The 110072-nt window shown below is 71.3% G+C and carries 117 protein-coding genes and 1 pseudogene (1 of these 118 running past the window's edge); 62 read left to right on the plus strand and 56 right to left on the minus strand.

Features of this window, described 5'->3' with window-relative positions:
- Both KF737_RS08680 and KF737_RS08685 read right to left on the minus strand, forming a co-directional pair.
- Positions 1 to 269, minus strand: a 269-nt coding sequence (locus KF737_RS08680; RefSeq protein WP_296453115.1) for a M56 family metallopeptidase, incomplete at its 3' end; no start/stop codon positions are given.
- On the minus strand, positions 262 to 633 hold the full coding sequence (locus KF737_RS08685) for a BlaI/MecI/CopY family transcriptional regulator (RefSeq protein ID WP_296453118.1): 372 nt from the start codon (positions 631 to 633) through the stop codon (positions 262 to 264). The genes KF737_RS08685 and KF737_RS08680, both read right to left, overlap by 8 nt.
- A gap of 125 nt (positions 634 to 758) precedes the next feature.
- On the opposite strand from KF737_RS08685, the gene KF737_RS08690 reads away from it, so the two are divergent.
- Entirely contained in the window at positions 759 to 2930 is a 2172-nt protein-coding gene (locus KF737_RS08690) for an outer membrane beta-barrel family protein (RefSeq protein WP_296453544.1), read from the plus strand.
- 150 nt (positions 2931 to 3080) lie between these two features.
- Here the strand turns inward: KF737_RS08690 and KF737_RS08695 are convergent, their stop codons facing one another.
- Positions 3081 to 4082, minus strand: coding sequence for an NADPH:quinone oxidoreductase family protein (locus KF737_RS08695; RefSeq protein WP_296453121.1), 1002 nt, complete (start codon positions 4080 to 4082; stop codon positions 3081 to 3083).
- A 284-nt stretch (positions 4083 to 4366) separates the two neighbouring features.
- Between KF737_RS08695 and rlmN the strand changes: the two genes are divergently transcribed.
- The 3 genes from rlmN to KF737_RS08710 are packed head-to-tail and all read left to right on the plus strand — an operon-like array spanning position 4367 to position 6872.
- Positions 4367 to 5536 (plus strand): 23S rRNA (adenine(2503)-C(2))-methyltransferase RlmN, encoded by a 1170-nt coding sequence (rlmN, locus tag KF737_RS08700; RefSeq protein WP_296453126.1) that lies wholly within the window; start codon positions 4367 to 4369, stop codon positions 5534 to 5536.
- A gap of 56 nt (positions 5537 to 5592) precedes the next feature.
- On the plus strand, positions 5593 to 6012 hold the full coding sequence (locus tag KF737_RS08705; RefSeq protein ID WP_296453129.1) for a DUF350 domain-containing protein: 420 nt from the start codon (positions 5593 to 5595) through the stop codon (positions 6010 to 6012).
- Positions 6013 to 6014: 2 nt separating this feature from the next.
- Entirely contained in the window at positions 6015 to 6872 is an 858-nt protein-coding gene (locus KF737_RS08710) for a serine protease (RefSeq protein WP_296453132.1), read from the plus strand.
- Here the strand turns inward: KF737_RS08710 and KF737_RS08715 are convergent.
- Complete coding sequence (locus KF737_RS08715; RefSeq protein ID WP_296453135.1) at positions 6843 to 8195, minus strand: MFS transporter; 1353 nt, start codon at positions 8193 to 8195, stop codon at positions 6843 to 6845. The two genes, KF737_RS08710 and KF737_RS08715, sit on opposite strands and share 30 nt — an antisense overlap.
- Before the next feature lie 38 nt (positions 8196 to 8233).
- The gene (locus KF737_RS08720) at positions 8234 to 9787 is read right to left on the minus strand and encodes a response regulator (RefSeq protein WP_296453137.1); all 1554 of its coding nucleotides are present in this window, start codon (positions 9785 to 9787) and stop codon (positions 8234 to 8236) included.
- Between the two features lie 208 nt (positions 9788 to 9995).
- Here KF737_RS08720 and KF737_RS22450 point away from each other — a divergent pair.
- From KF737_RS22450 to KF737_RS08735, 4 genes and pseudogenes are all read left to right on the plus strand, one after another.
- Positions 9996 to 10067 (plus strand): annotated as a pseudogene (locus KF737_RS22450) (hypothetical protein); the annotation flags it as partial.
- Positions 10068 to 10239: 172 nt separating this feature from the next.
- Entirely contained in the window at positions 10240 to 10578 is a 339-nt protein-coding gene (locus tag KF737_RS08725) for a hypothetical protein (RefSeq protein WP_296453140.1), read from the plus strand.
- Positions 10579 to 10789: 211 nt separating this feature from the next.
- Positions 10790 to 11134, plus strand: a complete 345-nt coding sequence (locus KF737_RS08730; protein ID WP_296453143.1) for a hypothetical protein — start codon at positions 10790 to 10792, stop codon at positions 11132 to 11134.
- Between the two features lie 105 nt (positions 11135 to 11239).
- The gene (locus KF737_RS08735) at positions 11240 to 11617 is read left to right on the plus strand and encodes a hypothetical protein (RefSeq protein WP_296453145.1); all 378 of its coding nucleotides are present in this window, start codon (positions 11240 to 11242) and stop codon (positions 11615 to 11617) included.
- 495 nt (positions 11618 to 12112) lie between these two features.
- Here the strand turns inward: KF737_RS08735 and KF737_RS08740 are convergent, their stop codons facing one another.
- From KF737_RS08740 to KF737_RS08795, 12 genes are all read right to left on the minus strand, one after another.
- The gene (locus KF737_RS08740; RefSeq protein WP_296453148.1) at positions 12113 to 13732 is read right to left on the minus strand and encodes a YifB family Mg chelatase-like AAA ATPase; all 1620 of its coding nucleotides are present in this window, start codon (positions 13730 to 13732) and stop codon (positions 12113 to 12115) included.
- A 135-nt stretch (positions 13733 to 13867) separates the two neighbouring features.
- On the minus strand, positions 13868 to 14815 hold the full coding sequence (gene gshB / locus KF737_RS08745) for a glutathione synthase (RefSeq protein ID WP_296453151.1): 948 nt from the start codon (positions 14813 to 14815) through the stop codon (positions 13868 to 13870).
- A 61-nt stretch (positions 14816 to 14876) separates the two neighbouring features.
- Entirely contained in the window at positions 14877 to 15350 is a 474-nt protein-coding gene (locus tag KF737_RS08750) for a hypothetical protein (RefSeq protein WP_296453154.1), read from the minus strand.
- A complete protein-coding gene (locus KF737_RS08755) occupies positions 15347 to 16162 on the minus strand; it encodes a transglutaminase family protein (RefSeq protein WP_296453157.1) in 816 nt (271 codons plus the stop codon). Before KF737_RS08755 ends, KF737_RS08750 begins: the two co-directional genes overlap by 4 nt.
- 19 nt (positions 16163 to 16181) lie before the next feature.
- On the minus strand, positions 16182 to 16553 hold the full coding sequence (locus tag KF737_RS08760; RefSeq protein WP_296453160.1) for a YraN family protein: 372 nt from the start codon (positions 16551 to 16553) through the stop codon (positions 16182 to 16184).
- Positions 16550 to 17413 carry a 16S rRNA (cytidine(1402)-2'-O)-methyltransferase gene (gene rsmI, locus KF737_RS08765; protein ID WP_296453163.1) on the minus strand — a complete coding sequence of 288 codons (864 nt, stop codon included), beginning with the start codon at positions 17411 to 17413 and terminating at the stop codon, positions 16550 to 16552. The genes KF737_RS08760 and rsmI overlap by 4 nt, the downstream gene beginning before the upstream one ends.
- A gap of 230 nt (positions 17414 to 17643) precedes the next feature.
- Positions 17644 to 18864 carry a radical SAM family heme chaperone HemW gene (gene hemW, locus KF737_RS08770; protein ID WP_296453167.1) on the minus strand — a complete coding sequence of 407 codons (1221 nt, stop codon included), beginning with the start codon at positions 18862 to 18864 and terminating at the stop codon, positions 17644 to 17646.
- Positions 18865 to 18910: 46 nt separating this feature from the next.
- The gene (gene rdgB / locus KF737_RS08775) at positions 18911 to 19510 is read right to left on the minus strand and encodes an RdgB/HAM1 family non-canonical purine NTP pyrophosphatase (RefSeq protein WP_296453170.1); all 600 of its coding nucleotides are present in this window, start codon (positions 19508 to 19510) and stop codon (positions 18911 to 18913) included.
- 25 nt (positions 19511 to 19535) lie between these two features.
- The gene (gene rimM / locus KF737_RS08780; protein WP_296453173.1) at positions 19536 to 20042 is read right to left on the minus strand and encodes a ribosome maturation factor RimM; all 507 of its coding nucleotides are present in this window, start codon (positions 20040 to 20042) and stop codon (positions 19536 to 19538) included.
- A gap of 9 nt (positions 20043 to 20051) precedes the next feature.
- A complete protein-coding gene (gene rpsP, locus KF737_RS08785) occupies positions 20052 to 20591 on the minus strand; it encodes a 30S ribosomal protein S16 (protein ID WP_296453176.1) in 540 nt (179 codons plus the stop codon).
- 19 nt (positions 20592 to 20610) lie between these two features.
- Positions 20611 to 22122: a signal recognition particle protein gene (gene ffh / locus KF737_RS08790; RefSeq protein ID WP_296453179.1), complete on the minus strand. Its 1512-nt coding sequence runs from the start codon at positions 22120 to 22122 to the stop codon at positions 20611 to 20613.
- Positions 22123 to 22303: 181 nt separating this feature from the next.
- Positions 22304 to 24712: a tetratricopeptide repeat protein gene (locus tag KF737_RS08795; RefSeq protein ID WP_296453182.1), complete on the minus strand. Its 2409-nt coding sequence runs from the start codon at positions 24710 to 24712 to the stop codon at positions 22304 to 22306.
- A 96-nt stretch (positions 24713 to 24808) separates the two neighbouring features.
- On the opposite strand from KF737_RS08795, the gene KF737_RS08800 reads away from it, so the two are divergent.
- The 4 genes from KF737_RS08800 to KF737_RS08815 all read left to right on the plus strand — a co-directional run bounded on the left by KF737_RS08800 (position 24809) and on the right by KF737_RS08815 (position 27319).
- Positions 24809 to 25363, plus strand: a complete 555-nt coding sequence (locus tag KF737_RS08800) for a methylated-DNA--[protein]-cysteine S-methyltransferase (RefSeq protein WP_296453186.1) — start codon at positions 24809 to 24811, stop codon at positions 25361 to 25363.
- Between the two features lie 103 nt (positions 25364 to 25466).
- Positions 25467 to 25859 (plus strand): nuclease, encoded by a 393-nt coding sequence (locus tag KF737_RS08805; RefSeq protein WP_296453189.1) that lies wholly within the window; start codon positions 25467 to 25469, stop codon positions 25857 to 25859.
- 68 nt (positions 25860 to 25927) lie between these two features.
- A complete protein-coding gene (locus tag KF737_RS08810; RefSeq protein ID WP_296453192.1) occupies positions 25928 to 26779 on the plus strand; it encodes a glutamate racemase in 852 nt (283 codons plus the stop codon).
- A gap of 12 nt (positions 26780 to 26791) precedes the next feature.
- The gene (locus KF737_RS08815; protein WP_296453194.1) at positions 26792 to 27319 is read left to right on the plus strand and encodes an SRPBCC domain-containing protein; all 528 of its coding nucleotides are present in this window, start codon (positions 26792 to 26794) and stop codon (positions 27317 to 27319) included.
- Positions 27320 to 27356: 37 nt separating this feature from the next.
- Here the strand turns inward: KF737_RS08815 and KF737_RS08820 are convergent, their stop codons facing one another.
- Positions 27357 to 28064, minus strand: a complete 708-nt coding sequence (locus tag KF737_RS08820; RefSeq protein ID WP_296453197.1) for a pyridoxamine 5'-phosphate oxidase family protein — start codon at positions 28062 to 28064, stop codon at positions 27357 to 27359.
- 96 nt (positions 28065 to 28160) lie between these two features.
- Between KF737_RS08820 and KF737_RS08825 the strand changes: the two genes are divergently transcribed.
- Positions 28161 to 29603 carry a PLP-dependent aminotransferase family protein gene (locus KF737_RS08825; RefSeq protein ID WP_296453200.1) on the plus strand — a complete coding sequence of 481 codons (1443 nt, stop codon included), beginning with the start codon at positions 28161 to 28163 and terminating at the stop codon, positions 29601 to 29603.
- 12 nt (positions 29604 to 29615) lie between these two features.
- Here the strand turns inward: KF737_RS08825 and KF737_RS08830 are convergent, their stop codons facing one another.
- Together KF737_RS08830 and KF737_RS08835 are read right to left on the minus strand one after the other, a co-directional pair.
- Positions 29616 to 30152 carry a carboxymuconolactone decarboxylase family protein gene (locus tag KF737_RS08830; protein ID WP_296453203.1) on the minus strand — a complete coding sequence of 179 codons (537 nt, stop codon included), beginning with the start codon at positions 30150 to 30152 and terminating at the stop codon, positions 29616 to 29618.
- Positions 30153 to 30246: 94 nt separating this feature from the next.
- The gene (locus tag KF737_RS08835) at positions 30247 to 30804 is read right to left on the minus strand and encodes a peroxiredoxin (RefSeq protein WP_296453206.1); all 558 of its coding nucleotides are present in this window, start codon (positions 30802 to 30804) and stop codon (positions 30247 to 30249) included.
- Between the two features lie 193 nt (positions 30805 to 30997).
- Between KF737_RS08835 and KF737_RS08840 the strand changes: the two genes are divergently transcribed.
- From KF737_RS08840 to KF737_RS08865, 6 genes are all read left to right on the plus strand, one after another.
- On the plus strand, positions 30998 to 31894 hold the full coding sequence (locus KF737_RS08840) for a hydrogen peroxide-inducible genes activator (RefSeq protein WP_296453208.1): 897 nt from the start codon (positions 30998 to 31000) through the stop codon (positions 31892 to 31894).
- 308 nt (positions 31895 to 32202) lie between these two features.
- Positions 32203 to 32757, plus strand: coding sequence for a PadR family transcriptional regulator (locus KF737_RS08845; RefSeq protein WP_296453212.1), 555 nt, complete (start codon positions 32203 to 32205; stop codon positions 32755 to 32757).
- Between the two features lie 96 nt (positions 32758 to 32853).
- The gene (gene dapF / locus KF737_RS08850) at positions 32854 to 33675 is read left to right on the plus strand and encodes a diaminopimelate epimerase (protein WP_296453215.1); all 822 of its coding nucleotides are present in this window, start codon (positions 32854 to 32856) and stop codon (positions 33673 to 33675) included.
- Positions 33672 to 34568 carry a signal peptidase I gene (lepB, locus tag KF737_RS08855; protein WP_296453218.1) on the plus strand — a complete coding sequence of 299 codons (897 nt, stop codon included), beginning with the start codon at positions 33672 to 33674 and terminating at the stop codon, positions 34566 to 34568. The genes dapF and lepB overlap by 4 nt, the downstream gene beginning before the upstream one ends.
- Before the next feature lie 16 nt (positions 34569 to 34584).
- Entirely contained in the window at positions 34585 to 35886 is a 1302-nt protein-coding gene (gene mtaB / locus KF737_RS08860) for a tRNA (N(6)-L-threonylcarbamoyladenosine(37)-C(2))-methylthiotransferase MtaB (RefSeq protein ID WP_367273222.1), read from the plus strand.
- Complete coding sequence (locus tag KF737_RS08865) at positions 35883 to 36317, plus strand: GFA family protein (RefSeq protein WP_296453220.1); 435 nt, start codon at positions 35883 to 35885, stop codon at positions 36315 to 36317. The genes mtaB and KF737_RS08865 overlap by 4 nt, the downstream gene beginning before the upstream one ends.
- 139 nt (positions 36318 to 36456) lie before the next feature.
- Here KF737_RS08865 and KF737_RS08870 read toward each other — a convergent pair whose 3' ends face one another.
- Positions 36457 to 37104 (minus strand): trimeric intracellular cation channel family protein, encoded by a 648-nt coding sequence (locus KF737_RS08870; RefSeq protein WP_296453223.1) that lies wholly within the window; start codon positions 37102 to 37104, stop codon positions 36457 to 36459.
- A 59-nt stretch (positions 37105 to 37163) separates the two neighbouring features.
- Here KF737_RS08870 and ftsY point away from each other — a divergent pair, with 59 nt between their 5' ends.
- Positions 37164 to 38108 carry a signal recognition particle-docking protein FtsY gene (ftsY, locus tag KF737_RS08875; RefSeq protein ID WP_296453226.1) on the plus strand — a complete coding sequence of 315 codons (945 nt, stop codon included), beginning with the start codon at positions 37164 to 37166 and terminating at the stop codon, positions 38106 to 38108.
- Positions 38105 to 38689 carry a septation protein IspZ gene (locus KF737_RS08880; RefSeq protein ID WP_296453229.1) on the plus strand — a complete coding sequence of 195 codons (585 nt, stop codon included), beginning with the start codon at positions 38105 to 38107 and terminating at the stop codon, positions 38687 to 38689. Before ftsY ends, KF737_RS08880 begins: the two co-directional genes overlap by 4 nt.
- Before the next feature lie 2 nt (positions 38690 to 38691).
- Here KF737_RS08880 and KF737_RS08885 read toward each other — a convergent pair whose 3' ends face one another.
- From KF737_RS08885 to KF737_RS08925, 9 genes are all read right to left on the minus strand, one after another.
- Complete coding sequence (locus KF737_RS08885) at positions 38692 to 38880, minus strand: hypothetical protein (protein WP_296453232.1); 189 nt, start codon at positions 38878 to 38880, stop codon at positions 38692 to 38694.
- Between the two features lie 109 nt (positions 38881 to 38989).
- The gene (locus KF737_RS08890; protein ID WP_296453235.1) at positions 38990 to 39247 is read right to left on the minus strand and encodes a hypothetical protein; all 258 of its coding nucleotides are present in this window, start codon (positions 39245 to 39247) and stop codon (positions 38990 to 38992) included.
- Positions 39248 to 39308: 61 nt separating this feature from the next.
- On the minus strand, positions 39309 to 39827 hold the full coding sequence (locus tag KF737_RS08895) for a DsbE family thiol:disulfide interchange protein (protein ID WP_296453242.1): 519 nt from the start codon (positions 39825 to 39827) through the stop codon (positions 39309 to 39311).
- A gap of 78 nt (positions 39828 to 39905) precedes the next feature.
- Entirely contained in the window at positions 39906 to 40043 is a 138-nt protein-coding gene (locus tag KF737_RS08900) for a heme exporter protein CcmD (RefSeq protein ID WP_296453245.1), read from the minus strand.
- A 13-nt stretch (positions 40044 to 40056) separates the two neighbouring features.
- Entirely contained in the window at positions 40057 to 40785 is a 729-nt protein-coding gene (ccmC, locus tag KF737_RS08905) for a heme ABC transporter permease CcmC (protein ID WP_296453248.1), read from the minus strand.
- A 46-nt stretch (positions 40786 to 40831) separates the two neighbouring features.
- Positions 40832 to 41584: a Spy/CpxP family protein refolding chaperone gene (locus tag KF737_RS08910; protein ID WP_296453252.1), complete on the minus strand. Its 753-nt coding sequence runs from the start codon at positions 41582 to 41584 to the stop codon at positions 40832 to 40834.
- Between the two features lie 86 nt (positions 41585 to 41670).
- On the minus strand, positions 41671 to 42336 hold the full coding sequence (gene ccmB / locus KF737_RS08915) for a heme exporter protein CcmB (protein ID WP_296453254.1): 666 nt from the start codon (positions 42334 to 42336) through the stop codon (positions 41671 to 41673).
- On the minus strand, positions 42333 to 42935 hold the full coding sequence (gene ccmA / locus KF737_RS08920; RefSeq protein ID WP_296453257.1) for a heme ABC exporter ATP-binding protein CcmA: 603 nt from the start codon (positions 42933 to 42935) through the stop codon (positions 42333 to 42335). The genes ccmB and ccmA overlap by 4 nt, the downstream gene beginning before the upstream one ends.
- A 60-nt stretch (positions 42936 to 42995) precedes the next feature.
- A complete protein-coding gene (locus KF737_RS08925) occupies positions 42996 to 43373 on the minus strand; it encodes a GxxExxY protein (protein WP_296453258.1) in 378 nt (125 codons plus the stop codon).
- Between the two features lie 252 nt (positions 43374 to 43625).
- Here KF737_RS08925 and acnA point away from each other — a divergent pair, with 252 nt between their 5' ends.
- Positions 43626 to 46325, plus strand: a complete 2700-nt coding sequence (gene acnA, locus KF737_RS08930; protein ID WP_296453261.1) for an aconitate hydratase AcnA — start codon at positions 43626 to 43628, stop codon at positions 46323 to 46325.
- A 344-nt stretch (positions 46326 to 46669) separates the two neighbouring features.
- Here the strand turns inward: acnA and KF737_RS08935 are convergent, their stop codons facing one another.
- On the minus strand, positions 46670 to 48079 hold the full coding sequence (locus KF737_RS08935) for an HWE histidine kinase domain-containing protein (protein WP_296453264.1): 1410 nt from the start codon (positions 48077 to 48079) through the stop codon (positions 46670 to 46672).
- Between the two features lie 162 nt (positions 48080 to 48241).
- Here KF737_RS08935 and KF737_RS08940 point away from each other — a divergent pair, with 162 nt between their 5' ends.
- The 3 genes from KF737_RS08940 (at position 48242) to KF737_RS08950 (ending at position 49436) form a co-directional block, all read left to right on the plus strand.
- On the plus strand, positions 48242 to 48556 hold the full coding sequence (locus KF737_RS08940) for a hypothetical protein (RefSeq protein WP_296453267.1): 315 nt from the start codon (positions 48242 to 48244) through the stop codon (positions 48554 to 48556).
- Complete coding sequence (locus tag KF737_RS08945) at positions 48553 to 48969, plus strand: hypothetical protein (protein ID WP_296453270.1); 417 nt, start codon at positions 48553 to 48555, stop codon at positions 48967 to 48969. Before KF737_RS08940 ends, KF737_RS08945 begins: the two co-directional genes overlap by 4 nt.
- Before the next feature lie 290 nt (positions 48970 to 49259).
- On the plus strand, positions 49260 to 49436 hold the full coding sequence (locus tag KF737_RS08950) for a DUF1328 domain-containing protein (RefSeq protein WP_296453273.1): 177 nt from the start codon (positions 49260 to 49262) through the stop codon (positions 49434 to 49436).
- 11 nt (positions 49437 to 49447) lie between these two features.
- Here the strand turns inward: KF737_RS08950 and KF737_RS08955 are convergent, their stop codons facing one another.
- From KF737_RS08955 to KF737_RS08965, 3 genes are read right to left on the minus strand one after another with little or no spacing between them, the layout of a single operon-like run.
- Positions 49448 to 50233, minus strand: coding sequence for a metallophosphoesterase (locus KF737_RS08955; protein ID WP_367273221.1), 786 nt, complete (start codon positions 50231 to 50233; stop codon positions 49448 to 49450).
- Entirely contained in the window at positions 50230 to 51117 is an 888-nt protein-coding gene (locus tag KF737_RS08960) for a diacylglycerol kinase family protein (RefSeq protein WP_296453276.1), read from the minus strand. The genes KF737_RS08955 and KF737_RS08960 overlap by 4 nt, the downstream gene beginning before the upstream one ends.
- Positions 51118 to 51133: 16 nt before the next feature.
- The gene (locus KF737_RS08965; RefSeq protein ID WP_296453279.1) at positions 51134 to 51454 is read right to left on the minus strand and encodes a hypothetical protein; all 321 of its coding nucleotides are present in this window, start codon (positions 51452 to 51454) and stop codon (positions 51134 to 51136) included.
- A 127-nt stretch (positions 51455 to 51581) separates the two neighbouring features.
- Here KF737_RS08965 and KF737_RS08970 point away from each other — a divergent pair, with 127 nt between their 5' ends.
- The 4 genes from KF737_RS08970 to KF737_RS08985 all read left to right on the plus strand — a co-directional run bounded on the left by KF737_RS08970 (position 51582) and on the right by KF737_RS08985 (position 53439).
- Positions 51582 to 51923, plus strand: a complete 342-nt coding sequence (locus tag KF737_RS08970) for a YMGG-like glycine zipper-containing protein (RefSeq protein WP_296453284.1) — start codon at positions 51582 to 51584, stop codon at positions 51921 to 51923.
- A gap of 84 nt (positions 51924 to 52007) precedes the next feature.
- Positions 52008 to 52463, plus strand: coding sequence for an OmpA family protein (locus KF737_RS08975; protein WP_296453287.1), 456 nt, complete (start codon positions 52008 to 52010; stop codon positions 52461 to 52463).
- A gap of 480 nt (positions 52464 to 52943) precedes the next feature.
- Positions 52944 to 53153 (plus strand): hypothetical protein, encoded by a 210-nt coding sequence (locus KF737_RS08980; protein ID WP_296453289.1) that lies wholly within the window; start codon positions 52944 to 52946, stop codon positions 53151 to 53153.
- 16 nt (positions 53154 to 53169) lie between these two features.
- Positions 53170 to 53439 carry a hypothetical protein gene (locus KF737_RS08985; protein ID WP_296453292.1) on the plus strand — a complete coding sequence of 90 codons (270 nt, stop codon included), beginning with the start codon at positions 53170 to 53172 and terminating at the stop codon, positions 53437 to 53439.
- 77 nt (positions 53440 to 53516) lie between these two features.
- Here the strand turns inward: KF737_RS08985 and KF737_RS08990 are convergent, their stop codons facing one another.
- Complete coding sequence (locus KF737_RS08990; RefSeq protein WP_296453295.1) at positions 53517 to 54317, minus strand: response regulator; 801 nt, start codon at positions 54315 to 54317, stop codon at positions 53517 to 53519.
- Positions 54318 to 54551: 234 nt separating this feature from the next.
- Between KF737_RS08990 and KF737_RS08995 the strand changes: the two genes are divergently transcribed.
- Genes KF737_RS08995 through KF737_RS09010 form a run of 4 tightly spaced genes read left to right on the plus strand, consistent with a single transcriptional unit; the run spans position 54552 to position 57266 of the window.
- Positions 54552 to 54740 carry a NepR family anti-sigma factor gene (locus tag KF737_RS08995; protein ID WP_296453550.1) on the plus strand — a complete coding sequence of 63 codons (189 nt, stop codon included), beginning with the start codon at positions 54552 to 54554 and terminating at the stop codon, positions 54738 to 54740.
- Positions 54740 to 55351: a sigma-70 family RNA polymerase sigma factor gene (locus KF737_RS09000; RefSeq protein WP_296453300.1), complete on the plus strand. Its 612-nt coding sequence runs from the start codon at positions 54740 to 54742 to the stop codon at positions 55349 to 55351. The genes KF737_RS08995 and KF737_RS09000 overlap by 1 nt, the downstream gene beginning before the upstream one ends.
- Before the next feature lie 9 nt (positions 55352 to 55360).
- Complete coding sequence (locus tag KF737_RS09005; protein ID WP_296453303.1) at positions 55361 to 57082, plus strand: sensor histidine kinase; 1722 nt, start codon at positions 55361 to 55363, stop codon at positions 57080 to 57082.
- A gap of 46 nt (positions 57083 to 57128) precedes the next feature.
- Positions 57129 to 57266, plus strand: a complete 138-nt coding sequence (locus tag KF737_RS09010; protein ID WP_296453305.1) for an entericidin A/B family lipoprotein — start codon at positions 57129 to 57131, stop codon at positions 57264 to 57266.
- Positions 57267 to 57326: 60 nt separating this feature from the next.
- Here KF737_RS09010 and KF737_RS09015 read toward each other — a convergent pair whose 3' ends face one another.
- Entirely contained in the window at positions 57327 to 58148 is an 822-nt protein-coding gene (locus KF737_RS09015) for a protein-glutamate O-methyltransferase CheR (RefSeq protein WP_296453323.1), read from the minus strand.
- Positions 58145 to 58513, minus strand: a complete 369-nt coding sequence (locus KF737_RS09020) for a PleD family two-component system response regulator (RefSeq protein WP_296453552.1) — start codon at positions 58511 to 58513, stop codon at positions 58145 to 58147. Before KF737_RS09020 ends, KF737_RS09015 begins: the two co-directional genes overlap by 4 nt.
- Before the next feature lie 262 nt (positions 58514 to 58775).
- Here KF737_RS09020 and KF737_RS09025 point away from each other — a divergent pair, with 262 nt between their 5' ends.
- Complete coding sequence (locus KF737_RS09025) at positions 58776 to 59147, plus strand: MmcQ/YjbR family DNA-binding protein (protein WP_296453325.1); 372 nt, start codon at positions 58776 to 58778, stop codon at positions 59145 to 59147.
- Here the strand turns inward: KF737_RS09025 and chpT are convergent.
- Complete coding sequence (chpT, locus tag KF737_RS09030) at positions 59144 to 59791, minus strand: histidine phosphotransferase ChpT (protein WP_296453327.1); 648 nt, start codon at positions 59789 to 59791, stop codon at positions 59144 to 59146. The two genes, KF737_RS09025 and chpT, sit on opposite strands and share 4 nt — an antisense overlap.
- A gap of 64 nt (positions 59792 to 59855) precedes the next feature.
- Here chpT and KF737_RS09035 point away from each other — a divergent pair, with 64 nt between their 5' ends.
- Positions 59856 to 60068 carry a DUF3553 domain-containing protein gene (locus KF737_RS09035; protein WP_296453329.1) on the plus strand — a complete coding sequence of 71 codons (213 nt, stop codon included), beginning with the start codon at positions 59856 to 59858 and terminating at the stop codon, positions 60066 to 60068.
- Positions 60065 to 60832, plus strand: a complete 768-nt coding sequence (gene cysQ, locus KF737_RS09040) for a 3'(2'),5'-bisphosphate nucleotidase CysQ (protein WP_296453331.1) — start codon at positions 60065 to 60067, stop codon at positions 60830 to 60832. The genes KF737_RS09035 and cysQ overlap by 4 nt, the downstream gene beginning before the upstream one ends.
- On the opposite strand, the gene KF737_RS09045 is transcribed toward cysQ, so the two are convergent.
- The gene (locus KF737_RS09045; RefSeq protein ID WP_296453332.1) at positions 60833 to 61012 is read right to left on the minus strand and encodes a hypothetical protein; all 180 of its coding nucleotides are present in this window, start codon (positions 61010 to 61012) and stop codon (positions 60833 to 60835) included.
- Between the two features lie 166 nt (positions 61013 to 61178).
- On the opposite strand from KF737_RS09045, the gene KF737_RS09050 reads away from it, so the two are divergent.
- Positions 61179 to 62351 carry a PepSY domain-containing protein gene (locus KF737_RS09050; RefSeq protein ID WP_296453335.1) on the plus strand — a complete coding sequence of 391 codons (1173 nt, stop codon included), beginning with the start codon at positions 61179 to 61181 and terminating at the stop codon, positions 62349 to 62351.
- Here KF737_RS09050 and KF737_RS09055 read toward each other — a convergent pair.
- Positions 62348 to 63271 (minus strand): DUF4198 domain-containing protein, encoded by a 924-nt coding sequence (locus tag KF737_RS09055; protein WP_296453337.1) that lies wholly within the window; start codon positions 63269 to 63271, stop codon positions 62348 to 62350. The genes KF737_RS09050 and KF737_RS09055 overlap by 4 nt on opposite strands.
- A 90-nt stretch (positions 63272 to 63361) precedes the next feature.
- Here KF737_RS09055 and KF737_RS09060 point away from each other — a divergent pair, with 90 nt between their 5' ends.
- From KF737_RS09060 to KF737_RS09085, 6 genes are all read left to right on the plus strand, one after another.
- Positions 63362 to 64774, plus strand: coding sequence for a DUF2271 domain-containing protein (locus KF737_RS09060; protein ID WP_296453341.1), 1413 nt, complete (start codon positions 63362 to 63364; stop codon positions 64772 to 64774).
- The gene (locus KF737_RS09065) at positions 64771 to 65418 is read left to right on the plus strand and encodes a PepSY-associated TM helix domain-containing protein (protein ID WP_296453344.1); all 648 of its coding nucleotides are present in this window, start codon (positions 64771 to 64773) and stop codon (positions 65416 to 65418) included. The genes KF737_RS09060 and KF737_RS09065 overlap by 4 nt, the downstream gene beginning before the upstream one ends.
- A gap of 141 nt (positions 65419 to 65559) precedes the next feature.
- Positions 65560 to 67947: a TonB-dependent siderophore receptor gene (locus tag KF737_RS09070; RefSeq protein ID WP_296453347.1), complete on the plus strand. Its 2388-nt coding sequence runs from the start codon at positions 65560 to 65562 to the stop codon at positions 67945 to 67947.
- A gap of 79 nt (positions 67948 to 68026) precedes the next feature.
- Positions 68027 to 68710, plus strand: a complete 684-nt coding sequence (locus tag KF737_RS09075) for a Fe2+-dependent dioxygenase (protein ID WP_296453350.1) — start codon at positions 68027 to 68029, stop codon at positions 68708 to 68710.
- Positions 68711 to 68800: 90 nt separating this feature from the next.
- Positions 68801 to 69631 (plus strand): enoyl-CoA hydratase-related protein, encoded by an 831-nt coding sequence (locus KF737_RS09080; protein WP_296453352.1) that lies wholly within the window; start codon positions 68801 to 68803, stop codon positions 69629 to 69631.
- Positions 69632 to 69667: 36 nt separating this feature from the next.
- Positions 69668 to 70858 (plus strand): acyl-CoA dehydrogenase, encoded by a 1191-nt coding sequence (locus KF737_RS09085; RefSeq protein ID WP_296453355.1) that lies wholly within the window; start codon positions 69668 to 69670, stop codon positions 70856 to 70858.
- A 6-nt stretch (positions 70859 to 70864) separates the two neighbouring features.
- Here the strand turns inward: KF737_RS09085 and KF737_RS09090 are convergent, their stop codons facing one another.
- The 5 genes from KF737_RS09090 to KF737_RS09110 all read right to left on the minus strand — a co-directional run bounded on the left by KF737_RS09090 (position 70865) and on the right by KF737_RS09110 (position 78129).
- Positions 70865 to 72271: an FAD-binding oxidoreductase gene (locus KF737_RS09090; RefSeq protein WP_296453357.1), complete on the minus strand. Its 1407-nt coding sequence runs from the start codon at positions 72269 to 72271 to the stop codon at positions 70865 to 70867.
- Between the two features lie 20 nt (positions 72272 to 72291).
- Positions 72292 to 74169, minus strand: coding sequence for an acetyl/propionyl/methylcrotonyl-CoA carboxylase subunit alpha (locus KF737_RS09095; RefSeq protein WP_296453360.1), 1878 nt, complete (start codon positions 74167 to 74169; stop codon positions 72292 to 72294).
- Positions 74170 to 74347: 178 nt separating this feature from the next.
- Positions 74348 to 75940, minus strand: a complete 1593-nt coding sequence (locus KF737_RS09100; protein ID WP_296453363.1) for a carboxyl transferase domain-containing protein — start codon at positions 75938 to 75940, stop codon at positions 74348 to 74350.
- A gap of 9 nt (positions 75941 to 75949) precedes the next feature.
- Positions 75950 to 77605 (minus strand): AMP-binding protein, encoded by a 1656-nt coding sequence (locus KF737_RS09105; RefSeq protein ID WP_296453366.1) that lies wholly within the window; start codon positions 77603 to 77605, stop codon positions 75950 to 75952.
- A gap of 122 nt (positions 77606 to 77727) precedes the next feature.
- Entirely contained in the window at positions 77728 to 78129 is a 402-nt protein-coding gene (locus KF737_RS09110) for a GxxExxY protein (RefSeq protein ID WP_296453370.1), read from the minus strand.
- Positions 78130 to 78226: 97 nt separating this feature from the next.
- Here KF737_RS09110 and KF737_RS09115 point away from each other — a divergent pair, with 97 nt between their 5' ends.
- Together KF737_RS09115 and KF737_RS09120 are read left to right on the plus strand one after the other, a co-directional pair.
- A complete protein-coding gene (locus KF737_RS09115; protein ID WP_296453373.1) occupies positions 78227 to 79375 on the plus strand; it encodes an acyl-CoA dehydrogenase family protein in 1149 nt (382 codons plus the stop codon).
- A gap of 138 nt (positions 79376 to 79513) precedes the next feature.
- The gene (locus tag KF737_RS09120; protein ID WP_296453377.1) at positions 79514 to 80296 is read left to right on the plus strand and encodes an enoyl-CoA hydratase-related protein; all 783 of its coding nucleotides are present in this window, start codon (positions 79514 to 79516) and stop codon (positions 80294 to 80296) included.
- A gap of 3 nt (positions 80297 to 80299) precedes the next feature.
- Here the strand turns inward: KF737_RS09120 and KF737_RS09125 are convergent, their stop codons facing one another.
- A complete protein-coding gene (locus KF737_RS09125; protein ID WP_296453380.1) occupies positions 80300 to 81115 on the minus strand; it encodes a PEPxxWA-CTERM sorting domain-containing protein in 816 nt (271 codons plus the stop codon).
- A 189-nt stretch (positions 81116 to 81304) separates the two neighbouring features.
- Between KF737_RS09125 and KF737_RS09130 the strand changes: the two genes are divergently transcribed.
- The 8 genes from KF737_RS09130 to KF737_RS09165 all read left to right on the plus strand — a co-directional run bounded on the left by KF737_RS09130 (position 81305) and on the right by KF737_RS09165 (position 90423).
- Positions 81305 to 82792, plus strand: a complete 1488-nt coding sequence (locus KF737_RS09130) for an FAD-linked oxidase C-terminal domain-containing protein (protein ID WP_296453384.1) — start codon at positions 81305 to 81307, stop codon at positions 82790 to 82792.
- Positions 82792 to 83964: an FAD-binding protein gene (locus tag KF737_RS09135; protein WP_296453387.1), complete on the plus strand. Its 1173-nt coding sequence runs from the start codon at positions 82792 to 82794 to the stop codon at positions 83962 to 83964. Before KF737_RS09130 ends, KF737_RS09135 begins: the two co-directional genes overlap by 1 nt.
- The gene (glcF, locus tag KF737_RS09140; RefSeq protein WP_296453390.1) at positions 83961 to 85241 is read left to right on the plus strand and encodes a glycolate oxidase subunit GlcF; all 1281 of its coding nucleotides are present in this window, start codon (positions 83961 to 83963) and stop codon (positions 85239 to 85241) included. Before KF737_RS09135 ends, glcF begins: the two co-directional genes overlap by 4 nt.
- Positions 85242 to 85401: 160 nt before the next feature.
- Positions 85402 to 85851, plus strand: a complete 450-nt coding sequence (gene rbfA, locus KF737_RS09145; protein ID WP_296453393.1) for a 30S ribosome-binding factor RbfA — start codon at positions 85402 to 85404, stop codon at positions 85849 to 85851.
- 2 nt (positions 85852 to 85853) lie between these two features.
- Positions 85854 to 86783, plus strand: coding sequence for a tRNA pseudouridine(55) synthase TruB (gene truB / locus KF737_RS09150; protein WP_296453396.1), 930 nt, complete (start codon positions 85854 to 85856; stop codon positions 86781 to 86783).
- A 17-nt stretch (positions 86784 to 86800) separates the two neighbouring features.
- Complete coding sequence (gene rpsO / locus KF737_RS09155; protein WP_296453399.1) at positions 86801 to 87070, plus strand: 30S ribosomal protein S15; 270 nt, start codon at positions 86801 to 86803, stop codon at positions 87068 to 87070.
- Between the two features lie 227 nt (positions 87071 to 87297).
- The gene (pnp, locus tag KF737_RS09160) at positions 87298 to 89436 is read left to right on the plus strand and encodes a polyribonucleotide nucleotidyltransferase (RefSeq protein ID WP_296453402.1); all 2139 of its coding nucleotides are present in this window, start codon (positions 87298 to 87300) and stop codon (positions 89434 to 89436) included.
- Positions 89437 to 89751: 315 nt separating this feature from the next.
- The gene (locus KF737_RS09165; protein WP_296453405.1) at positions 89752 to 90423 is read left to right on the plus strand and encodes a PEPxxWA-CTERM sorting domain-containing protein; all 672 of its coding nucleotides are present in this window, start codon (positions 89752 to 89754) and stop codon (positions 90421 to 90423) included.
- A gap of 90 nt (positions 90424 to 90513) precedes the next feature.
- Here the strand turns inward: KF737_RS09165 and dnaA are convergent, their stop codons facing one another.
- The 5 genes from dnaA to mutM form a co-directional block, all read right to left on the minus strand.
- Positions 90514 to 91989, minus strand: a complete 1476-nt coding sequence (gene dnaA, locus KF737_RS09170; protein ID WP_296453408.1) for a chromosomal replication initiator protein DnaA — start codon at positions 91987 to 91989, stop codon at positions 90514 to 90516.
- A 399-nt stretch (positions 91990 to 92388) separates the two neighbouring features.
- Positions 92389 to 92658, minus strand: coding sequence for a 30S ribosomal protein S20 (gene rpsT / locus KF737_RS09175; RefSeq protein ID WP_296453412.1), 270 nt, complete (start codon positions 92656 to 92658; stop codon positions 92389 to 92391).
- A gap of 133 nt (positions 92659 to 92791) precedes the next feature.
- Positions 92792 to 93571 (minus strand): enoyl-CoA hydratase, encoded by a 780-nt coding sequence (locus tag KF737_RS09180; protein WP_296453414.1) that lies wholly within the window; start codon positions 93569 to 93571, stop codon positions 92792 to 92794.
- 29 nt (positions 93572 to 93600) lie between these two features.
- Positions 93601 to 94461: a TraB/GumN family protein gene (locus KF737_RS09185; protein WP_296453418.1), complete on the minus strand. Its 861-nt coding sequence runs from the start codon at positions 94459 to 94461 to the stop codon at positions 93601 to 93603.
- Positions 94458 to 95321, minus strand: coding sequence for a bifunctional DNA-formamidopyrimidine glycosylase/DNA-(apurinic or apyrimidinic site) lyase (gene mutM / locus KF737_RS09190; RefSeq protein WP_296453420.1), 864 nt, complete (start codon positions 95319 to 95321; stop codon positions 94458 to 94460). The genes KF737_RS09185 and mutM overlap by 4 nt, the downstream gene beginning before the upstream one ends.
- 62 nt (positions 95322 to 95383) lie before the next feature.
- Here mutM and KF737_RS09195 point away from each other — a divergent pair, with 62 nt between their 5' ends.
- Together KF737_RS09195 and ubiB are read left to right on the plus strand one after the other, a co-directional pair.
- Positions 95384 to 96142, plus strand: a complete 759-nt coding sequence (locus KF737_RS09195; RefSeq protein WP_296453424.1) for a class I SAM-dependent methyltransferase — start codon at positions 95384 to 95386, stop codon at positions 96140 to 96142.
- Between the two features lie 7 nt (positions 96143 to 96149).
- The gene (gene ubiB / locus KF737_RS09200) at positions 96150 to 97640 is read left to right on the plus strand and encodes a 2-polyprenylphenol 6-hydroxylase (protein ID WP_296453426.1); all 1491 of its coding nucleotides are present in this window, start codon (positions 96150 to 96152) and stop codon (positions 97638 to 97640) included.
- 70 nt (positions 97641 to 97710) lie between these two features.
- On the opposite strand, the gene KF737_RS09205 is transcribed toward ubiB, so the two are convergent.
- Positions 97711 to 98094: an endonuclease domain-containing protein gene (locus KF737_RS09205; RefSeq protein ID WP_296453429.1), complete on the minus strand. Its 384-nt coding sequence runs from the start codon at positions 98092 to 98094 to the stop codon at positions 97711 to 97713.
- A 95-nt stretch (positions 98095 to 98189) separates the two neighbouring features.
- Positions 98190 to 98765, minus strand: coding sequence for a hypothetical protein (locus tag KF737_RS09210; protein WP_296453432.1), 576 nt, complete (start codon positions 98763 to 98765; stop codon positions 98190 to 98192).
- Between the two features lie 113 nt (positions 98766 to 98878).
- Between KF737_RS09210 and coaBC the strand changes: the two genes are divergently transcribed.
- From coaBC to KF737_RS09230, 4 genes are all read left to right on the plus strand, one after another.
- On the plus strand, positions 98879 to 100069 hold the full coding sequence (gene coaBC, locus KF737_RS09215) for a bifunctional phosphopantothenoylcysteine decarboxylase/phosphopantothenate--cysteine ligase CoaBC (protein ID WP_296453435.1): 1191 nt from the start codon (positions 98879 to 98881) through the stop codon (positions 100067 to 100069).
- Complete coding sequence (gene dut / locus KF737_RS09220) at positions 100066 to 100524, plus strand: dUTP diphosphatase (RefSeq protein ID WP_296453439.1); 459 nt, start codon at positions 100066 to 100068, stop codon at positions 100522 to 100524. The genes coaBC and dut overlap by 4 nt, the downstream gene beginning before the upstream one ends.
- A 13-nt stretch (positions 100525 to 100537) precedes the next feature.
- Positions 100538 to 101308: an exodeoxyribonuclease III gene (locus KF737_RS09225; RefSeq protein WP_296453442.1), complete on the plus strand. Its 771-nt coding sequence runs from the start codon at positions 100538 to 100540 to the stop codon at positions 101306 to 101308.
- Between the two features lie 75 nt (positions 101309 to 101383).
- On the plus strand, positions 101384 to 102400 hold the full coding sequence (locus KF737_RS09230) for an NAD(P)-dependent alcohol dehydrogenase (protein ID WP_296453446.1): 1017 nt from the start codon (positions 101384 to 101386) through the stop codon (positions 102398 to 102400).
- Positions 102401 to 102433: 33 nt separating this feature from the next.
- Here the strand turns inward: KF737_RS09230 and KF737_RS09235 are convergent, their stop codons facing one another.
- Positions 102434 to 103876 carry an amidase family protein gene (locus tag KF737_RS09235; RefSeq protein ID WP_296453451.1) on the minus strand — a complete coding sequence of 481 codons (1443 nt, stop codon included), beginning with the start codon at positions 103874 to 103876 and terminating at the stop codon, positions 102434 to 102436.
- A 4-nt stretch (positions 103877 to 103880) separates the two neighbouring features.
- On the minus strand, positions 103881 to 104657 hold the full coding sequence (dapB, locus tag KF737_RS09240) for a 4-hydroxy-tetrahydrodipicolinate reductase (RefSeq protein WP_296453454.1): 777 nt from the start codon (positions 104655 to 104657) through the stop codon (positions 103881 to 103883).
- Between the two features lie 236 nt (positions 104658 to 104893).
- On the opposite strand from dapB, the gene KF737_RS09245 reads away from it, so the two are divergent.
- A complete protein-coding gene (locus KF737_RS09245) occupies positions 104894 to 105649 on the plus strand; it encodes a PEPxxWA-CTERM sorting domain-containing protein (protein ID WP_296453457.1) in 756 nt (251 codons plus the stop codon).
- 75 nt (positions 105650 to 105724) lie between these two features.
- On the opposite strand, the gene KF737_RS09250 is transcribed toward KF737_RS09245, so the two are convergent.
- Positions 105725 to 106255 (minus strand): hypothetical protein, encoded by a 531-nt coding sequence (locus KF737_RS09250; protein WP_296453459.1) that lies wholly within the window; start codon positions 106253 to 106255, stop codon positions 105725 to 105727.
- A gap of 130 nt (positions 106256 to 106385) precedes the next feature.
- On the opposite strand from KF737_RS09250, the gene KF737_RS09255 reads away from it, so the two are divergent.
- Both KF737_RS09255 and KF737_RS09260 read left to right on the plus strand, forming a co-directional pair.
- Positions 106386 to 108692: an NADP-dependent malic enzyme gene (locus KF737_RS09255; protein WP_296453462.1), complete on the plus strand. Its 2307-nt coding sequence runs from the start codon at positions 106386 to 106388 to the stop codon at positions 108690 to 108692.
- A gap of 86 nt (positions 108693 to 108778) precedes the next feature.
- On the plus strand, positions 108779 to 110072 hold the 5' portion of the coding sequence (locus KF737_RS09260) for an Hsp70 family protein (protein WP_296453466.1). The gene runs 29 nt beyond the window's last position; the window shows 1294 of its 1323 coding nt (coding positions 1–1294); its start codon is at positions 108779 to 108781; its stop codon lies beyond the right edge, outside the window.

Genomic DNA, 110072 nt, shown 5'->3' on the forward strand with positions numbered 1-110072 from the left:
GCGAGGTCGGGGCCGGCGGCGGCGGCGGCCGTCGCGGGCGCCGTGGCGTCAAAAATGCCGACCAGCGGCAGGCCCGCCGGCGCGGCGACGCGCATCGTCCGCGCCGGGACCAGCAAGCCGAGCGGGGCCAGCGGGACCAGCGCCCAGAGGCCGTAGGCGACCTGCGGGCCGAACAGCCGGCGCGACGGCGCGCGCAGCGCCAGCACGACCGCCGCCGCCACGGCCGCGGCGAGGTTCATCGTGAGCGCGAGCAGCAGCAGGTCACTCATCGTCCAGGTCCGCGATGAGCTGCTTCAGGAGCTTCACGTCCTTCGGGGTCAGCGCGCGGTGCTCGGCGAAGGCGGCCACCATCGGGGCCACTTCGCCCCCGAACAGCCGGTCGACCAGCCCCTGGCTCTCCGACAGCACATAGTCGGCCCGCGCCAGCAGCGGCCGGTAGAAGTAGCCGCCGGCCTCCTTGCGGCCCTCGATGGCCTTCTTGCGCAGGAGGCGGGTGATCAGGGTCTTCACCGTTCCGGCGGTCCAGCCGTTGGCGGGGCCGACCGCGTCGACGATGCCGTCGGGCGTCAGCGGCGCGTCGCGCCACAGCGCCTCCATCACCTGGCTCTCGGCGCCGGAGATCCTGACCGCCATGGGGCGTTCCTCATTACCGAAAATACACGTGTATTTTCGATCAAAATACAACTGTATCCTACCTCAGGCGGCGGCGATGGCCAGTGACATCGCGTTCATGCCGGGGAGAGACGTCGTTGCGTTCCGTGTGCCTGGGCCTGGCCGCCATGGCCGCCGCCGCGCCCGCCTTCGCGCAGCCCGCGGCGCCGACGCCGCCGGCGCCGAAATCCCAGCCCAACACCGTGGGCGAGGTGCGCGTCGAGGGGACCGCGCCGCCGGTCCGCACCTCGATCGACCGCAAGAGCTACAGCGTCACCGACGACCTGCACGCCACCACGGGCTCGATCAGCGACGCCTTGCGCAACGTGCCATCGGTGGAGGTGGACGTGCAGGGCGCCGTCAGCCTGCGCGGCGACCCGAACGTGACGATCCTGGTCGACGGCAAGCCCTCGTCGCAGTTCGCGGGCGAATCCAGGAGTCAGGCGCTACAGTCGCTGCCGGCCGAGCGGATCGAGCGGGTGGAGGTGATCGCCAACCCCTCCGCCGAGTTCCGCGCCGACGGCGCGGCGGGGGTCATCAACCTCGTCACCAAGCGGGCGCGCGGGGCGGGCAGGACGGGCGGCGCGCGGGTGACGGTGGGCGGCCAGGGCCAGGTCTTCGGCGGCGCGAACGCCGGCTACAATTCCAAGGACCTGACGGTCACCGCGGACGGCTTCTTCCGCCACGACCTGCAGAAGCAGGCGTTCTCCGAGGACCGCGGCCGGCTCGACCCCGCGACGGGCGCCTTCGCCGGCAGCACGACGCGTTCGATCCAGCCGCTGGAGTTCAACATCGTGGGCGGCCGGGTCGCGGCGGACTACGATATCGGCCCGAAGACGCGGCTCTCGGGCGAGTTGCGCGGGCAGTTCATCGACTTCCGGCTGGACGGCTTCGGCCCGACCCTGCGCGAGGACGGCGCCGGCGCGCTGGCGCAGGCCTACGATCGCGCGATCCGCGTCGATCAGCAGCGCGGCGGCGGCGAGATCACCGCGGGCCTGCTGCGCAGGTTCGACGGCGAGGGCCACGACTTCAAGCTGACCGCCAGCTTCGAGGCCGTGGAGGAAGACCGCACGCGCTCGGGCAGCGTGCTGAGCCGCGTGCCGCCCGCGCCGATCGCCTTCGACCGCCAGCACGTGCTGACCAGCCTGCGCCAGGTCCAGGTGAAGGGCGACTACCAGCGGCCGATGGACGGCGGCGGCAGGCTGAAGGCCGGCTTCGACCTGCAGTGGGACGACAACGAATACGACAACCGCGGCTTCACCGGCCCGACGCAGCCGGCGAGCACGCCGAACGCGGCGCTCAGCAACCTCTTCCGGTTCGACCGGCGGCTGCTGCAGGGCTACGTCACCTACGAGCGGCCGATCGGCGACCTGACGGTGCTGGCGGGACTGCGGCTGGAGGACGTGAGCCTCGACCTCGACCAGGTCACGCAGGGGCGGCGCGACGACCAGGACGGCCTGAAGGCCTATCCCAGCCTGCACCTGGCCTGGAAGCTGGACGACAGCCGGCGCCTCACGGCCAGCTACAGCCACCGCATCCAGCGCCCGCAACCCGAGCAGTACAATTCGTTCCGCTTCCTGATCGATCCGATCACCTTCCGGTCGGGCAGCGCCGACCTGAAGCCGCAGGAGACGCATTCGCTGGAGGCCGGCTTCGAATACCGCAGGAGCCCGGCGATCTACCTGGCGACGCTCTACTACCGCGAGACCTTCGACAGCTTCACCGACGTGACCCGAGACCTGGGCGGCGGCGTGTTCCTGATCCGCCAGGAGAACCTGGGGAAGATGCGCAACGCGGGGCTGGAGCTGACGGCGAACGGGCGGCTGGCGAAGGACCTGACCTACAACGTGAGCGGCAACGCCGCCTGGACCGAGATCGACGCCTCGGCGTCGCAGGGCATCGCGGGGACGCGCTCGACCGCGTCGCTCTCGGGCCGCGCCAGCGTGAACTGGCAGGTGACGCCCAACGACCTGATCCAGGTGTCGGGCTTCCTGAACGGGCGGCGGCTGACGCCGCAGGGCTCGCTCGGCGCGACCGGGATGCTCAACCTCGGCTATCGCCACAAGTTCGACGACCGCTTCACCCTCGTGGTGTCGGCGCAGGACGTCCTGAACACCTTCCGCAACACCATCGTCGTGAACGATCCGACGCTGCGCAGCCGCATCCGCTACGAGACCGACACCACCCAGGTGTTCGTGGGCGTCGTGTGGACGTTCGGCGGCGGGCGGCCGCGCGACCAGGGCTTCGACTTCCAGCAGGGGGGCGCGCCCCCGGGCTGATCCCGAACGTCATGGCCCGGCTTGTCCGGGCCGCCCGTGAACGCCAGGCCGCTGTCACTCGCAGCGGCGCCGACCCTTCCCTTCCGGCGAGGCCGGCGTTCACGGGTCCCCGGGACGGAGCCCGGGGATGGCGTTCCGGAGGGGCGAGCCTCAGTCGACGGTGACGACGACCTTGCCGAGCGCCTTGCGGCTGGCGAGGTGGGTGATGGCCTCGGCCGCGCGCTCCAGCGGGAAGCGCTCGGAGACGAACGGCTTGATCTTGCCCTTGGCGTACATCTCCAGGAGGTCGGCCACGTTCTTCTGGTGCTTCTGCGGGTTCTTGGCCACCCAGCCGCCCCAGAAGACGCCCACGATCTGGCAACCCTTCAGCAGGGCGAGGTTCAGCGGGACCTTCGGGATCTCGCCGGCGGCGAAGCCCACCACGAGGTAGGTCCCTTCCCAGGCGATCGAGCGCAGCGCCGGCTCGGCGTAGGCGTCGCCGATCGGGTCGTAGATGACGTCGGCGCCGTTGGGGCCGCAGGCGTCCTTGAAGAGGGCGGCCATCGCCTTCTGGCTGTCGCGGTCGAACGGGCCCCTGGGATAGACGACGCCCGCGGCGGCGCCGTGCTTCAGGCAGAGGTCGACCTTCTCCTGCGACGAGCAGGCGGCGATCACGCGCGCGCCCATGGCCGCGCCCAGCTCGACGGCGGCCAGGCCCACGCCGCCCGCCGCGCCCAGCACCAGCAGGGTCTGGCCCGGCTGCAGCTTCGCGCGGTCCTCCAGCGCGTGCCAGCTCGTGCCGTAGGTCATGATGAAGGCGGCCGCCTCGTCGAAGGGCATGGCGTCGGGGATCTTCACCAGCCGGTGCGCCTCCAGCGCCAGCTCCTCGGCCATGCCGCCCCAGCCGGTGTTGCCCAGCACCCGGTCGCCCGGCTTGATGTGGGTGACGCCCTCGCCCACCGACTTCACGATGCCGCTGACCTCGCCGCCCGGCGCGAACGGGCGCGCCGGCTTGAACTGGTACTTGTCCTCGATGATCAGCACGTCGGGGAAGTTGACGCCCACGGCCTTGACGCTGACCACGGCCTGGCCGGGCTTGGCCTCGGGCGACGGCATCTCGTCGAGCACCAGGGTCTCCGGCCCGCCGACGGCCTTGCTGAGCAGCGCTTTCATGGACGTTCTCCCATTTGTCGGCGCGACCCTAGCCAAGTCGAACGAATGTTTGAAGTGGCGCTCCCTCCCTTAATGGGGAGGGACACCGCGCGAGCGGCCAGGGTGGGGAAGTCCAGGTCGGAACGCCGAGTGTGGTGGTTAGCCAATCCCTGTGCGCAGGCGCTTCGGGCCACGCTTCCCCACCCTGCTCGCCTGCGGCGAGCTGTCCCTCCCCATTAAGGGAGGGAGATTTTGAAGTCGAAGCGCGCTCCCCTATATTCGCCGCTCTCCGGAAGGACCGAACCTTGGGCGTGACCCTCGATCTCAGCCGCGCGCCGGCGACCGCACTTGCGCCGAAGGCGCCGAACCTGACGGGCCTCTCCCGCCAGGAGCTGGCGGCTGCGCTGGTCGAGGCCGGGGCCGTGCCGCCCGAGAAGGCGAAGATGCGCGCCTCGCAGGTCTGGCGCTGGCTGCACCACTACGGCGTCACCGACTTCGACCGGATGACCGACATCGCCAAGGAACAGCGCGCCAAGCTGGTCGAGGCCTTCAGCCTGGAACGCCCCGAGGTGGTCGAGCGCCAGGTCTCCAGGGACGGCACGCGCAAGTGGCTGATCCGCATGGGCCCCGGCATCGAGGTCGAGACCGTCTACATCCCCGACGTCGGCCGGGCCGGCGCGCTGTGCGTCAGCTCGCAGGTGGGTTGCACCCTGAACTGCACCTTTTGCCATACAGGCACACAGGCGCTGGTCCGCAACCTGACCGCCGCCGAGATCGTGGCCCAGGTGCAGGTGGCGCGCGACGACCTCGGCGAATGGCCCTCGCCGAAGGAGGACCGCCGGCTCTCGAACATCGTGTTCATGGGCATGGGCGAGCCGCTCTACAACCTCGACAACGTGGCCCAGGCGATCGACATCATCGCCGACCACGAGGGCATCGCCATCTCGCGCCGCCGGATCACCGTCTCGACCTCGGGCGTGGTCCCCCAGCTCCAGGCGCTGGGCGAGAAGACCCAGGCGATGCTGGCGATCTCGCTGCACGCCACCAACGACGCGCTGCGCGAGAAGCTGGTGCCGCTCAACAGGAAGTACCCGCTGGCCGAGCTGATGGCCGCCATCCGCGCCTATCCGGGCCTGGGCAACGCCCGGCGCGCAACCTTCGAGTACGTGATGCTGAAGGGCGTCAACGACAGCCCGGCCGAGGCCAAGGCGCTGGTCCAGCTCCTCAAGGGCATTCCGGCGAAGATCAACCTGATCCCGTTCAACCCCTGGCCCGGCACGGACTACGAGTGCTCGTCCTGGTCCACCATCGAGCGGTTCGCGGCCATTCTGAACCGCGGCGGCTACGCCTCGCCGATCCGCACGCCCCGCGGCCGCGACATCCTCGCCGCCTGCGGCCAGCTCAAGAGCGAGAGCGAGAAGCTGCGGGCGAGCGCCCGGCGGAAGGCCGCCGTCTCCCTGCCTCCCCCATCGTGATGGGGGAGGGGGCGCGTCCGTGCTAACGAGTCGGCCGCAAGTTCGGGGACGACCGCATGCCGACACCTTCGCCTGAGATCCAGGCCTTCGCCGCCGGGTTCCCGGTCTTCCTGCTGCACGTCTCGGTGACGGTGACGATCCTGATCGCGGCGGCGGCGGCCTACATCCTGCTGACGCCGCACAAGGAGATCACCCTCATCCGCGAGGGCAACACGGCCGCGGCGCTGTCGCTGGGCGGCGTGCTCGTCGGGCTCGCGATCCCGCTCTCGGCGTCGCTGAAGGCGTCGACCAACGTCATCGAGATCGGCCTCTGGGGCGCGGTCACGGTGGTGGTGCAACTGCTGATCTTCCGGCTGGTCGACATGATCCTGCGCGGCCTGCCCCGGCGCATCCAGGAGGGCGAGGTCTCGGCCGCGGCGCTGCTGGTCGGCGCCAAGCTCGCCACCGCCGTCATCCTCGCGGCGGCGCGCTCCTGACGATGAAGTTCCCGCGGCTGCCGGACTGGGTGGTCTACGCCGCGATCCTCGTGGTGCTGCTGTTCGCGGCGCTGGGACGGGACGAGCGCACCGACGCGCCGCCGCCGCCGCCGAAGAGCGCCGACCCGCTGGGCGAGGCGCTGGGGCCGGCCTCGCCGTTCGACCCGTCGGTGGTGGTGGACGTGCCCGACAAGCCGGGGCCGGCGGCCGGCACCGCCTTCTCCATCGCCCGCTCCGGCGTGTGGCTGACCGCGCGCCACGTGGTCGACGGCTGCGCGCGCGTGGCCATCGTGGTGGGGCCGGGCACGGGCGTGGCGGTGAACGTCAGGATCGACCCGAAGGGCGAGGCGGCGCTGCTCTACACCGAAGGCGGCGCCGCGCCCCTGCCGCTGGCGCTGGCCGAGCCGCTGCGCCGCGGCCAGCGGGCCTTCCACCCGGGATTCCCGCAGGGCGAGCCGGGCGAGGCGTCGTCGCGCCTGCTGGGCCGCGAGAACCTGGTGGTGCGCGGCCACGGCGCGCGGACCGAACCGGTGCTGGTCTGGGCCGAGACCGGCCGCACCGAGGGGCTGAACGGCACGCTGGGCGGCCTCTCCGGCGCGCCGGCGCTGGACGCCCAGGGCCGCGTGCTGGGCGTCACCATCGCCGAGAGCCCGCGCCGCGGCCGCATCTACACCACGGCGCCGGAGGTCGTGCGCGCGACCCTGACCAACAGCGGCCGCCGCGCCGACGCCACGGCCACCGGCGAGCAGATCACGCCGCAGAACTACTTCTACGTCGCCGACGACCTGCGCCGCGAGCTGCAGGTGGCGCAGGTGGTCTGCCTGGGGGACCTAGGTCCTTCCAGCGGCGTCTCGCCGTGACTGGATCCGCCACAGCCACGTCACCAGCAGGATCGGCGGGACGGCCGTGAGGCCCGTGCCGATCCAGGCCGTGGCGTAGGCGCCCATCAGCCCCTGCGCCGGCGTCATGCCGTCGACGACCGCGCCGGAGAAGCCCTTCAGGAACTTGCCCAGCATCGCGTAGGTCGACGACAGCAGGGCGTACTGCGTGGCCGTGTAGCCGAGGCCGGTGAGGCTCGACATGTAGGCGACCAGCGCCACGCCGGCGAACGCCTGGGCGAAGTTGTCGAGCGCCATGACGGCGGTGAACATGGCGACGTCGTGGTTCAGCGTCAGCAGCGCGAAGGCCGCGGTGCCCACGCCCTGTAGGACCGAGCCGACGATCAGCGTCGGGAAGAGGCCGAACCGCGCCGCGCAGAGGCCCGACACCGCGATGCCGATGAACGCGCCCGGCAGGCCCGTCGCCGCCCGCACGGCCGCCACCACGTCCTTCGCGATGCCGAGGTCGTGGTAGTACGGATTGTACATCGGCCCCATCAGGAAGTCGGGAAGCCGGTAGGCCGCGATGGCCGCGAGCATCAGGACGCCCAGCGCCCTGTGGGTCCGGAAGAAGTCCACGAACGGGCCGACCACGGCGTCGAAGAAGCCGCGCGGCGTCCAGAGCGGAGCCTGCGCCTGCATCACCTCGTCGGCGCGCGCGGGCTCGAAGGCGAACAGGCTGCCGGCCACGCCGATGCCCATCAGGACGGCCATGGCCACGTACGAGAGCGGCCAGCCGAAGTGGGCCGCGCCGGCGATGATCGCGGCGTCGGCGACGAGGATCGCGATCCGGTAGCCGAGCTGGAAGCCCGATGCGAGGAGGCCCATCTCCTCGGTGTCGCTGGACGCCTCGATGCGCCAGGCGTCGACGACGATGTCCTGCGTGGCGGACGCAAAGGCCACCACCACGGCGAAGGCGGCGATCGCCGTCAGGCCGGGGGTCGGCCCCACCGACGCCATGCCGATCAGGCCCAGCGCGATCACGATCTGCGCCAGCAGCATCCAGCCGCGGCGGCGGCCGAGCCGGCCCAGCAGCGGCACGTCCACGCGATCGACGATGGGCGCCCACAGCGGCTTCAGCACATAGGCGAGGCCGATCCACGACGCGAAGCCGATGACCTTGAGGCTCGTGCCTTCGTCGCGGAGCCAGTAGCCCAGGGTGTTCTGGGTGAGCAGGAACGGCAGGCCGGACGAGAAGCCCAGCGCGAGCGTCATGGCGACCTTCGGCTGGCGCAGCGACCGGACCACCTCCATGGCGGTGCGCTTGCGCCGCGGGGCCCCGGCCCCCTCAGCCTTGTCGGTCATGCCGGCCTCTCAGGAAGCGCCCCCCGGGACGCCCGATCTCAGCCGACCTTGAAGCGCTTGGCGGGCTTCGTCCAGTTGGCCCGGCTGGTGGGCGCGGCCCAGCGCGTGAGCGCGCTGCGGAGCGCGTCGGGCGACAGCGGCTTCACCAGGAAATCGTCCATCCCGGCGGCGAGGCAGGCCCGGCGATCGTCCTCGAAGGCGTTGGCGGTGAGGGCCACGATCGGGGTCGCGATGCCGGCTTCGCGCAGGCGGCCGGCGGTCTCCTCGCCCGACAGGCCGGGCATGCGCATGTCCATCAGGATCACGTCGAAGGCGCCCATGTCGGCGGCCTTCAGCGCCTCGGCGCCGCTGGTCACGTGCTCCACCTCGCAGCCTTCGCGGGTGAGCAGGGTGCGGGCCAGCAGCGCGTTGATCGGGTTGTCCTCGACCAGCAGGATGCGCGCGCCGGGGGCGGCGGCGGTGACGATCCGGTCGTCCTCCCGCGGCGGCGCGGCGCTGGGCGCCTGGCCCGCGGCGATCAGCACCCGCTCGGCCAGCGAGGCGCGGCGCAGCGGCTTGATCAGGTAGCCGGTGAAGCCCGCGCGGCGATAGCGGGCGATGCGGTCGCGTTCGTCCGGCGCCAGCAGCACGATGCCCTTGCGCTGCGGCGGCGGGCGCAGGGCCCCCGTGGGGCCGGCGAGGCCGGCGTCCACCAGGACGACGTCGCCGGCGCGGGTGGCGGCCGCGACGTCGCCCACGGTCTCGCCGCAGACGGCGGTCCCGCCGCAGGCCTCGATCTGCGCCGCGGCGGCCGCGCGCACGATGGTGCTGGGGGAGGCCACGCCCACGCGGCGGCCCTCCAGGGGCCGTCCGCGGACCGCAGCCGGAACGACCGGCAGCCCGGCCTCGAACCAGAACGCCGCGCCGCCTTCGCCGGCCGGGTCGACGCCCACGTCGCCGTCCATGGCGCGCGCGATGCGCCGCGCGATGGCGAGGCCGAGGCCCGAGCCGCCGAGATCGGCGTGCGCCGTCTCGGCCTGGGCGAAGGCCTCGAAGATGCGGTCGCGGTCGGACTCGGAGACGCCGGGCCCGGTGTCCTCGACCGTGAAGCGCAGGCGACCCGGCCCAGGCGCCGCCACGGTGATCAGCACTCCGCCGGTCTCCGTGAACTTCACGGCGTTGCCCGCGAAGTTGAGCAGGATCTGGCGCAGGCGGTTCTCGTCGGCGTGGATGGTGACCGGCGACGCCGGCGCGACCGCCCAGGCGATCTCGAGGTCCTTCTCGCGCGCCCGGGGCGAGAGCAGCTCGGCCACGCTCTGCAGCAGCGACTCCAGGTCGGTGCGCGCGGGATGCAGCTCCAGCCGCCCGGCGCCGAGCTTGGCGAAGTCGAGCACGTCGTTGACCAGGGCGAGCAGGTGCTGGCCCGAGTCGCGGAGCGCCGCGACATAGGTCTTCTGCTCCTCCGTGAGCTTCGTGCCTTCGAGGAGGCGGGCCATGCCCAGCACGCCGTTGAGCGGGGTGCGGAACTCGTGGCTGAGCGACGCGAGCTGTTCGGCGCTGATCTGCGCGCGCGTCGGGCGCCGTTCGGAAAGGGACCGGGTCGGTTTACGCATGCGGCGGCGAACCTAGCCGCGGAGGGCTTAACGGACCCTCAAGCGCGACCAATCGACCGGCGCCAAGACAACGCGAGCCGATGTAAACCACGCGGCAAAGTAGACGCCGGGCGAAAGCCGTCGTTTACTGCGCGAGAAGGAGTGCGCTTTGGGGGGCGTCATGAACCCTGTCGAGATGCTGACCCAGCGCGAGCGGGATTGCCTGCGGCTGGTCGATCAGCATCTCAGCTCCAAGCAGATCGCCCGCGAGCTGGGCATGTCCAAGACCTCCGTCGACACCTACTGCGACCGCGCCCGCAGGAAGCTGGGCGTGGACGACCGCTTCCAGGCGGCCAGGCTCCTGCGCGAACTGGACCGCGGCGCTGTCCTGATCGCGTCAGGACACGACGCGATCAGGACAGACAGGGTTAACCGAAACTGGCCGGATGACCTCGCAACCGAGGAGACATCCGATGGGCGACTGGCCGAGCTTCGAGAACAGGGCGGTGATTGGCAGGGCGCTTCGCCTTCGCCGGGAGATCGACGACTTCGAGGCGCGCTGGCCAGCCTTGGCGAAACGGGAGGAACTTCTTCCCGGCTTCTCATGGACGCAGCTCGAGCGGCAGCTCGTCGATCTCTCGGCGACGCCGGCGCAGGCGGACATGGCGCGGCACCTGGTTTCCGCTACGCGGAAGCTGGCGCCGTTCAAGCCGCCGGAAATGGTGCTGCGGGAAATCCTCTGCCTGACCTGGGTTCTCCTGGACGAGAACTTCAAGGGCGAAGCGGAGGCTGGACCCGCCGAAATGAACTGAGCCCGGCCGTCCGGATCGTGGCGATCGTCGGGATCGCCATCGTCACCGTCCTCGCCTTCGGCGGGATGCTGGCGGGGCTCCACGCCCTCAACGATCTGGCGGCGAATTTACTAAAAGCCTGAACGGCCGAGAAACCCTGATCGCTGACAATCAAAGCGCGTGCGTTCCGCACGAACGCGCATGGAGAGAACTCATGCTCAAAGAACGCCGTATGGCCGCCCAAGAGGTCGCCACCGCCCTGTTCGACGCCGAAGCCGCCATCGACGCGGCGCTCAGCAAGACCGCCGCCCTGACGGGCGTGATGCCGTCGCTGCGCAAGGCCGCCGGCGCCTCGGCGCTCATCGGCCAGGACGCGGTCGAGCGCGCCAGCCAGGCCATCATGGCCCTGGCCGAAGCCCGCCGCGCCATCGTCGAGACCCACAAGGAACTCAGCGTCGTCCAGGGCCAGATCGGGCTCGGGGCGGTGCGTATGACGGGCGACGATGGCGACAAGCCGCCGCCGCAGGGCCTCGAAGTCGAGCGCGTCCGCATGCGCAACCTGCGGATCGCCTCCTAGTCGTTCCCCTTCGGCAGCGCATCTGCCAGATTGCGGCCCTCGGTCATGCCGGGGGCCGTAAGCTTGTCTGCGTACCAACTTCCGCTTTGGGTCTGGCCAACCGGGATGGCTGCTGTCGGCGCTGTCACGCTTTGGCGTGGGCGCGACGACGAACGGTTGGCCTACGTCGGGCTCCTGGGTGCGTGGGCTGTGTCGATGATGGTGTTTCGCCGCGACAGCGAGCAGACCCAGACGGAAATCCTGTTTGTCGACCTGACGCTTTTCGCCATCTACGTCTGGATCGCGTTGCGAAGTCACGGCTTCTGGCCGCTTTTCGTCGCCGCGTTCCAACTTCTGGCCTTCGTGACCCACATCGCACGCGTGCTTGACCCGTCGATTACCGGCTGGGCGTACCTGACGGCGGAACGGGTCTGGAGTTACCTCGTACTACTCACCATCGGATACGCATCCTGGACCGCGCCCTACCGGCACAGTGAGATCTAAGGCGGAGCGTGCCAGAAAGTAGCCGGACTAAGGTCTCCCAGGCCTGCAGGGAGCCTCCGCTGTCGCCTCCGGCCACCTCCTCCCTGCCATTGTTCGGCGGGCGCGAGGCGGAGCGACGAGGATGTCGTGCTTTATCTCATGGCCTCGAGGCAGGCGCTCATCTCCCATGAGACCGAAGCTTTCCTCTCTCTGTGAGGAAGAGCAGGTCTCACTTCCCCCACCCTCGTCATCCCGCGGCTTGTCCGCGGGACCCATGAACACGTGAGAGCGTGGTGACCCGCAGCGTCGCTGCCCGCGTCCTGTCCGGCGCCACGGAGTCCATGGGTCCCGCGGACAAGCCGCGGGATGACGAGAGGTAAGGCTGTGTGGGAAAGGGTGTGTGTCCCTACTTTTCTCATGAACGCGTGAGAGCGTGGTGATCCGCAGCGTCGCCGCCTGCGACCCATCCTGATCCGCGGAGTTCATGGGTGGCCGGGACAAGCCCGGCCATGACGTTCAGAGGTTCCGGGGTGCGTGCGAAACACCACTGAATGCGGATTCGTCCTCGCCGGCCATCCTGACCGCCATCACGCCCCTGCCCCACCGGGCCGAGCCGGAGGGAGTCGAGACGCGCCGGTAGATCAGCGCTTCGGCGACGTGGACGCGGCGCACCGGGCCCGAGCCTTCGAGGTCGGCGATGGTGCGGGCGAGGCGGAGCGTGCGGGTCCAGCCGCGGGCGGAGAGGCCGCCGGCTTCCGCGGCGCGGGCCAGCAGGGCGCGGGCCGGCGGGTCGAGGTCGCAGATCGTTTCCAGGAAGTCGCCCTCGGCCTGCGCATTGAGGATGGGGGCGTTCGGCGGCGCGCCGTCGCCTCCGGCCCGGTCCGCCATCTGCGCTCGCGCGGCGAGGACGCGGGCCGCGGCCTCGGCCGTGCCCTCCGCGGGCGCGGGCAGGGCCAGGTCGGCGGCGGTGACGGGCGGGACCTCCACCTGCAGGTCGATGCGGTCCATCAGCGGCCCGGAGATGCGGCCCTGGTAGTCGCTCTGGCAGCGCGGCGCGCGTCCGCAGGCGCCGCGGCCCGCGCCGCCCAGGCCGCAGCGGCAGGGGTTCATGGCCGCCACGAGCTGGAAGCGGGCCGGATAGCGGACGTGGGCGTTGGCGCGGGCGACCACGACCTCGCCGGTCTCCAGCGGCTGGCGCAGGCTGTCGAGCGCCTGGGCGCCGAACTCGGGCAGCTCGTCCAGGAACAGCACGCCGTTGTGCGCCAGGCTCACCTCGCCCGGCTTGGCCTTCAGCCCGCCGCCGGTCAGCGCCGCCATGCTGGCCGAGTGGTGCGGGCTGCGGAACGGGCGGTTGCGCGAGAGCCGGCCCCTGGCGATCAGCCCGGCGATCGAATGGATCATCGAGGTCTCGAGCAGCTCGCCCGGCGTCAGCGGCGGCAGCAGGCCCGGCAGCCGCGCCGCCATCATCGACTTCCCCGACCCCGGCGGGCCGATGAAGCTGAGGTTGTGGCCGCCGGCGGCGGCGATCTCCAGCGCCCGCTTGGCGTTCTCCTGGCCCTTCACGTCGCGCAGGTCGGGGACGCGGTCGCCCTCCAGCATGTCGCCGGCCCTGGGCGGCGCGAGCACCTGGGTCCCGCGGAAGTGGTTCACGAGCGCGATCAGCGACGGCGCCGCCACGATCCGCGTGTCGCCCGCCCAGGCCGCCTCGGGCCCGCAGGCGTCGGGGCAGATCAGGCCCAGGCCCATGCCGCCCGCCGCCACCGCCGCGGGCAGGGCGCCGGCCACCGGCAGGATCCGCCCGTCCAGCGCCAGCTCGCCGATGGCGGCCCAGCCCTCCAGCACGTCGGGCGGGACGATGCCCATGCCGGCCATGATCGCCAGCGCGATGGGCAGGTCGTAGTGGCTGCCCACCTTCGGCAGGTCGGCGGGCGCGAGGTTGGCGATGATGCGCCGCGACGGCAGCGCCAGCCCCATGCCGATGAAGGCCCCGCGGACCCGTTCGCGGCTCTCCTGCACGGCCTTGTCGCCCATGCCGACGATGAAGAACTTCGCCTCGCCGCCGGTGAACTGGACCTGCACGTCCACCCGCACCGCATCCACGCCGTTGAACGCCAACGTCACGACGCGCGCGGCCATGCCTCAACCTCTTGTGGTCGGTCCAAAGTTATCCACAACCGAGCATACTGCTCAGCTCAGATCAAGAACAAATTGGGAACCTAGAGGGAAAGTCAGACGATTCCGTAACTTCCGGACGTCTTCTGTGAGACGGTCCTAAGACATCGCCCGTATCGCCTCGACACGCTCCCACATCGCCTCGGTCGCGTCGATTCCGCTGAAGCGCTTCAGCGCCACGGCCCCGGTGGGCGAGGTCACGTTGATCTCGGTCAGGTGGTCGCCGATCACGTCGATGCCGACGAAGATCAGGCCGCGCGCCTTCAGCTCCGGGCCGATCGTGGCGCAGATTTCGCGGTCGCGGGCGGAGAGCTCGACCGGCTCGGGCGTCCCGCCCACGGCCATGTTCGAGCGGATCTGGCCCTTGGCCGGCACGCGGTTGATCGCGCCCACCGGCTCGCCGTCGACCAGCAGGATGCGCTTGTCGCCCCGGGTCACCGAGGGCAGGAACTTCTGCACGATCACCGGCTCGCGGCCGAGCTCGGCGTGGATCTCGAGCAGCGCCGAGAGGTTGGGGTCGTCCTTCAGGTGCCGTGTCACGCCCGAGCCGCCCTTGCCGTTCAGCGGCTTCAGGACGATGTCGCCATGCCGCTCGCGGAACTCGCGGATCGCCTCGCGGTCGTTGGTGATCAGCGTCGGCGGCTGCAGTTGCGGGAACTGGGTGACGAACAGCTTCTCGGGCGCGCTGCGCACCTCGCGCGGATTGTTGACCACCAGCACCTTCGGGTGGACCGCCTCCAGGAAGAAGGTGGCGTCGATGTAGTGCATGTCGAACGGCGGGTCCTGGCGCATCAGGGCGACGTCGAACTCGGTCAGCTCCACGCGCCGCACCGGCCCGGCCTTGAAGTGGTCGCCCTTCACGCGGTTGACGCTGACGTCGCGCCCGCGGGCGAAGACCCGGCCGTCCTCCAGCGCCAGGGAATCGGTCAGGTAGACGAACAGCGAATGCCCGCGCGCCTGCGCCGTCTCCATCATCAGGAAGGTCGTATCGCCCTCGATGTTGATCCCCTCGATGGGGTCCATCTGCACGGCGACCTTGAGCGGCATGCGGCGTCCTTCCGACCTGAAGCTCAGCCGATGTAGGCGGTCGGAGCAGGAAGCGCCAGCGTCAGCCCCAGCGCTCGCGAGCCGCGTTGAGCATGTCGCGCACCTGCACGATGTTCAGCCGCCAGAGGCCTGGGAGCGTCTCGCGGCCGCCGCCTGTCAGGAAGGGGGCGCTTCGGCGCGCCGGAGCGGGGAAGCGGATGACACGTTGCCGCTCGCTGCGCTCGATCACGAACTCCCCCACGTCGGACCATGACCAAGCGCGGCGCCAATACGGACCCGTGTAGGTGAGCCCCTTCGAGGTCAACGTTAGCCGTGGTGGATGCGCAAGCTGCATCGCCGCTGCGACCATTCCGCAGGCGCCCATGGCCGCCGTCAGAGCTCCCATGACGATGATGAACTCGCGGCTGTACCGCGGGCTCTCCGGATGGAAGACCATCCATTCGCCCAAGGCGAGAAACACGAAGGCCGCCACGAGCACCCACGCCATCTTCTCGCGCGACTGAACGATGACCTGATCCGGCGCTGCGTCGGTCAATTGAGCCGCAGCCTCACCCGCTCGCGCGCGGCGCGGGCGGCCAGCGCGGCGCCGCCGTCGAGGGCGGTGGCGCGTTGCAGGGCCTCCAGGGCGCCGGCCAGGGCGCCCTGACCTTCGCGGGCGGCGGCGACGTCGAGCCAGGGGCGGTGGTCGAGCGGGTCGAGGAGGGCGCGGCGCAGGGCGGCGCGTTCGGCGCGGGCGAAGTCGCCGGCGTTGGTCGCGGTGGCGAAGCAGATGTTCTGGAGCCGCAGCAGGACGGCGCGGTCGCTCACCGGCGCCATCAGCCGGTCCAGGCGGTCGGCGACGTTGGGGGTCAGGCCCGCGTGGAGCGCGCGGCGCGTCAGCTCGGACGGCAGCACGACGCGGCCCTCGGAGAACGGGTCGAGCGCCAGCGGCCCCTCCTCGGTCTCGATGCGCAGCAGGAAGTGGCCGGGGAAGTCGACGCCCTGCAAGGTCAGGCCGCACTTCCTCGCCGCATGCAGGTAGAAGAGGCCGACGGTCACGGCCAGGCCGCGCCGCTTGGCCGCCACCGACAGGATGTCGGCGTTGTCGGGGTCTTCCAGGGTGAAGAGGTCGCCGCCCAGGCCCAGGTCGCCGGCCATGGTCTCGGCGATGGCCTCCTCGGGGCTCTCGCGCTTCAGCCGTTCGCTCAGGCGCTCGACGCCGCGGCTGGCCAGCTCGCGCGCAGTCGCGGGATCGCGCACGGGGTCCTCGTGGACCGCGCACGCGATCGCTGCTTCCAGCAGCGGAAACTCCGCGTCCGCGGCTCCCCCAGCCTCGGACAGGATCGTCTCGGCCTCCTCGCGGTCCATCTCCCGTAGCGGCTCCGTGTCAGCCGCCCTTCCAAGCGTCGGGAATATGCCTAGGAAGTCGTCCGGGCGCCAAGGCCACCAGATCGAGGCGCACGCCGCATCCCTTCAGGCCGGGCCGATTGGCCGCGAGCTGGGCGCCGGCGCGGCGCAGCCGGTCGCGCTGGTCGAAGGTGACGGTCTCCATCGCGGTCTCCAGGCTGGTGCGGCTCTTCACCTCGACGACGGCCAGGGTGGCGCCGCGGTGCGCGAGGAGGTCGATCTCCGCGATCGGCGTCTTCAGCCGGAATCCCAGGATGCGGTACCCCTTCGCCATCAGCCAGACCGCCGCCCAGACCTCGGCGCGCCGGCCCGAGAGCCGGGCCGCGGCGCCGCGCCGGGCGCGGCCGTTCACCGCTTCAACTCCATGGCCCGCCTGTAGAGTTCCCGGCGGGGCAGCCCGAGCGCCTTGGCGACTTCGGCGGCGGCGTCGGCGGGCTTGAGGCGCGTGAGCGCGTCCGCCAGGGCCGCATCGGCGTCGGCGGCGGTGGCTTCCACCTCGCGGCCCGGCGCCACCATGATCACGATCTCGCCCTTCGGCGCGTCGAGCTTCGGGTCGGCCGCGAGCTCGGCCAGCGGGCCGCGGTAGAAGGTCTCGTAGAGCTTGGTGATCTCGCGCGCGACGACGGCCTCGCGGTCGCCCAGCACCTCGGCCATGTCGGACAGGCACTCCGCCAGGCGAGAGCCGCCCTCGAAGAAGACCAGCGTGGCGCGCACGCCGGCGAACTCCGCCAGGAACGCCCGCCGCGCCGCCGACCTGGGCGGCGGGAAGCCCACGAACAGGAAGCGGTCGGTGGGCAGCCCCGCCGCCGAGAGGCCCGCCAGCAGGGCCGAGGCGCCCGGGATCGGATGCACCGCGTGGCCGGCCGCGGCGGCCTCGCGCACCAGCCGGTAGCCGGGGTCGGAGATCAGCGGCGTGCCGGCGTCGCTCACCAGCGCCACGCGGCCGCCGTCGGCCAGCCGCGCCATGGCCTTGGGCCGCGCCCGCCCGGCCGCGTGCTCGTCGTGCCGCTCCAGCTTCGCCGAGAGGCCGAACGCCTGCAGCAGCTTCGCCGTCACCCGCGTGTCCTCGGCCAGCACCAGGTCGGCCTGCTTCAGCACGTCCAGCGCGCGCAGCGTGATGTCGCGCAGGTTCCCGATCGGCGTCGCCACGACGTAGAGCCCCGGCGCCAGCGGCGCGTCGTCGAGCTGCGGGGGCGGAAGGGCGCGGGCCATGGCGGAGGGTTCGCCGCTCCGGCCGCGAAAGGCAAGCGAACCCCGAGGGGCACGAGGAGCGCCGCGCTCACCCTTCGAGCCTTCGCGCCAGCGGAGGCTCCGTCGTCTGGAACCGCGGAATGTGCGGAATGACGCGGAAAGCTGGCCCGGATTCCTTCCGCGCAATTCCGCGTGTTCCGCGGTTCCCTGAATCGGAAGGCGCCGCTTCGCGGCCTCTCCCGTGCTTTCCGTCAGGCGCCGGAAAGGATCAGTTCCGCCGTCACGCGGTCGAGGACGCGCCTCCCGGCCGGCGTCGCCTTCAGGCGCCCGGCGTCCACGGCCACGAGGCCGAGCCCGGCCAGGCCCTGCACGGCGGGATGGCCGGGCTCCAGGCGGAGCGCGGCGAGGTCGGCGAACGGCACGCCGTCGGCGATGCGCAGGCCGCTCAGCAGGCGCTCTTCGGCGGCTTCGACGGGCGTCAGCGTCTCGCGGCTCGCAAAGCCCACGCCGGTCTCGCCGACGCGGCGGATGTAGTCGGCGGGGCGGTCGGCGGCCTCGGTCGCGTCGCGGGCGCCGGCGAGGGTGATCCGGCCGTGAGCGCCGGGGCCGGCGCCGACGTAGTCCCAGCCCTTCCAGTAGACGAGGTTGTGCCGCGAGCGCGCCGCCTCGCCCTTCGCGTGGTTGGAGACCTCGTAGGCGTGGAAGCCCGCGGCCTCCAGCACGGCCTGGGTGGTGTCGTAGAGGTCGGCGCCCGCCTCGTCGCCCGGCGGGGCGAACAGGCCGCGGCGGACCGCGCGGTCGAAGGCGGTGCCCGCCTCGATGGTGAGCTGGTAGGGCGAGACGTGCTCGGCGCCGAGGGCGGCGGCGGCCTTCAACTCGGCGGCCCAGGCGTCCGGCGCCTGGTCGGGCAGGGCGTAGATCAGGTCGACCGAGAGCCGCGGGAAGGCCCTCGCCGCCGCCTCCGCCGCGCGCCGGCCCTCCGCGGCGTCGTGATTGCGGCCCAGGAACTTCAGCGCGGCATCGTCCAGGGACTGGAGGCCCAGCGACAGGCGGTTCACGCCGGCGTCCGCCAGCGCGGCGAAGCGGTCGGCCTCGGCGTCGGTCGGGTTGGCTTCCAGGCTGACTTCGAGGTTGTCGCGGGGCGTCCACAGCCGCCGCGCCGTGGCGACGATGTCCGCGACGGCGGCGGGGTCCATCAGCGACGGCGTCCCGCCGCCGAAGAAGATCGAGACCAGGTCGCGGGGCCCGGTCAGCTCACGCTGCGCTGCGAGGTCGGCGACGATGGCGCGGGCGAGATCGTCCGCCTCGGCCTCGCGGCCCCTGGCCCTGAAGACGTTGAAGTCGCAGTAGGGGCAGATGCGCGCGCAGTAGGGCCAGTGGACGTAGACGCCGAGAGGGCTCGCCCCTTCCCCTTGCCGGGAGGAGTCGGGGGTGGGGGTGCGAACCGGCAGGCTCAGAGCCGACGCCCCCATCCCCGGCCCTTCCCCGCAAGGGGGAAGGGAGCTGGATGCGGCTCCTTCACAGCAATGCGGCCTTCAGCTTCTCGAAGGCGCGGGCGCGGTGGCTGATGCCGTCCTTGGCAGCCGGCTCCATCTCGCCGAACGTCTGGTCGAAACCCTCCGGCACAAAGATCGGATCGTAGCCGAAGCCCCTGTCGCCGCGGGGCGGGAAGGCGAGCGTGCCGTCCACGCGGCCCTCCACCACCACGGCCGGGCCGTTCGGCCACGCCACCGCCAGGGCCGAGGTGAACCAGGCCGAAAAATCGTCGGCGTTGACCTCCTCCAGCCGTTCCTCGACCTTCCGCATCGCCAGGCCGAAGTCCTTCGAGGGGCCGGCCCAGCGCGCCGAGTAGATGCCCGGCGAGCCGTCCAGCGCCGTCACCGAGAGCCCGGAGTCGTCGGCGAGCGCGACGAGGCCCGAGGCGTCGGCCGCGGCGCGCGCCTTCAGGAGCGCGTTGCCGACGAAGGTCTGCTCGGTCTCTTCGGGCTCGGGCAGGCCCAGTTCGCCCGCGGCCACCAGCTCGAAGCGGCCCTCCAGGATCTCGGCCAGCTCGCGCGCCTTGCCGGGGTTGTGCGTGGCGACGACCAGGCGGGCGCCGGGCTCCAGCTTCAGCGGCATGGCGAACTCCCTGTTCGATCTCGTCTTACTCGATCTCGGGCGGCCGCACGCCCACGACCTTGCCTTCGGCCAGCCGCACGTCGGGCACGGCCTCGCGCGTGAAGGGGAGATACCACGTGGCGCCGCCCTCGGGCGGGACGATCTCCAGCAGGTCGCCGGCGCCGAAGTCCTGCACGGACTTGATGGTCCCGAGCGGCGCGCCGTCGGTCGCCTCGACCGGAAGGCCGATCAGGTCGGTGACGTAGAACTCATTCTCGTCGGGCTCGGGGAGCGCGGTGCGGGGGATGAAGAGCTTGAGGCCGCGCATCGCCTCGGCCTGCTCGCGCGTCTCGATCTCGCGGGCGCGCGCGACGACGCCGCCCTTGGCGGGGCGGCCGGACAGGAGCGTGAGGCCGGCCGAGCCGTCCTCACGCTTCAGATCCCTGTAGTCCAGCAGGGCCGCAGGCTCGGCCGTGAAGCTGGTAATGCGGACCTCGCCGCGGACCCCGAAGGCGCCCGCGATGCGGCCCACCTGGATGAGATCGGATCCCATCCGTCAGGCTTAGGCCTGCTCTTCGCCTTCGGCAGCGGCTTCGGCGGCCGGGGCCTCCTCGGCGGCGGCTTCAGCGGCCGGAGCTTCTTCGGCAGCGGCCTCGACCGGAGCGGCTTCTTCCACGGCGGCTTCCACCGGAGCGGCTTCCTCGGCGGCGGGCTCTTCGACCACCGGCGGCGGGTTGTTCCTGGCTTCCTCGGCGGCCGCGGCGCGGTCGGCTTCGCGCTGGGCGCGCTCTTCCGCACGTTCCTTGGCCTTCTGGCCCGGCTGGCCCTTGTTCGGGTTGTTGCCGGCTTCCCACTTCACGACGCCGAGCTTGCCCAGTTCGCGGGCCACGCGGTCGGTCGGCTGGGCGCCCTTCGCGAGCCATTCGCCGATGCGCTCCTGGTTCAGGACGACGCGGTTCGGGTCGTCCTTCTTCAGCAGCGGGTTGTAGCTGCCCACCTTCTCGATGAAGCGGCCGTCGCGGGGCGAGTGGCTGTCGGCGACGACGATCGAGTAGTAGGGGCGCTTCTTGGCGCCGCCACGGGCGAGACGGATCTTCAGCATTTCAGTCGGTTCCTGGTCGTTATTTCTTGAACGGGTTGAAGCCCGGCGGCAGGCCGCCGCCGAGGCCGGGGAGTTTCGGGAGACCGCCGGGCATCTGCTTCAGCTTGGCCTGGATCTCTTCAAGCTGTTCGGGGGTCGGCGGCGCCTGGCCCGTCATCTGGGCGATCTTGCCCATGTCGAGGTTGCCGCCGCCCAGCATCCTGGCCATCTGGCCGAAGCCCTTGCCGCCGTTCTTGCTCAGCGCCTTGAAGGCGTCGGCCATCTGGCGGTGCTGCTTCAGGAGCCGGTTCACCTCGGCCACGTCGACGCCCGAGCCGGCGGCGATGCGGCGCTTGCGCGAGGCGGCCAGGATGTCGGGCTTCTTCCGCTCCTGCTTGGTCATCGACGAGATGATCGCCATCTGGCGGTCGAAGCTCTTGTCGTTCAGGCCGCTCTCGGCGATCTGCTTCTTCATCTTCGCCACGCCGGGCAGCAGGCCCATCATGCCTTCCATGCCGCCCATGCGCTTCATCTGGGCGAGCTGGTCGGCCATCATGTCGAGGTCGAACTGGCCCTTGGCGAGCTTCCGGGCCGTGGCTTCCGCCTTGGCGACGTCGAGTTCCTGCGCCGCCTTCTCGACGAGGGCGACGACGTCGCCGCGGCCCAGGATGCGGCCGGCCACGCGGTCGGCGTCGAAGGCGTCGAGGCCGTCGATCTTCTCCGAGACGCCGAGGAACTTGATCGGCAGGCCGGTGACGGCGCGCATGGAGAGCGCGGCGCCGCCGCGGCCGTCGCCGTCGGCGCGGGTCAGCACCAGGCCGGTCAGCGGCAGGCGCTCGTGGAAGGCCTTGGCGGTGCGCACCGCGTCCTGGCCGGTCAGCGCGTCGGCGACCAGCAGGGTCTCGGACGGCGTCGAGATCTTCGCGATCTCGGCCGCCTCGGCCATCATCGCCTCGTCGATCGTGGTCCGGCCGGCGGTGTCGAGGATCAGGATGTCGAAGCCCTGGAGCTTCGCGGCCTGCATGGCGCGGCGCGCGATGTCGGCGGCGGCCTGGCCCTGGACGATCGGCAGGAAGTTCGCGCCCGCCTGCTCGGCCAGCATGCCGAGCTGCTCCATGGCCGCCGGGCGGCGGGTGTCGAGCGAGGCCAGCAGGACCTTCTTGCGCTCCTTCACGAGGCGCAGCGCCAGCTTGCCGGCGGTGGTGGTCTTACCCGAGCCCTGGAGGCCCGCCATCATGATGACCGTCGGCGGGTTCAGCGAGATGTTCAGGCCGACAGGATCGCCGGAGCCGCCGAGCATCTCGACCAGGCCGTCGTAGGTGATCTTCACCACCTGGTCGGCGGGCCGCACCGAGCGGATCACCGCCTCGCCGGTGGCGGCCTCGGTCGCCCTGGCGATGAAGTCGCGGACGACCGGCAGCGCGACGTCGGCCTCGAGCAGGGCGACGCGGATCTCGCGCATCACCTCGGTGACGTCCTTCTCGGACAGCACGCCCTTGCCGGAAAGCCGGTCGAAGACCCCTGTCAGCCGATCTGTCAGCGCGTCGAACAAACGCCATTCTCCTGTGGCCCAAACGCAGTCGACCCCCGTGGACGATTGCGTCGACGGGGGGCCTCGCCGCTCTCGTCCGATATGGGGATCGGGGTCGTAGCGGTAGAGGGCGCTGACCGAGGTTGGCGCCGGAAGGGCGCGCTTATGCGCTCAAGGGGCCGTCAGGTCAAGGAAGCGCGGGTCAGGCCAGCCGGGCGGCGAGCTCGGCGCGCATCGCATCGAGGTTGCGGCGGACCTTCGCCTTGTAGGCGGCCACCGCGTTGCGATCGACGCTCCAGAGCCGGCCTTCGGGCCGCCGCGCGCCGAAGACGTCGAGCAGCATCGCCTCGAACTTGCCCGAGACCCGGTCCCCGCCGCCGCGGCGCTGTTCCAGGTAGGCGACCTCCTCGGCCGCGGTGAGCGCGCACATCAGCGGGTGCAGGCGGGGCGACACGACGCGGCGCGCGGATTGGTAGCGTGCGATCAGCCGGTCCAGCGGCTGGTCCTCGCCGACCTCGGCGCCCACTTCCAGAGTCTCGTCGCGCGACCAGCGCGCCATCGGGAAGGCGTCGATCATCAGGTCGCCCAGGTGGCGCACGTTCGACCGGTCGCGGCCATAGAGGTAGGCGTCGGCCTCGTAGCGCGCCCACCAGACGTCGAGGCGGTCCAGCAGGCGGCCCATGAGCGCGCCGTCGATGCCGTGGCGGTACTGCGTGCCGAAGACGCCGACGACCTGCGCCGAGCGTTCGGCCAGGTCCACGAGCTGCGGCGTCAGCACCCGCTGGAACAGGCTGCCGCCCGCCCCGACGATCAGCAGGTCGGGCTGCTCGTCCGTGGGCAGCTCCCAGGGCTCGTGGTGGACGTGGCGCAGGCGCGCGTTGGGCGGCAGGACGCCGGCCAGCACCTGCGCGCCCAGCCGGTCGCCGAAGTTGCCGACGTTGCTGAACGACACCAGCCACACCGACCGCTCCGCCGGGGCGGCGGCCTGCGGGTCGAGCCGAAAGAGCCGCTGGCCGGGCGAGACCGGATGGGCGGAGACGCGCCCGAACCCCGCCGCCCTGGCCAGCGCGACGACCTGCGCCTCGGTGTAGTCGTTGACCCAGCCCAGGGCGCGGCGATCGGCCGGTCCGCCGCCGGCCGCAACGTTGTAGCTGACCATCGCCGGGCGGTTCAGCGCCCGCAGGCGCGCGAAGAAGGCGGGCGCGTCGTAGAGGTACTCGGCCACCCCCAGCGCGGTGACCATGTCGCAGGGCGTGTCGGCGGGGAACTGGCCGGCGTTGAAGTCCGCGACGAGGGTCCGCGCGTCGCGGGCCACCAGGTCGCAGGGGATATAGGCGCAGCCCTCGGGCAGGAACCGCTCCAGCGCCATCGCGCCGCAGCCGAGGTCGAGGACGCGCGCGCCGGGCGGGACCAGCGTGGCGGCGAGGCGCGCGCGCTCGTCCCAGCCGGGCTTGCCGTCGAGGGGCGCCGACCAGCGTTCGCGGTCGGTCAGGCCCGCCGCGATGGACCGCCGCCGGCGGTCGGCCTCCGCGGCCTGCGCGGGGGAGACCTCGGCCGGCGCGGCGCGCCGCGGCGTGGGGCGGGCGAGCAGCGGGGCGAGGTCGCGGCGCAGGTCGTCCACGACGGCGCGCCAGCCTGCCTGGGACTGCCGGTAGAGCCGCGCGGTGGGATACCAGGGCGAGTCCGCCCGGCCCCGAAGCCAGCGCCAGTCGGCGTTGAGCCGCGGAACGAGGATCGAGACGGGCTTCCCCAGCGCGGCGGCGATGTGGGCGGTCACACCGTCGACCGCGACCACGTGGTCCAGGTCGGCCATCGACAGCGCGAGGTCCTTCAGCGACCGGGCGCCCGTGTGGCGCGGCTCCAGGCTGACCGCGCCGGGGTGGCCCATGAACTCGGCGACGAGATCGGGCGCGAGCGCGCGGCTCGCGTCGGCAAGGGCGGCCTCCGCCGTGACGGCGATCCCGACCCCACCGCCGGCGGCGGTCGGCAGGGCCAGCCGCAGCGGCGGCGGAAGGGTCTCCAGCCGCGCGTCGAGGCTGAGCGGCAGGCTGCCGATGAGCCGCCAGGCCTCCTGCTTCGGCAGGGCGGCGCCGGGCGCGGCGGCGACGACGCGCAGGCCGGCGCCTTCGAGCAGGTCGGCGAGCGGCGGCGGACAGAGCAGCGTGGGCTCGACGCCGCGACGCTGCAGCTCGGGCAGGAACCGCGCGAACTGCAGGATGTCGGCGGGGTTGCGCTCGGGCCAGACCAGCAAGGTCCCGACCGGCCCGCCGTCCCACTCGGGAAACGGCAGGGTCGGCGGATCGACCGGCCCGCGCCGCCGCGCCTCGTAGAGCGCCCAGCCCTCTTCGTAGCGTCCGGCGGCCAGCACGTGGCTCGCCAGCCGCATGGCCAGGCCCGCGTCGTCGGGGAAGAGCGCGACGGACTCGCGCATCAGCGTCTCGGCCTCGTCCCACCGCTGGCGGTCGCGCAGGAGGGCGATCAGGTTGCTGCGCGCGACGAGCTCGCGCGGGCGCTCGGCGAGGACCTGCCGGTAGAGGGTCTCGGCCCTGTCGAGCTGACCGTCGACGTGAAGGGCGGACGCGAGCTCGAGCGGATCGACGGCGGCGGGCATGGCCCCCATTACACAGCCGCGGGCGTCGCCGCATAGTGCTCCATCCATGTCCGAAAGCCGCCAGCGGCTTTCGGCGAACGGGCCTATCTTCCGGCCATGACCCAGTACGCCTTCTTCGAGACCGCCATCGGCATCGCCGGCATCGCCTGGAACGCGGCGGGCCTCGTCGCCTGCCACCTGCCCGAGCGCGATGCCGAGCCCGCGCGGCGCAGTTTCCTGCGCCGGTTCCCCGAGGCGACGGAGGCGGAGATCCCGGTGCTCCTGGCGCCGACCGTCGAGGGCGTCCGGGCGCTGCTGCGCGGTGAGAAGGCCGACCTGTCCGCCGCGCCGCTCGACCTGTCGCAGACGCCGGAGTTCCACGCCCGCGTCTACGCGATCGCCCGCGCCATCCCGCCCGGCGAGACCCTGACCTACGGCGAGATCGCGGTGAAGCTGGGCGACAGGCTGCTGGCGCGCGACGTCGGCCAGGCGCTGGGCAGGAACCCCTGGCCCATCGTGGTGCCCTGCCACCGCGTCACGGCGGCCGGCGGCAAGCCCGGCGGTTTCTCGGCCCGCGGCGGCGTGAACACGAAGCTGAAGCTGCTGGGCATCGAGGGCGCCCCGGCCGCCAGGCATGGGGCCGCGGCGCAGGCGGACCTGTTCGCCTCGTGACCCTCACCTAGGGGTCGGCGCGTTGCGCGCCGTCAATGCAACTGTCCGGGATGGCCCGAGAGTTGCGAACGAACGGCCGACGCCCGCGTTGAGACCCAAGATGATGCTGCGAGCCTTCACGACCGCGACCCTTCTGGCCCTCGCCCTCGGCGGGACCGCCCGGGCGGCGACCTGCGGCGGCGAACCGCCGGCCGACGCCGCGGAGTTCCGCGGCCCGGTCCTCGAAGTGCTCGACGGCGAGAGCCTGTGCGTGGCGCTGGGCGCCGATCCGTCGTCCTGGGTCCCGGTGCGCCTTGCCGACGCGCCGATGAAGGTCTCGACCGCGCCCGCCTCGCGCGGCGCGCTGATGGCCGCCAGCTTCGGCCAGGACGTCACCTGCCGCGTCACCGGCCGCGACCAGGCCGGCCTGGTCGCGCAATGCGTCGGCGACCGCGGCTCGGTCGGCCGCCTCTCGCAGGCCGCCGACGTCGTCAAGGCCGGCCTGGCCTGGCGCTGAGCAACGGCCGGGGAGCCGCCGCCGTCCCCGGCGTCGACAGCCCCCGCGACCCTCGCTAACACCGGCGCATGAGCATCGGCGTGTTCGATTCCGGCGTCGGCGGGCTGACCGTTCACCACCGGCTGGTGGAGCGGTTCCCGGACGCCGACTTCGTCTACCTGGCCGACCAGGCGAACGCGCCCTACGGCGGCCGCTCGGGCGAGGAGATCGTCGAGCTGACGAAGGCCGGGGCGAAGCGGCTGTTCGACGAGGGCTGCGACCTGGTCGTGCTGGCCTGCAACACGGCCGCCAGCGTGGCGCTGCGCCGCCTGCAGCAGACCTGGTTGCCCGGCTATCGGCGCGAGTTGGGCCGGCCGATCAACGTGCTGGGGATCGTCGTGCCGACTATCGAGGCGGCCACCGGCCTGCCCTGGGAGCACGAGGCGCAGTGGCGCGAGGAGAAGGCCGAGAAGCTGGAGATCCTGGGCGTCTTCTCGACGCCGGCGACCACCAGGAGCCGCGTCTACGAGATCGAGATCGACAAGCGCCGGCAGGACGTCGCCGTCTTCTCCGAGCCCTGCCCGGAACTGGCGCGGATGATCGAGGAGAACGCGCCGCGCGACGAGTTGGCCAGGGTCGTCGAGGGCCACGTGAAGGCGCTCGCAACCCGCATCGGCCGGGCGCCGGACCGGGCCATCCTCGGCTGCACCCACTACGAGATCGTGGCCGACCTCTTCCAGGCCGCGCTCCCGCCCGGCACGCTGCTGATCCGCCAGCCCGACGCCACGGCCGATGCGCTGGCCCGCTACTTCGAGCGCCACCCCGAATTCCAGACCGGAACCGGCGCCGTTCGTCGCTTCCTGACCACCGGCGAGCCGCGCGCCCAGAACAGCCTGGTTGAGACCTTCTGGGGGGCGCCGCTAAGCTTCGAGCCGGCCTGAGGAGGCAAGGGCATGAGAGCTTGGATCGCGGGGGCGCTCGTCGCCCTGTCGCTCGCGGGCGCGGCGCAGGCCGAGGTGGTCGACACCAACGCCAACGGGTTCCGCCTGCGGTCGGTCGTCCAGATCGAGGCGCCGCCCGAGAGGGTGTTCGACGCCATCGGCGAGCTCGGCCAGTGGTGGGACAGCGAGCACAGCTATTCCGGCGACGCGAAGAACATCGTCTTCCCGCTGAAGGCCGGCGGCTGCTGGTGCGAGACGATCCCCGGCGGCGGCGGCGTGCAGCACGGGACGGTCGTGCTGGCCTGGCGCGAGAAGGGCCTGATCCGGGCGCATGCCGCCCTGGGGCCGCTGCAGGACGAGGGCGTGTCGGCGGCGCTGTTCTTCCAGTTGAAGCCCAAGGACGGCGGAACCGAGATGACCGTCACCTACAACGTGGGCGGCGCGCGGGACTACGTCCTGAAGGCCGCGCCCGGCGTCGACGGCGTGCTGACCGGCGGCTGGGCCCGCCTCAAGCGCTACGTCGAGACCGGCAAGCCCTGAACCTGCCGTCATCCCCGGCTTGTCCGGGCCATGACGTTCAGGATGTAGGCGAAGACGCGCGCGCGGCCGCCGACAGCGCCTCGTCCAGCCGCACGCCTTCCGCATAGGGCGCGAGGTCGGGCGTGGGCGGCCCGCAGGCGCCCATGCCGGGCTCGGGCAGCGGCGCGCCGATGCGGGTCTCCACCGGGAAGACGCCGGACCAGGCGGTCCAGCCGTGGTCGGCGGGCAAGTCGGCGACGCCGGTGCGGCGCACCTTCGCCGAGGCCTCCTCGATCTCCATCTCGACCATGGCGGTGGCGGCCACCTCCTCGTCGGTGGCCGGCCGCAGCTTCACCGGCCGGCCCGCGTAGAGGCGGTCGATGAAGTTGTTCAGGGCGTCCCGCCGCGCCTCGATCCCCTCCACCAGCCTCGCGCGGCCGAAGGCCATCACCGAGCGGTAGTTCAGCGAATGCACCATGCCCGAGCGCCCGACGATGAAGCCGTCGAGGAAGCTGACGGTGACGCAGACCGGCACGCCTTCGCCCACCACGCCCAGCATCCGGTTCATCGCCGAGCCGTGCCAGTAGAGCTTGCGGCCCTCGCGCCAGTAGGCGGTGGGCGTGACGTAGGGCTGGCCGTCGATCGCGTAGCCGACGTGCGCCATCACCCCGGCGTCGAGGATCCCGTAGACGGTGGCCTCGTCGTAGGCCGCCCGCTGCGGCCTGCGCCGCACCCGCGAGCGCTCGGTGGGGACAAAGGCGTTCATGGCGGCGCTTCCTTCCTGGCCGCGGGCTACGCCTTGTGTGGTCTGCCGGACAGGTCCAATTTCGACGCCTCCGACAGACCAATCGCGAGCGTCCGGATGAGCTGGGCCGACATCTACCCGTGGCGCGCGCCCGAGGCCGGCGGGCCGGTGATCCGCCAGGTCTACGACCAGGTCCGCGAGGCGATCCACGAGGGCGCGCTGAAGCCGGGCGGCCGCCTGCCCTCCAGCCGCGACCTGGCCCGGCGCCTGGGCGTCGCGCGCGCCTCCGTGGTCGCGGCCTACGACCGGTTGCTGGCGGAGGGCTACGCCGAGGGCCGCCGGGGGTCGGGCACCTACGTGTCGGGCGACCTCTCGGGCGTGGTCGACCTGAAGCCGGCGCGGGCCGCTGATGAAGGGCCGGCGGCGGGCGAGGCCGCGCAGGCGGCCATGGGCTTCGCGCCGCTGGCGATGGCGTCGCAGGCCTTCTCCAACGGCCGCACCTTGATGGACGCCCGCGCCCTGGACGAATGGTCGAAATCGACGCGGCGCGCGCTGCGGGTGCTGGACCCGATCCACTTCGGCTATGCCGAGCCGGCGGGCGACCTGAAGCTGCGCGCCGCCGTCGCCGACTACCTGCGCGCCGCCCGTGGCGTGGTCTGCACGCCCGACCAGATCCTGATCACCTCGGGCGCGCAGCAGGCCACCGACCTGTCGCTGCGCGCGCTGCTGGCGCCGGGCGACGAGGTCTGGCTGGAGGACCCCGGCTACCAGCCCACCTGGCACGCGGCCCGGACCGCAGGCGCGAAGGGCGTGGCCGTGCCGGTCGACCGCCACGGCCTGATCGTGCAGGCGGGCGTCGCCAAGGCGCCGCGCGCCCGGGCGGCGTTCGTCACGCCCTCGCACCAGTTCCCGTTCGGCGTGGCGATGTCGATGGCGCGCCGGCTGGAGCTGGTCGCCTGGGCGCGCGAGGCGAAGGCCTGGATCGTCGAGGATGACTATGCCGCCGAGTTCCGCTACGCGGGCGCGCCCCTGCCGGCGCTACAGGGCCTCGATGGCGGCGAGCGCGTCGTCTACGTCGGCACGTTCAACAAGTCGCTCTTCCCGGGCATCCGCCTGGGTTATGTGGTGGCGCCGCGCGAGCTGGTCGGGAAGCTCTCGGCCCTGCGCCGCCTCACCGACCGCCAGCCGCCGACGCTCACCCAGGCGATCGTGCTCGACTTCATGGAAAGCGGCCATTTCGCGGCCCACATCCGCCGCCGCCGCCTCGCCTACAAGGCCCAGCGCGACGCGCTCGCCGAGACGCTGAACCGCAGGCTCGGCCACATCCTGGACGTCGACACGCCCGACCAGGGCATGCACCTGATCGCCTACCTGAGGGACGGCCGCCCGGACGTGGAGGTCGAGGCCAGGGCCGCGACCCGCGGCGTGACGGCCCGCGCCATCAGCCCCCTCTTCCACGACGAAACGCCGAGGCGCGGCCTGCTCCTCGGCTTCACGGGATTTCCGGTCCAGGCGATGGCCGGCGGCGTGGCGAAGCTCGCCGCCGTGCTGGAGGGCTAGGCCGCCAAGTCCTCAAGCCGCCAGGGCGGTCTCGGCCGCGACGATGCGGCTGGCGGCGTTGACCACGGCGGCGATGCGGAGCGCCGCCTGGATCTGCTGGGCCGGGACGCCGTGCTTCTTCAGCTCGGCCTCGTGGGCGTCGAGGCACATGCCGCAGCCGTTCACGGCCGAGACCGCCGTCGACCACAGCTCGAAGTCGGCCTTGTCGACGCCCGGGTTCGCCAGCACGTTCATGCGCAGGCGGGCCGGAAGGGTCTTGTATTCGCCGTTCGAGAGCAGGTGCAGCGAGCGGTAGTAGACGTTGTTCATGCCCATGATCGCCGCGGCGGACTTGGCGGCGGTCTTGGCCTCGGGCGACAGGCCGGCCGCGTCGGCGGCGGCCTCGATGGCCCGGATCACGGAAGGTTCGCCTACCGCATGGGCGGACGCGACGAAGGCGCCCCACTTCTGCTGGTCGGAAAGCACGGTCTCGGAGGCGAGGCTGCCGAGGTTCAGGCTGATGTCCTTGGCGTAGGCGGGCAGCGCGTCGCGCAGGGTGTCGAGCGACATCTCGTCGTCTCCAGGCATTCGGGAAAATGAAAGATCCGGGGGCGCTCGAGGGGGAAAGGAGCACCCCCGGACAGTCGCTGAGGCGGCGGGTGTGTTACGCCGCCTTCAGGGTCTCGCCGCCAACCGAGCGGTTGCACGGGCAGAGCTCGTCGGTCTGGAGCGCGTCCAGGACGCGCAGCGTGTCCTGCGGGTTGCGCCCCACGTTCAGGTTGGTGACGTAGACGTGCTGCACCACGTTGTCGGGATCGACGATGAAGGTGGCGCGCTGGGCGACGCCTTCTTCCACGTTCAGCACGCCCAGGTCGCGGGCAAACCGGCCGCCGTTGTCGGCGAAGTTCCAGATCGCCAGCTCGTTCAGGTCCGGGTGCTCGCGGCGCCAGCCGAGCTTGGAATGCTCGTTGTCGGTCGAACCGCCCAGGACGACGGCGTCACGGTCGGCGAATTCGCGGTTCAGGCGAGCGAACTCGGCGATCTCGGTCGGGCAGACGAAGGTGAAGTCCTTCGGGTAGAAGAAGATGACCTTCCACTGGCCCGGGAAGCTCTCCTTGGTCAGCGTCTCGAAGGCGCTCTCGCCCTTCTCTTCGTGGCGCATGAACTTCGGCTTCACGCCGACGATCTTGAAGTCGGGAAGGGTCTGGCCAACGCTCAGCAAGTGACAACTCCTTGAAATGATTGGCGGCGTGCGGGGAGGCAGCGCCGCTGCCGGTGAGATAGGGGGTTGCGCCCCAGAGCGCCAATCGATTGTTTTTGAGATTGAGATAGGGCGGGTCTATGATCCCGTTCGGCCGCCGCGCCCCGGATCAGGTCCGGGCGCCCTGTCGGCCGGGACCACGGGTTTTCAAGGCATGCTGCCCACCATCCGCCAACTCCAGTACCTGAAGCTGCTCGCCGAGCACGGCGCGTTCGGAAAGGCGGCCGAAGCCGCGCACGTCACCCAGCCGACGCTGTCGGCCGGCATCCAGGAGCTGGAGCGCACGCTGGGCGCGCCGGTGGTCGACCGGGCGCGGACCGGCGTGATCCTGACGCCGGTGGGCGAGGAAGCGCTCAGGCGCGCCACCGTCATCCTCAACGAGGCCGAGGAACTGGTGGAGGCGGCGAAGAACGCCGGCCAGCCGCTCACCGGCCGCTTCCGCCTGGGCGTGATCCCGACGATCGCGCCGTTCCTGCTGCCCGGCGTGCTGCCGCTGCTGCGCCAGCGCTTCCCCAAGCTGCGGCTCTTCCTGCGCGAGGACCTGACCCAGCGCCTGATCGCGCAGTTGAAGGCGGGCCGCCTGGACGCGGCGCTCATCGCCCTGCCGTTCGACACCGCCGGGCTGGAATGGGCCCACGTCAGCGACGACGAGCTGCTGGCCGCCGTTCCCGCCGACCATCCGCTGGCGCGCGAGGCCACCGCCAGCCCGGAGGCGATGGAGCGGGAGAACCTGATCCTGCTCGAGGACGGCCACTGCCTGCGCGAGCACGCGCTGTCGGCCTGCAAGCTCAACCCGCCGCGCGCGGGGATCGGCGAGGAGCCGTTCGCGGCCACCTCGCTGCCGACCCTGGTGCAGATGGTGGGCTCGGGCCTGGGCGTGACCTTCCTGCCGCAGATGGCCGTGAGCGCCGGCCTCGCCGACGCCGCCCACGTCGCGGTGAAGCCGCTGGCCGCCGATCACGCCGCCCGCGAGATCGTCGTCGCCTGGCGCGCCGGCTCCAACCGCCGCGCCGAAGGCCGCCTGCTCGCCGAGGTGCTGAAGGAGGCGTAGGGCGGCCCTCCTTTCCCGCTTGCGGGAAAAGGGGGACCGCACGCCGAGGTCGGCGCCAGCCGGCCGTAGAGCGGGGGGGTGGAAAGGGCAAGCGGCTGCAGAGCGGTTCGACCGGGTTGTGGGGGGCACGCCGAGCGTGAGGCTTTCCCTCTCCACCGCCCGCTCTTCGGCCTACGGCCTTGGCGAGCGGTCCCCCTCTCCCGCTCGCGGGAGAGGCAGGATTTCGACTGTATCGAAAAAGCGCTTGCGGGCCGGAACGGTTTCGATGTATCTGAACTTCAGACATATCGAAACTAGGTCTAAATCACATGCACAGACACTTCCACGAACACAGACTTCATCGCGGCCGTCACGGCTGGGGCGGCCACGGCGGGCGCCATGAGCGCGGCGAGCGCCACGGCCGCCGCTTCGGCCGGTTCTTCGAGCACGGCGACCTGCGCTACGTGGTCCTGGCCCTGCTCGCCGAGCGGTCGCGCCACGGCTACGAGCTGATCAAGGAGCTGGAGGACCGCACCGGCGGCGCCTACCGCCCCTCGCCGGGCGTGGTCTATCCCACGCTCGCCATGCTCGAGGACGAGGGCATGATCCGCCAGACGGCGGGCGACGGCGGCCGCAAGCAGTTCGAGATCACCGACGCCGGCCGCGCCGAACTGGAGAACCACAAAGCCACCGTCGAGGCGCTCTTCGCCCGCATGGACGAGGCCGGCCGCGCGTCGGGCCCCGGCCGCCCCCGCGTGGGCCGGGCCATGATGAACCTCGGCATGGCGCTCAAGAACCGGATGGCCCGGGGCTGCTCGGAAGACGAGCTCGACCGGATCGTCTCGATGATCGACGACACCGCCGCGGCGATCGAACGCTCTTAGGCAGATCCTCCCCCGATCCGCTTCCTGCCTGGGCCTCCGCGCGAGCGGGGCCCTCTTTTTGCGCGCGGGTGGCTTTCGCCTATATAGCCGGCCGCCATGAGCCGTCCGTTCCTGAAGATGAACGGGCTCGGCAACGACTTCGTCGTGGTCGAGACCCGCAGCGCCCCGTTCGAGCCGACGGCCGACGAGGTGCGCGCCATCGCCGACCGCGAGACAGGCGTCGGCTGCGACCAGTTGATCGCCATCGACCGGGCCGAGGGCGCCGACGCGCGCGTGCGCTTCTGGAACGCCGACGGCGAGGCGGTGGGCGCCTGCGGGAACGGGACCCGCTGCGTCGGCTGGCTGCTCATGCAGTCGACCGGCAAGGACGAGGCGGTGATGGAGACGGCGGCCGGCCGCCTCGTCGCCACCCGCGCCGGCGAGCGGCTGGTCAGCGTCGACATGGGCGAGCCGCGGCTGGACTGGCGCGAGATCCCGCTGGCCGAGGAACACGACACCGCGGCGCTGCCGGTCCCGCTCTACCCGCACGCCGACCTGATGGCGCCGCCCGGATGCGTCTCCATGGGCAACCCGCACGTGGTGTTCTTCGTGCCGGAGGTCGCGCAGGCGCCGGTCGCCGAGGCCGGGCCGGTGGTCGAGGCGCACCCGCTGTTCCCCGAGCACGTCAACGTGGGCTTCGCCGAGATCAGGGCGCCCGACCGCATCCGCCTCAGGGTCTGGGAGCGCGGCGCGGGGCTGACGAAGGCCTGCGGCACCGGCGCCTGCGCGGCGCTGGTGGCCGCGGCGCGGCGGGGCCTCACCGGCCGGCACGCGACGATGGAGCTGGACGGCGGCGAACTCTTCGTCGAATGGCGCGCCGACGGCCACGTGATCATGACCGGCCCGGCCGCCGTCGACTTCGCGGGCGAGCTGCCATGAGCGATCCGGCGCAGGCGCCGCGGCCGCGGGCCTGGTGGGTGGCGCTGCTGCTCAACCTGCTGTTCCCGCCGGCGGGCTATGCCTACGTGGGCGCCTGGATGGCCGTGGCCGTCACGCTGCTGGTCATCGTCACCGTGCCCATCCTGGTGATGGTGGCGACGCTGGAGTACCCGCCCGGCTTCTACGCCGCGGGGATGGGGCCGGCGATCTGGGCCAGCCTCGCGGTGCTCGCGATCCTGGGGCTGCATGCCGCGCTGCTGGCCCGCCGCGCGCCGGGGCGGACGGGGCCGCAACTGCCGCACGGCCTGCTCTACATGGCGCCCTGGGCGGCGGCCTTCGCGGTGAACCTGGCGTTCAACGCCTACTGGCCCAACCCGGCCTACGCGATCTCGTCGGAGGCCATGCAGCCCACGCTCCAGCCCGGCGACGTGCTGGCGGTCGAGGGCGCGCGCAACACCTGCAAGGCCGACCCGAAGCCCGGCGACGTCGTGCTCTACCGCGCGGGCGCGGCCCACTATCTGATGCGCGTGGTGGCGGGGCCGGGCCAGCGCGTGATGATGGCGTCCGGCCAGCTCTTCATCGACGGCAAGCCCGTCGAGCGGAAGGTCGTGGGCGCGACGCGGGTCATGGAGACGCCGCTGCCGGTCGAGATCGTCGAGGAGACGCTGGCCGACGGCGCGCGCTACCGCACCATCGACTTCGGCCCGGACGGCGCGCTCGACACGCTGCGCGAGGTCACGGTCCCGGCGGGGGCGTGGTATGTCCTGGGCGACAACCGCGACAACGCCGCCGACTCCCGCGTCCACGGGCCGGTGGCGGCGCGCGACATCTGTGCGGTGGGCCTGAAGCTGCTGTCGAGCAAGGACGGAACCCGTGTCGGCCAACGACCCTGAGCGCGGGCGCCCAGGCCTGGAGCCCGGCGCGGCGGACATCCGCGAAGACGCCGCCGACGCCGACGTGCGCATCGTCACCTTCGGCTGCCGCCTGAACGCCTACGAGAGCGAGGTCATCAGGAAGCGCGCCGCCGAGGACGGGCTGACCGACGCCGTGGTCTTCAACACCTGCGCGGTGACGGGCGAGGCCGTGCGCCAGGCGCGCCAGGCGATCCGCAAGGCGCGGCGCGAGCGGCCGGGCGCGAAGCTGATCGTCACGGGCTGCGCCGCGCAGATCGACCCCGCCGCCTTCGGCGCCATGCCCGAGGTGGACCTGGTCCTGGGCAACGCGGAGAAGAGCGCGGCGGGCGCCTATGCCCCGCAAGCCGAGCCGATGAAGGTCCGCGTCAACGACATCATGAGCGTGCGCGAGACCGCCGGCCACCTGATCGACGGGCTGAAGGACCGGGCGCGGGCCTATGTCGAGGTGCAGAACGGCTGCGACCACCGCTGCACCTTCTGCATCATCCCCTACGGCCGCGGGAACTCGCGCTCGGCGCCGGCCGGCGAGGTGGTCGAGCAGGTGCGCAAGCTGACGGCCCAGGGCTACCGCGAAGTGGTGCTGACCGGCGTGGACGTCACGAGCTGGGGCGCCGACCTGCCGGGCCGGCCGACGCTGGGCCAGCTCGTGGCGCGCATCCTGAAGCTGGTCCCCGAGTTGCCGCGGCTGCGCCTGTCGTCGATCGACGCCGCCGAGATCGACCCCGACCTGATGCGCTGCCTGGCCGAGGAGCCGCGGCTGATGCCCTACCTGCACCTGTCGCTGCAGGCAGGCGACGACATGATCCTGAAGCGGATGAAGCGGCGGCACAGCCGCGCCGACGCGCTGAAGCTGGTGCGCGAGGTGCGCGCGGTCAGGCCCGATACGGCGTTCGGCGCCGACCTGATCGCAGGCTTCCCGACCGAGACCGACGAGATGTTCGCCAACACGCTGAAGCTGGTCGAGGAGGCCGATCTCGCCTTCCTGCACGTCTTCCCGTTCAGCCCACGGCCCGGCACGCCCGCGGCGCGCATCCCGCCGGTGAAGCGCGACGTGGTGAAGGCCCGGGCTGCCGCCCTGCGCACAGCGGGCGAGGCGGCGCTGGCGCGGCATCTGGGCCGGCAGGCGGGCCGCGTGCTGTCGGGCCTGGTGGAGCGGCCGGGCGTGGCGCGGGCCGAGGACTTCACCGAGATCGCGTTCACGGGCGAGGCGCCGGTGGGCGAGGTGGTCCGCCTGCGCGTGATCGGACACGACGGCCGGCGCGTGCTGGCCGAGACCCTGGCGATGGAGGCGGCATGAGTTTCGCGGGCGGATGCCAATGCGGCGCGGTGCGGTTCGAGGCGGGGCGGCTGGGCCGCGCCAGCATCTGCCACTGCCGGATGTGCCAGAAGGCGACGGGCGGGTTCTTCGGGCCCTACGTCGACGTGTTCGAATTCGCCTGGACGAAGGGGCCGCCGCAGTATTTCGCGAGCTCGGCGGCGGTGAAGCGCGGCTTCTGCGCGGCCTGCGGCACGCCGCTCAGCTTCGAGATGGGCGAGAACCGCGGCGTCTCGATCGGTGCGCTGGACGACCCGGAGCTTGCGCCGCCCGCCACCCAACTGGTGTGGCCTGAGAAGCTCTCGTACGTGGACCACCTGGGCGACCTGCCGCACTGGACCAACCCGAAGACCGGCCAGAGCCCGTCCGAGACCTTCGCTAACGTGAAGTCGAACCAGGACCATCCTTCCTAGCTCGTCATCCCCCGGCTTGTCCGGGGGACCCATTGGGCTGTGAGCCGGCCGGAGTCTTGGGCGGCGACGCCGCGCATCGTCGTAAGCTCACAGCCCAGTGGGTGGCCCGGACAAGCCGGGCCATGACGTTCAGGGGCGTTCAGGGACGTTCAGGAGGGGGCGCATCGGGTGGCGTCCGTCCCGGGAAGCCCGGCATCCGCCAGCCGAACAGCATGGCGCCGGCGCGCAGCGCGAAGGCGCAGAGGAAGCCCACGACGCCGGCGACGGTGGCGGCCACGCCCATGGCGTCCAGGCCCACGAAGGCGCCCGCGCCCAGCAGGGCCGGAGTGATGTAGAGTTCGCGCTTCAAGAGGATCGACGGCTCCTCGGCCAGGACGTCGCGGATGATGCCGCCGAAGGCCGCGGTCAGCACGCCCATCACGATGGCCGAGAGCGGCGGCACGCCCATGGACAGCGACTTCAGCGCGCCCACGACGCAGTAGGCGGCCATGCCCAGCGCATCCAGCCAGTTCAGCATCCGCTCCCCGCGCCGGCCCCAGCCGAACACCCAGATCGCGGCGGCCGCGGCCACGCACACGGCCACGTACTGCGGCTTGGCCACCCAGAAGACCGGCGCGCCGATCAGGAGGTCGCGCAGGGTGCCGCCGCCCACGCCGGTGACGGCGGCGAAGAAGCCGAAGGTGATGATGTCGTGCTTGCGCCGCGCGGCCGCCAGCGCGCCGGTCGCGCCGAACACGGCGACGGCGGCGTAGTCGAGCACCATCAGGGTCGTGGAAAGCGCGTCCATTCGTCCCTTGATGCGGTGGCGCGTGACGCGGGGCAAGTCGCCCGCTAGAAGGCGCGCCCATGTCTGAACCCAAACGCGGCTGGTTCGCGCGACTTACCGAAGGGCTGACCAAGTCGTCGAAGCAGATGGGCGAGCAGATCGCCCAGGTGTTCGTCGCCAAGGAGCCGCTCACCCAGGCCAAGCTCGACGAGCTGGAGGAGATGCTGATCGAGGCCGACCTCGGCCCGCATTCGGCCGCGCGCATCACCGAGCGCTTCGCCGCCGAGAAGTTCGGCAAGGACGTCGACGAGGCCGAGATCCGCGAGGCGCTGGGCAAGGCGATCGGCGAGGAGCTGTCGAGCCGCGAGGGGTCGTTCGACCCGCTCTCGGGGCCGCGGCCGTATGTCGTGCTGTTCATCGGCGTGAACGGCTCGGGCAAGACCACCACCCTGGGCAAGGTCGCCACCGACCTGCGCCGGCGCGGCGCCAAGGTGCTGGTGGTGGCGGGTGACACCTTCCGCGCGGCGGCGGTGGAGCAGCTCAAGGTTTGGGCCGAGCGGGCCGGGGCCGACTTCCTGGGCCGCCCGACGGGATCGGATGCGGCCGGCCTCGCGTTCGACGCCGTGCAGAAGGCCAGGGACGAGGGTTACGACGTGGTGCTCGTCGATACCGCCGGCCGGTTGCAGAACAAGCAGGGCCTGATGGACGAGCTTCTGAAGATCATCCGCGTGGTGAAGAAGGTCGACCCTGACGCGCCGCACGAAACGCTGCTGGTGCTGGACGCCACGGTGGGCCGCAACGCGCTGGCCCAGGAGAACATCTTCGGCAACCAGATCGGCGTCTCGGGCATCGTGATGACCAAGCTGGACGGCACGGCGCGCGGCGGCGTGCTGGTGCCCGTGGCCCAGGCGTCGGACAGCCCCATCAAGCTGATCGGCGTGGGCGAGGGCGTGGACGACCTGCAGCCCTTCGATGCGCGCGCGTTCGCCCGCGGCCTGGTGGGCCTTTCGGAGCCGGTGCGATGAGCGATGCCAGCAAGCGGCACTGGGTGCGCTGGTTCGTCGACTATTCGGCGCTGGCGGTGTTCCTCGTGGCCTTCTTCGCGACCGGCCGCGACCTGCAGAAGGCGACCTGGGCGCTGGTGGCCGGCTCGGCGCTCGCGCTGGCGGTGGGCCTGGCGGTCGAGCGGCGGATCGCGCCGTTCCCGGCCATCGCCGGCGGCGCGGCGCTGCTGTTCGGCGGCCTGTCGCTGCTGTTCCACGACCCGCGGGTGCTGAAGATCAAGCCGACGGTCATGAACGGCCTCTTCGGCGCCGCCCTGTTCGGCGGCCTCCTGCTGGGCAAGAACCCGCTGAAGCTGGTGCTGGCCGACGCGTTCGAGATGCCCAACGACGTGTGGCGGACGCTGACGGTCCGCTACGGGCTGATGTTCTTCGCGCTCGCGGCGCTGAACGAGGCGGTCTGGCGCACGCAATCCGACGCGACCTGGGTGCTCTTTCGCTTCCCCGGCCTGATGATCCTGACGCTGGTCTTCACGCTGACGCAGGTGCCGCTTCTGATGAAGTACGTGAAGGCCGAGGACATGCCCCCGCCGCCGACCGAGTAGGCTCAGCCCTTCGGGAAGCAGATGTTGGCGGGGCGCAGGTGCGGGGTCGCGAGGCGGCTGTAGGACGGGTCCGGCAGGCCGCCCACGATCAGGTCGAGAAGCTCGGCGCCGCCGCCCGCGGGCGGCGGCTCGCCGTAGAGCTGGCGCCACAGGGCGGCAGCCTCCTCGTAGATGCGCTCGTTCCGTCCCATCGCACTGACAATTGGCCGTATCTGGCTACAGAACCCGGAAGATGGACAGGCGTTCCCGGATAAATTGTAGTTAATTGCGCGGCTTAGCCGTGGAACCCGCGGCGGTGGGCTAGACCCGGATGTCGATCAGCGAGCCGGGCCGCAGGATCTTCTGGGGCGCCTCGGCCGGTTGGACCGCCGCCGTGCGGAGCGCGGGCTGGGCGGTGGACGTCGCGGCCATGGGGGCGGCGGGCTGCGTGGGCGCGCCGGCCTGGCGCAGCGCCGCGTCGAAGAAGGCGCGCGCAGCGGCGGCCTTGGCCGGGTCCTGGGGCTGGGCCTGGGGGCCGTGGCCGCCGGGCGGCAGGAGGTCGGGGCGGATCGTCGTCACGGGTCGCCAACATGGTTAACGGAGCGCAGGCGCAAACTGCCGCTTCGTCCTCAACGCCGGGTTAACGCGCGCGGTTCGCGAGGTTCTGGGCGGCGGCCTCGTCCAGCGGGCCGGTGTGCTTGTCCAGCACCTTGCCGTCGCGGCCGATCAGGTAGGTCTCGGGCACGCCCGTGACGCCGAAATCGACGCCCGCCCGGCCGTCGCGGTCGACCAGGACCTGCGCGAACGGATCGCCGAGGCGGGTGAGGAAGGCCCGGGTGTTGGTGGGGGCGTCCTTGTAGGCGATGCCGACGACGCGGACGCCGCGGCCCTTCAGGCCCATCAGCACCGGGTGCTCGATCTCGCAGGGAGCGCACCAGGAGGCGAAGAAGTTGACCAGGATCGGCCCTTCGGAGGCGGCCGCCGCCGGGATGCGCACCGGCTGGCCCCCGGCGAGCGCAGGCAGCGTCAGGTCCGGGACCTGGCGGCCGACGAGCGCCTTGGGCTGCACCTGCGGGTCGCGCTTCAGGGCGAAGACATAGAAGAGCCCGCCCAGCGCCACGAGCGCCACGAGCGGCAGGGCGGCCAGCCAGCGGCTCACCCTACTTCGCGCCCTTCGGGCGCTTCGAAGGGCAAGTCCGATGGAGGGCCTGTTCTCCGGAGCCTTGGCGAAGGCGGGTCACTTTCCGTCCAGTTCCTCGAAGCGCCTTTTCCAGCGGGCGGCGTGGGCGAGCGCGCTCCAGGCCATCGCGGCGAAGACGATCCCCGTGACGGCGAAGGCCGGGACGATGAACTCGGCGTACTTGAAGTCGAACATCGGGCCCCTTCTCTCAGGCTCTCGCAGCCCGGAGCGCGGCGGCCTCGGCGCGGCGGCGCCAGACCTCGCCGCGGATACGCACCAGCCAGAGCGACCCGAAGGCGGCCATGTAGGCGAGCGCCATGATCAGCAGCGGGTGCAGGAAGACGGGCGCCAGCGTCGGCCCGTCGGCGCGGAACACCGACGCGCCCTGGTGCAGCGTGTTCCACCATTCGACGCTGAAGTGGACGATGGGCAGGTTGACCGCGCCGACCAGCGCCAGGATGGCGGCCGCGCGCGCGGCCTTGGCCTCGTCGTCGAGCGAGGCCCGCAGCGCCATGTAGGCGAGGTAGAGCAGGAACAGCACCAGCACCGACGTCAGCCGCGCGTCCCAGACCCAGTAGGCGCCCCACATCGGCCGACCCCAGAGCGAGCCCGTGACCAGCGCCAGGAAGGTGAAGGCCGCGCCCAGGGGAGCGGCGGCCTGGGCCGCGGCGTCGGCCAGCACGTGGCGGAAGATCAGCGACAGGAAGCTCGCCCCCGCCAGGCAGACGTAGATGAACATGCACAGCCACGCGGCGGGCACGTGGATGAACATGATCCGGACCGTCTGGCCCTGCTGGTAGTCGTCGGGGACATTGAAGCCCAGCGTCAGGCCCCAGGCGGCGAGGCCCAGCGCGACCGCGCCGAGCAGCGGGGCCGCCCAGCGCGAGAACGCCATGAAGCGCTCGGGATTCGACAGGAAGGCGGGCGCCCAGCTCATGCCCTTCGCATAGGGCCGGCGCGCCCGCGTCGCAAGCCGGCTGGCGCTACCAGCGTGGCGGCGCGGGCGGGACCGGCGGCACGGGCGGAATCGGCGGGGCGTGCGCCACGCGCACCGGCAGGATCATGGGCCCCACCGACGGGCCGACCATCATCAGGATCGGCATGCCGTCGAAGGCCTTCTTCTGCTGGGCGTCGAGCTGCGCGTAGAAGGCCTTGATGGCGGCGATCCTGCGGTTGGCCTCGGCCTGCTGGGCGGCCATCCGCGACTGCATGTCGTCGAGGCGTTGCAGGGTGCTGCGGCCGCTGTCGCGATCGTGGTCGAAGCGCACCATCGTATCCTTGCCGTCGGGGCGTCGCGTCGCGGCGAGGAAGGCGGCGAGCGCCGGCTTCTGGTCGGCGCGGAGCTTCAGGGCGTCGGTGAGGTGATCCTCGCGGTCCATGCCCCGCGAGACGTAGATGAGATCGCCGTCGCGGCGGGCGGCGCGGGCCGCTTCGAGGGCGGCGTCGCGCACACGTTCCCCCGCCTCGCGGGCCCGTTCGCCGGCTTCCCGCGCGCGCTCGGCGGCGGCGCGGGCGCGGTCCTGGGCGTCCTCGCGGGCTTCGCGGGCGTTGTCGCGCGCCTCCCGCGCCCGGTCCTGAGCCTCCCGGGCGATGTTGCGGCCGTCCTCGACGGCGGCGCGCGCGTCGGCTTCGGCCTGGCGGGCGGCGTCCTCGGGTCCGTAGGCGGCGGCGACCGCGGCCCCGGCGCACAGGGCGAGGGCGGCGCCGGCCAGCAGCCAGGTCTTCGTGGGGGTCATGTCTGCGTGTCCTGCAAGAGGCGGGATTCCCTTCGCCGCCAGCATGCGGCGTGGAGCGCAGGAGGCCAGTTAAGCTTTGGTCATGCTCACGAAAGCGCATTGCGGCAGGCCGCCGCCATGGCGACCGGGCCGATCGCGAGCGCCCCCAGGGCGTAGGCGCCCAGCAAGGCGAAGCCGCCGCTCCAGGGCAGCCCGCCGGCGAAGGCGTCGAGCACCCCGCCGCCGAAGATCACCGGCGGCACGAAGAGCGGCAGCACGATCACCGCCGTCAGCAACCCGCCCCGCCGCGCGCCCAGGCTGAGCGCCGCGCCGATCCCGCCCACGAACGCGAAGGCGAGACCGCCCAGCAGCGCGCAGGCGAAGGCCAGCGGCGCGAGGTCCGGGCCGGCGCCCAGCGAGATGGCGGCGATGGGCGCCGCCAGCGCCAGCGGCGCGCCGTTGGCCAGCCACTGGCCCAGGCACTTGATCAGGCAGGTGAGCTCCAGCGGGACCGGCGAGAGGAAGAGCTGGTCCAGCGCCCCGTCCTCGTAGTCGCGCTCGAAGAGGCGTTCGAGGCTGAGCAGCGAGGCCAGCGCCAGGGCCACCCAGGCCGCGCCCGGCGCGATGGCGGCGAGGCGCGTGGGCTCCGAGCCGATGGCGAGCGGCAGGAAGGTGGTGACCCCGGCGTAGAAGCCCACGGCCACCAGCGGCCCGCCGCCGCGGCCCCAGGCCAGCGCCGTCTCGCGGCCGAGCAGGGCGAGGAGCCGGCTCACGCGGGCAGCTCCAGGCTCACCGTCGGGATCGGCAGGGGGTCGTGTACGGCGGCCAGGATCAGGCCGCCGCCGTCGAGGTGCCGGCGCATCAGGTCGCCGAACGCCTCGCGCCAGCGGGCGTCGAGGGGGCTCAGGGGCTCGTCCAGCAGCCAGAGCGCCCGCGGCGCGGCCAGCAGGCGCGCCATCGCGAGCCGCCGCCGCTGGCCGGCGGACAGGCGGCGCACCTCCAGCGGCAGCAGGGTGTCCAGTTCGAGCGTCCGGGCCGCCTCGCGGGCCGACGCGTCGGTCCCGCCGCACCAGCGGCTCCAGAACGCCAGCTCCTCGGCCGCCGTCCGCGACGGCTTCAGCCCGTCGGCATGGCCCACCATGTGCAGGCCGCCGCCCCGCGCCGCCTCGACGTCCGCCGCGCCGAACCCGATCGACCCCGCCTCCAGGCGCACGAACCCGGCCACGGCCCGCAGCAGGCTGGTCTTCCCCGACCCGTTCGGCCCCGTCAGCGCACACGCCTGCCCCGCCGCCAACTCCAGCGACACCCCCTCGAACAGCAGCCGCCCGCCCCGGCGGATCGCGGTGTCCTTGATGGAAAGCGCAGTGATCAAGTGAGCGCCCCTGATTCAACCGCGGAGATCGCGGAGATACGCAGAGGAGGCCGGTGGACTTCACAGGCCATTGGCGATCCGGGCGATGCCGTCCTTGAACATCTTCACGTTGAAATTGAGCAGGTAACCGAGCCGATATCGACCTAGCTTCAGATAACTCAGGATCTGAGCGCGATGCACGTCGGTTAGCTTCTCGACGGCCTTGACCTCCACGACGACGAGGTTCTCGACCAAGAGGTCGAGGCGGTAACCGAGTTCTATCTGAACACCGTCGTAGGTGACGGGCATCGGCATTTGTCGTTGGAAGGCCAACCCTGACTTCGTCAGTTCGTAGGCAAGGCAAGCTTCATAAGCGCCTTCGAGAAGCCCTGGTCCAAGAGCGCGATGCACCCTGAGAGCGCAGCCCAGAATTCTCTCTCCAATCAGGTTCTCGTCCACGACCCCTCTGCGTATCTCCGCGATCTCTGCGGTTTGAGAATTGCGTCGGCGACTTCGCTGAGGCCAGGGTTCGAAGAACCTTCATTCTGCGGCGCATGGACGACATTGGAGGGCGGGTTTATGAACGGCGGGGCCGCCGCCCCTGGGGGGAGCCAACGCCGCGCGGAAACGGACCCTGTGAGTCCGCTTCTTCGATAGCGCGCGATCCCTCGGGTGGTCCTCGGCGGCCGGAACAGAGAAAGGATCTCCTCTATGGCGTCCGTGGACACCCTGAAGACGCGCCGTCAACTGACGGTCGGTGACAAGACCTACGCTTACTACAGCCTTCCGGCGGCCGAGGAAGCGGGGCTTTCCGGCATTTCGCGCCTGCCGATCTCGATGAAGGTGCTGCTCGAGAACCTGCTGCGCAACGAGGACGGCGACACCGTCACCGAGGCCGACCTGAAGGCGATCGCCGCCTGGGCCGACAACAAGGGCGCCGTCGAGCACGAGATCAGCTTCCGCCCCGCCCGCGTGCTGATGCAGGACTTCACCGGCGTGCCGGCGGTGGTGGACCTGGCCGCCATGCGCGACGCCATGACCGCGCTGGGCGGCAACCCGGACAAGATCAACCCGCTGAACCCGGTCGACCTCGTGATCGACCACTCGGTGATGATCGACTACTTCGGCACCGCCAAGGCGTTCGGCCAGAACGTCGAGCGCGAGTACGAGCGCAACATCGAGCGCTACAACTTCCTGCGCTGGGGCTCGTCGGCCTTCAACAATTTCCGCGTCGTGCCGCCCGGCACCGGCATCTGTCACCAGGTGAATCTCGAGTACCTGGCCCAGACCGTCTGGACGAACGCGGACGAGGGCCCGGAAGTCGCCTATCCCGACACCGTGGTCGGCACCGACAGCCACACCACCATGATCAACGGCCTGGCCGTGCTGGGCTGGGGCGTGGGCGGCATCGAGGCCGAGGCGGCGATGCTGGGCCAGCCGATCCCGATGCTCATCCCCGAGGTCATCGGCTTCAAGCTGGAGGGGGCGCTGCCGGAAGGCGCCACCGCCACCGACTTGGTGCTCACCGTCACCCAGATGCTGCGCAAGCGCGGCGTGGTGGGCAAGTTCGTGGAGTTCTACGGCTCGGCGCTCGCCAACCTTACCCTGGAAGACCAGGCGACCATCGCCAACATGGCCCCGGAATACGGCGCCACCTGCGGCTTCTTCCCGGTGACGCGCGCCACTATCGACTTCCTGGCCGCCACCGGCCGCACGCCCGACCGCGTGGCCCTCGTCGAGGCCTACGCCAAGGCCCAGGGCATGTGGCGCGAGCCGACCGATCCGGAGCCGGTGTTCACCGACACCCTGGAGCTGGACCTGGGCACGGTCGTCCCCTCGATGGCCGGCCCCAAGCGCCCGCAGGACCGCGTCGTGCTCACCGACGCCGCCTCGGAGTTCAAGGCCGCGCTGGCCGGCGACTTCGGCAAGGCCGACACCATGACCGAGCGCTACAAGGTCGAGGGCGAGAACTTCGACCTGGGCAACGGCGACGTGGTGATCGCCTCGATCACCTCCTGCACCAACACCTCGAACCCCGGCGTGCTGATCGCCGCGGGCCTGGTGGCCAAGAAGGCCGCCGAGAAGGGCCTGCAGGTGAAGCCGTGGGTGAAGACCTCGCTGGCGCCCGGCAGCCAGGTGGTCACCGACTACCTGAAGGCCGCCAAGCTGGACAAGAGCCTGGACGCCCTGGGCTTCAACCTGGTCGGCTACGGCTGCACCACCTGCATCGGCAACTCCGGTCCGCTGCCGGAGCCGGTGTCGGAATCGATCCAGAAGAACGACCTGGTCGCCGTCTCGGTGCTTTCGGGCAACCGCAACTTCGAAGGCCGCGTGAACCCCGACGTGCGCGCCAACTACCTGGCCAGCCCGCCGCTGGTGGTGGCCTATGCCCTGGCCGGCTCGATGCAGGTCGACATCGTCAACGACCCGCTGGGCGAGGGCAAGGACGGCAAGCCCGTCTACCTGCGCGACATCTGGCCGACGACCGCGGAGATCACCGCCCTGCAGCGCAAGCACGTGACGAACAAGATGTTCGCCACCCGCTACGCCGACGTCTTCAAGGGCGACAAGAACTGGCAGAACATCAAGGTGAAGGGCGGCCAGACCTACGACTGGACCCCCGGCTCGACCTACGTGAAGAACCCGCCCTACTTCGAGGGCATGACGATGGAGCCGGCCCCGGTGACCGACATCGTCGAGGCCCGGGTGCTGGGCGTGTTCGGCGACTCGATCACCACCGACCACATCTCTCCGGCCGGTTCGATCAAGACGACGTCGCCCGCCGGCCAGTACCTGATCGAGCGCCAGGTCCCGCCCAGCGACTTCAACGGCTACGGCGCGCGGCGCGGCAACCATGAAGTGATGATGCGCGGCACCTTCGCCAACATCCGCATCCGCAACCGCATCACGCCCGATATCGAAGGCGGGGTGACCAAGCACTTCCCGTCGGGCGAGGTGATGTCGATCTACGACGCGGCCATGCGCTACCAGGGCGAGGGCCGTCCCCTGGTCGTGTTCGCGGGCAAGGAATACGGCACCGGCTCCTCGCGCGACTGGGCGGCCAAGGGCACGAAGCTGCTGGGCGTCCGCGCCGTGGTGGCCGAGAGCTTCGAGCGGATCCACCGGTCGAACCTGGTCGGCATGGGCGTGCTGCCGCTGCAGTTCCTGCAGGAAGGCTGGCACAAGCTGGGCCTGACCGGCGAGGAGATCGTGACGATCCGCGGCCTGACCGAACTGGCCCCGCGCAAGCAGCTGATCGTGGAGATGTACCGTCCCAGCGACGGCCGCATCGCCCGCTTCCCGGTCCGCTGCCGGATCGATACGCCGACCGAGCTCGAATACTTCAAGCAGGGCGGCGTCCTGAACTACGTGCTCCGCGGCCTGGCCCGCGCGCCGGCGGCCGCCGAGTAGGCTTCAGTCTACGACTGACGATGACCAGGGAGCCCTCGCGCAAGCGGGGGCTCCGTCATTTTGGAACCGCGGATTGCACGGATCGGCGCGGGCGATTTCCGCGGCATTCCGCGGGTTCAATCCGAAGGACGGCCGGTCCGCGACCTGTGCCGCGGACCGAACGCAGAAGTCCGGGTCGCCTGGTTCCGGGCGAACTCCCTTGGCCACCGGTCTGGCCCCCGCGAATGCGTCCGCGGGCCTTCGTGGGGTCCTGATAGGGCGCCGGATCGACATGGCCGAGGTGGCGCCTTGTCTCAGCGCGATCTCGCCGCGCGACGTTCCGACGCGGAATATGGTGAATGGAATCAGGTCTTTGAGAGCAGTTCGGCGACGGCGGCCGCGACCTGGGTCACGTCGTACGGCTTGCGGATGACCGGGGCCTCGAAGCCGCCGGGCGCGCCGCCCGTCTCGCCGTAGCCGGTGGCGAAGACGAACGGGATCTTCCGCTGGCTCAGCACCTCGGCGACGGGCGTCACCGAGCGGCCGTTGAGGTTGGCGTCCAGCACGGCGGCGTCGATCGGCCGGTCGAGCAGCGCCATCGCCTCCTCGAGCTCGTAGGCGGGGCCGATCACCTCGGCGCCGGCGTCCGAGAGGCCGGTCTCCAGCTCCAGGGCCAGCAGGACCGCGTCCTCGACGATCAGCACCCGGGCGCCCTTCAGGCTGGCCGGGCCGACGGAGGTGGCCACCGTCTCGGTGACGCGGGGCGCCGGCATAACGGGCGCCACCTCGGGCCGGTCGGCCATCGCCTGGGCGCCGGCCCGCAGGCGCACCACCACCCCCGCGGGCGGGTATTCGGCGGCGGCGTCGCCGTTGAGTTCCCGGCCGGTGACCTGCTCCAGCAGCGTCGAGCCGAAGCCGCGACGGGTCGGGGGCTGCACGGTGGGGCCGCCGCTCTCGGTCCAGGTCAGCTCGAAGCCGCCGGCCCTGCGCGCCGTCCAGCGCACGTGGACGTGGCCGGTCTCGACGGAGAGCGCCCCGAACTTGACCGCGTTGGTGGCCAGCTCGTGCAGGGCGAGGGACAGTGCGTTGGCGGCGCGCGGCGTGAGGAAGAGCTCCGGCCCCTCCCAGCTCGTCTGGCCGGGCGCGATGGCGCCCAGCTCCGCGGCCGCCAGGTGGTCGATGGCGGCCCCGCGCCAGCGGGCGGCGGTCAGCAGCTCGTTCGCCGAGGCCATCGCCTTCAGGCGGCCCGAGAAGGTGTTCAGGAACACGTCGAGCGACGTGGTGCGCTTGGCCGTCTGCGCGGCCAGCGCCTGCACCGCGGCCAGCACGTTCTTCACCCGGTGGTCCAGCTCGGCCATCAGTTCGTGGCGCTGGTCTTCCTCGAGGCGGCTCTGGCTGATGTCCTCGACGATGCCGGTCGTGTCGATGGCGCGGCCCGTCTCGTCGCGGTGGACGATACCGGCCAGCCGAAGCCAGATCGTGCGCCCGTCGTCGGGCCGGATCATCCGGAAGCGCAGGTCGAAGGTCTCGCCCGACTGCAGCGCCGCGTCGCGCTGCGCGCGGAAGGCCGGCAGGTCGTCGGGATGGGCGTGCCGCTCCATCAGCGCGCCGAGGCTCGCGGCCATCTCGCCGGCCGGGAGGCCGGTGATCGCGGCCATCCGCGCGCTGACGATCAGCCGGTCGCCCGCGATGTTCCACTGGAACTCGCCGAGGCCTGCGGCCTGGAGCGCGAGCTCCAGTCGGGTGCGTTCGGAGCTGGGGGGCGGCTCACGCATGATTCGAAGATAGGAAAATGTGGGAGGCGCCTCCACCGCGATCCTGCGCAAACTTTCGTGCCGGGCGCCTTTGCGGCATGCTCTGGAACGACCTATGTTGCAGTGCGTTCATGGCGCAGCTTCCCCAGGGTCTGCCTGGGGGCGAACCTCCGGAGACGAAACATGCCCGCCAAGGCCGGCCAACTGACGACCGAAGACGCGGCTGCGGCTGCCAACGACACCGCCGCGAAGATCACGGCGGATGCTCAGAAGGCGATCGCCGACGCGGCCAAGCGCATCGAAGCCGCGGTCCAGCAGGGCCTCGAGCAGTTGCGCGCGCAGAGCCGCGTCTACGCCGACGTGGCGGGCGAGCAGCTCGACGAGGCGACCCGCGTCGCCAGCGAGCAGATCCGCGCCCGTCCGCTGGCCGCCACCGGCGCGGCGCTGGGCGTGGGGGTGCTGATCGGCCTCCTGCTCGCTTCCGCCTCGCGGCGTTGAACCTCGAGTTCCTCAACATCCGGCGGATCCTCCGGCTCGCCGCCGCGATCGCCGCCGTGGCCGCGGCCGCGGCGGTCGTCGTCGTGGCCGCGTCGTACGCGGTCTACGCCCTGGCGCTGACCTGGCTGACGCCGGCCGCCGCGGCCGCGGCCGTCGCGGGCGTCTTCGCTGTGATCGCCGTGGTGGTCGCGTGGGTCGTGGCGCGGCCGGTGACGCCGCCGCCGAAGAAGCCCGGCGCGCCCCAGGACGACGCCACGCTGGCCGACCGGCTGATCGGGATGGCGAAGGAGCGTCCGCTCATGGCCCTGGGCGCCGCGGCCGCAGCCACCTTCGTGCTGATCCGCAACCCCGCGGTCGTCACCGCCGTCGTCAGCGCCTTCATGGCCGGCAACGCCAGCAAGCCCGAAAAGTGATTTCCTGTCCCCCCGAGGCGTAGCCCGGGGGAAGAGCAGGGCCATCGCATTCGGGCGGCCGAAAGGCCGTCATTCGAACCGCGGAGATCGCGGAGATACGCGGAGGATTCCGGTGAATCCGCGAGCTCTCTGCGATCTCCGCGATCTCTGCGGTTCAAGAATCGGGCGGGCGAGCCGCCCGCAACCCATATGCGATGGCCCTGGGGGAAGAGGAGGATCGGGAACGGCGCGCGCCCGAAAGCGTTGCCTTCGCCGCAGGCCGATCGGATGGCCTGTAGAGGAGAAACGACATGCTCGGTTGGGCCCTGACCTTCCTGGTGGTCGCCCTGATCGCCGCGGTCCTCGGCTTCACGTCGGTGGCCGGCGCGGCGATGGGGATCGCCAAGATCCTGTTCTTCGTCTTCCTGGTTCTGTTCGTGGTGTCGCTGGTCATGCACCTGGTGCGCGGCCGCAGCCCCGGACTCTAGGCAGGCCAGACTCAAGCCTGGGCGCGACGATCCAGCGCCCAGGTCCGATAGGGCTCGTACGTCGAGCCCGTCCAGGCGAGGGCGGTCACGCGGATGCAGCCGTCCTCGACCTCGACCTCGTTGTAGCCGGGCGGCACGCCCCGCTCGCGCACGGACAGCGTCCCGGCGCCGACCGCATAGGTCCGCCCGTCGCCGTGCGGATAGGGCCAGGTGAAGGGCGCATGGATGTGCCCGGAGAGCACCAGGTCCACCCGGGCCTCGCAGAACAGCTCCGCCGCCGTCTCCCCGCCCCAGACCCGCGCCGTCATCGGGCCGCCGATCATCTCGATCAGCGGGTGATGCACCACGACGATCCGGAGGGTGTCGCCGGGCTCGAACCAGTCGGCGGCGGCGCGCGCCTGGCGCATCGAAATCTGGCCCTTCGACCAATTCAACCGCGGCTGCGCGCCGCGGGCGGTGTTGATGCCGCGCACGGCGACGCCGCCGGACCGCCAGCTCTGCCACGGCGCCGGCCCGACCAGCCGCTCGTAGCGGCGGAACGGCGCGAAGATGCGCTCGGCCCACGCGAGGTACGGCGCGTCGTGGTTGCCGGGCGTCACGAGCTTGGGCTCGGGCGCCTCGGCCAGCCAGGCCGTCGCGGCCTGGAACTCCGGGATCTCCGCGTACCGGGTGAGGTCGCCCGAGACGATCGTCAGGTCGAAGCCGCCGGTCCGCAGCCGTTCGCCCGCCGCCGCCACGGCGTCCTTGTTCTCGCCGCCGAAATGGATGTCGGAGAGGTGGGCCAGCCGCAGCTTCACGCAGAGTCCTTCGGCGTCGCCAGCACGCGGCAGATCCTCGGGTCGTAGGTGACCTCGACATGGGTCGGCAGGCTGACGCTCTCGCCGTCCAGCAGGGCCGGGACCTTCCGCGCCGACCAGACCCTGGCCCTGCGGCAGGGGCGGTTGTCGACGGCCGGGTCCTCGCGCCAGTCGCTCACGATGGCGTTGAAGCCCATGCGCAGCACCTCGGCCGCGCCGGTGGGGTTGAGCGCGGCGGCCTCGAACGCGGGCGCGTCGTCGTCCATCACCTTGGAGGCGATGGGGCACATCAGGACGAGCGCCTGGGCCTTCTCGCGCCCACCCTTGTCGAGGCTGTAGCGGAGGCGGCCGGTGAAGGCGCGCTGCATGGCGTCGCGCGTCCTGTGGAACGCCTCGACGATCCTGCCCTCGCGCGCCGCCTCGCGGGCGGCGCCCAGGCGGGCCGGCGAGCCCAGGATCGCGCCGCACAGGAAGCGGTGGCCTTCGATGCAGCCGCCGCCCAGGTCGCGCTCCTCGCCGTTCTCCAGCACGTCGCGCAGCACCTCCTGCCACGGCCGCCGGCCGTAGACGGCGAACGGCAGCATGTTCATCGTCCCGCCCGGCAGCGGCGCGATCGGCGGGCCTTTCGGGCCTGCGAGCTCGGCGGCGCAGCGGATGGTGCCGTCGCCCGCCAGCACCACGAGCAGGTCCGGGCCGGAATCCAGGCTGGCCTTGATGCCGTCGCGCAGCTCGCCGACCTGCGGCGCGCGAATGTTCGGCTTCAGGCCGAATTCGGCGAAGATCGTCTCGAGTTCCGCGGGCGCGTCGGGTTCGACGCTGCCCGATGCGACGTTGGCCACCACCTCGACCTTGGCGAGGCGGGGCCGGTTCTTCTTGGCGCTCATGCCCCCAGGCTTAGCCTCAGTTGGGGACGACGTCGTCACCGGCCTTGCCGGTGGTGGCGTTCCTCACCGCCTCGCCCGCGGTCTGGGCGGCGCTGGAGACGGCCGGCGCGGCCTGGTCGGCGGCGGTGGCCAGGTTCTGGTCGACCACCGTGCCTGCGGCGCCGAAGGACCCGTTCACGGCGGCGAGCGCCAGCACGATCAGGCCGGCGGCGGCGGCCAGCACGAGGAGGGTCATCACCACGGGGTGGCGGCGGCTGCGCTGGGCGTCGCGGCGGCCCAGTTCATACGCCTGGCGCAGGTCGCTGCGCTCGTGGTCGCGGTCGCTGTAGGAGGTCACGGCTTGTCTCCGCTGCAGGGTGTTCCCGCGATGCAACGGAGGGGCGCGGTCTTGGTTCCGGTCGGGAACTGCCCAGGTGGCCTCGCGTTCTGGCCGGCAGGGGACACCCCAAAGGAGAGCCATCGGCATGCTTAAGCCTGTTATCGCGATCGCCGGCGCCGGTCTTCTGGCCGCCGCCTGCACCAGCACCGGTCACACGGAACGTAGCGCCCTCGGCGGCGCGGCCCTCGGCGCGCTCGGCGGCGCGGCGATCGGCGCCATCTCGGGCGACGTGGGCGTCGGCGCGGGCGCTGCGGTCGGCGCGGCCGTCGGCGGCACCGTGGGCGCCGTCAAGGGCTGCCGCGACGAAGGCGGCTGCGGCGCCGCTTCGCCGAACCGTCGCCAGTACTATGACGAACGCGCCGGCCGCTATTACTACTACGACCCGTCCTCGGGCCGGTACTACTGGGAGAACGGCTCGCCGCGGTGACGCGCAGCCGGACTTGATCTGACTGGGGAACGGGCGGCCGGAGCCTTTCCGGCCGCCCGTTCGCCGTGAACGCAGGAGGGGCGCATGCGCAAGACCGTCGTCGTGATGAGCGTGGTGATGATCGCAGGCGTCGCCCTGAGCGCGTGCCAGACCGTGGGAAGCGGCCGCGGCCGGGTCGAGAAGACCCCCGCCGCCTGCCAGGACATGACCGTCCCCGTCTATTTCGAGCCCAACGTGGCCCAACTGACGCCGGAAGGCCGGCGCGTGATCGCCGCGGCGGCGCGCACCGCCAGGCCCTGCAAGGTGGACTCGGTGACGGTGCTGGGGCTGGCCGACGCGGCCGGCGACCCCGCCGCCAACCTCGAACTCTCCAGGAAGCGCGCCGACGCCGTGGCGGGCGCCATCGCCCGGGCCGGCCTGCCGGCCGCGGTCTTCGCGGTCGAGGCCGTGGGCCAGGCGGGATCCGTCACCGCGGACGGCAAGGTCGTCCCGGTGCGTCGGCGGGCGGATATCGCGCTCAAGCTCGGCAGGCCGAAGTAGCTGCCTTTCCCGCTTGCGGGAAAGGGGGACCGCTCGTCGAAGAGCGAGTGGTGGAAAGGGAAAGCGGCCGGCAGGGCGGTCGACCCGGGCTGTTGTCGATATCGTGGGCGAGGCTTTCCCTCTCCACCCCCCGCTCTACGCCCGCTGGCGCGGGCTCGGCGGGCGGTCCCCCTCTCCCGCGAGCGGGAGAGGCAGGAAAAGAGAAGGGCCGGTCAGAGACCGGCCCAAGGTGTGCATCATCGAGAAAAGGGGTGCGGAGACGGCAGACTGGCATGCTCGCCAGCCTCAAGTCGGGGGGGGCGTCGCCGCCTCCGCAGATTAAGAACACGTCAACGCGAGACGCGTTCCGCGGCCGACTCACTTTTCCGCCGAATTTTTCCCGCCCTGCGTGCGGCGCGGTCGTGAGCTCGGAACGGCGGCTTCACCGTCGCGTTTAAGCCCCTGCCGGACGAAGACTGCCGGCCGCGGGAGACGCGTCGGATGCGCAGTTCCTTCGTTGCGACCACCGGGCTGAAACTCATCCGCACCCCCAGCGTGCGCCAGCAGACCGCGCGGCGGCGGCTGGCGATCGTCGGGGCCATCGCGGGCTTCGCCATGCTGAGCGGCGCGATCGGGGTCCTGACCGCGCCGCACGGCTCGACGGAACCCGGACCCCGGACCGGACCGTTCAGCTACTTCCCGTCCGAGTAAGCAAGGAGACCGCCTCATGAGCTACCCGCCCGAGACCGAGCACGCTCCGGTGGTCAACGCCACCCGCGCCCGACAGGGCCGCTGGGGCGCCCACATCTTCTGGGTGCTGGTGTTCGGCACGCTGCTGGCCGCCCTCGGCATGTTCGCCGCCTGGACCTGGAAGTCGACGACCGAGCCGGTCCCCGTCGGCCAGGGGAACGAGCGTGTTGACGGCCGCCTGACCAGCGACACGCCGGCCCCGCCGACGCCCACCTTGCAGAAGCCGCCGGCCGCGCCGCAGCCGTAGCCGCGCCGGCCATCCCGCAAACGAAAAGGGCGCCGCTCGGAAGCGGCGCCCTCTTTCCCTGGACCTCGGTCCGGACGTCAGGCGGCCTGCCTGGACGCCTTGCGCGGATGGAAGAACAGCGCCTGGCCGATCGCCGCCTTCACCGTCTCGGGCTGGAAGGGCTTCGTGATCAGGAAGGTGGGCTCGGGCCGCTCGCCGGTCAGCAGGCGCTCCGGGAAGGCGGTGATGAAGATCACCGGCACGTCGAAGCGCTGCAGGATGTCCTTCACCGCATCGATGCCCGACGAGCCGTCGGCGAGCTGGATGTCGGCCAGCACCAGGCCCGGCGTCTTGCGGGCGACCGCGTCGACCGCCTCGGTCCGCGTGGCGGCGATGTCGACCACCGTGTGGCCGAGCTCGGTCACCAGGGCCTCGATGTCGGCGGCGATCACCGGCTCGTCCTCGATGATGAGGACATCGGTGGCCAGCTCGGCGTCGATCTCGGCCTGGGCCTCGGCGATCAGCCTCTCGATCTCGGGGAAGTCGGCGCCCAGGATCTGGGCCGCTTCGGTCGGCGTGAAGCCTTCGAGGGCGGTGAGCAGGAACGCCTGGCGCGAGCGCGGCGCGATGCGCATCAGCCGGCGCGTGGCGTCGTCGACGCCGTAGTCGTCGTCGCCGGGCCCCTCGAGCTGGGCCCCCGTCGAGCACCAGATGGCGTGGAACACGTGATAGAGCGCCACGCGCGGCGTCATGCTGTCGGACAACGTCCGCTCACCGGCCGCCAGGGCCTCGAGCGCGACGCGGACGTAGTGGTCGCCGGTGGTCTGGTCGCCGGTCAGCGCGCGCGCATACCGGCGTACGTAGGGTAGATGCGGCGCCAGTCGAGCTAGAAGACTCAAGGGTTGCCCCTCCCGTATTGCCTGTCTCACAAGGCAGTCACGGCCGGAAACGCCTTTCCTGGCCGTGACCCCATGTTGATCCGAAAACGTGACCGCTGGGAACCGGTTCCCTTGCGGCGCGGTTTTCCGCATCTTGTCCCGCATCCATCGGGAACCTGCCGCGGGGCAAGGGCGTTGAGCGCTGACAAGGAAGGCCAGAGGGGGCGGTCTCCGCGCGAGCGGGGCGCCGACGATATGATAGAACAGCGTCCATCCCCGGAGCGCCGGAAGGCGACCGCAGCCCTGGATGAAGCCCGCCTGCGCCAGCAGGCGATCGGCGTACGTCTGCGTCAGATGTTCGACGAGGTGGTGAACGAGGACGTCCCGGACGAATTCCTCGAAATCCTCCGCCGTGCCGACGAACGCAGCGCGGAGAAGCCCTGATGGACGTCGCCGTCGCGCCGAAGCCGCGGCCGCCTCGCACCCCCGAGGAAGACGCCGCCTTCAAGAAGGAGCTGGTGCAGTTGATCCCGCACCTGCGCGCCTTCGCCCGGACCCTGTGCGGCGATCCCACCGCGGCCGACGACCTGGCCCAGGACGCCATGATGAAGGCCTGGGACGCCCGCGCCAGCTTCCAGATGGGCACCAACATGAAGGCCTGGACCTTCATGATCCTGCGCAACCAGTTCTACTCCGAGAAGCGCCGCTCGTGGCGCCAGAGCCAGCTCGACCAGGAAGCGGCCGAGCGGACCCTGGTGGCCGTCGACGATCCCGAGGCGCCCGTGGCGCTGGACGAACTGCGCCAGGGCCTGGCCATGCTTCCGGCGGAACAGCGCGAAGCGCTGATCCTCGTGGGGGCCGGCGGCTTCGCCTACGAAGAGGCGGCCGAGATCTGCAACTGCGCGGTGGGGACGGTGAAGAGCCGGGTCAGCCGCGCGCGCCGGGCGCTCCACGCCATCCTCGAAGCGGGCGCCTACGATCGCGACGGGGGACAGGCCAGTGACGCCATGCGTTCTATCCTGGCCGACGCGGAGCGGTTAAGCAGCGTCCGGTAAGGACGTCGCATGGCCGGGTGGAGTTCGCTCAGCACGATCAGGGTCCGCCTGATCGCCGCGCTTGCGGCCGCGCTCCTGCCTGTCCTGATCCTGGGCGCGCTGCAGTCGGCCATCGGCTTCCAGCGGGAGGGCCGGGCGCTCAGGCAGAACCTCGGGTTCGCGGCCGAGCGGAGCGCCGCGACCGCGCGCGCCAAGATGGAGAGCGCCGACGTCCTCCTGCAGACGCTGGCGCCCGGCGCGGTCGGCTTCCAGTGCCAGGAGCGGCTGGCGCAGGTGACCGCGCGCATCCCGGGCTATCTGAACCTGATCCGCTTCGACCGTGACGGGCGCGTGGTCTGCGCGGCCGGCGGCGTGCCGGCCGATCCCGCGCGCTCTGGCCGCGACTGGTTCCGCCAGTTGCAGGGCGGGCGCAGCTACGCCGTCACGCGCGACGCGGGCTCGACCTATGCGCGGGAGCCGGCGGTGCTGACCGCCGCCCGGGCGACCGCGCCCGACGGCGCCTTCGACGGGGCGTTCGCCGCGGTGATCTCGCTCTCGAGCCTGCAGCCGCGCGCGAGCGACCCTTCCCTGCCGAGGGGCGCCGAGGTCGGGCTGGTGGACAAGGGCGGCCGCTACATCACGACCACCGATCCCGGCGCGTTCCCGCGCCTGCCGGCCGACTGGCGGGCCAAGGTCGAGGCCGCCGGCGCCCTGGTGTGGTACGGCGACGACGGCAAGAGCCGGCGGCGGGTCTATTCGGCCGCGCCCGTGGTCGGCGATCAGGTCTATGTGGTGCTCTCGGCGCAGTCGCCGGGGATCCTCTCCTGGTCGCGGCTGAACCCGCTCTCCGGGATCGCCTTCCCGCTGCTCAGCTTCCTGCTGGCGCTGCTGTTCGTCTCGGCCGCGGCCGACCGGGTGGTGGTGCGCTGGATCGAGTACCTGCAACGGATCGCGGCGCTCTACGCGCGCGGCCGCCTCTCGGTTCGCCCGGTGCAGGCCGAGCAGATGCCGCCCGAGATCCGCGAGCTCGCCGAGACGCTGGAGGACATGGCCGACGCCATCGTCGCCCGCGACGCCTCCCTGCGCGACAGCCTCGCCCAGAAGGATGCGCTGATGCGCGAGATCCATCACCGGGTGAAGAACAACCTCCAGATCATCTCCAGCCTGCTCAACATGCAGCAGCGGGCCCTGACCGACCCCGCCGCGCGCTCGGCGATGAGCGACACCCGCCAGCGGATCACGGCGCTCGCCCTGATCTACCGCGCCCTCTACCAGGGACCCGACCTGAAGCGGGTGGACCTGCGGCCGTTCCTGGAGGAGCTCACCGCCCAACTGGTCAACGGCGAGCTCGCCCACGGCCTGGCCGTCCGCACCGAGCTGAAGGTCGACCCGCTGGTCATCGACCCCGACCGCCTGGCGCCGCTGGCGCTCTTCGCGGTCGAGGCGGTCACCAACGCCCAGAAGCATGCCTTCGCCTCGCGAGGCGGGGTGCTGAAGCTGGAGTTCACGGTCCGCGGCGACGAGGCCGAGCTGACCATCTCCGACGACGGCGAGCCGTCGGCCGACGCCCTGGTGTCGTCCGGGGTGGGCCGCACCCTGATGACCGCCTTCGCGCGGCAACTGCGCGGCCGCGCCGAGCTGGTCCGCAACCCGTCCGGCGGCGTCACCGCGCGGCTGGTCTTCCCGACGCCCGCCGCAGACAGGGCGCCGCCCGCGCAGGGGCGCAACGGGGGGAACCAGGCGGCGGCATGAAGCGTTGCCGCGGGGCAAGTTCAAATCCCGCCGGGAGATTCCACAAATGCGCAATCTGATCCTGCTGGCCATCGTGGCCGCGAGCATGGCCACGGCCGCCTGCAACACCGTCTCGGGCGCGGGCAAGGACGTGAAGTCCGCCGGTGAAGCCGTCACGAACACGGCCGAAGACGCCAAGAAGTAGACGTCGCGACCCTTACGGCGCGAGAGCCCCGCAGCCGCTGGCCGCGGGGCTTCTTCGTGCTCAGGCCGCGGTGCGGACCGCGTCCTGCGGCAGCGCGAACAGGCCGAAGCCGCCCGCGAGCGGCGTGAGTTCGCCGCCCGCTTCCTCCTTGAGCCCCAGCGCCAGCCGGCCGCCCGGCGCGAGCGCCTGCTTCAACTGGCCGATCACGCGGGCCTGGGCCTCGGGCGCCATCTGGGTCAGCACGTTGCGGCAGAGCAGGAGGTCGAACTGGCCGAAACGGCCGAGGTCGTCCACCAGGTTCACGCGGCGCCAGCGGATCATCTGGCGGATGCGCGGCGACAGCACGAAGGACTCGCCGTCCTTCTCGAAGTGGCGCACCAGGGTGCGCGCCGGCAGGCCGCGCTGCACCTCGAATTGCGAATAGACGCCCGACTGCGCCTTCTCCAGGCTCCGCTCCGAGAGGTCGGAGGCGAACAGTTCGACCTTGCCCGCCAGGGTCGGCGTGTCGGCGATCATCATGGCCAGCGAGTAGATCTCCTGGCCCGTCCCGCAGGCGGTGCTCCACACCCGGACCGGCGCGCCCGCCCGCTGGCGCACCAGGGTCGGGATCACGTCGTGGACCAGGGCCTCGAACACCGCGTGGTCGCGGAGGAATTCGCTCTCGGGCAGCGCGATGGCCTCGACGATCGCCCAGTTGAGCCGGTCGTCGCCGCCGCCGTCGCGCAGGCGGCCGATGAACTCCTCGGGCGAGCTGAAGCCTTCACGGCGGGCGACGGGGGCCAGCCGGCTCTCGATCAGGTAGGCCTTCTCGGCGTCGACCTTGAGGCCGGCGCGGGCGAGGCACAGGGCGGCGACGAAGGCGCGGTCGACGGCGGCGATCATGCGGCCACGCCCAGCCACGCCAGCTTCCCGGCGACGATGGCGCCGTCGAAGGGCTTCATGATGTATTCGTCGGCGCCGGCGTCCAGCGCCTCGCGGATGCGGCCGATGTCGGTCTCGCCCGAACAGAACACGACCTTGGGCCGATCGCCTCCGGGCTCGGCGCGCAGGCGCTTCAGGAATTCCATCCCGTCCATGCCGGGCATGATCCAGTCCAGCAGGATCGCGTCGGGCATCACGGCGCTGCACCAGGCCATGGCCTCCACGCCGTCCGACGCCTCGGCGACCTCGAAGCCGAGGTCTTCGAGGATGCGGCGCGACACCTTGCGGATCACGCGGCTGTCGTCGACGACGAGACAGGTCTTCACGGAAGCGGCTCCGAAACTCGAAGCCCTATCTCGCGCCCCGGTGGTTAACGCGGGGCTGACGCGGACGATGAACGCCGCAGTTTCCTGGCGTCCCGTGTCGCTTCCGCCCGGCGCGTTCAGCAGGGCGGCGCCCAGCAGGATGGTGGCCAGGCCGGCCGCCAGCTTCAGGATGGTTCCCACGCGCACGCCCCCTCGACCCGAACGAAAGCCGAGCTCAGGCCCGCGGCTCGCCCGCGGTCAACGGCGGCGCTATCGTGCGGCCATGGTCGGCGTTCCCGAGATCCGCGCCCTGGCGGCCGCCCTGCCCGAGGCGGCGGACGCGTGCAGCGAGACGCACCTCGGGTTCACCGTGGGCGGCAAGGGCTTCGCCTGGACGTACCTCGTGCGCGAGACGCCGAAGGGCAAGCGGTTGCCGCGGATCGACGTGCTGGCCGTGCGCTGCGACCTGGCGCGCAAGGAGATGCTGATCGCGGCCGCGCCTGAGCGGTTCTTCGACGACGATCACTACCGCGGCTATCCGGCCGTCCTGGTGCGGCTGGCGCGGATCGAGGCGGACGAGCTCGCGGCGCTGTTCCGCGAGGCCTGGCGGCTCTCGGCGCCGAAGGCCGTGCTGAAGCGCTATCCCGGAATCTAGGCCGGCAGGGTGGCGGCGAAGACGACCCGCTCCTCCTGCACGTCGGCGAAGACGCGGCCGCCCGCGTCGCCCACGAAGAGGTGGGTGTAGTAGGCCTGGACCCAGTGGCCGTGCAGGCCCTCGCCCGGCGGCTGGCCCTGCAGGCCGGCCAGCACCTCGGGGCGCAGCCGCGCGCGCGGCCCGGTGGCTTCGATGGCGATGGCGATGGACGCGCCCTCCTGCACCGCCTGCACCTTCGCCACGCCGCCGGTCGGCAGCGCCGCGCCGGCCATCTGCGCGAGGTTCAGCAGCGTGCGCGCCGCGGGCTTGTTCACCGCCGGGACGTCCACCGCCCAGGCCAGCTCGGCGCGCATGTGGTCGAAGACGCCGGCGGCCAGCTTCTCCAGCTCGCGCACGTCGAAGGTCTCGGCCGAGGCGCTGGCCCCGAACGCCACGCGGGAGAACGAGAGCAGGTCGGCCAGCTTCTTCGACGACGAGACGATGAGACCCATCGCCTCCTCGCGCATGTCCTGCGCCGAGGGGTCTTCCAGCAGGTCCAGGCCCGAGGCGATGGCGCTCGCGGGGCTGATGAAGTCGTGGCACATCCTGGCGGCCAGATAGGCGGCCACCTCGGCGGTGCGGACGTTTTCGGCGGTCTCGATCATGGGGGCCGACCTTTACGCGATTTGGCGGTTGGGGAAACGCCTCCGCCTCTCTAAGGAACCCGGGATGGACAGGTTTTCGGACCCCTTCCTGGAGCCGGGCGTCCTGGTGCGTCACCCCACCCGGCCCGACTGGGGGCTGGGCCAGGTCCAGTCGGTGGCGGGCCGCAAGGTGACCGTGAACTTCGAGCACGCGGGCAAGCAGACGATCGACGCGGGCGTGGTCACGCTCGGCTTCGCCGGCGACGACCCGCAGGAACTGGACCGAGGGACGAGTTGAGCGACGAGAACGACGTGGGCGAGGTGCTGGCCGGGATTTGCGAAGCCGCGGCGGCGCTGATCCTGCCCCTCTGGAAGACCGGCCTGACCGTACACGCCAAGGCCGACGAGAGCCCGGTGACCGAGGCCGACCGGCGCGGCGAGGCGCTGATCCTGGAACATCTGGCGCGCCATTTCCCGGACGTGCCGGTGATCTCGGAGGAGGACGCCAGCGAGTTCGGGACGCCGCAGTCGATCGGCCCGCGTTTCTTCCTGGTCGACCCGGTGGACGGCACCAAGGCGTTCGTGCGCGGCGACCCGAACTTCACGGTGAACATCGCGCTGATCGTCGACGGGCGGCCCGTCGCCGGCGCCGTCAACGCGCCGCCCACGGGCGAGACCTGGTTCACGCAGGGCGGCGTGGCGATGAAGCGCACGAACGGCGGGCCGGCCGCGCGCGTGCGGGTCCGGTCGTGGCCGAAGGGCAAGGCGGTGGCCCTGGTCAGCCACACCATGAAGGACGAGACCCGCCGCAAGCTGATGGACCAGTACGGCTTCGACCTGCCCGAGCCGATGGATTCGTCCATCAAGTTCGTACGGATCGCCGAGGGCGCGGCCGACCTCTATCCACGCCACGGACCGACCATGGAATGGGACATCGCCGCGGGCCACGCGGTGCTGGAGGCGGCCGGCGGGACGGTGCGCACGCCCGAGGGCGGGCCGGTGCTCTACGGCAAGGCCGCCGACAAGTTCCGCAACGGCTGGTTCGTCGCGAAGGGCGGCTGACTAGATGTGCTTGCCGGGTCCGAAGTCGTCGACCGGCGCGACCGCCGACACCGGCGCTTCGTAGACCGGGCCGGCGGGCGGTTCCGCGGCGACCAGGGCATGGCCGATGACCCAGTAGCCGATGAAGCCGGTCATGAAGGCCACGCAGGCCAGCAGCATATAGGGCTTCAGCAGGGTCATCGCGGACTCTCGGGGCCTCGGGGCGGCGTTCTCCCCCATCTCAACGAAAGCGCCCCACGGGGGTTGCAGCCCCGCTCGCCCTTGTCCGGTCAAATCGCCCGAACTAGCAGAGGAGGCGGCCCGGTCCGTCGGGGAGCCAGGGCCGCGCTTGGAGAGTCCTCCGCCCATGACGCTGTTGTCCAGGCTCCGTCGGCTGTGGCTCGACGTACACCTCTGGATCGGTGCGGGCCTGGTGGTCGTGCTCATTCCGCTGAGCGTCACGGGAGCGATCCTCGTCTGGCACGATCCGATCGACCGCGCTCTCTATGCCGGGAGATACGCAACGAGCGGGCCAACGGCTTCACTGCCGGTGCAGGCTTATGCGGACGCCGCGCAGGTGGCGTTCGGCGACGAGGCGCGGCTGACCCAGGTGCGCCTGCCGCAGAACGCCGGTGACCCGGTCGTGGCGGTGGGGCGGATCGAGGGCGCGCCGGGCCCGGGCGGCCGCCCGCGCACGATGAACGCCTGGATCGACCCGCCGACCGGGGCGCTGCTCGGCAAGGCCGAGATCGCGAAGCAGCCGACGATGGTCATGCACCGCATCCACGGCTCGCTGATGCTGCCGCCCTCCAGCGGGCCGGGGCCGGCGCTGGGCCGCCAGGTCGTGGGCTGGCTGGGCTGGGCGATGTTCGTCTCGTGCGCGACGGGGCTGTGGCTCTGGTGGCCGCGGCGCGGCGGGGTCCGCCAGGGCCTGCGCTGGCGCCGCGGCGCCTCAACGCTCTTCAACCTGCATCACCTGATCGGGTTCTGGGTGTGCGCGCCGCTGGCGGTGCTGAGCCTGACCGGCGTCTACATCTCGTTCCCGCAGACGAGCCGCGCGCTTTTCGGCCTGCCGCCGCCGCCGCCGCGCGCGGCCGGCCCCGGCCGCTTCGCGCCCCCGATCCCCGCGCCCAGCCTGACGGTGGGCCAGGCGGTCGCCGCGGCCCGGGCCGAGGCGACCGGCGCAGTGGTCACCGAGGTCAACACGCCGACCCGTGGCGACGAGCCGGCCTGGCGCGTGCAACTGAAGGTCCCGGGCGCCGAGCGGCCCCGGACCGTGCAGGTGGTCGATGCGACGGGCGCGGCGAAGGCCGTTCGCGAGCGCGGTCCTGGCGGCGGGGACGGCCAGGGCGCGGAACCGCCGAAGGACGGGATCTCGCCGCTGATGCGCCAGATCCACGACGGGAACGGGATGGGCCCCGCCTGGCAGGCGATCATCTTCGTCGCCGGGATCGCGCCGGCGGTGCTCGGGATCACCGGGGTCGTCATGTGGCTCAGGCGGCGCGCGCGGCGGCGCGCCGTCCGGCACGGGCAGGCCTAGCGCGTGACCTCGAAGGTCAGCGTGTAGCTGCTCGACTTCGCGACGGGCGCGGGCGCCGCGCCCTCCTCGCGCACAGGGTAGCTCGCCTGCAGCACGTAGACGCCGGGGGTCGGCAGCTTGAGGCTGGCCGCGCCGGCCGCGTCGGTGCGGACTGTCTGCGCGAAACGCTGGTCGACGTAGACGTCGCCGGCCCGCGAGAGCGTGAAGGCGAAGGTGGGGAGCGGCTTGCCGTCGTTCAGGACGCGGATCTTGAACGCCTCGCCGGCGAAGGCCTCGTTGGGATGGCTGATCGCCTCGACTTCGAGGCCCTGGCCCGTGGGCTTCAGCGCACCGTTCGTCGGCGCGCCCTTGGTGACGTAGGTCTCGGAGCGGTTGTAGCCGACCGCGGTCATCGTCTCGGCGCCTGCCGGGATCGCGCTCTCTTCCACGAAGCGGCTCTGGCCGCCGCCGGCGCCAGGGGGCGGGCCGCCACCCGCCGCGCCGGCCGGAGGACCGCCCGCGGGGGGAGCGCCGGCGGGAGGAGCGCCGCCGCCGCGACCCGGACCGCCCGCAGGCCGGACCATCTTCCAGGCGCCGTCGATCTTGACCCACTTGGCGCTGCGCCCGGCGCGCTCGCCGGTGGAGATGCGGTACGTGCCGTCGGCGGGAAGGTCGACCTCCACGACCGCGAACTCCTTGAGCATCACCACATTCGCGGCCTTGACCGGCTGGCCGTCGTTGCCGGTCACCCAGAACGGCGCTTCGCCGCGGATCGGCATGTCGGGGACGAAGAAGGCGCCTTCCGTCAGCGCCGCCTCGACCGAGACGAACGGATGCTTGGGTGCAAAGGTCGTCGGCTTGAGGTAGGGTGTGTGCGCGAAGGCCCCCTGGGCCAGGGCGAGACCGCCTACGAACAACGCAACTCCAGCGATCCGGCGCATTTCCAGTCTCCACAAGCTCTGCCGCCTTGCTAATGCGAACCATTCGCACATACAAGGGCGCCAACGTCCGAGAATGCGTCTGGAGTCCGTATGTCCCTGCTCTTCGCGTCCGCCGCCGTCGCCGCCGCCCTCTCGCCGACCGAGGCGCCGACGACGTGGTCCTACCACCTGGACCACGTGCTGGGGACATCCTTCGACATGGCGGTCGAAGCGCCGCGCAAGGCCGATGCGGACTTCGCCTTCGCCGCCGCCGTCTCGGAGATCGGCCGGCTGGACCGTGTCCTCTCGGGCTGGCGCGACGACAGCGAACTGGCGGCGCTGAACCGCGCGGCGTCGATGACGGTCTCGAACGACCTCTTCTCGGTGCTCGCCGCCTGCGAGCGCTGGCGCGCGAAGACGGATGGCTGGTTCTCGGGGCGCCTGGGCGGTGCGGAGGCGGCCCTGGACGCCGGTGACGCCGACGCGGCCTGCGCGGCGGCCGCCGTCGCCGGGCGGGCGGATGTCCGACTGGACCGCGCGAGCCTGCGGGTCGAGCGGCCGGCCGGCGTGACCTTCGCCATCGACGCCGCGGCGAAGGGCTTCGTCATCGACCGCGCGCTGGCCGCCGCGCGCCGGTCGGCGCCCTGCGCCACCGCCATCCTCGTGGACGTGGGCGGCGACATCGCCTGCTGGGGCGATCGCGACTGGCGCGTCGGCGTCGCCGATCCCGCCCAGGCGGCCGACAACGCGCCGCCGCTGGCCCGCATCGCCGTCCGCAACGCCGCCCTGGCGGTCAGCGGCCCCGGCCCCCGCGACCGCAGTCTCGACGGCCTGGCGCAGTCGCGCCTGCTCGACCCCCACACCGGCGCGCCCGCCCCGCGCCGCCAGGCCGCCGTGCTGGCGCCCGACGCGATGACCGCCGACGCGCTCGCCACGGCGCTCGCCGTGATGCCCGCCGACGAGGGCAAGGTGCTGGTCGCCGCGCTGGACGGCGTCGAGGCGATGGTCGTGGACGCCGCGGGCGGCCAGTGGGCGAGCGAGGGCTTCGTGGCGGCGTGCCAGGCCGGCGCGGCGATCCCCGCCGGCTTCCAGGCGGAGGTGACCTACACGATCCCGAAGCTGGACGCGCCGAACTACAAGAAGCCCTACGTGATCGTCTGGGTGACCGACACCGAGAAGAACCCGATCAAGACGCTGCTCATCCAGGGCACGCGGCAGGACTGGCAGGAAGACAACTACGTCTGGTGGCGGCGCTACGGGCGCAAGCAGGCGGGCGCGGTCGAGGCCATGGGCAAGCCCACCCGCCCGCCGGGCCGCTACACCGTGGCCTGGGACGGGACCGACGAGAGCGGCAAGCGCGCCGCGCAGGGCCGCTACCTGATCCACATCGAGGCCGCCCGCGAGCACGGCGGCCACGCCTACCAGACCATCGAGGTGAACCTGGGCGCCGCGCCGGTGACGGGCTCCGCTGCGGCGAAAGACGAGCTGGGCGCGGCGCAGGTGCGCTACGGGAAGGGCAAGTGAAGGCCGACGCGAAGCCGAAGGCGGCGCGGAAGACGGCGAAGGGCGGGAGCTGGAAGGGCGAACTCTACCGCCAGTCCCGCGCCTGGCACGGCTACCTGTCGGCCTTCGCCTTCCTGGCGCTGATCTTCTTCTCGGTCACCGGGCTCCTGCTGAACCACCCGGAGTGGACCGCGGACCTGAAGGATCAGCCCGAGCACGAGGCCAGGCTGCAGTTCACGCCGGCCGAGATCGCCGCGGTGAACGCGGCGAAGGAGCCGCCCCGCGCGCTGGCGGCGGCGGTGGCGAAGAAGACGCCGGTGCTGGGTGAGTTCCAGAGCGGCGAGATCATCGACGGCGAGGCGCAGTTGCGCCTCGAGGGCGTGAAGGGGGCGACCGACATCCTGGGCGACCTCACGTCCGGCGAGGTCGAGGTGACCACCAAGGCCTCGAACCTGCTGACCACGCTGAACGACCTGCACCGCGGCAAGAACGCGGGCGCGGCCTGGAAGGCCGTGATCGATATCTCCGCGATCGTCGTGATCGCGCTTTCGGTGATCGGCTACGTGCTGTTCTTCAGCCTGCGCTTCCGCCTGCGCACCAGCCTCATCCTGACGGCCGTGAGCCTCGCGGGCCTGGTCGCCGTCGTGGTCCTCTTCACCCCCTGAGAGGCCGTCCGTGGCCGGCGAACGGCCAAGGCGCCGCTTTTTCGTTTATTGCGAATGATTCTCATTGCCGCGAGATTGCGCCTAAACTAAGAACGCCTCGCATTCTTAGTCGCAATAGTCCGAGGGACACCGGGGGATATGGTGAAGAGTTCAAAGGGCGTCGTCGCCCGCAAGACCCGCGCGCTGACGTTCGCGGCCGCCGGCCTGGCCGGCCTCTCCCTGGGCGGAGCCGCCTGCGCCGCGGACGGCGGCGACGCCGCCGCCGACGCGGCGATGGCCACCGCCGACCAGGACCAGGCCGGGACCGTGACCAGCGTCGAGGTCCAGGGGCAGATCCTCAAGCAGAACAACCCCAAGGTCACCGCGGACCCGCTGAACAACCCGCAGACCGTGACGGTCATCTCGCGCGGCACGATCGCGGCGCAGAACCTGCTCTCGCTGCGCGACATCCTCTCGACCGTGCCCGGCATCACGTTCGGCGCCGGCGAAGGCGGCGGCGGCTTCGGCGACTCGATCAACCTGCGCGGCTACTCGGCCAACAACGACATCACCGTCGACAACGTGCGCGACAGCGCCCAGTACAGCCGCTCGGACCCGTTCAACCTCGAGCAGATCGAGGTCACCAACGGCGCCAACTCGGTCCAGCAGGGCTCGGGTTCGGTCGGCGGGACGATCAACATCGTCTCCAAGCGGCCGACGCGTCGCAATTCCACGACCGTTTCCGCCGGCGTCGGGACCGACAACTACTACCGCGGCACGATCGACGCGAACCATGCGATCAACGACAGCATCGCGGTTCGCCTGAACGTCATGGCCCACCGCAACGACGCGCCGGGCCGAGACGTCGAGAAGTTCAAGCGCTTCGGCATCGCGCCGGCCATCACCATCGGCCTGAACGGCCCGACCCAGTTCACCGCCCTTTACCTGCACCAGGAAGACCGCAACACGCCGCAGTACGGCGTCCCGTACTACAACGGCGGCGCGGTCCCCGGCGTCGATCCGAGCGACTACTTCGGCTACTCGAACATCGACAAGCAGCGCCAGCAGGTCGACGTGTTCACGGGCATCATCGACCACGACTTCGGCAACGGCCTCAAGGTCCGCAACCTCAGCCGCTACCAGCGCGTGACGCAGTTGACCGTCGTGGACCCGCCGCAGGGCGTCTACTGCCTGGCCAACGGCCAGAAGGCGGTCGGCTTCAGCCAGACGACGACGGCGACGAACATCACCGGCTACACGGCGTGTCTCGCTACCGATCCGGCGCCGGGCTTCTACGCCCCGTCGGGTCCGCGCGGGAACCTGCGCAACTCGAAGAACACGCTGCTCTACAACCAGACCGACTTCACCTGGGACGGCGAGTTCGCGGGCATGCAGCACACGCTGGTCGCCGGCTTCTCGTTCACCGAGGAGGATTTCCGCCTCGACACCGGCAACCTGTTCCGCAACCCCAACGGCTCGACCGTGGCGCTGGCGCCGATCAACATCGCCAACCCCAACAACATCTATACCGGCCCGATCAACTACATCCGGGGCAGCATCCAGAACGGCAACCGCAAGAACCAGGCCGTCTACCTGTTCGACAACATCCAGTTGAACGAGCAGTTCTCGATCAACGGCGGCCTCCGCTGGGAGCACAACGAGGGCGTCAACTCGACCGACGCCTACTCGACCGTCGTGGGCCCGACGCTGGGCGTGGTCACTCCCGGTATCGAAAACCGCTCGGACGACAACCTGCTGACCTACCGCATCGGCCTGGTCTACAAGCCGATCCCCAACGCCAGCCTCTACATTGCGTACGGCAACTCCGAGACGCCGTCCCAGGCGACCGTGAACGGCTCCGGGGCCTGCAACGCGGCCACGAACTGCACGGTTGATCCCGAGAAGGCCGAGAACTTCGAAGTGGGCGCGAAGTGGGACATCGACGGGCGGCTCTCGCTCACCGGCGCCCTGTTCCGCAACAAGCGGTCGAACTATCGCGTGGCGTCCAACGATCCGACCATCCCGGTCCAGCAGCTCGACGGCACGGCGCGGGTCGACGGCGTGGCGCTCGGCGTCACCGGCAAGGTGACCGAGCAATGGTCGGTGTTCGCCAACTACACCTACCTGAATTCGAAGGTGATCCAGGGCGTCGACGACTTCGCCGCCAACCTGGGCCGCGACTTCACGAAGGGCGACGACCTGCTGCAGGTGCCGAACCACGCCTTCAGCCTGTTCACCACCTACGACGTGCCGGAGTGGAAGCTGCAGTTCGGCTACGGCGTCACCTACCAGGGCGAGGCCTACCTCACCCAGCACGGCCAGATCACCAACTCGAACCCGCCGGCGCGCACGACCATCCCCCTGGTGAAGTCGGACGACTACTTCGTCCACCGCATCACGGTGGCCTGGTACCCGACGGACACCCTCGAGGTGCGGCTGAACGTGAACAACGTGCTCGACAAGGAGTACTACATCCGCATCCGCAACAACGGCTGGGCCACGCCGGGCGACACCCGCAACGCCACGCTCACCGCGAACTACCGGTTCTGAATCCCTGAATGCACTTCAGGACCGGTCGCCGCCCCCCGCCTGCTCGCAGGCGGGGGGCTTTTCGGTCTAGGTTCCGCTCATGATGCTGCATGTCCCCGGTGTGCTGAGCGCGGCTGAGGTCGCGAGCCTCCGCGCCCTGATCGAGGCCGCCCCCTGGGAGGACGGCAACGCCACGTCCGGCAAGCAGTCGCGCCTGGCCAAGCGGAACCGCCAGCTCCCCGAGGGCTCGGACGCCGCCCGCGACGCCGGCGCCCGGGTGCGCGAGGCCGTGACGAAGAGCGCGCTCTTCATGGCCGCGGCGCTGCCGCACACGGTCTATCCGCCGCTGTTCAACCGCTACGGGGGCGGCGAGACCTTCGGCGACCACGTGGACAACGCGCTGCGCTTCCAGCGCCACCAGAACGTCCGCATCCGCACCGACCTGTCGGCGACGCTGTTCCTCTCCGGGCCCGACGCCTACGACGGCGGCGAGCTCGTGGTGGAGGACACCTACGGCGCGCACGAGGTGAAGCTGCCGGCCGGCGACCTGATCCTCTATCCCGCGGCCAGCCTGCACCGGGTCATGCCGGTGACCCGCGGCGAGCGCGTGGCCAGCTTCTTCTGGATCCAGAGCCTGATACGCGACGACGCGCAGCGCACGCTGCTGTTCGACATGGACGTGGCGATCCAGAACCTCGCGCAGGAGGTCGGCCTGGGCGCGCCCGCCATCGTGTCGCTGACCGGGACCTACCAGAACCTTCTGCGGATGTGGGCCGAGCTGTAGGCCGCCCGGTTCTGATCCCATAGCCGCAACGCATCTTCCCGCGCCGGCCTTTCGGGGCGAGTGTCTGCGCGACCAGACCGGGAGGACGAGATGACGGACGGCGCGCAGGCCCCAACGTTCGAGACCCTGACCTACGAGATCCGCGGCGCCGTCGCGATCATCACCCTCAACATCCCGGACCGGCTGAACGCCATCGGGCGCAAGGTGATGGCCGAGATGCCGGAGGCGCTGGAGGCGGCGCGGGCGGACGATGCGGTGCGGGTCGTGGTGCTGACGGGCGCCGGCCGCGGCTTCTGCGCGGGGGCCGACCTCACGGGCGCGGCGATCATGCAGGCCGGCGGCCCCCCGCCGCCCGCCGACCAGAACGAGCGCATCGACGAGATGGGCTGGGTCGGCCGCTGGGCCACCATGTGGGAGACGTTCGACAAGCCGGTGATCGGCGCGATCAATGGCGTGGCGGCCGGCGCGGGGCTCTCCACCGCCATGGCCTGCGACGTGCGGATCGGGTCCGAGAACGCGCGCTTCAAGAGCGTCTTCATCGAGCGGAACCTGTCGCCCGACAGCGGCCTGTCGTACTTCCTGCCGCGGGTGATCGGCTATGCGGCGGCGGCCGACATGATCTTCACCAGCCGCGCCGTCGGCGCCGAGGAGGCGCTGCGCCTCGGCCTCCTCAACCGCATCGTGCCGGCGGCCGAGCTGGTGGACGCCGCCGTGGCCTATGGCGAGGAGATGGCCCAGTGGCCGCCGCTGGCGCTGCGCATGTCCAAGCGCGTGCTGCAGGAGAACCAGGGCGCCGACCTGCAGTCCGCGCTCCGCTACGAGACCCTCGGCCTCAGCCTGGCCCGCAAGGCGGTCAACGATTCCGCGGAATCCCGCGCCTCATTCCTCGAGAAGCGCAAAGGCGTCTACACGGGGACCTGAAAACCCGGTATCGCGGCGCGCAGAAGGAGACCGTTCATGCCTCTCGATTCCGGCGCGCCCCAAAAGACCTACCGTTGGGACGATCCCCTCGACCTGTCCTCGCGCCTCTCCGACGAGGAGCGGATGGTCTGGGAGACCGCGCGCCAGTACGCCCGCGACAAGCTGCTGCCGCGCGTGGTCTCGGCCTTCGCCGAGGAGCGGTTCGACCGCGAGATCATGACCGAGATGGGCGAGCTGGGCTTCCTCGGCCCAACGCTGCCCGAGGAATACGGCTGCGCCGGCGTGAACCATGTGGCCTACGGCCTGATCGCCCGCGAGATCGAGGCGATCGACTCCGGCTACCGCTCGGCGATGAGCGTGCAGTCGTCGCTGGTGATGTACCCGATCTATGCGTTCGGCTCGGAGGAGCAGCGGCGCAGGTTCCTGCCCGGCATGGCGGCCGGCAGGATCGTCGGCTGCTTCGGCCTCACCGAGCCCGACGGCGGCTCGGACCCCGCCTCGATGCGGACGAACGCGAAGAAGGTCGACGGCGGCTACGTGCTGAACGGCGCGAAGATGTGGATCACCAATTCGCCGATCAGCGACGTCTGCCTCGTCTGGGCCAAGCTGGACGGCAAGATCCGGGGCTTCCTGGTCGAGCGCGGGTCGAAGGGGCTGGAGACGCCGAAGATCGAGGGCAAGCTCAGCCTGCGCTCGTCGGTGACGGGCGAGATCTCGCTCTCGGACGTGTTCGTGCCGGACGACATGATGCTGCCGGGCGTCGAGGGGCTTCGCGGGCCGTTCTCGTGCCTGAACAAGGCGCGCTACGGGATCGCCTGGGGCGCCATGGGCGCCGCGGAGTTCTGCATGCACGCGGCGCGGGACTACACGTCGAGCCGCACCCTCTTCGGCCGCACGCTGGCCTCGCGCCAGCTCGTGCAGAAGAAGCTGGCCGACATGTCGACGGAGATCGCGCTGGGCTTCGAGGGCGCGCTGGCCCTGGGCCGGCTGATCGACGAGGGCGCGTGGGTCCCCGAAGCCATCTCGATGCTGAAGCGCAACAACTGCGGCAAGGCGCTGGCGATCGCCCGCGAGGCCCGCGACATGCACGGCGGCAACGGCATCTCGGGCGAGTACCACGTGATGCGCCACGCCATGAACATGGAGACGGTCAACACCTACGAAGGCGCCCACGACGTCCACGCCCTGATCCTGGGCCGCGCGATCACCGGCGAGAGCGCATTCTGAGGGGAGTCAGTCCAGGATCTTGCCGGGATTCAGGACGCCCCTGGGATCGAGGGCGGTCTTCAGCGCCTTCATCAGGGCGATCTCGCCGTCGTTCCGCGACATCCTGAGATAGGCCTTCTTGTGCAGGCCGATGCCGTGCTCGGCGCTGACCGAACCGCCGAGGGCCGCGAGCGGGCCGTAGACGATCTCCTCCACGGCGGCCTTGTTCTCGGGTCCCTTCTCGCCGGTCCAGACCAGGACGTGCAGGTTGCCGTCGCCGAGGTGGCCGAAGACGTAGTTGTCGACACCGGGCCAGCGGGCGCGCAGCTTCCCGTCGATCTCGGCGACATAGGCCGGCATGTCGGCGATGCGCAGGCTGACGTCGAACGTCACGGCCGGGCCGTTGCGGTTCACCTGTCCCACGTCGTCGCGCAGCGCCCACATCCTGGCCCGCTCGGCCTGGCTCTTGGCGATGACGGCGTCGGCGATCAGCCCGTCCTCCAGCGCCTGGCCCAGCACGCGCTCGAACCGCTCGGCGTCGGCCGCCTCGTCGCCGCCCAGGCTCTCGACCAGCACGTAGTAGGGATAGCCGCGGGCCAGCGGCGGGGTCCCCTTGGCGGGTTCGGTGGTGACGAGGTCGTAGAAGGCCGGCCACATGACCTCGAAGGCCGACAGCCCGCCGCCCAGGCCGCTCTCCAGGGCGCGCAGCAGCCGCGGGATCGCGTCGAAGTCCTCGGTGGCGACGTAGGCGGTGTTCTGGCTGATGGGGGCGCTGCGCAGGCGCAGGACCGCGCGGGTGACGACGCCGAGGGTGCCTTCCGAGCCGATGAAGAGCTGCTTCAGGTCGTAGCCGGTGTTGTTCTTCATCAGCCGGTTCATCGACGTGACGACCGTGCCGTCCGCCAGCACGGCTTCCAGGCCCAGCACCATGTCGCGCATCATGCCGTAGCGGACCACGCGGTTGCCGCCGGCGTTGGTGGAGATGTTGCCGCCGATGGTGGCCGAGCCGCGGGCGCCGAGGTCCAGCGGCAGCAGCAGGCCCTCGGCCTCCGCGGCCTCGCAGGCCACCTGCAGGATGACGCCGGCCTGCACGGTCATGGTGGCCGAACCTGTGTCGATCTCCTCGATGGCGTTCATCCGCTCCAGGCTGAGCGCGACGGCGCCGTCGGCGGTGGCCCCGCCCGCGAGGCCCGTCTTGCCGCCCCAGGGGACGACGGCTGCGCCCAGGCGGTGGGCGATCTTCAGGACCGCGGAGACCTCTTCGGTCGTCTTCGGGTAGACCACCGCGACGGGCGAGCCCAGGCGCATCCACGCCCCTTGCGCCCGCTCCAGCGCGGCGTCGCCGGTGAAGACGGCGTTGGGGCCGAGCGCCTTCGTCAGCGCCCCCTCAAGCGAACTTGGGGCTAGCGGTTCGCGTGCGAGGGTCTCGGACATGGGGGGAGCTTACGCTCCGCTCAGTCGGCCGCCAATCGGGCGAGCACGGTCCCTTCGGCGACCTGGGCGCCGAGCTCGGCGGCGAGTTCCTCGACGGTCCCGTCGAAGGGGGCGGTGAGCGCGTGCTCCATCTTCATGGCTTCGAGGACGAGCAGCGGCTGGCCCTTGGTCACCGCATCGCCGGCCTTGACCGAGAGCTGGGTGACCTTGCCGGGCATGGGCGCGCGGATGGCGCCGTCGCCGCCGGCGGCGTCGCTGTCGGCGACCGGCGGATGGTCGCGGAAGACGAAGGCGTCGCCGCCCTCGAACACCACGACCGCCTCATCGCTCTCGACGTGGATGAAGCGCGAGGGCTCGGGCGGCATGTCGGCCTCGACGGCCCGGGCGCCGTGGAACAGCCGCGTGGTCGCGACCGGCGGGGCGTTGAGGCGGAAGCCCTTGAGGTCGACCCACGGCGTGGTCTCGCGCTCGCGGCCCTCGACGCGCTCGCGGAACGCCCAGCCGGCGGTGGCCAGGGCCTCGGCGGAGGGCTCGGCCGGGGCGGTGAGCTCTTCGAGGCCGCGGCCGATCAGGCCGGTGTCGACGGCCCCGGCGATGAAGTCCGGCGTCTCCAGGCAGCGGACGAGGAAGGCGGCGTTGGTCTTCACCGGCCAGACCTCGACGTCGGCGCAGGCCTCGGCGAGGTCGGCGATCGCCTGGTCGCGGGTCGGCGCGTGCGCGATCAGCTTGGCGATCATCGGGTCGTAGAAGGGTGTGATGGCGTCGCCCTCGTCGACGCCCGAGTCGGCGCGGACGTTGGCAGGCAGGCTGAAGCTCTCCAGCTTGCCGATGGAGGGCAGGAAGCCGGTGGCCGGGTTCTCGGCGTAGAGGCGGGCCTCGACGGCGTGGCCGTTGAGGGTGATCTCGGATTGCCTGAGCGGCAGCGGCTCGCCCGCCGCCACGCGGAACTGCCACTCCACGAGGTCGAGGCCGGTGACCATCTCGGTGACCGGATGCTCCACCTGCAGGCGGGTGTTCATCTCCATGAACCAGATGCGCTCACCCTTCAGGCCGGCCGACGCGTCGGCGATGAACTCGACGGTGCCGGCGCCCACGTAGCCCACGGCCCTGGCGGCCTTGACGGCGGCCTCGGTGACGGCCTTGCGGGCGGCGGCGCTCATGCCGGGGGCAGGGGCTTCCTCGATCACCTTCTGGTGGCGGCGCTGCAGCGAGCAGTCGCGCTCGTAGAGGTGGACCACGTTGCCGTGGCGGTCGCCGAACACCTGCACCTCGATGTGGCGCGGGCGGGTGACGTAGGTCTCCAGCAGCACGCGGTCGTCGCCGAAGCTGGCCTTGGCCTCGCGCTGGCAGGAGGCGAGCGCGGCGTCGAAGGCGTCGGCGCTCTCGACCAGCCGCATGCCCTTGCCGCCGCCGCCGGCCACGGCCTTGATCAGCACCGGGAAGCCGATGGCTTCGGCCTCCGTCTTCAGCCGCGCGGCCGACTGGTCCTCGCCCAGGTAGCCGGGCGTCACCGGCACGCCGGCCTTCTGCATCAGGGCCTTGGCGGCGTCCTTCAGGCCCATGGCGCGGATGGCGCTGGGCGGCGGGCCGATCCAGATCAGGCCGGCTTTGATGACCTCCTCGGCGAACTCGGCGTTCTCCGACAGGAAACCATAGCCCGGGTGGATCGCCTCGGCCCCGGCGGCCCTGGCGGCGGCGATGACGCGCTCGCCCACGAGGTAGCTCTCGCGCGCAGCCGCGGGCCCGATCAGCACGGCCTTGTCGGCGTCGCGCACGTGGGCGGCGTCGCGGTCGGCCTCGGAGAAGACGGCGACGGTCTCGATGCCCAGCCGCCGCGCCGTGGCGAACACCCGGCGTGCGATCTCGCCGCGATTGGCGACCAGCACCGAGCGGAACATCAGGCGACTCCGCGGCGCGTCAGCGCCGCATTGAATGAACCACGAACCACACGAACCACACGAACATGAGATCCCTGGCGTGGCCGTTCCGCTGGCAGGCTTCGTCCGTGTGGTTCGTATGGTTCGTGGTTGAATCGAATGGCGCCTGCGGCGCGCAGTGAGCTGGCCATGTCGCGCCTCACATCCGGAACACGCCGAAGCGCGTCTCGGGGATGGGGGCGTTCAGCGAAGCGGAGATGGAGAGGCCCAGCACGTCGCGGGTCTGGGCGGGGTCGATGACGCCGTCGTCCCACAGCCGCGCGGTGGCGAAGTAGGGGTTGCCCTCGTCCTCGTAGCGCTGGCGGACCGGCGCCTTGAAGGCCTCCTCCTCGTCCTTGCTCCACTTGTCGGCGTCGCGGTGGACGGTGGCGAGCACCGAGGCGGCCTGCTCGCCGCCCATCACGCTGATGCGGCTGTTGGGCCAGGTCCAGAGGAAGCGCGGGGAATAGGCGCGGCCGCACATGCCGTAGTTGCCGGCCCCGAACGAGCCGCCGATCAGGACGGTGAACTTCGGCACCTCGGCGCTGGCGACGGCGGTGACCAGCTTGGCGCCGTCCTTGGCGATGCCGCCGGCCTCGTACTTCCCGCCGACCATGAAGCCCGAGATGTTCTGCAGGAAGACGAGCGGGATCTTCCGCTTGGCTGCCAGTTCGATGAAGTGGGCGCCCTTCAGCGCGCTCTCCGAGAACAGCACCCCGTTGTTGGCCAGGATCGCGACCGGATAGCCCCAGATGCGGGCGAAGCCGCAGACCAGCGTCGTGCCGTAGAGCGCCTTGAACTCGTCGAAGCGGCTGCCGTCGACGACGCGGGCGATCACCTCGCGCACGTCGTAGGGGGCGCGCACGTCCTGGGGGACCACGCCGTAGAGCTCGGCGGGGTCGTAGGCCGGCGGCTCGGGTTCCTCGAGCGACAGTTCGTGGGCCTTGGTGGTGTTCAGGTTGGCGACGATGCGGCGCACGATGGCGAGCGCGTGCTCGTCGTTCTCGGCCACGTGGTCGACCACGCCCGAGCGGCGCCCGTGCGTCTCGGCGCCGCCCAGCTCCTCGGCGCTGATGATCTCGCCGGTGGCGGCCTTCACCAGCGGCGGGCCCCCTAAGAAGATCGTGCCCTGGTTCCGCACGATCACCGTCTCGTCGCTCATCGCCGGGACGTAGGCGCCGCCGGCCGTACACGAGCCCATGACGCAGGCGACCTGGGCGATGCCCTCGCCGCTCATCCGCGCCTGGTTGAAGAAGATGCGGCCGAAGTGCTCGCGGTCGGGGAAGACCTCGGCCTGGTGCGGCAGGTTCGCGCCGCCACTGTCCACCAGGTAGACGCAGGGCAGGCGGTTCTGGAGCGCGATCTCCTGGGCCCGCAGGTGCTTCTTCACGGTGATCGGGAAGTAGGCCCCGCCCTTCACCGTGGCGTCGTTGGCCACGATCATCACCTCGCGGCCCGACACCCGGCCGATGCCGGTGATCACGCCCGCGCCGGGCGCCTCGTCGCCGTACATGCCGTTGGCCGCCAGGGCGCCGACCTCCAGGAACGGCGCGCCGGGATCGAGCAGGCGCATCACCCGGTCGCGGGGCAGCAGCTTGCCGCGGCTGACGTGCCGCTCGCGGCCCTGCGCCGAGCCGCCGAGCGCCGCGGTCGCCGAACGGTCCCGCAGTTCGTCGGCCAGCGCCCGGTTCACCACGGCATTCGCTGCGAAGGCCGCCGATGCCGGATCGACCGCCGAAGCCAGTTTCCTCATGCGCTGAGGCTACGCCGTCTTTTCGAGCACGAGGTCAAGTTCCGCGATCATCGTCTCGCGCATGGCGAACTTCTGCACCTTGCCGGTGACGGTGGTGGGGAAACCCTCCACGAACCTGATGTGGCGTGGAATCTTGTAGTGGGCGATCTGGCCGCGGCAGAAGTCCCGCACCGCCTCGGCCTCCAGCGTCTCGCCGGGCTTGATCACCACCCACGCGCAGAGCTCCTCCCCGAAGCGGGGGTCCGGCACGCCGATCACCTGCACGTCCTGGATCGCCGGGTGGCGGTAGAGGAACTCCTCGATCTCGCGCGGATAGATGTTCTCGCCGCCGCGGATGACCATGTCCTTGATGCGCCCGGTGATGTTGCCGTAGCCCTCGTCGTCGATGACGCCGATGTCGCCCGTGTGCATCCAGCCCGCGGCGTCGATGGCCTCAGCGGTCCGCTCGGCGTCGTCCCAGTAACCCAGCATCACCGAATAGCCGCGGGTGCAGAGTTCGCCCGGCGTCCCGCGCGGCGTGATGCGGCCCTCGGCGTCGACGATCTTCACCTCCAGGTGCGGCTGGATGCGGCCGACGGTGGAGACGCGGCGCTCCAGGCTGTCGTCGCACGACGACTGGAAGCTGACCGGCGAGGTCTCGGTCATGCCGTAGGCGATGGTCACCTCGGGCATGTGCATGCGGTCGATCACCTGGCGCATCACCTCGATCGGGCAGGGCGAGCCCGCCATGCAGCCGGTGCGCAGCGACGAGAGGTCGAAGGCCGCGAAATCCGGGTGGGCCAGGGTGGCGATGAACATGGTGGGCACGCCGTAGAGCGCCTGGCAGCGTTCCTCCGAGACGGCCTGCAGCACCGCCAGCGGGTCGAACGCCTCGGCCGGGTAGACCATCGTCGCGCCGTGGGTGATGCAGCCCAGGTTGCCCATCACCATGCCGAAGCAGTGGTAGAGCGGCACCGGGATGCAGAGCCGGTCGCCGGCCTTCAGGCGCATCGCCTCGGCGACGAAGTGGCCGTTGTTCAGGATGTTGTGGTGGCTGAGCGTCGCGCCCTTCGGGAAGCCGGTGGTGCCGCTGGTGAACTGGATGTTGATCGGGTCGTCGAACTGGAGCACCGGCCCGATTTCGGCCAGCGCCGCGCGGTCGGCGCGCTTGGCGGTGCCGGCGATGTGCGGGAAGCTCTGGCAGCCGCGGTGCGGGTCGTCGCCGATGGTGATCACGGCTTCGACCGTCGGAAGTTTGCCGGCCTCGCGGAGCTGCCGGACCATGGCCAGGTACTCGCTGGTCTTGTGGCGCACGGCGATGACGAGCGCTTTGCAGCCCACCTTGTTGATCGCGTACTCGGCCTCGCTGAGCCGATAGGCCGGATTGATGTTCACCAGGATCAGGCCGGCCTTGGCGGTGGCGAACTGGGTGATGGCCCATTCTGCGCAGTTCGGCGCCCAGACGCCGAGCCGGTCGCCGCGCTCCAGCCCCAGCGCGATCAGCCCGGCGGCGAAGGCGTCCACCTGCTCCCTGAGCTGCGCATAGGTCCAGCGGACGCCCTGGTGGCGCGAGATCAGCGCCAGCGTGTCCGGATACCGGGCGCAGGCATCGTCGAACGCCTGGCCGACCGTCTTGCCGATCAGCGGGCTCGTGCTGGCCCCATGGACGTAGCTCAACCCAGCCATCGCCCGCCTCCCTCGTGTTTTTCTTATCGTTGCGCGACCACCACCGCGTGTCACGAGGTTAGGGCTGTGCGAACTGCCGGAGCCGTTTGATTCAACCACGAACCACACGAACCACACGAACGTCAGCGCACAAGGCGCTCGATCTGCGCTTTGTATGAACCACCGAAGTTCACGAGCAGACCGACCCGGAGATCGGCAGCTTTCAAGTAGTTGATCACCTGCGCGCGATGCTCGGGCGCGATCGCACTTGCCGCCTTCAGTTCAACGAGCACGCAGCCGAAGCAAATGAAGTCAGGAATGTAGACGGCGCGCAGCGCCGTCCCTTTGTAGCTAAGTCCCAGCTTAGGCTGAGCGACGAACGGGATTTCACGCCTGCCGAACTCGATGCCCAGGCTCTCTTGATACGCGGCCTCGAGAAAGCCGACGCCGAGCACGCGGTTCACCTCAAAGATCGCACCCTGCACGGCGAAGACCTCCTCGCGGTGCAGCAATCGTTCGTGTGGTTCGTGTGGTTCGTGGTCCATTTCAGCGAGCTTTCCGAGTTCTCGGCGCGGGAACAATGTATGAACATGTGGACTGGTCTAGGCTCACGCAGGGTCGGCGTGGCAGAGAGGCGTCGTGATGAGCGAGACGTTTCCTGAGATCCGTGAGGCGGTGCGCAGGCTGTGCGCGCGCTTTCCTGGCAGCTATTGGCGCGAGCTGGATCGTGAGCGGGCCTATCCGACCGCGTTCGTGGCTGCGCTGACCGAGGCCGGGTTCCTGTCGGTGCTGATCCCGGAGGAATACGGCGGCTCGGGCCTGGGGCTGGCGGCGGCGACCGCGGTGCTGGAGGAGATCCACCGGTCGGGGTGCAACGGCGGCGCCTGCCATGCCCAGATGTACACCATGGGCACCGTGCTGCGGCACGGGACGCCGGCGCAGAAGGCGGCCTACCTCCCGAAGATCGCCACCGGCGAACTGCGCCTGCAGGCCTTCGGCGTGACCGAGCCGGACGCCGGCACCGATACCACCCGCATCACGACATTCGCGAAGAAGGTGGGCGACAAGTACGTCGTGAATGGCCGGAAGCTGTGGATCAGCCGGGCCGAGCACTCCGACCTGATGGTGCTGCTCTGCCGCACCTCGCCGCGCGACGAGGCCAGGACGTCGGCCGGCATGAGCGTGCTGCTGGTCGACATGCGGGCGGCGCGGGGGAACGGCCTGACCATCACGCCGGTCCGCACCATGCTGAACCACGCCACGACCGAGCTCCTGTTCGAGGACCTGGAGGTCCCGGCCGAAAACCTGGTCGGCGAGGAGGGCAAGGGCTTCAGGTACATCCTGGACGGCATGAACGCCGAGCGGATTCTGATTGCGTCCGAGTGCATCGGCGACGCGAAGTTCTTCATCGACCGGGCCAGCCGGTACGCCAGGGACCGCGTCGTGTTCGGCCGTCCGATCGGCGAGAACCAGGGCGTGCAGTTCCCGATCGCCCGCGCCTATGTGCAGATGACCAGCGCCAGCCTGATGGTCGACCGGGCCGCCGAGCTCTTCGAGGCCGGCCAGCCCTGCGGGACCGAGGCCAACATGGCCAAGCTCACCGCCTCCGAGGCGAGCTGGTACGCGGCCGACATGTGCCTGCAGACGCACGGCGGCTTCGGCTTCGCCGAGGAGTACGACATCGAGCGCAAGTTCCGCGAGACGCGGCTCTACCAGGTGGCGCCCATCTCCACGAACCTGATCCTCAGCCACGTGGCCACCCACGTGCTGGGCCAACCCAAGAGCTTCTGAGCTGGCGCGTCAGCGCCTTTTCGATTTCACCACCAAGGACACCAAGATCACGAAGAGCAGCGGCGCCTAGCCTTGGTGTCCTTGGTGATCTTCGTGGTTCAAAATGACGGCGCCTGCGGCGCGCAGGGAGTGAAGGCGATGGCCTACGAGACGATCAAGGTGACGGAAGCTCAGGCCGGGATCACCGTCATCACCTTCGCGCGGCCCGAGGTGGCCAATGCGCTCTCGACGGCGATGGGGCGCGAGTTGCTGGACGTCTGGAGCAGGCTGCGCAGCGACGCCGACCTGCGGGTCGTGATCCTGGCGGGCGAGGGCAGGCACTTCCAGGCCGGCGCCGACCTCAAGGAACGCAACGGCATGACCGACGAGGCCTGGGCCGAGCAGCACCGGCTGTTCGAGGCCATGATCCGCGCCCAGCTCGCCTGCCCGGTCCCGATCATCGCCGCCGTGCAGGGCGCGGCCATGGGCGGCGGGTGCGAGATGAGCCTCGCCTGCGACTTCACCTACGCCGCCGAGGGGGCGCGGTTCGGCCTGCCGGAAGCGGGCCTGGGCATCATGCCGGGCCTGGGCGGCACGCAGCTCCTGACCCGGGCGGTGGGTGCGCGGCGGGCGCTGGAGATCATGACGACGGCCGCGCCGTTCCCGGCCGAGAAGGCGCTGGAATGGGGCCTGGTCAGCGCGGTGGTTCCGGCCGACGCCCTGACGGAGACCGTGCTCGCGGTCGCGCGCCAGATCGCCAGCCGGGCGCCGCTGTCGGTGCGGGGCCTGAAGCGCGTGGTGCATGGCGGCCAGGACCTGGACCTGAAGCGCGCCATGGACCTGGAGCTGACCGTCTACAACAACCTGTTCACCACCGAGGACCGCCGCGAAGGCGTCGCCAGCTTCAACGAGAAGCGGACGCCCGCCTTCGCAGGGCGCTGAGGGTCAGGCGGCCGCCAGGGCGCGCCGCCGACGCGCCGCCACGCCGAGCGCGCCGAAGCCCAGGATCATCATGGCCCAGGTCGCCGGTTCGGGCACGCCGCCGACGCCCGCGCCGGACAGGATCGCGAAGTCCCAGTTGGACACTTCCTGCAGCGAGTGGGACAGGCCGGTCGCACCCGTGAAGCCGACGTAGACGCTGGGGCCCAGGCTCGCGAGGTTGAAATTGCGGCTGCCGCTGATCAGGACGTCGGTCGCGTAGTTGTAGGCCGTGAAGCTGAAGACGCCCGCGAGATAGGAGATGGTGACGTCCACGACGTCATCCTGATCGCCCAGGTTGAAATTCCCGCGCGAGCCCGCGTTCGCATAGATGTTGCCGTTGGTGAAGATCCGGGCCTGGTTGTTGTCCCAGCTCCGCAGGGCGACGCCGATGTTGAAGGCGAGGCCGTCGGCGCCCACGCCGCCGCCGCCGCCGCCGACCGCGTTCAGGCCGTTGGGATCGTTCTGCAGGATGAAGGTGATGCCGTCGGCCAGCGGGTCGAAGCCCGTATTGGTCAGGGTGAGGGTGAAGCTGGTGGTGAAGCCGTCAGTCGTCAGGAACGGCGTGTCGAGGTAGGCGCTCGACTCATAGCCGATGTTCGACCCGGCATCGTCGGGGTCCGCCAGGTTCGCCCCTGGCGTAAGGGTCAGGACGGACGAGGTGGCCGAGGCCCCATCCCCGTTCAGGACCATGGTGGTGAAGTCGACCACCGCCGCCTGGGCGCTTGCGGCGGACGACAGGAAAAGCGCCGTCGCGAGGACGGCAGGAACAGGCAGCTTCATTGGAACGGACCCCGAAAATGGCTTCGCACAGCGCCGGGAGGGTCCGTGTCTACCGTCCAGCGACGGCCATCATGGGGGAACGCCGCGGGGGCGCAATCCCTGTCGCCTCTCAGGCGAGTCCGGGCGGGCCGGGCGGTCGCTCCACAAGTTGCGGAGGCGCGGGGCCGACTCGGTGTTACCGTCGCCGCCATGAGGATGCCCGCGCCCGACGATGCGACGATCGCCCGCAAGGGCGAGATCGTGCGGGCGCTCAGGCGCATCGTGTCGGGCGAGGGCGTGGTGTCGGAGCCGCCGGCGCTGGTCCCGTTCGAGAGCGACGGGCTTTCGGCCTATCGCCAGCAGCCGATCGCGGTGGTGCTGCCCGAGACGACGGCGCAGGTCTCCGAGGTGCTGCGCTGGTGCCAGGCCAACGGGGTGAAGGTGGTGCCGCGCGGCGCGGGCACGTCGCTGTCGGGCGGGGCGCTGCCGCTGGCCGACGGCGTGGTCCTCGGGCTGTCGAAGTTCAACCGGGTGCTGGAGGTGGACTACGCCAACCGCTGCGCGGTCGTGCAGCCGGGCGTGACCAACCTCGGGATCACCGCGGCCGTGGAGGCGCAGGGCTTCTACTACGCGCCCGATCCGTCCAGTCAGATCGCCTGCACCATCGGCGGCAACGTCGCCGAGAACTCGGGCGGGGTGCATTGCCTGAAGTACGGGCTGACCACCAACAACCTGCTGGGCTGCGAACTGGTGCTGATGAGCGGCGAGGTGGTGCGCCTCGGCGGCAAGGCGATGGACGCCGACGGCTACGACCTGCTGGGGCTGGTGACGGGGTCCGAGGGCCTGCTGGGCGTGGTCACCGAGGTGACGGTCCGCATCCTGCCCAAGCCGCAGGCCGCCAAGGCGCTGCTGCTGGGCTTCCCGTCGGTGGAGGCGGCGGGCGCCTGCGTGGGCGACATCATCGCCGCCGGCGTGATCCCGGCCGGGCTGGAGATGATGGACAACCCGGCGATCCGGGCGGCCGAGGCGTTCGTGGGCGCGGGCTATCCGGTGGACGCCGCGGCGCTGCTGATCTGCGAGCTGGATGGACCGGAGGCCGAGTGCGCCGAGCTGACCGGCCACGTCCGCGCCCTGGCCGCCGACCGGGGCGCGGACTTCGTGAAGGTCTCGCAGAGCGAGGCCGAGCGGCTGTCGTTCTGGGCGGGCCGCAAGGCCGCGTTCCCGGCGGTGGGCCGGATCGCGCCCGACTACTATTGCATGGACGGGACCATCCCCCGGGGACGGCTGCCGCAGGTGCTCACCCGCATCCACGAACTGGCCGCCGAATACGGCCTGGGCGTGGCCAACGTCTTCCACGCCGGCGACGGCAACCTGCACCCCCTGATCCTCTACGACGCCGACAAGCCGGGCGAGCTGGAGCGGGCGGAGGCGTTCGGGGCGGACATCCTGAAGCTGTGCGTGGCGGTGGGCGGGGTGCTGACCGGCGAGCACGGCGTCGGCGTCGAGAAGCGGGACCTGATGGGCGAGATGTTCGATCCCACCGACCTCGCCTGCCAGCAGCGGGTGAAGTGCGCCTTCGATCCCGGCCTGCTGCTCAATCCCGGCAAGGTGTTCCCGACACTGCACCGCTGCGCCGAACTGGGCCGCATGCACGTCCACCGCGGCAAGGTCGCCTTCCCGGAGCTGCCGCGGTTCTGATGCTGGACGAGGCGCTCAAGACCCTGAAGCCGACCTCGCCCGAAGAGGTGCAGGAGATCGTCGCGGAAGCCGGCGCGGCGGCGCGCAGCGTGGCCGTCATCGGCGCGGGCACCAAGCGGTCGATCGGCGGCATGGACCGGGTCGACGCGCTGCTCTCGACGGCGCGCCTCGACCGCATCGTCGACTACGCGCCGGACGAGCTGACGCTGACCGCGCAGCCGGGCGTGCGACTCGCCGACCTGGAGCGGCTGGTCGCGGGCAAGGGCCAGATGCTGGCGTTCGAGCCCCCGGCGTGGACGCGGCTGCTGGGCGCGCGTGGCGAGCCGACGCTGGGCGGGGTGCTGGGCGCGAACCTGTCGGGGCCGCGGCGCATCCGGGCCGGGGCGGCGCGCGACCACTTCCTGGGCTTCGAGGCGGTGTCGGGCCGCGGGGAGGCGTTCAAGGCCGGCGGGCGGGTGGTGAAGAACGTCACCGGCTACGACCTGATGAAGCTGGTGGCCGGCTCGTGGGGCACGCTCGCGGTGCTGACGCAGGCGACGATCAAGGTGCTGCCGGCGCCGCGCACCGAGACGACGCTGCTGCTGTTCGGCCTGCCGGACGTGCGGGCCAGCGAGGCGATGACCGCGGCGCTGAACGGGCCGTACGAGGTTTCGGGCGCCGCGCACCTGCCGTCGTTCGCGGCCAGGGCGCGGCCGCTGAAGGCCGAGATGCCGGTGACGGCGCTCCGGCTCGAGGGCTTCGAGGCCTCGGTCGCGGCGCGGGCCGAGGCGCTGTACGCGGCGTTGAAGGGCTTCGGCCGGATCGACGAACTCGGCGCCGAGCACAGCCGCGACTTCTGGGCCCAGGTCCGCGAGGTCGAGGCGTTCGCGGGCGACCCGCGGCCGCTCTGGCGGCTCTCGCTGCCGCCGGCCTCGGGCTGGAAGGGGCCGCACGCGCTCCCCGGCGATGCGCTCTACGACTGGGGGGGCGGCCAGGCCTGGCTGCTGAGCGAGGAGCCGGCGGCCAAGGTGCGCGGCGTCGTGCGCGGGCTGGGCGGCCATGCGCTCAGGCTGCGCGGCGGCGAGGCGTTCGGGCCGCGGGAAGGTGCGCTGGGCGAGTTGCAGGCCCGCGTGAAGGCGGCGTTCGATCCCCTGGGCGTGCTGAACCCGGGCCGGATGGAGGGCGGCGCATGAGGACCGCCTTCACGCCCGAGCAGCTCGCCGACCCGAAGACCGCCGCCTCGGCCGGCGCGATCCGCAAGTGCGTCCACTGCGGCTTCTGCACCGCGACCTGCCCGACCTACGTCCTCACGGGCGACGAGCGCGACAGCCCGCGCGGGCGGATCGAGCTGATCCGCGAGATGCTGGAGGGCGGCGGCCCGCCCGCGCCCTCGACCGTGACCCACATCGACCGGTGCCTGTCGTGCCTCGCCTGCACGACGACCTGCCCGTCCGGCGTCGACTATGCGCAGTTGATCGACCACGCCCGCGCGTACATCGAGGCCCACCATCGGCGGCCCTGGTTCGAGCGCACGTTGCGGGCGCTGATCCCGGCGATCCTCACCCGTCCGCGGCGGTTGCGGCTCGCGCTGTTCGCGGGGCGGCTGGCGCGGCCGCTGGGGCCGCTGTTCGAGCGGCTGAAGGCGCCGCAGCTCGCGGCGCTGCTGCGGCTCGTGCCTCCGCCCGCGGCGACGCCGCAGGTGTCGCGGGCGGCGCGCGGGCGGGCGAAGGGGCGCGTGGTCCTGTTGCAGGGCTGCGTCGAGCCGGCGATGGCGCCGCAGATCCGCGCCGCGGCGATCCGGCTGATCACGCGGGCCGGCTACGAGGTGGTCCTGGCCGAGGGCGAGGGCTGCTGCGGCGCGATCTCCGAGCACCTGGGGCGCGCCGGGGAGGCCCAGGGCATGGCGCGGGCCAACCTGTCGGCGTGGGCGAAGGCCGGGAAGATCGACGCCATCGTGACGACCGCGGCCGGCTGCGGCACGGCGCTGAAGGCCTACGGCCGGCTGCTGGGCCAGCCCGGCGAGGCGACCGCCGCCAAGGCCAGGGACGTGCTGGAGTTCATCGCCGAGGTGGGCCTGCCCGAGGTGGTGACGGCGCGCCGGCCCAGCGTCGCCTACCATGCGGCCTGCTCGCTGCAGCACGGCCAGCAGATCAAGGCCGCGCCGCCGCGCCTGCTGGCCGAGGCGGGCTACGAGGTGCGGCAGGTCCCCGAGGGCCACCTCTGCTGCGGCTCGGCGGGCGTCTACAACATCCTGCAGAGCGCGTTCGCGACGCAACTGCGCGACCGCAAGGCGGCCAACATCAGGTCCACCGGGGCGACGGTGCTGGCGGCGGGCAACATCGGCTGCATGGCCCAGCTCTCGCCCGTGCTCGACATGCCGGTGGTCCATCCGGTGGAGCTGCTGGACTGGGCGACCGGCGGCCCGCCGCCGCCCGCGCTCACGCCAGCCGGGGCGCGGGTTTCCCCTTGAGGGGAATAGCTCCCACCCGCTGTCATCCCGGTCTTCGCCTGCGCCCAAAACGGGATGACAGCGGTGGGGGATGACACTGGTAGGGTAATGCCCTAGAAGCCGCCGCTTTCCTGCGCGCCGCGTCCGATCCGCGGGCCAGGGTTACGAAGGCAGAGCTCCCATGAAACGTCCGAGCGCCACTAGGCGCGCGCCCACCGGTCCGTCGCAGCGGCAACTCCGTGCAGGCGAACTGGTCCGCCACGCGCTGGTCGACATCTTCCGCGAGGAGGAGATCAACGATCCGGTGCTCAGCGGCGTCTCGGTGACCGTCACCGAGGTGCGGGTGAACCCGGACCTGCGCCACGCCACCGTCTTCGTGGAGCCGCTGGGCGGCGAGCATGCGGACGAGGTGGTCAAGGCGCTGAACAGGCACGCGAAGTTCGTCCGCGGGCATCTCGGGCGGATGATCGACATGCGTTTCACGCCCGACCTGCATTTCCGCCACGACGAGAGCTTCGACGAGGCGGCGCGGATGGCGAAGCTGTTCGATGATCCGCGTGTACGCCAGGACCTCGTGCGCCAGGACCTGACGCCGCAGCCACCATCGGATTCCTGGAAGGACGAGGACTAGCCGTGGCCCGCCGCAAGAAGGGCCAGGCGATCTCGGGCTGGATCAACCTCGACAAGCCCTACGACCTGACCTCGACCCACGCCGTCAGCCGCATCCGCCGCCTGTTCGACGCCCAGAAGGCGGGCCACGCCGGCACGCTGGACCCGCTGGCCACCGGCGTCCTGCCGATCGCGCTGGGCGAGGCGACCAAGACGGTCCCGTTCATGGTCGACGCCGACAAGTCGTATCGGTTCACCATCGCGTGGGGCCGAACGACCGCCACCTACGACCGCGAGGGCGCGACCCTGGCGGAGTCCGATGTGCGTCCGACCATCGCCCAGGTGCAGGCCGTGCTGCCGCGCTTCATCGGCGAGATCGAGCAGGTCCCGCCGGCCTATTCGGCCATCAAGGTGGACGGCGAGCGGGCCTACGACCTCGCCCGCGCCGGCGAGACGGTGGAACTCGCGGCCCGCACGGTGCGGATCATGGACGTCCGCGTGGCCGACGCCGAAGACGCCGACCACGTCACGCTGGAGATGGACTGCGGCAAGGGGACCTACGTCCGCGCCCTGGTCCGCGACATCGCCGCGGCGCTGGGGGCCTGCGGGCATGTGAGCGCGCTTCGCCGCACGCGCGTGGGGGCGTTCACCGAGCAATCGGCGGTCGCACTGGAATTGCTTGAGGATTTGGGCTATGAGGCCCGCCAATCGGAGGCCCTGCTTCCGGTCGAGACGGCACTGGACGACATCCCGGTGCTCGCCGTGACCGACGAAGACGCCTTCCGATTGAAGCAGGGACGATCGATCGTTCTCGTTCCCCGACAGGTGGACGCTGTGAAGGCCAGGCTCAAGCCGGGCTCGCGCACCGTTTCAGCGATGGCGGGGGGATCGATGGTGGCGCTCTGCGAGATGCGTGCGGGACGGCTCGAGCCCTCGCGCGTCTTCAATCTCTAGCCGAGCAGGAGAACCCGATGTCGATCACGGCCGAACGTAAAGCCGAAGTCATCAAGACCCATGCCCGCGGCGACGCGGACACGGGCAGCGCCGAAGTCCAGGTGGCGATCATGTCCGAACGGATCGCGAACCTCACCGAGCACTTCAAGACGCACAAGAAGGACAACCACTCGCGCCGGGGCCTGCTGAAGCTGGTCTCCGCCCGCCGTTCGCTCCTCGACCACCTGAAGAAGTCCGACGTGGCTCGCTATCAGGCGCTCATCGAGAAGCTCGGCCTGCGCCGCTGAGGTTTCCGACGGACTCGGTTTCCCGCCGGGGGACCGGGTCCGTTTCAGTTTGAGGCCGCTCCTCCGTCACAGGCCGGGGGATGGATGCGGCAAAGGGGGCGAGTTCCGTCCCGACACGCCGAGGGCCCGAGGGGTCCTCATAGCCTGTGCCATTGGAGAGGATTCGTAGAGACGATCCCCTGTCCGCGCCCGCCGGGAATACGCCCGCGGGACCAGAAAGAAGCAAAATGTTCGATATCAAACGCAAGACGATCGAGTGGGGCGGCAAGACGCTGACGCTCGAAACCGGCCGCATGGCCCGTCAGGCCGACGGCGCGGTCCTCGCCACCTACGGCGAGACCATGGTCCTGGCGACCGCCGTCTACGCCAAGAGCGCGAAGCCCGGTCAGGACTTCTTCCCGCTCACCGTGAACTACCAGGAGAAGTTCTACGCCGCGGGCAAGATCCCCGGCAGCTTCCCCCGCCGCGAGGGCGCCCCGTCGCAGAAGGAAACCCTCACCAGCCGCCTGATCGACCGCCCGATCCGCCCGCTGTTCGTGAAGGGCTTCAAGAACGAGGTGCAGGTCGTCACCACCGTGCTGGCGCATGACCTCGAGAACGATCCCGACATCGTCGCCATGGTCGCCGCCTCGGCCGCCCTGGTGATCTCGGGCGCGCCCTTCATGGGCCCGATCGGCGCCGCGCGCGTCGGCTTCATCGACGGCGAGTACGTCCTGAACCCGACCCTCGACGAGATGAAGGAGTCCAGGATGGACCTCGTCGTCGCGGGCACGCAGGACGCCGTGATGATGGTGGAGTCCGAGATCCAGGAGCTTTCGGAAGCCGAAGTCCTGGGCGGCGTGACGTTCGCCCACAAGGGCATGCAGGCGGTGATCGACGCGATCATCGAACTGGCCGAGCACTCGGCGAAGGAGCCCTTCGAGTTCGTCGCCGACGACACCGACGCCATCAAGGCCGAGGTGAAGAAGGCCATCGGCAAGGACCTGGCCGCGGCCTACAAGATCGTCGCCAAGATGGAGCGCCACGCCGCCGTCGGCGCGGCCAAGGAGAAGGCCGTCGCGAAGTTCGGCAAGTCGGACGAGAACCCGGCCGGCCTCGCGCCCGACAAGCTGGGCTCGATCTTCAAGGACCTGGAAGCCGACGTCGTGCGTCGCAACATCCTCGACACCGGCGTCCGCATCGACGGCCGCAAGGTCGACGAGGTCCGCCAGATCGTCGCCGAAGTGGGCGTGCTGCCCCGGGCCCACGGCTCGGCGCTGTTCACCCGCGGCGAGACCCAGGCGCTGGTGGTGGCCACGCTCGGCACCGGCGACGACGAACAGCTCATCGACGCCCTCGAGGGCAAGTACTATGAGAAGTTCATGCTGCACTACAATTTCCCCCCCTTCTCGGTGGGGGAAACGGGCCGCATGGGCGCGCCGGGCCGCCGCGAAGTCGGTCACGGCAAGCTGGCGTGGCGGGCTGTCCGCCCGATGCTGCCGGCCTACGACGAGTTCCCCTACACGATCCGCCTGGTCTCCGAGATCTTCGAGTCGAACGGCTCGTCCTCGATGGCCTCGGTCTGCGGCTCCTCGCTGGCCCTGATGGACGCCGGCGTGCCCCTGAAGAAGCCGGTCTCCGGCATCGCCATGGGCCTGATCCTGGAGAAGGACGGCTTCGCGGTCCTGTCGGATATCCTGGGCGACGAGGACCACCTCGGCGACATGGACTTCAAGGTGGCCGGCACGCACGACGGGATCACGTCGCTGCAGATGGACATCAAGATCGCCGGGATCACCGAGGAGATCATGAAGAAGGCCCTCGAGCAGGCGAAGGGCGGCCGTGAGCATATCCTGGGCGAGATGAACAAGGGGCTGGAAGCGCCCCGCGATCACCTCGGCGAGTTCGCGCCGAAGATCGAGACCATCAAGATCGCGGTCGACAAGATCCGCGAAGTGATCGGCTCGGGCGGCAAGGTGATCCGCGAGATCACCGCCGAAACCGGCGCCAAGGTCGACATCGGCGAGGACGGCACGATCAAGATCGCGGCCGCCGACCAGGCGAAGATCGACGCGGCCCGCGACTGGATCAAGTCGATCGCCAGCGAGCCGGAGATCGGCACGATCTACACCGGCAAGGTGGTCAAGATCGTCGACTTCGGCGCCTTCGTGAACTTCTTCGGCGCCAAGGACGGCCTGGTCCACGTGAGCCAGATCGCCGACCGCCGCGTCGAGAAGGTCTCGGACGTGCTGACCGAAGGCCAGTCGGTCAAGGTGAAGCTCCTGGGCTTCGACGACCGCGGCAAGACCCGCCTCTCCATGAAGGTCGTCGACCAGGAGACCGGCGAGGACCTGTCGGCCAAGGCCGAGGAGAAGGCGGACGCCTAGGCGCCGCGGTCATCGGTTGAAATAGAGAAGGGCGGCTCCGGCGACGGGGCCGCCTTTTTCACGTCCATCCATCCCTCGTCATCCCCCGGCTTGTCCGGGGGACCCAGTGGGCTGTGAGTGAGCTGTTCGTCCGCAGCATCGCCACCAGCTCACAGCCCAATGGGTGGCCCGGACAAGCCGGGCCATGACGATCCCTGGGGAACACGCCTGCGTCCCGCCGCCGCACGAGCGGTTGGCATACGCCCTGCAAGCGCAGCCGTAACTGCACCCGCTCGCGTCCCGGAATGGGACGCTTCGCCTGAGGGAATTCCTGCCGTGCTGAAGCCCATCGCCTTTGCCGCCGCCGTCGCCGTCTCGGCCCTGGCGACCACCGCCTCCGCGGCGACCGTCGAACTGCTGACCAACGGCGGCTTCGACGACATCGGGACGGCCACGCCGGAAGGCTGGGGCGGCCTCACCTACTACGCGGGCGGCCCGGCGCTGCTGCCCGGCTGGACCGTGGAGGCCGGCAGCGTCGACCTGACCGACACCTCCAGCGCCTGGGGACCGGCCGGCGGCGGCCAGTATTCGCTCGACATCAACGGCTGGAGCGCCGGCACGATCGCGCAGAGCTTCGCGACGGTGCTGGGCCGCCTCTACACCGTCTCGTTCAACTATTCCCGCAACCCGGCCAACGCGCCCTACACGGCGACCGCCACGGTCTCCGCAGGCGGCCAGAGCCTCGACGTGACCGCCCTGGGCGACGGCGCGTTCGGCGGCCTGGGCTCGATGGCCTGGCAGAGCGGCACGTTCACCTTCGTCGGCACGGGCAATACCGAAACCATCCGCCTGGCGGCCACCATCCCCGGCAACGCGGGCGTGTTCTTCGACAACGTGTCGGTCACGGCCGGCGTGCCGGAACCGTCGACCTGGGCGATCGCCATCATGGGCTTCGGCCTGATGGGCGCGGCGCTGCGCCGCCGCCGGATGGCCGCGGTCCGGATCTAAGAGCTCCAGTCCAGTAGCGTAGCGTAAGCGTAGAGTACGGGGCGGCCGCAGCGATGCGGCCGCCCTTCTCTTTGGGCGCCGCCTCGCGGATCAGCCGCGCAGCTTCCTCAGCAGCACGTCGATGTCGCGGGCGATCACGGGATCCTCGCCCTTGAGCTGCTCGATGCGGCGCACGGCGTGCAGGACGGTCGTGTGGTCGCGCCCGCCGAAGCGGCGGCCGATGTCCGGCAACGAACGGGTGGTGATCTGCTTGGCCAGCCACATGGCCACCTGGCGCGGACGGGCCACGGCGCGGGCGCGGCGCTCGCTGATCAGGTCGGCCTGCTTCAGCGCGTAGTGCTCGGCCACGGTCTTCTGGATCGTGTCGACCGTCACCTTGCGCTCGTTGACGCTCAGGTGGGGCCGCAGGATGGCCTGGGCCTCGTCCAGGCCCAGGCGGGCGATGTCGCCGCCCACGCGGGCCACGAGGGTGTTCAGGGCCCCTTCCAGCTCACGCACGCTGTCGGTGAAGCGGTCGGCGAGGAATTGCAGCACCTCGGCCCGCGCGGCGGGCACGAAGCCCCCCTGCTGGGCGAGCGTGTTCAGCTTGCGCTCCAGGATGCCCAGGCGAAGGCTGCGGTCGGCCGGCTCGATGCCGCAGACCAGGCCCATCTGCAGGTGGCTGCGCAGGCGCGGCTCCATCTCGGAGATCTCGGTCGGCGAGCGGTCGGCGGTCAGCACCACGCGGCGGCCGTCCTCCACCAGGGCGATCAGGGTGTGGAACAGCTCCTCCTGGGTCTGGGTCTTGCCGGCCACGAAGTGGACGTCGTCGATCAAGAGCAGGTCGGCGTTGCGCAGCTCGTCCTTGAACGCCGCCGTCTGGCGGGTCTGGATGGCGTTGACGAACGTCGAGGTGAAGCGCTCGGCCGAGAGGTAGACCACGCGCTTGGAGGGGCCGCCCGTGCGCATGGCTTCCCACGCGAGCGCGTTCAGGAGGTGGGTCTTCCCGAAGCCGTAGGGGCCATGGAAGACGACCGGATTGAAGTGGCCGTCGGCCCAGGAGGCCACGCGGCGCGCCACGGCGAAGGCGAACTCGTTCGCCGGGCCCGACACGAAGGTGTCGAACGTATAGCGCTCCTGCAGGCCCTGCAGGCGGCCCTGGCGCGCGGCGACGGGCGCCACGGCTTCGGCTTCGATCTCGAAAACGGGTGCGGTCATGGTGTGTACGGCCTGGGGGAGAGCCGGATGGGAGGCGTTGGCGGCGGCCGGGGCGGTCAGCGAGGCGCTGTCGACCTCGGTGCGGCACTTCAGGTCGAGCCGGCGGTTCAGCGGGTCGTTCTGCGCCCACAGCTCGCCGATGCGGCGCCACGCATTGTGGCGGATCCAGTCGCGGGCGATGCCGGTGGCGGCGACGACGCAGACCTCGTCGGCGGTCTCGCGCAGGGCCGCATGACCCAGCCACGACCCGAACGTCGCATCACCCAGCTCGCGCTTGAGAACCTGGCACGTCTTGCTCCACACGGCCGTAGCCGGCGCATTGGCCATAGCTCCCGCAGCCCCCCCGCTCGTCATTCCTCGGAACCCCATCACCTTACTTACCCAGAAGCCAGGGCCCCGAACCCCCCGACCAACCCATTTGTTCAGCGCAAACAGATGCTTACTCGGCGAACGCATGTGCTTCGCCGCCGTCCCGGTTTGGCCCCGAGATCAAGAGTGAGAACCTGTAAGAAGGCCGACACTAAAGGGGGACCCCGGGGGGTCAACGGTGATTCTTTTCACCGTCGAGACTTATTTCTGTTGACTCGTAAGGGACCCTTTTCAGTCCAAGGGAAAGGCCGAAAACCCACCTTGGAAGCTGAGCTTTTTGGTCGCAGGCGCCGCACCCCGCAAGGGCTTTCGCCCCCAAAAAAGAAGCGCCCCGGAGGGGGCGCTGCTCTCGAAATTCCTAGAGGTGAAGAAGGGGAACGCGTTCCCCGAAATCGGGCCTCAGGCCGCCGACATCTTCTTCAGCTGGGCCGCGAGGCGCGACACCTTGCGCGAGCCGGTGTTCTTGTGGACGACGCCCTTCGTCACGGCGCGCATCAGCTCGGACTGGGCCTTGATGAAGGCGTCCTTGGCCACGCCGGCGTCGCCGGACGCCACGGCTTCCTCGAACTTGCGCAGGAAGGTGCGCACGCGCGAGCGGCGGGCGGTGTTCACTTCGGTGCGGCGGGCGATCTTGCGGACCGCTTTCTTGGCGCCGGGCGTATTGGCCATTCGGGACTCTTCTTCAAACGGGCAAACCCCGCCGGTTGGCCGGCGGGCGAAATCGGAGGCGCGGATATACTGAAACGGACCCCGGCGGTCAACCGCCGCCGACGCGGGCGCGACAGGTTCCCCGGCCCAGGGGCTACCGGCCCCTGAAGGCGGGCTTCCGCTTGTCGATGAAGGCGGCCATCCCCTCCTTCTGGTCCTCGAAGGCGAAGAGGGAGTGGAACAGGCGCCGCTCCATGCCCACGCCGGTCGAGAGCGTGGTCTCGAAGGCGGCGTTGACCAGCTCCTTGTTCATCATCACCGCCAGCGGCGATTGCGCGGCGATCTTCGCGGCCGCCGCGACAGCTTCGTCGATCAGCTTGTCGGCCGGCACGACGCGGCTGACGAGGCCGGCGCGCTCGGCCTCGGCAGCGTCCATCATCCGGGCGGTCAGCACCATGTCCATGGCCTTGGCCTTGCCCACGGCGCGGGGCAGGCGCTGGGTGCCGCCGATGCCGGGCATGACGCCCAGGTTGATCTCGGGCTGGCCGAACTTGGCGGTCTCGGCGGCGATGATGAAGTCGCACAGCATGGCCAGCTCGCAGCCGCCGCCGAGCGCGAAGCCCGCGACTGCGGCGATGATCGGCTTGCGGAAACGCTCCACGCGCTGGCCCGCGGCGCCGAAGAAGTTCGAGCGGAACATCTCGGCGTAGGACTTGTCGGACATCTCCTTGATGTCGGCGCCGGCGGCGAAGGCGCGTTCCGAGCCGGTCAGCACCACGCAACGCACGCCGTCGTCGGCCTCGGCCTCGTCCAGCGCCTGGGAGAGCTCGGCCAGCAGCTCGCTGTTCAGCGCGTTCAGCGCCTGCGGCCGGTTCAGCCGGATCAGGGTGACGCCCTCGCTGGGGCTTTCGACGATCAGGGTTTCGTAGGCCATGTGCGCTCCCGGGGTGCTGCGCCGACCGCTTACGGCCCCGTGACCGAATAGCCAAGGGCGCGCAGGCGGGCCGGCAGCCCTTCCGGCCCGATCAGGTGGCCGACGCCGACCACGACGACGGTGCGGCCCTGGCCCTTGAGGCGGGCGTCGAGCTGGCGCGTCCAGTCGGCGTTGCGCTGGACGACCAGGCGGTCGAAGACCCCGGGCGAGGCGCGGCGCAGCGGGGCCAGCGCCTCCCGCTCCAGGCCCTTCACGTCGGCGGCCATCCAGGCGCGGACCAGCTTCATGTAGGCCTCGGGGTCGCGGTCCATCTCCTGCAGCGTCTGGCGCAGGGAGGCGATCTGGTCGCGGAGCGGCGCGCCGTCGATGAGGCCGAGCTGACGGGCCGGGGTCTCCAGCGCCTTGCGCCGGACGGCGGGGGGCGTGGTGGCGCTGAGCGTGGCCTCGACGCCGTTGGACGTGTCGGCGCCGGCCCGGCGGTAGGCCGCGGCCGCGAGGGTGACCTCGGCGAGCCAGGGCTCCAGGCGGTCCAGCGTGAGCCTGTCGACCCCGTAGGCGTCGGCGACCTTGATCAGCAGGGCCGCGTCCTTCGGCGGGAGCAGCCTGAAGATCGACTGGCCGGGGGGCAGGACGCCCCGCGTCGCGGCGATCAGCGAGATTTCGCGGTCGGCCTCGGGGCCGATGGGCAGCTCGAACCAGAGGTCGTCGGCCTTGCCGAGCGCCGCCTCGAGCGCGGCGGGCTTCCAGGCGAGGCCGGGCGGCAGCACGTGGACCGAGCCGAACAGGACAAGCTCGGAGTCCTTGTCCCTGACCACCCAGACGGGCGGCTCGGCGAAGGCGGGCGTGGCCAGCGCGAAGGCGGCGGCGAGGCCGGCGAGCCGCGCCCTCACGCCTGGCAGACCGGGCAGTGGAAGGTGGAGCGCCCGGCCTGGACCTGGCGGCCGATCACGCCCTTGCAGCCGGCGTTGCGGCAGGGCTGGCCCTCGCGGTCGTAGGTGCGGAAGCGGTGCTGGAAGTAGCCCAGCGCGCCGTCGGCCTGGGCGAAGTCGCGCAGGGTGGAGCCGCCGGCCTCGATCGCCTCGGCCAGCACCGCCTTGATCTCCGGAACCAGCGCTTCGAGCCTGGCGGGCCTGATCTTCCCGGCCGGCTTGAAGGGCGAGATGCGGGCGCGGTTCAGCGCCTCGCAGACGTAGATGTTGCCGAGCCCCGCCACGACGCGCTGGTCCAGCAGGAGGGTCTTCGGCCCCTGCTTGCGGCCCTTGAATGCGGCCTTCAGGTGGGCGGCGTCGAAGGCGTCCGAGAGCGGCTCGGGGCCGAGGCCCGCGAACCAGGGGTGGAGGTCGAAGGTCGCGGTGTTGACCAGGGCCATGTAGCCGAAGCGGCGGGGGTCGTAATAGGTGACGCGGTTCCCGGCCTCGGTCTCGAAGACGATGTGCGCGTGCTTCGGGTCCGGATCGGGCGCGTAGTGGAACTGGCCGGGGCGGCTGGAGCCTTCCGGTCGAGCGATCTCGAAGCGTCCGCTCATGCCGAGGTGCATGACCAGCGTGTCTTCGCGGTCGAGGCGGGCCAGCAGGTACTTCGCGCGGCGCTCCAGCCTGACGACCGTCGCGCCGGTCAGCGTCTGGACGAAATTGGGCGGCAGCGGGAAGCGCAGGTCGGGGCGGCGGGCTTCGACCCGGGCGAGCCGGTGGCCCTCGAGCACTGGGACCAGGCCGCCGCGCACGGTCTCGACTTCCGGAAGTTCAGGCATCGCCGACCCGCTTGGCACGCCTTCGCTGGCGCGCCAAGGGGTTGGACGCTAGAACCCCGGCCATGACGGGACCTTCCGCCACCTTCGGCTTCCGCGATGTCGACGCTTCCGAGAAGGCGGGCCTCGTCCGGGGCGTCTTCGACCGCGTGGCCCGGCGCTACGACCTGATGAACGACCTGATGAGCGCGGGCGTCCATCGGCTCTGGAAGGACGCGACGGCCTCGCGCCTCAACCCCCAGCCCGGCGAGGTCATCGTCGACTGCGCGGGCGGCACGGGCGACATGGCCCGGCGGTTCGCCAAGCTGGCGCGGCGCGCGCAGGAACGCCGGGGCGGCGACGACGCGCAGGTCTTCGTGGTCGACTACAACGCCGAGATGATCGCCGCCGGCATCGAGCGCGGCGGGGCGCCCGAGATCTGCTGGGCCGTGGGCGACGCCCAGCGCCTGCCCCTGCCCGACGCGACCGCCGACGCCTATGTGATCAGCTTCGGCATCCGCAACGTGACCGACATCTCCGCGGCCCTGCGAGAGGCGCGCCGCGTGCTGAAGCCGGGCGGGCGGTTCCTGTGCCTGGAGTTCTCGCGGCCGGTCACCGAGGCGCTCAGGGCCGCCTACGACGCCTATTCGTTCAGGGTGATCCCCGAGATCGGCGCGCGCGTGGCCAACGACCGCGAGAGCTACCAGTACCTCGTCGAGAGCATCCGGCGGTTCCCCGACCAGAAGGCGTTCGCCGCCCTGATCGCGGGCGCGGGCTTCAGCCAGGTGGCGTGGACCAACTACTCCGGCGGGGTGGCGGCGCTGCACACCGCGCGGGCCATCTGAGCCGCCGGTGGCGTCGCTCGGGGCCTATTTCCGGCTGATCGGGGCCGGATGGACGCTGGTCCGCAACGACGCCCTGCTGCCGCGCGAGCTGGACGGCTTCTATTCCCCGGCGGTGCGGGCGCTCGCCAACACCCTGCGGATCTTCGCCGGCCGCCGCGACGGGCGGCCGGGCGAGCGGCTGGCGCGCGCGCTCCAGGGCCTGGGCCCGGTGGCGATCAAGCTGGGGCAGTTCCTGTCCACGCGGGCCGACATCTTCGGGCGCACCTTCGCCGAGGACATGGGCCACCTGAAGGACCGCCTGCCGCCGTTCCCGGCCGCGCAGGCCCGCGCAGCGATCGCCGAGGGGCTGGGCCGGCCGATCGAGGCGCTGTTCGCCGGCATGAGCGAGCCGGTCGCCGCCGCCTCGCTGGCCCAGGCGCACGACGCGACCCTGCTGGACGGCCGCCGCGTGGCGGTGAAGGTGCTGCGGCCCGGGATCGAGCGGCGGGTGGCGGCGGACTCGGCGGTGCTGGCGCTCGCCGCGCGGCTGATGGCGCGCTGGGCTGCGCCGCTCAGGCGCCTGGAGCCGGTCAGGTTCGCCGACACTGTGATCCGCGCGACCGAGCTGGAGCTGGACCTGCGGCTGGAGGCGGCGGGCGCCGACGAGCTGGCCGAGATCATGGCCCGGGACGGCTACATGGCCGCGCCGCGGGTCGTGTGGCCGGGGGTCGGCAAGCGCGTGCTCACCATGGAGTGGGCGCAAGGGCTGCCGCTCAGCGACGACGCGGCGCTGGACCAGCCCGGCCTCGACCGGCCGGCGCTGGCCGACAACCTGACCCGGGCCTTCCTGGCCCAGGCGCTGGACCACGGGGTGTTCCACGCCGACCTGCACGAAGGGAACCTGTTCGCCGCCGCGCCCGCCCGCCTCTTCGCGGTGGACTTCGGGATCGTCGGCCGGCTCGGCCCCGCCGAGCGGCGCTACCTCGCCGAGATCCTGTGGGGCTTCCTGAACCGCGACTACCGGCGCGTCGCCCAGGTCCACTTCGACGCCGGCTATGTGCCGTCGCACCACAGCGTCGAGGCGTTCGCCCAGGCGCTGCGGGCGGTGGGCGAGCCGGTGTTCGGGCGCACCGCCGACGCGGTGGCCATGAGCCGGGTGCTGACCCAGCTCTTCGAGATCACCGCCCTCTACGACATGCACCTGCGCCCCGAGCTGGTGCTGCTCCAGAAGACCATGGTCACCGTCGAGGGCGTCGCCCGCCGCATCGACCCGGACCACAACATCTGGGCCGCCGCCGAGCCGGTGGTCCGCCGCTGGATCGCCCGCGAACTGTCGCCGGTCAGCCGCGTGAAGGAACTGGCCGGCCAGGCCGAGAGCGCCATCCGCAACCTCGCCCGCCTGACCCAGCCGCAGCCGGTGGCGGCCGTCGAGCCCGAGAAGGCCCGCTTCGGCATCGTCCAGTTCCTCCTGGGCGCGCTCGTCGGCGCCGCGGCCTTCATGGCCGGCCGGCTGCTGTGAGGGCCTTCCCTTCCCGCTCGCGGGAAGGGGGGACCATCCGCCGAAGAGCGGATGGTGGGAAGGGAGAGCCTCACCAACCGGCTGCGCGGCTGCGAATGCGCTCGTCCGCCGCGAGGATCACAGCGTCGGCGACGCCGCTCAGGTTGCGGTAGACCTCGCCCGCTCCGACGCGAAGCACCGCGATGCCGCGTCGCGCGAGCCAATGGTCCCGCGCCTCATCCTTCGCCTGCTTCTCGTCGTCCCAGTGCGTCGAGCCGTCCACTTCGACGGCCAGCGCCGCTCTCGGGCAGTAGAAGTCGAAGATCATCGACTCGTAGGCGAACTGCCGCCGGAAGATCGGCTTGTCCGCCCGTCGACCCTTCAGCCGGGACCAGAGCATGACTTCCGGTTCCGTCATGCTGTGGCGCAGGGCCCGTGCGCGGTTCGCGATCCGGGTGGATGTTCGATCGACCATGCCGGCCGCTTTCCCTTCCCACCCCTCGCTCTTCCCCCGGCCTTCGCCGGGGTCGGCGAGCGGTCCCCCCTTCCCGCGAGCGGGAAGGGGAGGTTCTACGCGTCGTCGTCGCCGTTGCGGCGGGCGGACTGGGTGCGGCGGGCTTCGCGGGTCTTCTGCTCGGCCCAGTAGGCGGCGCCGTCGTCGGGGTGGAACATGGTGCGCGGCGCGCCTTCCTTGCTGCGGACGGCGAAGGTGTTGCTCCTGGCGTCGTAGATCAGCAGGTCGCCGTTGCGGCGCTTCAGCGTCTGGGCGCCCTTCGGCGGGTCGGACACGAAGGCGTGGGCCTTCTTCACGAACGCCTGGACGTTGTCGGCGCCGAAGGCTTCGCCGTTGCGCTCGAAGGCGCGGCGCGCGTTCTCGTCGGCGGAGAACTTGCGGCTGGCCGACCACATCGGCCGGCCGTCGACCAGCTTCACCGGGTCGTTGCGGTGGTCGACGCGGGGCGCATCGCCGTCGTCGTCCGTGCGCGGCGAAGGCGCCGTCGCATAGGCCTCCGGACCGCTCGCGGCCTCCGCCATCTGCGTCCCGGCCGCCTGCCGCTTGCCCGCCACGGCGGAGGGGCCGTTGTCGCAGGCGCTGAGGGCCAGGGCCGCCGCCGCGGCGAGCAGGATCGTTCTCGTGACCGACATCATTTCCTCCAGCGTCCAAGCTGTGCCGGAACAAAGAAAGAACACAGTGCGGAAGGTTTGTCGAGTCCCCGCCGATGACCTAAATCGGGGCCCTCTCGAACGGGGCGGTTCCCTTGAGCGATAAGCGGGTTCTCCTGATCGTCGGCGGCGGGATCGCGGCCTACAAGGCGCTGGAACTGACGCGCCTCCTGCGCAAGGCCGGCGTCGGCGTGCGGCCGATCCTGACGAAGGCCGGGGCGGAATTCGTCACGCCGCTGAGCCTTTCGGCGCTGGCGGAGGACAAGGTCTACTCGGACCTCTTCAGCCTCACCGACGAGGCCGAGATGGGCCACATCGAGCTCTCGCGCTCGGCCGACCTCGTGGTCGTGGCGCCGGCCACGGCGGACCTGATGGCCAAGGCGGCGAACGGCCTGGCCGGCGACCTCGCCTCCACGACCCTGCTGGCCACCGACAAGCCCGTGCTGATGGCGCCGGCGATGAACGTGCGCATGTGGGAGCACGCCGCGACGCAGCGGAACCTGGCGACCCTCAGGGCCGACGGCGTGCTGTTCGTCGGGCCGGACGAGGGCGCGATGGCCTGCGGCGAGTACGGGCCGGGGCGGATGGCCGAGCCTCCGGCGATCCTCGCGGCGATCATGGCGGCGCTGGCCGGCGGGCGGCCGCTGGCGGGCCGGCGCGCGATCGTCACCGCCGGGCCGACCGCCGAGCCGATCGACCCGGTGCGCCTGATCACCAACCGCTCGTCGGGCAAGCAGGGCTACGCGATCGCGCAGGCCCTGGCGGCGCTGGGCGCGGACGTGACGCTGGTGAGCGGCCCCACCGCGCTTGCGGCCCCCGCAGGCGTGAAGCGCGTCGACGTCGAGACGGCCCGCGAGATGCTGGCCGCCTGCGAGGCGGCGCTGCCGGCCGACATCGCCGTCTGCGTGGCCGCGGTGGCCGACTGGCGGCCGGAAACCCTCAACGGGTCGAAGATCAAGAAGGGCGCGGGCGGGCCGCCGGCGATCGGCCTGGTCGAGAACCCCGACATCCTGGCCACGCTGTCGACGGCCAAGGCGCGGCGGCCCAGGCTGGTGGTCGGCTTCGCGGCCGAGACCGACGACGTGGAGGCCCACGCGCAGGCCAAGCTGGCCCGCAAGGGCTGCGACTGGATCGTCGCCAACGACGTCAGCGTCGAAGGGACCATGGGCGGCGACCAGAACGCCGTCGCCATCGTGTCGAAGGGCGGAATCGAGCGATGGGACCGCATGGCCAAGGGCGAGGTCGCCCGCAGGCTCGCCGCCCGCATCGCCGAGGAGTTCCAGTGACCGCCCCCGTCGTCCCGATCACCCGCCTGCCGCACAACGCCGACCTGCCGCTGCCCGCCTACGAGACCGCCCAGGCCGCGGGCATGGACCTGCGCGCCGCGGTGCCGGAGGACGAGCCGCTGGTGCTGCATCCCGGCGACCGGTTCGCGGTGCCGACGGGCCTGGCGTTCGCCCTGCCGGACGGGTTCGAGGGCCAGGTGCGCCCGCGCTCCGGGCTGGCCTTCAAGAACGGGATCACCTGCCTGAACTCGCCGGGCACGGTCGACGCCGACTACCGCGGCGAGGTGAAGGTGATCCTGGTCAACCACGGGCCCGAGGCCTTCACGATCCGCCGCGGCGACCGCATCGCCCAGCTTGTGATCGCGCCGGTGGTCCAGGCCCAATGGTCCGAGGTCGCGAGCCTCGACGACACCGCCCGCGGCGCCGGCGGCTTCGGTTCGACCGGCGGGCGCTGAGCGTTCCGCGCGGATGCGGATCGCCACCTTCAACGTCAACGGGGTGAACGGGCGGCTGGAGCGGCTGCTCGACTGGCTGGCCGACACGAAGCCCGACGTCGCCTGCCTGCAGGAGCTGAAGTCCGACAGCTTCCCGGCGAGGGCGCTGGAGCAGGCGGGCTACGGCGCGGTCTGGCACGGGCAGAAGAGCTGGAACGGCGTGGCGATCCTGGCCCGCGGCGCGGCGCCCATCGAGACGCGGCGCGGCCTGCCCGGCGAAGGCTCGGGCGCCCAGGCCCGTTACATCGAGGCGGCGGTGAAGGGCGTGCTGGTGGGCTGCCTCTACGCGCCGAACGGCAATCCGGTGGGCAGCGCCAGGTATGCGGCCAAGCTCGCCTGGTACGACCGCTTCGCGGCCCACGCCGAGGCGCTGCTGGCCACCGGCCAGCCCGTGGCCCTGGCGGGCGACTACAACATCATGCCGACCGACCTCGACGTCTACGCGCCCGAGCGCTGGCGCGGCGACGCCCTGTTCCAGCCCGAGCTGAAGGCCCGCTACGCGGCCCTGCGCGACGCCGGCTGGGTTGACGGGATCCGCGACGTCTTCGGCGAGGGCGAGCGGGTCTACACCTTCTGGAAGTACTGGCGGAACGCCTTCCAGCGCGACGCGGGCCTGCGGATCGACCACGTCCTGCTCAGCCCCGTCCTGGCCGCGCGGCTGGAATCCGCCGGCGTGGACAGCCACCACCGCGCGAAGGCGGGCGCCAGCGACCATGCGCCGGCGTGGGTGGAGCTGGAAGGCTAGGCCCGCCGCCAGGGTCGCCAACGCCGGCCGGGTAGGCTAGCCCGTGTCGTCGTCACCCCGCAGAGGACCGCCCCCGTGAGAGCCTACCGCTTCGACACCCTCGACGGCCCCGATGCGCTGCGGCTGCGGGAGGAGGCGGACCCGGTTCCGCAGCGCGGCGAGGTGCTGGTGCGGGTGCATGCGGTCTCGCTGAACTTCCGCGACCTGGCGATGGTGCGCGGGCGCTATCCGCGGCCGTGCTTCCCGGGGCTGATCCCGGTCAGCGACGCGGCGGGCGAGGTGGTCGCGGTCGGCGAGGGCGTGCGCGCGTTCAAGGCCGGCGACCGGGTGATGGGCGCGTTCCACCCGCGCTGGTTCGGCGGCGAGATGCCGTCCACGATCCAGGCCGACAGCTACGGCGCCGAGTCCGACGGCTGGCTGACCGAACTGAAGGCGGTGAGCCAGGAGGCGGTGGTCCGGATTCCGCAGGGCCTGTCGTACGAGGAGGCGGCGACGCTGCCCTGCGCGGGCGTGACGGCGTGGACGGCGCTGACCGGCCCCACGCCGATCCGCGCGGGGCATTCGGTGCTGGTGCAGGGGACCGGCGGGGTCTCGATCTTCGCCCTGCAGATCGCCCGCGCGGTCGGCGCGACGGTGATCGCCACGACCTCCAGCGACCGCAAGGTCGACCGGCTGCGGGCGCTGGGCGCCGACCACGTCGTGAACTACGTGGCCGAGGCCGAGTGGGGGCGTGCGGTGCGCAAGCTGGCCGGCGGCCGCGGCGTCGACCGCGTGGTCGAGGTGGGCGGGCCGGGCACGATCGGCCAGTCGCTGCGGGCCGTGGCCCTGGGCGGCGAGATCGCCTCGATCGGGTTCCTGTCGACCGAGAACCCGGGCATCGACTTCTTCCAACTGAAGGCCAGCGGCGCCGGCTTCCGCAACATCACGGTCGGCGACCGCAATGCGCTCATCGCGTTCGCGCGGCTGGCCGGGATGACCGGGCTGAAGCCCGTGATCGACCGGGTCTTCCCCTTCGAGGAGGCCCGCGAGGCCTTCGTGCATCTCGAGGGCGGCAGCCACTTCGGCAAGGTGGTGATCAAGGTCGCGGCGTAGCGCCGTCGCGCCCCGAAAATCGCCGGCCGGCGGTCAGATCGGCGGGGGCTCGAAGCCCCGCACGTTCTCGTCGATGGCCTGGGCGACGGCGAGCGTGCGCGAGTCGCCGCCGAGCGGGCCGATGATCTGCGCGCCGACCGGCAGGCCGCCGGGCGTGCGGCCCGCCGGGACCGCCGTGGCGGGCAGGTGCAGCGCGGTCGCCAGGCCGATCCAGGTGAGCATCGAGTTGTACGGGATCGCCTGGCCGTCGCTGAGGGTCAGCGACCGCTTCTGGAACGGCCGCGTCTCGTGCGGGAAGGCCGCGACCGGCGCGATCGGGGCCAGGATCACATGGTGGCGCTCGAACGCGTCGCCGATCTCGTGGCGCAGGCGCGCGCGCACGGCGTCGGCGGCCAGCCATTCGCGGTGGCGGGCGGTGTAGGCGCGGGCAAGATGGAGCGGCGAGAAGGGGTCGTCGCCGTCGCCGCCGCCGAACAGGCCAGCGAGGCTGCGGGCGCGCTCCATCCGGCGGATCAGCTTCGGCGGCAGGTCCTCGCCCAGCACGGCGCCCAGCAGGGTCTGGTAGGCGCCGAGCAGGGCCGTCATGTCGACCGGGCTCCGGATCGGCTCCACTTCGGCGCCGGCGTCGCGGAGCTGCTGGGCGAAGGCTTCCAGCACGGCGCGGACCTCCGGGTCGAGCGGGCAGCGGGCCTCGTCGAGCCACAGCCCGATGCGCGTCTCGGCCAGGTCGGCGGGCGGCGCCTTGGGGGCCAGCGGGCCGGCTTCCAGGATCGAGAGCAGCATCCGCAGGTCGCGCGCGGAGCGGGCCAGCGGGCCCACCACGTTGAGGTCGCGCTCGGCGTAGCTGCCGGGATGCGGCGGCACGTGGCCGCGCTGGCCGACCATGCCCCAGGTGGGCTTGTGGCTGAACACGCCGCAGAAGCTGGCGGGCACGCGCAGCGAGCCGCCGATGTCGGAGCCGATCTCCAGCGCCGTGACCCGGGCGGCCAGCGCCGCCGCCGCGCCGCCCGAGGAGCCGCCGGGCGTGCGGGCCGGGTCCCAGGGGTTGTTGGTGGCGCCGTAGAGCGGGTTGGCGCTCTGCCAGTCGGCGGCCATGACCGGCACGTTGGTCTTGCCCCAGATCACCGCGCCGGCGTCGCGGGCGTGGCGGACCGCGGTCGCGTCCTCGGTCATGCGACGGCGCAGTTCGGCCAGGCCCGAGGACGCGGCCATGCCGGACACGTCGAAGGTGTCCTTGATGGTCATCGGCAGGCCGGCCAGGGCGCCCGGCGCCTCGCCCTTCAGCCGGGCGTCGTCGATGGCGCGGGCGCGTTCCAGCGCGCGTTCGGGATCGGCCGCGACGACGGCGTTGAGCGTCTTGTGCGTCTCCGCATGGCGGGCCAGCGCGGCCTTCAGGAGCTCGACGGCCGAGACGCGCCTGGCGGCGAGCGCCTGCAACTGGTCGGTGGCGTCGCGGTCGAGGAGTTCGCCGGCCATCGCCTCAGCTCCCCTTCATCCCGAGGACGTCCTGCATGTCGTAGAGGCCGGGCGGCTGGCCCGCGACCCACTTGGCGGCGGCCACGGCGCCGCGGGCGAAGAGGCCCCGGTCGCGGCCCGAGTGGCTGAGGGTCAGGATCTCCTCCTCGGCGGCGAAGGTGACGCTGTGCTCGCCGACGATGCCGCCGCCGCGCAGGACGGAGAAGCCGATCTCGCCGACGGGGCGCTCGCCGGTGATGCCGTCGCGGGTGCGCCGCTGGACGTCGGCCAGCTTCACGCCGCGGCCCCTGGCGGCGGCTTCGCCCAGCATGAAGGCGGTGCCGGACGGCGCGTCGACCTTGTGCCGGTGGTGCGCCTCGAAGACCTCGATGTCGAAGAGGTCGGCGGGCAGCGCGCGGGCGGCCTGCCGCACGAGGTCCATCAGCAGGTTCACGCCCAGGGAGTAGTTGCCGGCGAAGACGATCGGGACCTTCGTCGCGGCCGCGGCGATGGCGGCGCGCTGCGCATCGCTCGCGCCGGTCGCGCCGATGACGAGGGCGGGCCCGCCGCGCTCGGCGGCGCGGGCGGCCAGCGCGACCGAGGCGGCCGGCAGGGTGAAGTCGACGATGACGTCGGCGGCGGCCAGGGCGTCGTCGAGGGTCGCCAGACCGGCGTCGGCGGCGTCGGGCCGGTCGAAGCGGGCGGCGACGGCCAGCGCCGGGTCGGCGGACGCGACCTTGTCCACCGCCTGGCCCATGCGGCCGAGCGCGCCGGCGATGGCGATCCTGATGGGGTCGGACATGAGGGCCTCCGGAATTGCTGGCGGCAATTGCTAGCCAGCCGCGCGCCCGGTCAATTCTGAAACGTTGCATGACGCGCAAGGATCGCGCGCCCGGCGATGAGGCTGGAGCGGGGCGAAGAGAATCCCCCGACCGGCTGACGGAGAATCCGCGGGGTCCGCGCCTCTCCCCTCGATGGTTGGGCTTCGCGCGCGGACCGGACCCCGGCGCGGGCCCGTTTTTCTGGGGGTTACGACACATGCGCATGTACAAGGCCCTGCTGGGCGCCGCCGCCGCGGCGCTGGCGACCTCGGCCCACGCCGCGGTGCTGTATCAGAACGACTTCGACGGCAATCTCGCGGTCCACGCGGGCGTCACGGGCGGGCTGACCGGCGTCACGACGCTCACCACCGCCACGACGGGCGCCTGGAACGCCGACGGCTGGGCCGGGAACGTGTTGCGCAACGACTCGCAGGGCGACCCGGCGGGCTTCACGACGCTCTCGCTGGCGAACCTGGCGACGCACACCCAGATCTCGATGAGCTTCATCATCGGGCTGCTCGATAGCTGGGACTCCGATGGCGGCGGCGGCTTTGGCCCCGACAATCTCGAGATCTGGATCGACGGGACGCAGGTCGCGACCATGACCACCAACACCGCCCTCGGGAGCACCGAGGCGCTGGCCGGCGGCACGAAGCTGTACAGCGGGTTCCAGACCGAGAACGGCTCCAGCTACTATTCCGACGTGCTGGTCGACATGAGCGGCGCGCCGTTCATGTCGTTCGCCCACACGGCCTCGACCTTCACCCTGGCGATCCGCGCGTCGGGCGCCGGCTGGCAGGGCGCCGGCGACGAGGCCTGGGGCATCGACAACATCGCCATCACATACGACGGCGTGCGCGACACCCCGCCGCCCGGTCCGGGCGTTCCCGAACCCGCGACCTGGGCGATGATGATCGTGGGCTTCGGCGCGGCCGGGGCGATGCTGCGCCGGCGCAGGACGATCCCGGCCTAGACCGGGAAACGGACCAAGGAGAGAAGGGCGGCCCGCGAGGGCCGCCCTTCGTCGTTCCGGACGCGGCGCCTGGGCCTACTTCTTCCTGAGCATGTCCTTGATCTCGGCCTGGGTGGCGTTGACCGCGGCGGTCTGGCCCTTCACGGCCAGGTTCGAGGCCTCCACCGCGAAGGTGTCGGCCCCCATCCTGATCGTGGCGGTCTGCTTGCCGTCCGCGCCGGTCTTCACCTCGGTGACCTGCCCGATGGTGAGGCCCGTGTTGTCGACGACCGACATGCCGGTGGTGACGCTGGCGTTCGAACCCGAGGCCGAGGCGCTGGCCGCCGAGGTGTCATCCGGCGTATCCGCCGGCGGGGGCGCGGCGCCGGTCGACGGCGGCGTCGCGGGGTCCACGGCCGGCGGCGTCGGCGTGCTGGTGGCGGCGGGCGGGGCGGCCGTCGTGCTGTCGGCCGGCGGCTGCGCGGCGGTGTCGGCGGCCACGCCGGTATCGGCCGGGGGGTTCACCGCGGCGCCTTCGGAGGGCGGAGCCGCCGGGGTCTGGGCCATCATGGGGGCGGCGCCGAGAGCAAGGGTCGCGGCGGCGGCAAGAGCGAGGCGTTTGTTCATGGTGTTCCCTTCGGTGCGTCCCCCACACCCGTCGGCCCTTCAACCCGGCGGGATCGGCGAAGGTTCCCTCGTTGTCGCCGCGGCGCGGCGTCTATAGGTTGGGCCGCTTCCGATATTCGAGCCCGAGGGGATGGGCGGGGACCTGATGGAACAAGTCGACAAACGCACCTTCACCGACGAGGAGGCGCTGAGCTTCCACAAGCATCCCACGCCCGGGAAGATCGGCGTCACCGCGACCAAGCCGATGGCGACTCAGCGCGACCTGAGCCTGGCCTATTCGCCGGGCGTCGCGGTGCCGGTGCTGGCGATCGCGAAGGACCCCGAGCTCGCCTACGACTACACCTCGAAGGGCAACATGGTGGCCGTGATCTCGAACGGCACCGCCATCCTGGGCCTGGGCAACCTGGGCGCCCTGGCCTCGAAGCCGGTGATGGAAGGCAAGGGGGTGCTCTTCAAGCGCTTCGCCGACGTCGACGCCATCGACATCGAGATGACCACCACCGACCCCGACGAGATCATCACGGTGGTGAAGAACATCGGCGTGACGTTCGGGGGCATCAACCTCGAGGACATCCGCAGCCCCGACTGCTTCCGCATCGAGACCGAGCTGCAGGAGCTGCTCGACATCCCGGTGTTCCACGACGACCAGCACGGCACGGCCATCATCTGCTCGGCCGGCCTGATCAACGCCTGCGAGATCACGGGCCGCAGGATCGAGGACGTGAAGGTGGTGCTGAACGGCCCGGGAGCCGCGGGCATCGCCACCCTGGGCCTGATCAAGGCCATGGGCGTGAAGCACGAGAACGTCATCGCCGTCGACCGCAAGGGCGTGCTCTACCGCGGCCGCCCCGAGGACATGAACCAGTGGAAGTCGGCCCACGCCGTCGACACCGACAAGCGTACGCTGGCCGAGGCCCTGGAGGGCGCCGACGTGTTCATCGGCGTGTCGGCCAAGGGCGCGCTGACGCCCGAGCTGGTGAAGACCATGGCGCCCAGGCCGATCATCTTCGCCATGGCCAACCCGGACCCCGAGATCACGCCCGAGGAGGTCTACGCCGTCCGCGACGACGCCATCGTGGCGACCGGGCGCTCGGACTATCCGAACCAGGTCAACAACGTGCTGGCCTTCCCCTACCTGTTCCGGGGCGCGCTCGACGTGCGCGCCCGGCAGATCAACATGGAGATGAAGATCGCCACGGCCCGCGCGCTGGCCATGCTGGCCCGCGAGGACGTGCCGGACGAGGTGGTCGCCGCCTACCACGGCGTGCAGCTCAAGTTCGGGCCGAAGTACATCATCCCGACGCCGTTCGACCCCCGCCTGCTCTCCTACATCCCGCCGTTCGTGGCCCAGGCGGCCATGGACACCGGCGTGGCGCGCCGCCCGATCGGCGACATGGACGCCTATCGCGACTCCCTGGCCCAGCGCCTGGATCCCACCGCGGCCTTCTCGCAGAAGCTGCAGGGCGCCGTGCTGTCGGCGCCCGAGAAGAAGATCGTGTTCGCCGAGGGCGAGGAGCAGTCGGTCATCCGCGCCGCCTACGCCTTCCAGACGCAGGGGCTGGGCAAGGCCGTGCTGGTGGGCCGCGAGGAGCTGGTGCATGAGAACATGCGCGCCGCCGGCATCGATCCGGCCGACGCGGGCCTGGAAATCCTCAATGCGCGCCTCTCGACCTGGAACGAGGCGGCGGTCGACTACCTCTACGGGCGTCTCCAGCGCGAGGGCTTCCTGCGCCGCGACGTGCAGCGCCTGATCAACCAGGACCGCAACGCCTTCGCCTCGTCGATGGTGGCGCTCGGCCACGCCGACGGGATGGTCACCGGCGTCACCCGCAACTTCGACCAGGTGCTGGAGGAGGTGCTGAACGTCATCGACCCGGCGCCCGACGGCCGGATCATCGGCATGAGCGTGGTGATGGCGAAGGGCCACACGCTGTTCATCGCCGACACCAACGTCACCGAGATGCCCGAGGCCGAGGAACTGGTGGAGATCGCCATCGAGGCGGCCCGCGCGGTGAAGACCCTGGGCTACGAGCCCAAGGTGGCCTTCATGAGCTACTCCACCTTCGGCAACCCGATGGGCGACCGTTCCGAGCGCATCCGCCAGGCGGTGCGCATGCTGGACGACATGGAGGGCGTCGACTTCGAGTACGAGGGCGAGATGCCGCCCGAGCTGGCCCTGGAGCCCGAGAGCCGCGGCGCCTATCCGTTCATGCGCCTCAACGGCCCGGCCAACGTGCTGATCATGCCGGCCATCCACTCGGCGTCGATCTCGACGCAGCTCATCAAGTCGCTGGGCGGCGCCGAGGTGATCGGCCCGATCCTGCTGGGCCTCGACCGGCCGGTGCAGATCTGCCCGCTGGGCGCGTCGGTCTCGCGCATCCTGCAGATGGCGACCGTCTGCGCCTACGACCGCCCGCTGATGGAGGTCGCGGAATGATGCGGGGCGTCACCGCCATCGCCTGAGGTCGCGCGCCATTCCGGGAGCGGGCGGCCTTTCGTCCCTTCCCGGCAGGAGCCCGACCGATGAACGGCCGAAGTATCCCCTACAGCCTCGGAATCGACTTCGGGACGACCAACACCGTCCTGGCCCTGGCCGAGGCGGACGGGCCGGCGCGCCTGGTGCAGTTCCCGACGCCGGAGGGCGAGCTGTTCGCGTTCCGCTCGTGCCTCAGCTTCCATGCGCCGGCCGAGGCCCCGTCCGACCGCCAGGTCGCGGCGGGGCCGTGGGCGATCGAGGCCTATGTGGAGGACCCGGCCGAGACCCGGTTCATCCAGAGCTTCAAGAGCTTCGCGGCGCAGGAGAGCTTCACCGAGACCCAGATCCTGGGGCGGCGCTACCGGTTCGAAGACCTGCTCTCGACGTTCCTGCTGAAGGTGCGGGACTATGCGGGCGCCGAGCTCGGCGCCCTGCCCGAGCGGGTGATCGTCGGGCGGCCGGTGCGGTTCGTCGGCGGCTCGCCCAACGAGGCGCTGGCGCTGTCGCGCTACGAGACCGCCTTCCACCGGATGGGCGTGAAGGAGGTGCTCTACGCCTACGAGCCCGTGGGCGCGGCCTTCTTCTTCGCCCGCGAGCTGGACCATGACGCCACCGTCCTGGTGGGGGACTTCGGCGGCGGCACCTCGGACTTCTCGATCATCCGCTTCGAGCGCCACGCAGGGGAGGTGCGCGCGATCCCGCTGGGCCGCGCCGGGGTGGGCGTGGCGGGCGACGCCTTCGACTACCGGATCATCGACAACCTGGTCTCGCCCGAGCTGGGCAAGGGCGGCGACTACGTCTCGTTCGGCAAGACCCTGCCGATCCCCTACAAGTACTACGCGGCCTTCGCGCGCTGGGACCAACTGGCCATGCTGCGCGCCAGCCGCGACATGCGCGAGATCCGCGCCCTGGCGCGCGAGGCCGTCGAGCCGGGGAAGATCGCCGCCCTGATCGAGGTGCTGGACGAGAACTACGGCTACCAGCTCTACAGGTCCGTCTCGCGGCTGAAGGAGAGCCTCTCCGCCAGCGACGGCGACGTGTTCCGTTTCGAGGCCGGGTCGATCGGGATCGTGAAGCCGGTGGCGCGCGCGGACTTCGAAGGCTGGATCGCACCCGAGCTGGCGCAGATCGAGGCCGCCGTCGATGCGGCGCTGGCCGACGCCGACCTGACCGCCGAGCGGATCGACCGGGTGTTCCTCACCGGCGGCTCGTCGCTGGTGCCGGCGGTGCGGGCGATCTTCCACCGACGCTTCCCGAGCGACCGGATCGAGACGGGCGCCGAGCTGGAGTCCATCGCCTCGGGCCTGGCCCTGATGGCCCGCGAACGCGACCTCTCCCGCT

This window comes from Phenylobacterium sp. (genome assembly GCF_019636135.1).
Taxonomy (GTDB): Bacteria; Pseudomonadota; Alphaproteobacteria; order Caulobacterales; family Caulobacteraceae; genus Phenylobacterium.

Coding starts and splice junctions, on each gene's coding strand:
- KF737_RS09025 (WP_296453325.1), top strand. CDS start 58,776: ATGGTCGGCGTTCCCGAGATCCGCGCCCTGGCGGCCGCCCTGCCCGAG.
- KF737_RS08935 (WP_296453264.1), bottom strand. CDS start 48,079: ATGCGTGAGCCGCCCCCCAGCTCCGAACGCACCCGACTGGAGCTCGCG.
- rpsP (WP_296453176.1), bottom strand. CDS start 20,591: ATGCTGAAGATCCGTCTCGCCCGTGGCGGCGCCAAGAAGCGCCCCTAC.
- KF737_RS09050 (WP_296453335.1), top strand. CDS start 61,179: ATGACGCTGTTGTCCAGGCTCCGTCGGCTGTGGCTCGACGTACACCTC.
- dapB (WP_296453454.1), bottom strand. CDS start 104,657: ATGTCCGACCCCATCAGGATCGCCATCGCCGGCGCGCTCGGCCGCATG.
- KF737_RS08985 (WP_296453292.1), top strand. CDS start 53,170: ATGAGCTACCCGCCCGAGACCGAGCACGCTCCGGTGGTCAACGCCACC.
- KF737_RS09055 (WP_296453337.1), bottom strand. CDS start 63,271: ATGCGCCGGATCGCTGGAGTTGCGTTGTTCGTAGGCGGTCTCGCCCTG.
- KF737_RS09180 (WP_296453414.1), bottom strand. CDS start 93,571: ATGGCCTACGAAACCCTGATCGTCGAAAGCCCCAGCGAGGGCGTCACC.
- KF737_RS08980 (WP_296453289.1), top strand. CDS start 52,944: ATGCGCAGTTCCTTCGTTGCGACCACCGGGCTGAAACTCATCCGCACC.
- KF737_RS08805 (WP_296453189.1), top strand. CDS start 25,467: ATGCTGCGAGCCTTCACGACCGCGACCCTTCTGGCCCTCGCCCTCGGC.
- KF737_RS08755 (WP_296453157.1), bottom strand. CDS start 16,162: ATGGACCGCGAGGAGGCCGAGACGATCCTGTCCGAGGCTGGGGGAGCC.
- KF737_RS08840 (WP_296453208.1), top strand. CDS start 30,998: ATGCTGCCCACCATCCGCCAACTCCAGTACCTGAAGCTGCTCGCCGAG.
- rbfA (WP_296453393.1), top strand. CDS start 85,402: ATGAAACGTCCGAGCGCCACTAGGCGCGCGCCCACCGGTCCGTCGCAG.
- KF737_RS09090 (WP_296453357.1), bottom strand. CDS start 72,271: ATGTCCGAGACCCTCGCACGCGAACCGCTAGCCCCAAGTTCGCTTGAG.
- KF737_RS08695 (WP_296453121.1), bottom strand. CDS start 4,082: ATGAAAGCGCTGCTCAGCAAGGCCGTCGGCGGGCCGGAGACCCTGGTG.
- KF737_RS09245 (WP_296453457.1), top strand. CDS start 104,894: ATGCGCATGTACAAGGCCCTGCTGGGCGCCGCCGCCGCGGCGCTGGCG.
- KF737_RS08975 (WP_296453287.1), top strand. CDS start 52,008: ATGCGCAAGACCGTCGTCGTGATGAGCGTGGTGATGATCGCAGGCGTC.
- rsmI (WP_296453163.1), bottom strand. CDS start 17,413: ATGGCCCGCGCCCTTCCGCCCCCGCAGCTCGACGACGCGCCGCTGGCG.
- KF737_RS08940 (WP_296453267.1), top strand. CDS start 48,242: ATGCCCGCCAAGGCCGGCCAACTGACGACCGAAGACGCGGCTGCGGCT.
- KF737_RS09225 (WP_296453442.1), top strand. CDS start 100,538: ATGCGGATCGCCACCTTCAACGTCAACGGGGTGAACGGGCGGCTGGAG.
- KF737_RS08735 (WP_296453145.1), top strand. CDS start 11,240: ATGGCTGCTGTCGGCGCTGTCACGCTTTGGCGTGGGCGCGACGACGAA.
- KF737_RS08800 (WP_296453186.1), top strand. CDS start 24,809: ATGACCCAGTACGCCTTCTTCGAGACCGCCATCGGCATCGCCGGCATC.
- lepB (WP_296453218.1), top strand. CDS start 33,672: ATGAGCGATCCGGCGCAGGCGCCGCGGCCGCGGGCCTGGTGGGTGGCG.
- KF737_RS08820 (WP_296453197.1), bottom strand. CDS start 28,064: ATGAACGCCTTTGTCCCCACCGAGCGCTCGCGGGTGCGGCGCAGGCCG.
- dapF (WP_296453215.1), top strand. CDS start 32,854: ATGAGCCGTCCGTTCCTGAAGATGAACGGGCTCGGCAACGACTTCGTC.
- KF737_RS08870 (WP_296453223.1), bottom strand. CDS start 37,104: ATGGACGCGCTTTCCACGACCCTGATGGTGCTCGACTACGCCGCCGTC.
- KF737_RS08815 (WP_296453194.1), top strand. CDS start 26,792: ATGAGAGCTTGGATCGCGGGGGCGCTCGTCGCCCTGTCGCTCGCGGGC.
- KF737_RS08970 (WP_296453284.1), top strand. CDS start 51,582: ATGCTTAAGCCTGTTATCGCGATCGCCGGCGCCGGTCTTCTGGCCGCC.
- KF737_RS09135 (WP_296453387.1), top strand. CDS start 82,792: ATGCTGGACGAGGCGCTCAAGACCCTGAAGCCGACCTCGCCCGAAGAG.
- KF737_RS08865 (WP_296453220.1), top strand. CDS start 35,883: ATGAGTTTCGCGGGCGGATGCCAATGCGGCGCGGTGCGGTTCGAGGCG.
- rpsO (WP_296453399.1), top strand. CDS start 86,801: ATGTCGATCACGGCCGAACGTAAAGCCGAAGTCATCAAGACCCATGCC.
- KF737_RS09235 (WP_296453451.1), bottom strand. CDS start 103,876: ATGGCCGGCGAACTCCTCGACCGCGACGCCACCGACCAGTTGCAGGCG.
- acnA (WP_296453261.1), top strand. CDS start 43,626: ATGGCGTCCGTGGACACCCTGAAGACGCGCCGTCAACTGACGGTCGGT.
- gshB (WP_296453151.1), bottom strand. CDS start 14,815: ATGCCGCTCAAGGTCGCCGTGCAGATGGACCCCATCGAGGGGATCAAC.
- KF737_RS09000 (WP_296453300.1), top strand. CDS start 54,740: ATGGACGTCGCCGTCGCGCCGAAGCCGCGGCCGCCTCGCACCCCCGAG.
- KF737_RS08720 (WP_296453137.1), bottom strand. CDS start 9,787: ATGCGTAAACCGACCCGGTCCCTTTCCGAACGGCGCCCGACGCGCGCG.
- KF737_RS09110 (WP_296453370.1), bottom strand. CDS start 78,129: ATGGACCACGAACCACACGAACCACACGAACGATTGCTGCACCGCGAG.
- rdgB (WP_296453170.1), bottom strand. CDS start 19,510: ATGCCGCTGAAGCTGGAGCCCGGCGCCCGCCTGGTCGTCGCCACGCAC.
- KF737_RS08995 (WP_296453550.1), top strand. CDS start 54,552: ATGATAGAACAGCGTCCATCCCCGGAGCGCCGGAAGGCGACCGCAGCC.
- chpT (WP_296453327.1), bottom strand. CDS start 59,791: ATGATCGAGACCGCCGAAAACGTCCGCACCGCCGAGGTGGCCGCCTAT.
- rpsT (WP_296453412.1), bottom strand. CDS start 92,658: ATGGCCAATACGCCCGGCGCCAAGAAAGCGGTCCGCAAGATCGCCCGC.
- KF737_RS09010 (WP_296453305.1), top strand. CDS start 57,129: ATGCGCAATCTGATCCTGCTGGCCATCGTGGCCGCGAGCATGGCCACG.
- KF737_RS08950 (WP_296453273.1), top strand. CDS start 49,260: ATGCTCGGTTGGGCCCTGACCTTCCTGGTGGTCGCCCTGATCGCCGCG.
- KF737_RS08825 (WP_296453200.1), top strand. CDS start 28,161: ATGAGCTGGGCCGACATCTACCCGTGGCGCGCGCCCGAGGCCGGCGGG.
- mutM (WP_296453420.1), bottom strand. CDS start 95,321: ATGCCTGAACTTCCGGAAGTCGAGACCGTGCGCGGCGGCCTGGTCCCA.
- ftsY (WP_296453226.1), top strand. CDS start 37,164: ATGTCTGAACCCAAACGCGGCTGGTTCGCGCGACTTACCGAAGGGCTG.
- KF737_RS08740 (WP_296453148.1), bottom strand. CDS start 13,732: ATGGCCGCGCGCGTCGTGACGTTGGCGTTCAACGGCGTGGATGCGGTG.
- KF737_RS08715 (WP_296453135.1), bottom strand. CDS start 8,195: ATGACCGACAAGGCTGAGGGGGCCGGGGCCCCGCGGCGCAAGCGCACC.
- rimM (WP_296453173.1), bottom strand. CDS start 20,042: ATGGGATCCGATCTCATCCAGGTGGGCCGCATCGCGGGCGCCTTCGGG.
- KF737_RS08900 (WP_296453245.1), bottom strand. CDS start 40,043: ATGTTCGACTTCAAGTACGCCGAGTTCATCGTCCCGGCCTTCGCCGTC.
- KF737_RS09075 (WP_296453350.1), top strand. CDS start 68,027: ATGATGCTGCATGTCCCCGGTGTGCTGAGCGCGGCTGAGGTCGCGAGC.
- KF737_RS09195 (WP_296453424.1), top strand. CDS start 95,384: ATGACGGGACCTTCCGCCACCTTCGGCTTCCGCGATGTCGACGCTTCC.
- KF737_RS08845 (WP_296453212.1), top strand. CDS start 32,203: ATGCACAGACACTTCCACGAACACAGACTTCATCGCGGCCGTCACGGC.
- KF737_RS08730 (WP_296453143.1), top strand. CDS start 10,790: ATGGCCGCCCAAGAGGTCGCCACCGCCCTGTTCGACGCCGAAGCCGCC.
- KF737_RS08685 (WP_296453118.1), bottom strand. CDS start 633: ATGGCGGTCAGGATCTCCGGCGCCGAGAGCCAGGTGATGGAGGCGCTG.
- KF737_RS09205 (WP_296453429.1), bottom strand. CDS start 98,094: ATGGTCGATCGAACATCCACCCGGATCGCGAACCGCGCACGGGCCCTG.
- KF737_RS08880 (WP_296453229.1), top strand. CDS start 38,105: ATGAGCGATGCCAGCAAGCGGCACTGGGTGCGCTGGTTCGTCGACTAT.
- dnaA (WP_296453408.1), bottom strand. CDS start 91,989: ATGGGGTTCCGAGGAATGACGAGCGGGGGGGCTGCGGGAGCTATGGCC.
- ccmC (WP_296453248.1), bottom strand. CDS start 40,785: ATGAGCTGGGCGCCCGCCTTCCTGTCGAATCCCGAGCGCTTCATGGCG.
- KF737_RS09005 (WP_296453303.1), top strand. CDS start 55,361: ATGGCCGGGTGGAGTTCGCTCAGCACGATCAGGGTCCGCCTGATCGCC.
- KF737_RS09115 (WP_296453373.1), top strand. CDS start 78,227: ATGAGCGAGACGTTTCCTGAGATCCGTGAGGCGGTGCGCAGGCTGTGC.
- KF737_RS09035 (WP_296453329.1), top strand. CDS start 59,856: ATGGACAGGTTTTCGGACCCCTTCCTGGAGCCGGGCGTCCTGGTGCGT.
- KF737_RS09015 (WP_296453323.1), bottom strand. CDS start 58,148: ATGATCGCCGCCGTCGACCGCGCCTTCGTCGCCGCCCTGTGCCTCGCC.
- KF737_RS09080 (WP_296453352.1), top strand. CDS start 68,801: ATGACGGACGGCGCGCAGGCCCCAACGTTCGAGACCCTGACCTACGAG.
- KF737_RS09125 (WP_296453380.1), bottom strand. CDS start 81,115: ATGAAGCTGCCTGTTCCTGCCGTCCTCGCGACGGCGCTTTTCCTGTCG.
- KF737_RS08725 (WP_296453140.1), top strand. CDS start 10,240: ATGGGCGACTGGCCGAGCTTCGAGAACAGGGCGGTGATTGGCAGGGCG.
- KF737_RS09210 (WP_296453432.1), bottom strand. CDS start 98,765: ATGTCGGTCACGAGAACGATCCTGCTCGCCGCGGCGGCGGCCCTGGCC.
- KF737_RS09255 (WP_296453462.1), top strand. CDS start 106,386: ATGGGCGGGGACCTGATGGAACAAGTCGACAAACGCACCTTCACCGAC.
- KF737_RS08810 (WP_296453192.1), top strand. CDS start 25,928: ATGAGCATCGGCGTGTTCGATTCCGGCGTCGGCGGGCTGACCGTTCAC.
- KF737_RS09060 (WP_296453341.1), top strand. CDS start 63,362: ATGTCCCTGCTCTTCGCGTCCGCCGCCGTCGCCGCCGCCCTCTCGCCG.
- KF737_RS08830 (WP_296453203.1), bottom strand. CDS start 30,152: ATGTCGCTCGACACCCTGCGCGACGCGCTGCCCGCCTACGCCAAGGAC.
- hemW (WP_296453167.1), bottom strand. CDS start 18,864: ATGGGGGCGTCGGCTCTGAGCCTGCCGGTTCGCACCCCCACCCCCGAC.
- KF737_RS08960 (WP_296453276.1), bottom strand. CDS start 51,117: ATGAGCGCCAAGAAGAACCGGCCCCGCCTCGCCAAGGTCGAGGTGGTG.
- KF737_RS08710 (WP_296453132.1), top strand. CDS start 6,015: ATGAAGTTCCCGCGGCTGCCGGACTGGGTGGTCTACGCCGCGATCCTC.
- KF737_RS08795 (WP_296453182.1), bottom strand. CDS start 24,712: ATGCCCGCCGCCGTCGATCCGCTCGAGCTCGCGTCCGCCCTTCACGTC.
- KF737_RS09095 (WP_296453360.1), bottom strand. CDS start 74,169: ATGTTCCGCTCGGTGCTGGTCGCCAATCGCGGCGAGATCGCACGCCGG.
- KF737_RS09045 (WP_296453332.1), bottom strand. CDS start 61,012: ATGACCCTGCTGAAGCCCTATATGCTGCTGGCCTGCGTGGCCTTCATG.
- KF737_RS09085 (WP_296453355.1), top strand. CDS start 69,668: ATGCCTCTCGATTCCGGCGCGCCCCAAAAGACCTACCGTTGGGACGAT.
- KF737_RS09250 (WP_296453459.1), bottom strand. CDS start 106,255: ATGAACAAACGCCTCGCTCTTGCCGCCGCCGCGACCCTTGCTCTCGGC.
- KF737_RS08910 (WP_296453252.1), bottom strand. CDS start 41,584: ATGACCCCCACGAAGACCTGGCTGCTGGCCGGCGCCGCCCTCGCCCTG.
- KF737_RS09130 (WP_296453384.1), top strand. CDS start 81,305: ATGAGGATGCCCGCGCCCGACGATGCGACGATCGCCCGCAAGGGCGAG.
- glcF (WP_296453390.1), top strand. CDS start 83,961: ATGAGGACCGCCTTCACGCCCGAGCAGCTCGCCGACCCGAAGACCGCC.
- KF737_RS09120 (WP_296453377.1), top strand. CDS start 79,514: ATGGCCTACGAGACGATCAAGGTGACGGAAGCTCAGGCCGGGATCACC.
- pnp (WP_296453402.1), top strand. CDS start 87,298: ATGTTCGATATCAAACGCAAGACGATCGAGTGGGGCGGCAAGACGCTG.
- KF737_RS08885 (WP_296453232.1), bottom strand. CDS start 38,880: ATGGGACGGAACGAGCGCATCTACGAGGAGGCTGCCGCCCTGTGGCGC.
- KF737_RS09105 (WP_296453366.1), bottom strand. CDS start 77,605: ATGGCTGGGTTGAGCTACGTCCATGGGGCCAGCACGAGCCCGCTGATC.
- KF737_RS09100 (WP_296453363.1), bottom strand. CDS start 75,940: ATGAGGAAACTGGCTTCGGCGGTCGATCCGGCATCGGCGGCCTTCGCA.
- KF737_RS08705 (WP_296453129.1), top strand. CDS start 5,593: ATGCCGACACCTTCGCCTGAGATCCAGGCCTTCGCCGCCGGGTTCCCG.